Source organism: Stutzerimonas sp. Brlt_14 (assembly GCF_051948915.1).
Classification (GTDB): domain Bacteria; phylum Pseudomonadota; class Gammaproteobacteria; order Pseudomonadales; family Pseudomonadaceae; genus Stutzerimonas; species Stutzerimonas stutzeri.
This window is the reverse complement of record NZ_JAYJLM010000001.1, coordinates 396,353-506,449: the sequence shown is the minus strand read 5'-3', so window position 1 is coordinate 506,449 and position 110,097 is coordinate 396,353. Positions and strand designations below refer to the sequence as shown.

Annotated in this window: 107 protein-coding genes and 4 tRNA genes (2 of these 111 only partly in view); 74 read left to right on the top strand and 37 right to left on the bottom strand. The window is 64.3% G+C overall.

The features are described from left to right. From VF716_RS02470 to VF716_RS02460, 3 genes are all read right to left on the bottom strand, one after another. Positions 1-548 carry the 5' portion of a hypothetical protein gene (locus VF716_RS02470; RefSeq protein WP_019406607.1) on the bottom strand. The gene continues 385 nt to the left of window position 1, outside the view, so the window shows 548 of its 933 coding nt (coding positions 1-548); its start codon is at positions 546-548; its stop codon lies off the left edge, out of view. A 9-nt stretch (positions 549-557) separates the two neighbouring features. After that, positions 558-2,273: a proline--tRNA ligase gene (locus VF716_RS02465; RefSeq protein WP_045158678.1), complete on the bottom strand. Its 1,716-nt coding sequence runs from the start codon at positions 2,271-2,273 to the stop codon at positions 558-560. A 155-nt stretch (positions 2,274-2,428) separates the two neighbouring features. Continuing rightward, positions 2,429-3,724 (bottom strand): OprD family porin, encoded by a 1,296-nt coding sequence (locus tag VF716_RS02460; RefSeq protein ID WP_011913921.1) that lies wholly within the window; start codon positions 3,722-3,724, stop codon positions 2,429-2,431. Positions 3,725-4,162: 438 nt separating this feature from the next. Here VF716_RS02460 and VF716_RS02455 point away from each other — a divergent pair, with 438 nt between their 5' ends. Both VF716_RS02455 and VF716_RS02450 read left to right on the top strand, forming a co-directional pair. After that, entirely contained in the window at positions 4,163-4,585 is a 423-nt protein-coding gene (locus tag VF716_RS02455; RefSeq protein WP_049341491.1) for an HIT family protein, read from the top strand. A 2-nt stretch (positions 4,586-4,587) separates the two neighbouring features. Further along, complete coding sequence (locus tag VF716_RS02450) at positions 4,588-4,794, top strand: SlyX family protein (RefSeq protein ID WP_049341489.1); 207 nt, start codon at positions 4,588-4,590, stop codon at positions 4,792-4,794. A gap of 45 nt (positions 4,795-4,839) precedes the next feature. Here the strand turns inward: VF716_RS02450 and VF716_RS02445 are convergent, their stop codons facing one another. Beyond that, positions 4,840-5,448: a cold-shock protein gene (locus VF716_RS02445; protein WP_049341487.1), complete on the bottom strand. Its 609-nt coding sequence runs from the start codon at positions 5,446-5,448 to the stop codon at positions 4,840-4,842. 244 nt (positions 5,449-5,692) lie between these two features. Then, entirely contained in the window at positions 5,693-6,163 is a 471-nt protein-coding gene (locus tag VF716_RS02440) for a Dps family protein (protein ID WP_011913917.1), read from the bottom strand. A gap of 349 nt (positions 6,164-6,512) precedes the next feature. On the opposite strand from VF716_RS02440, the gene aspS reads away from it, so the two are divergent. The 17 genes from aspS (at position 6,513) to nadA (ending at position 21,545) form a co-directional block, all read left to right on the top strand. Next, a complete protein-coding gene (gene aspS / locus VF716_RS02435; protein WP_440551573.1) occupies positions 6,513-8,288 on the top strand; it encodes an aspartate--tRNA ligase in 1,776 nt (591 codons plus the stop codon). A 150-nt stretch (positions 8,289-8,438) separates the two neighbouring features. Further along, the gene (locus VF716_RS02430; RefSeq protein WP_011913914.1) at positions 8,439-9,188 is read left to right on the top strand and encodes a YebC/PmpR family DNA-binding transcriptional regulator; all 750 of its coding nucleotides are present in this window, start codon (positions 8,439-8,441) and stop codon (positions 9,186-9,188) included. A 160-nt stretch (positions 9,189-9,348) separates the two neighbouring features. Further along, entirely contained in the window at positions 9,349-9,873 is a 525-nt protein-coding gene (ruvC, locus tag VF716_RS02425; protein WP_011913913.1) for a crossover junction endodeoxyribonuclease RuvC, read from the top strand. A 60-nt stretch (positions 9,874-9,933) separates the two neighbouring features. Next, positions 9,934-10,539 (top strand): Holliday junction branch migration protein RuvA, encoded by a 606-nt coding sequence (gene ruvA / locus VF716_RS02420; protein ID WP_011913912.1) that lies wholly within the window; start codon positions 9,934-9,936, stop codon positions 10,537-10,539. A 3-nt stretch (positions 10,540-10,542) separates the two neighbouring features. Then, complete coding sequence (ruvB, locus tag VF716_RS02415) at positions 10,543-11,595, top strand: Holliday junction branch migration DNA helicase RuvB (protein ID WP_011913911.1); 1,053 nt, start codon at positions 10,543-10,545, stop codon at positions 11,593-11,595. A gap of 51 nt (positions 11,596-11,646) precedes the next feature. Further along, on the top strand, positions 11,647-12,090 hold the full coding sequence (gene ybgC, locus VF716_RS02410) for a tol-pal system-associated acyl-CoA thioesterase (protein WP_014597218.1): 444 nt from the start codon (positions 11,647-11,649) through the stop codon (positions 12,088-12,090). Positions 12,091-12,092: 2 nt separating this feature from the next. Continuing rightward, positions 12,093-12,785 (top strand): protein TolQ, encoded by a 693-nt coding sequence (gene tolQ, locus VF716_RS02405; protein WP_013983435.1) that lies wholly within the window; start codon positions 12,093-12,095, stop codon positions 12,783-12,785. 11 nt (positions 12,786-12,796) lie between these two features. Continuing rightward, positions 12,797-13,237 carry a protein TolR gene (gene tolR, locus VF716_RS02400; RefSeq protein ID WP_011913908.1) on the top strand — a complete coding sequence of 147 codons (441 nt, stop codon included), beginning with the start codon at positions 12,797-12,799 and terminating at the stop codon, positions 13,235-13,237. Then, positions 13,237-14,235 carry a cell envelope integrity protein TolA gene (tolA, locus tag VF716_RS02395; RefSeq protein WP_236451540.1) on the top strand — a complete coding sequence of 333 codons (999 nt, stop codon included), beginning with the start codon at positions 13,237-13,239 and terminating at the stop codon, positions 14,233-14,235. Before tolR ends, tolA begins: the two co-directional genes overlap by 1 nt. Continuing rightward, complete coding sequence (tolB, locus tag VF716_RS02390) at positions 14,232-15,533, top strand: Tol-Pal system beta propeller repeat protein TolB (protein ID WP_079327708.1); 1,302 nt, start codon at positions 14,232-14,234, stop codon at positions 15,531-15,533. The genes tolA and tolB overlap by 4 nt, the downstream gene beginning before the upstream one ends. Before the next feature lie 48 nt (positions 15,534-15,581). Continuing rightward, positions 15,582-16,085: a peptidoglycan-associated lipoprotein Pal gene (gene pal / locus VF716_RS02385; protein WP_011913905.1), complete on the top strand. Its 504-nt coding sequence runs from the start codon at positions 15,582-15,584 to the stop codon at positions 16,083-16,085. A gap of 6 nt (positions 16,086-16,091) precedes the next feature. Continuing rightward, complete coding sequence (gene ybgF, locus VF716_RS02380) at positions 16,092-16,904, top strand: tol-pal system protein YbgF (RefSeq protein WP_014597215.1); 813 nt, start codon at positions 16,092-16,094, stop codon at positions 16,902-16,904. A 119-nt stretch (positions 16,905-17,023) separates the two neighbouring features. After that, the gene (queE, locus tag VF716_RS02375) at positions 17,024-17,665 is read left to right on the top strand and encodes a 7-carboxy-7-deazaguanine synthase QueE (protein WP_011913903.1); all 642 of its coding nucleotides are present in this window, start codon (positions 17,024-17,026) and stop codon (positions 17,663-17,665) included. Positions 17,666-17,699: 34 nt separating this feature from the next. After that, complete coding sequence (gene queC, locus VF716_RS02370; protein ID WP_049324433.1) at positions 17,700-18,374, top strand: 7-cyano-7-deazaguanine synthase QueC; 675 nt, start codon at positions 17,700-17,702, stop codon at positions 18,372-18,374. 107 nt (positions 18,375-18,481) lie between these two features. Then, positions 18,482-18,557, top strand: a tRNA-Lys gene (locus VF716_RS02365). A 199-nt stretch (positions 18,558-18,756) separates the two neighbouring features. After that, positions 18,757-20,253 carry an acetyl-CoA hydrolase/transferase family protein gene (locus tag VF716_RS02360; RefSeq protein ID WP_013983428.1) on the top strand — a complete coding sequence of 499 codons (1,497 nt, stop codon included), beginning with the start codon at positions 18,757-18,759 and terminating at the stop codon, positions 20,251-20,253. A gap of 233 nt (positions 20,254-20,486) precedes the next feature. After that, entirely contained in the window at positions 20,487-21,545 is a 1,059-nt protein-coding gene (gene nadA / locus VF716_RS02355; protein WP_197860874.1) for a quinolinate synthase NadA, read from the top strand. Between the two features lie 108 nt (positions 21,546-21,653). On the opposite strand, the gene VF716_RS02350 is transcribed toward nadA, so the two are convergent. Continuing rightward, positions 21,654-23,084 carry a M48 family metalloprotease gene (locus tag VF716_RS02350; RefSeq protein WP_011913899.1) on the bottom strand — a complete coding sequence of 477 codons (1,431 nt, stop codon included), beginning with the start codon at positions 23,082-23,084 and terminating at the stop codon, positions 21,654-21,656. Between the two features lie 110 nt (positions 23,085-23,194). On the opposite strand from VF716_RS02350, the gene VF716_RS02345 reads away from it, so the two are divergent. Beyond that, the gene (locus tag VF716_RS02345) at positions 23,195-23,446 is read left to right on the top strand and encodes a sulfurtransferase TusA family protein (RefSeq protein ID WP_014597209.1); all 252 of its coding nucleotides are present in this window, start codon (positions 23,195-23,197) and stop codon (positions 23,444-23,446) included. A gap of 21 nt (positions 23,447-23,467) precedes the next feature. Beyond that, a complete protein-coding gene (locus VF716_RS02340; protein WP_014597208.1) occupies positions 23,468-24,544 on the top strand; it encodes an AI-2E family transporter in 1,077 nt (358 codons plus the stop codon). A 36-nt stretch (positions 24,545-24,580) separates the two neighbouring features. Here VF716_RS02340 and VF716_RS02335 read toward each other — a convergent pair whose 3' ends face one another. Next, on the bottom strand, positions 24,581-25,054 hold the full coding sequence (locus tag VF716_RS02335) for a peroxiredoxin (protein WP_061374303.1): 474 nt from the start codon (positions 25,052-25,054) through the stop codon (positions 24,581-24,583). A gap of 14 nt (positions 25,055-25,068) precedes the next feature. Next, positions 25,069-25,629 (bottom strand): glycine cleavage system protein R, encoded by a 561-nt coding sequence (locus VF716_RS02330; RefSeq protein WP_013983423.1) that lies wholly within the window; start codon positions 25,627-25,629, stop codon positions 25,069-25,071. A gap of 226 nt (positions 25,630-25,855) precedes the next feature. Here VF716_RS02330 and dapA point away from each other — a divergent pair, with 226 nt between their 5' ends. The 6 genes from dapA (at position 25,856) to VF716_RS02300 (ending at position 31,912) form a co-directional block, all read left to right on the top strand. Further along, a complete protein-coding gene (dapA, locus tag VF716_RS02325; protein ID WP_045158684.1) occupies positions 25,856-26,734 on the top strand; it encodes a 4-hydroxy-tetrahydrodipicolinate synthase in 879 nt (292 codons plus the stop codon). 16 nt (positions 26,735-26,750) lie between these two features. Next, on the top strand, positions 26,751-27,851 hold the full coding sequence (gene bamC / locus VF716_RS02320) for an outer membrane protein assembly factor BamC (RefSeq protein WP_020308480.1): 1,101 nt from the start codon (positions 26,751-26,753) through the stop codon (positions 27,849-27,851). A gap of 94 nt (positions 27,852-27,945) precedes the next feature. Further along, positions 27,946-28,815: a phosphoribosylaminoimidazolesuccinocarboxamide synthase gene (locus VF716_RS02315; protein WP_014597205.1), complete on the top strand. Its 870-nt coding sequence runs from the start codon at positions 27,946-27,948 to the stop codon at positions 28,813-28,815. 119 nt (positions 28,816-28,934) lie between these two features. Then, a tRNA-Ser gene (locus VF716_RS02310) sits at positions 28,935-29,024 on the top strand. 147 nt (positions 29,025-29,171) lie between these two features. Continuing rightward, positions 29,172-31,532: a DNA polymerase II gene (locus VF716_RS02305; RefSeq protein WP_053528231.1), complete on the top strand. Its 2,361-nt coding sequence runs from the start codon at positions 29,172-29,174 to the stop codon at positions 31,530-31,532. A 71-nt stretch (positions 31,533-31,603) separates the two neighbouring features. Continuing rightward, positions 31,604-31,912 carry a hypothetical protein gene (locus VF716_RS02300; RefSeq protein ID WP_017244953.1) on the top strand — a complete coding sequence of 103 codons (309 nt, stop codon included), beginning with the start codon at positions 31,604-31,606 and terminating at the stop codon, positions 31,910-31,912. 52 nt (positions 31,913-31,964) lie between these two features. Here the strand turns inward: VF716_RS02300 and VF716_RS02295 are convergent, their stop codons facing one another. From VF716_RS02295 to VF716_RS02285, 3 genes are read right to left on the bottom strand one after another with little or no spacing between them, the layout of a single operon-like run. Further along, complete coding sequence (locus VF716_RS02295) at positions 31,965-32,309, bottom strand: YdbL family protein (protein ID WP_013983383.1); 345 nt, start codon at positions 32,307-32,309, stop codon at positions 31,965-31,967. Positions 32,310-32,317: 8 nt separating this feature from the next. Further along, a complete protein-coding gene (locus VF716_RS02290; RefSeq protein ID WP_013983382.1) occupies positions 32,318-32,509 on the bottom strand; it encodes a YnbE family lipoprotein in 192 nt (63 codons plus the stop codon). Positions 32,510-32,547: 38 nt separating this feature from the next. Further along, a complete protein-coding gene (locus VF716_RS02285) occupies positions 32,548-35,112 on the bottom strand; it encodes an intermembrane phospholipid transport protein YdbH family protein (protein WP_440551551.1) in 2,565 nt (854 codons plus the stop codon). Between the two features lie 544 nt (positions 35,113-35,656). On the opposite strand from VF716_RS02285, the gene VF716_RS02280 reads away from it, so the two are divergent. Both VF716_RS02280 and rmuC read left to right on the top strand, forming a co-directional pair. Further along, complete coding sequence (locus tag VF716_RS02280; protein ID WP_063540003.1) at positions 35,657-36,004, top strand: tetratricopeptide repeat protein; 348 nt, start codon at positions 35,657-35,659, stop codon at positions 36,002-36,004. Between the two features lie 63 nt (positions 36,005-36,067). Then, a complete protein-coding gene (gene rmuC / locus VF716_RS02275; protein ID WP_440551547.1) occupies positions 36,068-37,540 on the top strand; it encodes a DNA recombination protein RmuC in 1,473 nt (490 codons plus the stop codon). 12 nt (positions 37,541-37,552) lie between these two features. Here the strand turns inward: rmuC and VF716_RS02270 are convergent, their stop codons facing one another. Next, positions 37,553-38,800, bottom strand: coding sequence for an MgtC/SapB family protein (locus VF716_RS02270; RefSeq protein ID WP_440551545.1), 1,248 nt, complete (start codon positions 38,798-38,800; stop codon positions 37,553-37,555). A gap of 105 nt (positions 38,801-38,905) precedes the next feature. Next, on the bottom strand, positions 38,906-42,373 hold the full coding sequence (locus tag VF716_RS02265) for a hybrid sensor histidine kinase/response regulator (RefSeq protein ID WP_440551542.1): 3,468 nt from the start codon (positions 42,371-42,373) through the stop codon (positions 38,906-38,908). Positions 42,374-42,650: 277 nt separating this feature from the next. Between VF716_RS02265 and VF716_RS02260 the strand changes: the two genes are divergently transcribed. The 4 genes from VF716_RS02260 (at position 42,651) to VF716_RS02245 (ending at position 45,810) form a co-directional block, all read left to right on the top strand. Continuing rightward, the gene (locus VF716_RS02260; protein ID WP_125865413.1) at positions 42,651-43,211 is read left to right on the top strand and encodes a GNAT family N-acetyltransferase; all 561 of its coding nucleotides are present in this window, start codon (positions 42,651-42,653) and stop codon (positions 43,209-43,211) included. 153 nt (positions 43,212-43,364) lie between these two features. Further along, positions 43,365-44,081, top strand: coding sequence for an AzlC family ABC transporter permease (locus VF716_RS02255; RefSeq protein ID WP_048329577.1), 717 nt, complete (start codon positions 43,365-43,367; stop codon positions 44,079-44,081). Continuing rightward, complete coding sequence (locus VF716_RS02250; RefSeq protein ID WP_045632318.1) at positions 44,078-44,404, top strand: AzlD domain-containing protein; 327 nt, start codon at positions 44,078-44,080, stop codon at positions 44,402-44,404. Before VF716_RS02255 ends, VF716_RS02250 begins: the two co-directional genes overlap by 4 nt. Next, positions 44,401-45,810, top strand: coding sequence for an MFS transporter (locus tag VF716_RS02245; protein WP_440551536.1), 1,410 nt, complete (start codon positions 44,401-44,403; stop codon positions 45,808-45,810). The genes VF716_RS02250 and VF716_RS02245 overlap by 4 nt, the downstream gene beginning before the upstream one ends. Before the next feature lie 40 nt (positions 45,811-45,850). Here VF716_RS02245 and rdgC read toward each other — a convergent pair whose 3' ends face one another. Further along, positions 45,851-46,771 carry a recombination-associated protein RdgC gene (gene rdgC, locus VF716_RS02240; RefSeq protein ID WP_440551885.1) on the bottom strand — a complete coding sequence of 307 codons (921 nt, stop codon included), beginning with the start codon at positions 46,769-46,771 and terminating at the stop codon, positions 45,851-45,853. Positions 46,772-46,986: 215 nt separating this feature from the next. Here rdgC and VF716_RS02235 point away from each other — a divergent pair. The 3 genes from VF716_RS02235 (at position 46,987) to VF716_RS02225 (ending at position 48,145) form a co-directional block, all read left to right on the top strand. After that, positions 46,987-47,062, top strand: a tRNA-Val gene (locus VF716_RS02235). 13 nt (positions 47,063-47,075) lie between these two features. Beyond that, positions 47,076-47,152: transfer RNA gene (locus tag VF716_RS02230), tRNA-Asp, on the top strand. A gap of 258 nt (positions 47,153-47,410) precedes the next feature. Further along, on the top strand, positions 47,411-48,145 hold the full coding sequence (locus VF716_RS02225; protein WP_011913877.1) for an FKBP-type peptidyl-prolyl cis-trans isomerase: 735 nt from the start codon (positions 47,411-47,413) through the stop codon (positions 48,143-48,145). 70 nt (positions 48,146-48,215) lie between these two features. On the opposite strand, the gene bfr is transcribed toward VF716_RS02225, so the two are convergent. Next, positions 48,216-48,686 carry a bacterioferritin gene (gene bfr / locus VF716_RS02220; protein ID WP_011913876.1) on the bottom strand — a complete coding sequence of 157 codons (471 nt, stop codon included), beginning with the start codon at positions 48,684-48,686 and terminating at the stop codon, positions 48,216-48,218. Positions 48,687-48,878: 192 nt separating this feature from the next. Further along, positions 48,879-49,097, bottom strand: coding sequence for a bacterioferritin-associated ferredoxin (locus VF716_RS02215; protein WP_014597196.1), 219 nt, complete (start codon positions 49,095-49,097; stop codon positions 48,879-48,881). 259 nt (positions 49,098-49,356) lie between these two features. On the opposite strand from VF716_RS02215, the gene VF716_RS02210 reads away from it, so the two are divergent. Together VF716_RS02210 and VF716_RS02205 are read left to right on the top strand one after the other, a co-directional pair. After that, entirely contained in the window at positions 49,357-50,547 is a 1,191-nt protein-coding gene (locus VF716_RS02210) for a GGDEF domain-containing protein (protein WP_440551531.1), read from the top strand. Positions 50,548-50,588: 41 nt separating this feature from the next. Further along, positions 50,589-51,128 carry a YaeQ family protein gene (locus VF716_RS02205; protein WP_011913873.1) on the top strand — a complete coding sequence of 180 codons (540 nt, stop codon included), beginning with the start codon at positions 50,589-50,591 and terminating at the stop codon, positions 51,126-51,128. Between the two features lie 21 nt (positions 51,129-51,149). Here the strand turns inward: VF716_RS02205 and VF716_RS02200 are convergent, their stop codons facing one another. The 5 genes from VF716_RS02200 to VF716_RS02180 form a co-directional block, all read right to left on the bottom strand. Beyond that, the gene (locus VF716_RS02200; RefSeq protein WP_013983370.1) at positions 51,150-52,370 is read right to left on the bottom strand and encodes an NRAMP family divalent metal transporter; all 1,221 of its coding nucleotides are present in this window, start codon (positions 52,368-52,370) and stop codon (positions 51,150-51,152) included. A 107-nt stretch (positions 52,371-52,477) separates the two neighbouring features. After that, on the bottom strand, positions 52,478-53,275 hold the full coding sequence (locus VF716_RS02195) for a putative hydro-lyase (RefSeq protein WP_045158695.1): 798 nt from the start codon (positions 53,273-53,275) through the stop codon (positions 52,478-52,480). Between the two features lie 5 nt (positions 53,276-53,280). Then, the gene (locus VF716_RS02190; protein WP_068506272.1) at positions 53,281-54,207 is read right to left on the bottom strand and encodes a biotin-dependent carboxyltransferase family protein; all 927 of its coding nucleotides are present in this window, start codon (positions 54,205-54,207) and stop codon (positions 53,281-53,283) included. After that, a complete protein-coding gene (gene pxpB / locus VF716_RS02185) occupies positions 54,204-54,911 on the bottom strand; it encodes a 5-oxoprolinase subunit PxpB (protein WP_068506273.1) in 708 nt (235 codons plus the stop codon). The genes VF716_RS02190 and pxpB overlap by 4 nt, the downstream gene beginning before the upstream one ends. Further along, positions 54,908-55,657: a 5-oxoprolinase subunit PxpA gene (locus VF716_RS02180; protein WP_020307085.1), complete on the bottom strand. Its 750-nt coding sequence runs from the start codon at positions 55,655-55,657 to the stop codon at positions 54,908-54,910. The genes pxpB and VF716_RS02180 overlap by 4 nt, the downstream gene beginning before the upstream one ends. Positions 55,658-55,837: 180 nt before the next feature. Here VF716_RS02180 and VF716_RS02175 point away from each other — a divergent pair, with 180 nt between their 5' ends. From VF716_RS02175 to VF716_RS02125, 11 genes are all read left to right on the top strand, one after another. After that, positions 55,838-56,365, top strand: a complete 528-nt coding sequence (locus tag VF716_RS02175; protein WP_013983365.1) for a winged helix DNA-binding protein — start codon at positions 55,838-55,840, stop codon at positions 56,363-56,365. Positions 56,366-56,391: 26 nt separating this feature from the next. Further along, positions 56,392-58,107, top strand: a complete 1,716-nt coding sequence (gene recJ, locus VF716_RS02170; RefSeq protein WP_440551524.1) for a single-stranded-DNA-specific exonuclease RecJ — start codon at positions 56,392-56,394, stop codon at positions 58,105-58,107. A 128-nt stretch (positions 58,108-58,235) separates the two neighbouring features. Next, positions 58,236-60,329 (top strand): molybdopterin-dependent oxidoreductase, encoded by a 2,094-nt coding sequence (locus VF716_RS02165; protein WP_200631990.1) that lies wholly within the window; start codon positions 58,236-58,238, stop codon positions 60,327-60,329. Positions 60,330-60,422: 93 nt separating this feature from the next. Beyond that, positions 60,423-61,532, top strand: coding sequence for an NADH:flavin oxidoreductase/NADH oxidase (locus VF716_RS02160; protein WP_440551521.1), 1,110 nt, complete (start codon positions 60,423-60,425; stop codon positions 61,530-61,532). Between the two features lie 34 nt (positions 61,533-61,566). Next, entirely contained in the window at positions 61,567-62,283 is a 717-nt protein-coding gene (locus VF716_RS02155) for a tellurite resistance TerB family protein (protein WP_440551518.1), read from the top strand. Between the two features lie 124 nt (positions 62,284-62,407). Then, positions 62,408-63,503, top strand: a protein-coding gene (gene prfB / locus VF716_RS02150; protein WP_100218733.1) for a peptide chain release factor 2 whose coding sequence is annotated in 2 segments (ribosomal slippage) — positions 62,408-62,479 and positions 62,481-63,503 — 1,095 coding nt in all. Because the reading frame shifts where the segments join, the coding sequence is not laid out codon by codon here. A gap of 63 nt (positions 63,504-63,566) precedes the next feature. After that, positions 63,567-65,069, top strand: a complete 1,503-nt coding sequence (gene lysS, locus VF716_RS02145) for a lysine--tRNA ligase (protein WP_125881996.1) — start codon at positions 63,567-63,569, stop codon at positions 65,067-65,069. 89 nt (positions 65,070-65,158) lie between these two features. Further along, a complete protein-coding gene (locus tag VF716_RS02140) occupies positions 65,159-66,454 on the top strand; it encodes a flavohemoglobin expression-modulating QEGLA motif protein (protein WP_011913860.1) in 1,296 nt (431 codons plus the stop codon). Positions 66,455-66,506: 52 nt separating this feature from the next. Further along, positions 66,507-67,166, top strand: coding sequence for a Bax inhibitor-1 family protein (locus tag VF716_RS02135; protein WP_084900457.1), 660 nt, complete (start codon positions 66,507-66,509; stop codon positions 67,164-67,166). Between the two features lie 57 nt (positions 67,167-67,223). Then, positions 67,224-67,970, top strand: coding sequence for a TIGR00266 family protein (locus tag VF716_RS02130; RefSeq protein ID WP_013983357.1), 747 nt, complete (start codon positions 67,224-67,226; stop codon positions 67,968-67,970). 61 nt (positions 67,971-68,031) lie between these two features. Beyond that, positions 68,032-68,358, top strand: a complete 327-nt coding sequence (locus tag VF716_RS02125; RefSeq protein WP_013983356.1) for a hypothetical protein — start codon at positions 68,032-68,034, stop codon at positions 68,356-68,358. Positions 68,359-68,443: 85 nt separating this feature from the next. On the opposite strand, the gene VF716_RS02120 is transcribed toward VF716_RS02125, so the two are convergent. From VF716_RS02120 to VF716_RS02110, 3 genes are all read right to left on the bottom strand, one after another. Further along, the gene (locus VF716_RS02120) at positions 68,444-69,226 is read right to left on the bottom strand and encodes an OmpA family protein (protein WP_011913855.1); all 783 of its coding nucleotides are present in this window, start codon (positions 69,224-69,226) and stop codon (positions 68,444-68,446) included. 50 nt (positions 69,227-69,276) lie between these two features. Beyond that, entirely contained in the window at positions 69,277-69,669 is a 393-nt protein-coding gene (locus VF716_RS02115) for a DUF4398 domain-containing protein (RefSeq protein WP_011913854.1), read from the bottom strand. A gap of 279 nt (positions 69,670-69,948) precedes the next feature. Next, entirely contained in the window at positions 69,949-70,290 is a 342-nt protein-coding gene (locus VF716_RS02110) for a hypothetical protein (RefSeq protein WP_011913853.1), read from the bottom strand. A 256-nt stretch (positions 70,291-70,546) separates the two neighbouring features. On the opposite strand from VF716_RS02110, the gene ppc reads away from it, so the two are divergent. The 7 genes from ppc to VF716_RS02075 all read left to right on the top strand — a co-directional run bounded on the left by ppc (position 70,547) and on the right by VF716_RS02075 (position 77,772). Continuing rightward, positions 70,547-73,186, top strand: a complete 2,640-nt coding sequence (gene ppc / locus VF716_RS02105; protein ID WP_125881997.1) for a phosphoenolpyruvate carboxylase — start codon at positions 70,547-70,549, stop codon at positions 73,184-73,186. A gap of 242 nt (positions 73,187-73,428) precedes the next feature. Then, positions 73,429-74,076, top strand: a complete 648-nt coding sequence (gene adk, locus VF716_RS02100) for an adenylate kinase (protein WP_011913851.1) — start codon at positions 73,429-73,431, stop codon at positions 74,074-74,076. Between the two features lie 131 nt (positions 74,077-74,207). Beyond that, on the top strand, positions 74,208-74,885 hold the full coding sequence (gene tsaB / locus VF716_RS02095) for a tRNA (adenosine(37)-N6)-threonylcarbamoyltransferase complex dimerization subunit type 1 TsaB (RefSeq protein WP_017246085.1): 678 nt from the start codon (positions 74,208-74,210) through the stop codon (positions 74,883-74,885). 64 nt (positions 74,886-74,949) lie between these two features. Further along, positions 74,950-75,294 carry a hypothetical protein gene (locus VF716_RS02090; RefSeq protein ID WP_017246084.1) on the top strand — a complete coding sequence of 115 codons (345 nt, stop codon included), beginning with the start codon at positions 74,950-74,952 and terminating at the stop codon, positions 75,292-75,294. A gap of 11 nt (positions 75,295-75,305) precedes the next feature. After that, entirely contained in the window at positions 75,306-76,163 is an 858-nt protein-coding gene (locus VF716_RS02085) for a DUF72 domain-containing protein (RefSeq protein WP_440551882.1), read from the top strand. 68 nt (positions 76,164-76,231) lie between these two features. Beyond that, a complete protein-coding gene (locus VF716_RS02080) occupies positions 76,232-76,924 on the top strand; it encodes an extensin-like domain-containing protein (protein ID WP_013983352.1) in 693 nt (230 codons plus the stop codon). Between the two features lie 71 nt (positions 76,925-76,995). Beyond that, complete coding sequence (locus VF716_RS02075) at positions 76,996-77,772, top strand: class I SAM-dependent methyltransferase (protein ID WP_045158700.1); 777 nt, start codon at positions 76,996-76,998, stop codon at positions 77,770-77,772. Between the two features lie 30 nt (positions 77,773-77,802). Here VF716_RS02075 and VF716_RS02070 read toward each other — a convergent pair whose 3' ends face one another. Then, positions 77,803-78,438: a TetR/AcrR family transcriptional regulator gene (locus VF716_RS02070; protein WP_011913845.1), complete on the bottom strand. Its 636-nt coding sequence runs from the start codon at positions 78,436-78,438 to the stop codon at positions 77,803-77,805. A gap of 94 nt (positions 78,439-78,532) precedes the next feature. Here VF716_RS02070 and VF716_RS02065 point away from each other — a divergent pair, with 94 nt between their 5' ends. Continuing rightward, positions 78,533-79,633 (top strand): efflux RND transporter periplasmic adaptor subunit, encoded by a 1,101-nt coding sequence (locus VF716_RS02065; RefSeq protein WP_043942336.1) that lies wholly within the window; start codon positions 78,533-78,535, stop codon positions 79,631-79,633. Positions 79,634-79,638: 5 nt separating this feature from the next. Further along, a complete protein-coding gene (locus tag VF716_RS02060) occupies positions 79,639-82,710 on the top strand; it encodes an efflux RND transporter permease subunit (RefSeq protein WP_013983348.1) in 3,072 nt (1,023 codons plus the stop codon). Positions 82,711-82,745: 35 nt separating this feature from the next. Here VF716_RS02060 and VF716_RS02055 read toward each other — a convergent pair whose 3' ends face one another. Further along, entirely contained in the window at positions 82,746-83,306 is a 561-nt protein-coding gene (locus tag VF716_RS02055; RefSeq protein ID WP_049325593.1) for a TetR/AcrR family transcriptional regulator, read from the bottom strand. Between the two features lie 133 nt (positions 83,307-83,439). Between VF716_RS02055 and VF716_RS02050 the strand changes: the two genes are divergently transcribed. From VF716_RS02050 to VF716_RS02040, 3 genes are all read left to right on the top strand, one after another. After that, positions 83,440-84,033 (top strand): glutathione S-transferase family protein, encoded by a 594-nt coding sequence (locus VF716_RS02050; RefSeq protein WP_095460464.1) that lies wholly within the window; start codon positions 83,440-83,442, stop codon positions 84,031-84,033. A gap of 5 nt (positions 84,034-84,038) precedes the next feature. Beyond that, complete coding sequence (locus VF716_RS02045) at positions 84,039-84,821, top strand: Zn-dependent hydrolase (protein WP_176475221.1); 783 nt, start codon at positions 84,039-84,041, stop codon at positions 84,819-84,821. A 133-nt stretch (positions 84,822-84,954) separates the two neighbouring features. Further along, on the top strand, positions 84,955-86,295 hold the full coding sequence (locus tag VF716_RS02040) for a sensor domain-containing protein (protein ID WP_020307103.1): 1,341 nt from the start codon (positions 84,955-84,957) through the stop codon (positions 86,293-86,295). A 9-nt stretch (positions 86,296-86,304) separates the two neighbouring features. On the opposite strand, the gene mapR is transcribed toward VF716_RS02040, so the two are convergent. Together mapR and ccoG are read right to left on the bottom strand one after the other, a co-directional pair. Beyond that, positions 86,305-87,714, bottom strand: coding sequence for a GntR family transcriptional regulator MpaR (gene mapR, locus VF716_RS02035; RefSeq protein WP_095460555.1), 1,410 nt, complete (start codon positions 87,712-87,714; stop codon positions 86,305-86,307). 34 nt (positions 87,715-87,748) lie between these two features. After that, on the bottom strand, positions 87,749-89,167 hold the full coding sequence (ccoG, locus tag VF716_RS02030) for a cytochrome c oxidase accessory protein CcoG (protein ID WP_095460462.1): 1,419 nt from the start codon (positions 89,165-89,167) through the stop codon (positions 87,749-87,751). 300 nt (positions 89,168-89,467) lie between these two features. Here ccoG and VF716_RS02025 point away from each other — a divergent pair, with 300 nt between their 5' ends. The 6 genes from VF716_RS02025 to mdoH all read left to right on the top strand — a co-directional run bounded on the left by VF716_RS02025 (position 89,468) and on the right by mdoH (position 98,139). Then, positions 89,468-89,833 carry a CidA/LrgA family protein gene (locus VF716_RS02025; RefSeq protein WP_023446782.1) on the top strand — a complete coding sequence of 122 codons (366 nt, stop codon included), beginning with the start codon at positions 89,468-89,470 and terminating at the stop codon, positions 89,831-89,833. Further along, positions 89,830-90,540: an LrgB family protein gene (locus VF716_RS02020; RefSeq protein WP_014820967.1), complete on the top strand. Its 711-nt coding sequence runs from the start codon at positions 89,830-89,832 to the stop codon at positions 90,538-90,540. Before VF716_RS02025 ends, VF716_RS02020 begins: the two co-directional genes overlap by 4 nt. A 143-nt stretch (positions 90,541-90,683) precedes the next feature. Beyond that, positions 90,684-91,463: a PhzF family phenazine biosynthesis protein gene (locus tag VF716_RS02015; protein WP_095460461.1), complete on the top strand. Its 780-nt coding sequence runs from the start codon at positions 90,684-90,686 to the stop codon at positions 91,461-91,463. Positions 91,464-91,564: 101 nt separating this feature from the next. Continuing rightward, the gene (bglX, locus tag VF716_RS02010; RefSeq protein ID WP_095460460.1) at positions 91,565-93,856 is read left to right on the top strand and encodes a beta-glucosidase BglX; all 2,292 of its coding nucleotides are present in this window, start codon (positions 91,565-91,567) and stop codon (positions 93,854-93,856) included. A 187-nt stretch (positions 93,857-94,043) separates the two neighbouring features. Next, positions 94,044-95,570: a glucan biosynthesis protein G gene (locus VF716_RS02005; RefSeq protein ID WP_095460459.1), complete on the top strand. Its 1,527-nt coding sequence runs from the start codon at positions 94,044-94,046 to the stop codon at positions 95,568-95,570. Next, on the top strand, positions 95,563-98,139 hold the full coding sequence (gene mdoH / locus VF716_RS02000) for a glucans biosynthesis glucosyltransferase MdoH (protein WP_348834700.1): 2,577 nt from the start codon (positions 95,563-95,565) through the stop codon (positions 98,137-98,139). The genes VF716_RS02005 and mdoH overlap by 8 nt, the downstream gene beginning before the upstream one ends. A 46-nt stretch (positions 98,140-98,185) precedes the next feature. On the opposite strand, the gene VF716_RS01995 is transcribed toward mdoH, so the two are convergent. Further along, on the bottom strand, positions 98,186-98,527 hold the full coding sequence (locus tag VF716_RS01995; RefSeq protein WP_348834699.1) for an FKBP-type peptidyl-prolyl cis-trans isomerase: 342 nt from the start codon (positions 98,525-98,527) through the stop codon (positions 98,186-98,188). Between the two features lie 228 nt (positions 98,528-98,755). Between VF716_RS01995 and VF716_RS01990 the strand changes: the two genes are divergently transcribed. Beyond that, a complete protein-coding gene (locus VF716_RS01990; protein ID WP_348834698.1) occupies positions 98,756-99,454 on the top strand; it encodes a pirin family protein in 699 nt (232 codons plus the stop codon). A gap of 83 nt (positions 99,455-99,537) precedes the next feature. Further along, complete coding sequence (gene wrbA / locus VF716_RS01985) at positions 99,538-100,137, top strand: NAD(P)H:quinone oxidoreductase (protein ID WP_348834697.1); 600 nt, start codon at positions 99,538-99,540, stop codon at positions 100,135-100,137. Positions 100,138-100,174: 37 nt separating this feature from the next. On the opposite strand, the gene VF716_RS01980 is transcribed toward wrbA, so the two are convergent. After that, the gene (locus tag VF716_RS01980; RefSeq protein ID WP_011913827.1) at positions 100,175-100,660 is read right to left on the bottom strand and encodes a GNAT family N-acetyltransferase; all 486 of its coding nucleotides are present in this window, start codon (positions 100,658-100,660) and stop codon (positions 100,175-100,177) included. Positions 100,661-100,837: 177 nt separating this feature from the next. On the opposite strand from VF716_RS01980, the gene VF716_RS01975 reads away from it, so the two are divergent. Beyond that, positions 100,838-101,377 (top strand): DUF3087 domain-containing protein, encoded by a 540-nt coding sequence (locus tag VF716_RS01975; RefSeq protein ID WP_011913826.1) that lies wholly within the window; start codon positions 100,838-100,840, stop codon positions 101,375-101,377. Positions 101,378-101,389: 12 nt separating this feature from the next. Here VF716_RS01975 and VF716_RS01970 read toward each other — a convergent pair whose 3' ends face one another. From VF716_RS01970 to VF716_RS01945, 6 genes are all read right to left on the bottom strand, one after another. Then, positions 101,390-102,046, bottom strand: a complete 657-nt coding sequence (locus VF716_RS01970; RefSeq protein WP_011913825.1) for a c-type cytochrome — start codon at positions 102,044-102,046, stop codon at positions 101,390-101,392. Between the two features lie 10 nt (positions 102,047-102,056). Then, positions 102,057-102,959: a copper resistance protein B gene (locus VF716_RS01965; protein ID WP_014597161.1), complete on the bottom strand. Its 903-nt coding sequence runs from the start codon at positions 102,957-102,959 to the stop codon at positions 102,057-102,059. Continuing rightward, complete coding sequence (locus VF716_RS01960; protein WP_049325559.1) at positions 102,949-103,266, bottom strand: hypothetical protein; 318 nt, start codon at positions 103,264-103,266, stop codon at positions 102,949-102,951. The genes VF716_RS01965 and VF716_RS01960 overlap by 11 nt, the downstream gene beginning before the upstream one ends. Positions 103,267-103,277: 11 nt before the next feature. Then, positions 103,278-105,032, bottom strand: coding sequence for a copper resistance system multicopper oxidase (locus VF716_RS01955; protein ID WP_125850126.1), 1,755 nt, complete (start codon positions 105,030-105,032; stop codon positions 103,278-103,280). Between the two features lie 279 nt (positions 105,033-105,311). Next, a complete protein-coding gene (locus tag VF716_RS01950) occupies positions 105,312-105,758 on the bottom strand; it encodes a DUF411 domain-containing protein (protein WP_011913821.1) in 447 nt (148 codons plus the stop codon). A gap of 20 nt (positions 105,759-105,778) precedes the next feature. After that, positions 105,779-106,042 (bottom strand): heavy-metal-associated domain-containing protein, encoded by a 264-nt coding sequence (locus VF716_RS01945; protein ID WP_045158783.1) that lies wholly within the window; start codon positions 106,040-106,042, stop codon positions 105,779-105,781. Positions 106,043-106,251: 209 nt separating this feature from the next. On the opposite strand from VF716_RS01945, the gene VF716_RS01940 reads away from it, so the two are divergent. The 4 genes from VF716_RS01940 to dsbG are packed head-to-tail and all read left to right on the top strand — an operon-like array spanning position 106,252 to position 109,934. After that, complete coding sequence (locus VF716_RS01940; protein ID WP_013983327.1) at positions 106,252-106,935, top strand: heavy metal response regulator transcription factor; 684 nt, start codon at positions 106,252-106,254, stop codon at positions 106,933-106,935. Continuing rightward, positions 106,932-108,296, top strand: a complete 1,365-nt coding sequence (locus tag VF716_RS01935) for a heavy metal sensor histidine kinase (protein ID WP_125850124.1) — start codon at positions 106,932-106,934, stop codon at positions 108,294-108,296. Before VF716_RS01940 ends, VF716_RS01935 begins: the two co-directional genes overlap by 4 nt. Positions 108,297-108,354: 58 nt before the next feature. Then, positions 108,355-109,170 (top strand): TlpA family protein disulfide reductase, encoded by an 816-nt coding sequence (locus VF716_RS01930; RefSeq protein ID WP_014597155.1) that lies wholly within the window; start codon positions 108,355-108,357, stop codon positions 109,168-109,170. Continuing rightward, positions 109,167-109,934: a thiol:disulfide interchange protein DsbG gene (dsbG, locus tag VF716_RS01925; protein WP_020307119.1), complete on the top strand. Its 768-nt coding sequence runs from the start codon at positions 109,167-109,169 to the stop codon at positions 109,932-109,934. Before VF716_RS01930 ends, dsbG begins: the two co-directional genes overlap by 4 nt. A gap of 107 nt (positions 109,935-110,041) precedes the next feature. On the opposite strand, the gene VF716_RS01920 is transcribed toward dsbG, so the two are convergent. Next, a protein-coding gene (locus VF716_RS01920) for a DUF4197 domain-containing protein (RefSeq protein WP_017245808.1) crosses the window boundary here: on the bottom strand, positions 110,042-110,097 show its final stretch. The gene runs 616 nt beyond the window's last position; 56 of the gene's 672 nt are visible here — the last part of the coding sequence; its start codon lies beyond the right edge, outside the window; the stop codon is at positions 110,042-110,044.

Below are 110,097 nucleotides of genomic sequence, written 5' to 3'. Positions count from 1 at the left end.
GGACCGGCGACAACCAGAACCGGGCGTTCGGCCCAAGGCAGGCTGGTGTATTCGAGGCGTGCGTCCCGGCGTTGTTCATTGATGCTGGCAAGGTTCTGCTGTGAGCGACCGTTGGATTCGACGTTCATGAACGGGTTCATTCCGGCGAAGCCGTAGCTGATCCAGCCGCGAGTCGCCTGCTCGGGCAGATTGCCGAGCAGCACCACGTTGAGCACATTGGCCCCGACGCCTGCCACCACCGCGACTGCACCCAGCGGGATCTCGTACAGCTCACGCCAGGGCTGGTAGGGCGTGTAGCGGTCATAACGACGGGTGACTTCGAAGTCGGTCACTTCGAACGTCTTCTGCTCCTGCACACGAATTCGCCGTTGTGGCAGCTCGAGTACCTGCGGTTCGCCAAGCTCGATGCGAAGGCTGTGGTCGAGCAGCTTGCGCTCGGTGCGGGCCTCATGCTCGCTACGCTGAGGCAGGTGATTGGCGCAGCCGCCAAGCAGAAGCGCCGCACAGAGCGCGGCGCTGGTTGAAGCGACAAGATGTCGGTTGAGCATGGTTTCCGATCAGCGATGAGCACGCGAGTTGATGAAGGACAGGATTTCCGATGCGGCGACCGGCTGCGGCTGGGCATCGCGGCGATGCTTGTACTCCAGCATGCCGTCTGCCAGCCCGCGATCACTGACGACGATACGGTGCGGGATGCCGATCAGCTCCATGTCGGCGAATTTGACGCCGGGACTGGTCTTCTTGTCACGATCGTCGAGCAGGACTTCGTAGCCGGCTGCGGTGAGTTCGGCGTAGAGCTTGTCGGTGGCTTCGCGAACCGCCTCGGTCTCGTACTTCATCGGTACCAGCGCAATCTGGAATGGCGCCAGGGCGTCCGGCCAGAGAATGCCGCGCTCGTCGTAGTTCTGCTCGATGGCCGCAGCCACCACGCGGGAAACCCCGATGCCATAGCAGCCCATGATCAGGGTCGCCGGCTTGCCGTTCTCGCCCATGACCTGGCAGTTCATCGCTTCGCTGTACTTGGTGCCGAGCTGGAAGATATGACCCACTTCGATGCCGCGCTTGATCACCAGGCAGCCCTTGCCGTCCGGGCTCGGATCGCCAGCCACCACGTTGCGCAGGTCAGCAACCTGCGGCAGCGGCAGGTCACGTTCCCAGTTCAGGCCGAAATAGTGCTTGTCGTCGACGTTGGCGCCGGCAGCGAAATCCGCCATCAGGGCGACGGAGCGATCGACCACGCATTGAACCGGCAGCTTCAGTGGGCCCAGCGAGCCAGGACCTGCGCCGATGGCGGCACGGATCTCGGCTTCGGAGGCAAACACCAGCGGGCTGGCGACCTGTTCCAGGTTGGCGGCCTTGATCTCGTTCAGTTCGTGGTCGCCACGGATGATCAGTGCGATCAGCTGGTTCTTTTCGACACCATGCACCACCAGCGTCTTCACCGTTCTTTCGACCGGCAGACCGAACTGTTCGACCAGTTCGGCGATCGTCTTGGCGTCCGGCGTGTCGACCAGGCGCAACTCCTCAGTGGCTGCAGCACGTTCGGTTTCGCGGGGGATGGCTTCAGCCTTCTCGATATTGGCAGCGTAGTCGGAGCTATCGCTGAAGGCGATGTCGTCCTCGCCGGATTCGGCCAGCACATGGAACTCGTGGGAGCCAGTACCGCCGATGGAGCCGGTGTCGGCCTGCACCGGACGGAAATTCAGGCCCAGGCGGGTGAAGATGTTGCAGTACGCCTGATGCATGCGATCGTAGGTTTCCTGCAGCGACTCCTGAGAGAGATGGAAGGAGTAGGCGTCCTTCATTAGGAATTCGCGTCCGCGCATCAGCCCGAAGCGCGGGCGGATCTCGTCACGGAACTTGGTCTGGATCTGGTAGAAGTTGATCGGCAGCTGCTTGTAGCTGTTCAGCTCATTGCGGGCCAGGTCGGTAATGACTTCTTCGTGGGTAGGGCCCACGCAGAATTCGCGGTCGTGACGATCCTTCAGTCGCAGCAATTCGGGGCCGTACTGCTCCCAGCGCCCGGACTCCTGCCACAGCTCGGCCGGCTGGATGGCGGGCATCAGGACTTCCAGTGCGCCTGCCTTGTTCATTTCCTCGCGAACGATGGCCTCGGCCTTGCGTAGCGCTCGCAGCCCCATCGGCATCCAGGTGTAGAGGCCGGAAGCCAGCTTGCGGATCATCCCGGCACGCAACATCAGCTGGTGGCTGATCACCACGGCATCGGAAGGGGTTTCTTTGAGGGTTGAGAGCAGGAACTGACTGGTGCGCATGTGGCCGTTATGTCCTTGCAGAGGCTGGAATTAGGCTCGGCATTGTACGGCGCGCGTGGTGCGGCGTACAGGACAGGTACGGTCGCTTGGGCGACGGAAACGAAGAGCCCGGCTTTCGCCGGGCTCCTTTGCATCGAATGAGCTGCGCGCCTGGGTTACAGGATGCTCAGCGGGTATTCGATGAAGGCGCGGATCTCGTTCAGGTCCGCGCTGCCAGCGTCACGCAGAGCGCCATTGGAACGGTAGATCGAGTTGCGCAGCTTGAGAGACAGGTCCTTCACCGGGCCGCTCTGTACGACGTACTGGACCTGGTTGAAGAACTCGCGCTCCTTGCCTTCGCCAGCACCGGTGTCGATGTTGTCGCCGTAGACGTAGGCGGTCTTCCAGAACAGTCCTGGTGCGCCAAAGCTGCTGAAGTCCAGCTCATAGCTAGCCTGCCAGGAACGCTCGTCCTTCCAGTTGAAGTCTGAGTAGTAAGAGTTGGCGACCCAGATGGAGAAACCGCCATCGCCAATGTCGTAATCGTAACCGCGGTCTCCGCTTACGCGCTGATGGGCCAGGATGAAGGCATGGGCGCCAACGGAGTACTTGGCAGCCAGGCTCCAGATGGTGTTGTCGTGCGACTCGCGATCAGCAAGTTGTGTGATATTCCCATCGTCGTCACGATCCGCGTCGGCGAATTGGACATAGTCCTTGTCATAATCGGAACGGTAGATATTGAAGTCGAAGCTCAGCGCCTGCTCGCCGCTGAACGGCATCACATAGTTGACGTTCGCATACTTCTTCTTGGCGACGTCTTCGTTGTCAGCGTAGTACAGCGATGCGCTCAGGTTCTCGTTGAATGCATATGTGCCGCCGACAACGTTGATGCTCTTCAGGCCGACGTCGTCGCGGCTCGACGAAGGCATGGAGCTGTCGGCCGTGAAGCGGCCGGCGTTCAGTTCCAAGCCTTCGATTTCGTTGCTAGTGATCAGCGTGCCGGTAAACGACTCGGGCAGCAGGCGGGAGTCGTCGTACGTGAGCACGGGCATCATCGGCATCTGATTGCCGTATTTGAGGACGGTGTTGGATACCTGGAACTTGATGGCTGCGCCGGCTTGCGACAGGTCGCGCTCGGGGTCGCCATTGGAGTCGCGCTCGAACATGGCGCCATAGTTGTAACCACGACCGCCATCCAGGCGTACGCCCAGGATGCCGTAGGCATCTACGCCGACGCCGATGGTGCCTTGAGTGAAGCCGGATTCGAACGTGGTGATGAAGCCTTGGCCCCAGCTGCGTACGTCGTCAGCGCCGTCCTTGTAATCACGGTTGTAGTAGGTGTTACGCAGCAACAGATCAAGGCTCGCGTCCTCGACAAATCCCTTGGACTCCGATTGCTGGCTGGCCAATGCCATCTGGGAGGTGCCCGCCGCTACGGCCAGGGCGATTACGCTCCACTTCATCACTTTCATTGTGATTGCTCCTTTGGTTTGAATTTGGTGCTTGCCCGTCCGCGGTGAGCGGAAAGGGTGCAACTTCTTAGTCCCGCATCAGGCTTTAGCCAGTTATGGCCGCTGTTCGCGAAAAGCCATCCAGAGAATGTACTGTGTAGCCCTAGTGCAGCGCTAGAGCAAGCTGTGTGACGCCTATTGCGGCGTTTTGAAGCCCTTGCAGCGCCTGCTACCTGCTCTTCTGCAAAAAGCGCACCCAAATGCATTTTCGAGGCTTTTACTACACTTCATGGCATCCAGTTAAGCGCTGTTGCACCTTCAGGGGGCGCGTTCTGATGGTGCGGCCCCATCTTCGCGCAGACAGGTCAGGGTTGTTAGCTTTCCTGTCTGGAGTATGCTTCTGAGTGTTCGGGTAGTGCAGTCCCGCACTGCTTCACAATCAGGTCGAAGGGGAGTGTCATGTTCGTTCTCGATTTACGTTTGGAGCAGGACACCCTGCCGCTCGGGGACTTCCCGCTGTGCCGGCTGCTGTTGATGAACGATGCTCATTATCTGTGGTTCATTCTGGTTCCGCGGCGCGAGGAGATAAGCGAGTTGTTTCAGCTCGATCCGGTCGACCAGCAGGCGTTGTGGCGAGAAACCACTGCGCTGGCCGAAACCGTCAAGGATACCTTCGGTGCGGACAAAATGAATGTCGCCGCGCTCGGTAATGTAGTTGCACAACTACATATGCACGTCATCGCCAGGCGTCGGGACGATGCGGCCTGGCCGGCGCCTGTTTGGGGCAAGCAGCCGGCGCAGCACTATACCGAGGGTCAGGTAGCGGCGATCAAGGAAAAGCTGCGGTTGGTACTTACCGGCGATTTTCGTTTCGAGGAATGATGATGGATCTGGAGTCCCGTGTAACAGACCTGGAGGCGCGGTTGGCCTTTCAGGATGACACCATTCAGACGCTCAACGATGTGCTGGTCGAGCAGCAGCGACTGGTGGAGCGTCTGCAACTTCAGTTGAGTGCGCTGGCGAGACGGCAGGAGGAAATGCAGAGCTCGCTGGATGCGGGCGAAGATGAGGCGCCGCCGCCTCACTATTAATTATTGCGAGCGAGATTGGCCGGTCTCGCTCGCTGCTGGACCGTCTCAGCGGGCCGAATCTACGGTGACGACATCCTCGGCCTGCAGGCCTTTGTCACGCATCATGATGGTGAATTCCACGCGCTGACCTTCCACGAGAATGCGGTGGCCCTCGCCGCGAATTGCGCGGAAGTGCACGAATACGTCGTCACCGCTATCCCGGGAAATAAAGCCGAATCCCTTCGATGTGTTGAACCACTTCACGGTGCCCGATTCGCGTCCGGCTGCCGACAGGGGGCTCGCTTTCTGGTGCGCGGGTTTTACCTTTGTCGGGCGTTCCTGGGGCGTGGCAAGGTGGAGTAGGACGGCGATCAGGGCGAGCAAGACGCTGGCCAGGGTAGCCGGTTGGCCTGCGATCTGCGACAAGGGGGCGAGCAGGATGGTTGCTTGCAGGGCAATGGCGACCAGTAGGAGTGCCGATGTGGCGATGATGACGGGGCGGGTTCGGCTGTCGTCCAGTTTGGCAGAAGGAGCGAACTGGGCGTTCAGCAGGCCGAGCATCAGCAGGCACAAGGCTTCGGGCTGCAGGAGAAGCGGCATTCCGCCGCGTAGACTGGGTACAAATGACAAAAGCAGGGCAATGACGCCCGCCAGGACATGAACGATCTTAAGCATTCTTGGTATGGCTCACGGTTAATAACACGACAGGAAGAAGCCGCAGGCCAGGATGCTCGTGGTAAACGTCGTTCGCTCAGGGCTGAAACTGCTCTGGAGGAACCGCGCGGGCTGGCTTGCAGCGCGGCGTATTTAACAGCAAAGGCGAAGGGGGCTCAAATGAGCGAGCGGCGCGGGACTGCGTCGCATGGAGCATGTCGGATGTGGGGGGGCAGGGCACGCAGGGCGCCCTGCCGCAGGAATATTATGCCGACAGTAGGCTGCGCAGCATCCAGGCCGTCTTTTCGTGGCTTTGCATGCGCTGGGTCAGCAGGTCCGCGGTGGGCTCGTCATTGACCTTGTCCAGCAGCGGGAAAATGCCGCGAGCGGTGCGGACCACCGCCTCCTGGCCTTCAACCAGCAGTTTGATCATTTCCTCGGCCGACGGAACGCCTTCCTCTTCCTTGATCGAGCTCAGGCGGGCGTAGGCGGCATAGGTGCCGGGCGCCGGAAAGCCGAGGGTGCGGATGCGCTCGGCGATATCGTCGACCGCGACAGCCAGTTCGGTGTACTGGGTCTCGAACATGGTATGAAGCGTGTTGAACATCGGCCCCGTCACGTTCCAGTGAAAGTTGTGGGTCTTCAGGTAAAGCGTGTAGGTGTCGGCAAGGAGGCGGGATAGCCCTTCGGCGATAGCTGCACGATCCTGTTCGGCGATGCCAATGTTGATTTCCATGTGTTTCTCCTGGTGGATGGTTCAGGCCTTAGTTATGCCAGAAAACAGCTGCGCGTTGTGAAGTGTCATGCGTCGGCGAAGGCCCATGGGTCACGGATTGGAAGGCGGCATATGGTTCAGGGTTCAATCGATCGGCCGGTGAATCGGTGTTGCTAAGGGCTGGCGGCTGCGCGTTGTTGATTATGCGGATATAATCCCGCGCTTATGCCTGGCGGTCCCAGTGCGTGCTGCGGCGCCCGGCGTCATATGCGGTATGTACATGCCGTTTGCGCAGAGCAGTCACGGTCTTGTCAGTCTGTCGCGGCTCTGGCGCCCCATCGAATTCAAGATACGAGAAGCGAACTCCACCATGATGCGCAGTCACTATTGCGGCCAGTTGAACGAAAGCCTGGACGGTCAGGAAATCACTCTTTGCGGCTGGGTACACCGCCGTCGTGACCATGGCGGGGTGATCTTCCTCGACGTTCGCGATCGTGAGGGTCTGGCCCAGGTGGTCTTCGATCCGGATCGCGCCGAGACCTTCGCCGCGGCTGACCGCGTACGCAGCGAGTACGTGATCAAAGTGACCGGCAAGGTGCGCCTGCGTCCGGCCGGTGCGGTGAACCCGAACATCGCTTCCGGCGCCATCGAGGTGTTGGGTTACGAGCTGGAAGTGCTGAACGATGCGGAGACTCCGCCGTTCCCGCTCAATGAGTACAGCGATGTCGGTGAAGAAACTCGCCTGCGCTACCGCTTCATTGACCTGCGTCGCCCGGAGATGGCCGAGAAGCTGAAGCTGCGCTCGCGCATCACCGCTAGCATCCGTCGCTACCTGGACGAGAACGGCTTCCTCGATGTCGAAACGCCGATCCTCGGCCGCCCGACGCCCGAGGGTGCTCGCGACTATCTGGTGCCGAGCCGTACCCACGCCGGCAACTTCTTCGCCCTGCCGCAATCGCCGCAGCTGTTCAAGCAGCTACTCATGGTGGCCGGCTTCGATCGCTACTATCAGATCGCCAAGTGTTTCCGCGACGAAGATCTGCGTGCCGATCGTCAGCCCGAGTTCACCCAGATCGACATCGAGACCAGCTTTCTCGACGAAGCGGACATCATCGGTATCACCGAAGGGATGATCCGCAAGCTGTTCAAGGAAGTGCTGGATCTGGAGTTTGGTGAATTCCCGCACATGCCGTTCGAAGAGGCCATGCGTCGCTATGGCTCGGACAAGCCGGACCTGCGCATCCCGCTCGAGCTGGTGGACGTTGCCGATCAGCTCAACGCGGTCGAGTTCAAGGTGTTCTCCGGCCCGGCCAACGATCCGAAAGGTCGCGTGGCCGCCCTTCGTGTGCCGGGTGCCGCAAGCATGCCGCGCAGCCAGATCGACGACTACACCAAGTTCGTCGGCATCTACGGTGCCAAGGGCCTGGCCTACATCAAGGTCAATGAGCGCGCCAAGGGCGTCGAGGGTCTGCAGTCGCCGATCGTCAAGTTCATCCCGGAAGACAACCTCAACGTGATCCTCGATCGCGTCGGTGCGGTCGATGGCGATATCGTCTTCTTTGGTGCCGACAAGGCCAAGGTCGTCTCCGAGGCGCTGGGCGCGCTGCGCATCAAGCTCGGCCATGACCTCAAGCTGCTGACCTGCGACTGGGCGCCGCTGTGGGTGGTCGACTTCCCGATGTTCGAGGAGAACGACGACGGCTCGCTGTCCGCATTGCATCATCCGTTCACGGCGCCGAAGTGCTCACCGCAGGAGCTGGAAGCCAACCCCAGCGCTGCGCTGTCGCGCGCATACGACATGGTGCTCAACGGTACCGAGCTGGGCGGCGGCTCCATCCGCATCCATCGCAAGGAAATGCAGCAGGCGGTATTCCGCATTCTCGGTATCGACGAGGCCGAGCAGGAAGAGAAGTTCGGCTTCCTGCTCGATGCGCTGAAGTTCGGTGCGCCGCCGCATGGCGGTCTGGCCTTCGGCCTGGATCGTCTGGTCATGCTGATGACCGGCGCGCAGTCGATTCGCGAAGTCATCGCCTTCCCGAAAACCCAGAGTGCTGCGGACGTCATGACCCAGGCGCCGGGCGCGGTGGACAACAAGGCATTGCGCGACCTGCACATCCGTCTGCGCGAGCAGCCAAAGGCGGAATAAGCGCTACCCGAAGCCTGGTTCTGCCAGGCTTCTTCGTCTTGCGACTCCGGTCGTACGGGCGTCAAGGCGATAGCCGTTCGCCGGCTGGTGATCCAGCGGTTGGCGAACGGTTGTCGGGATTTCTGATTCAGTCGAAGAATGGAGTGAGTTATGGCTGGTCATTCCAAATGGGCCAACATCAAGCACCGCAAAGAGCGCCAGGACGCCAAGCGGGGCAAGATCTTCACCAAGCTGATCCGCGAACTGACCGTGGCGGCCAAGCATGGCGGCGGTGTCCCGGCGGACAACCCGCGCCTGCGCCTGGCGGTGGACAAGGCGCTGACGGCCAACATGTCGCGCGAGGTCATCGACCGTGCCATCGCCCGCGGCGCTGGCTCGAACGAAGCCGACAACATGACCGAGCTGAGCTACGAGGGCTATGCGCCGAGTGGCGTGGCGATCATCATCGAAGCCATGACGGACAACCGCAACCGCACCGCCGCGGAGGTGCGTCATGCCTTCAGCAAGAATGGCGGCAACCTCGGTACTGACGGTTCGGTGGCCTACATGTTCGATCGCAAGGGGCAGATCAGCTATGCACCAGGCGTCGACGAGGATGCGCTGATGGAGGCTGCGCTGGAAGCCGGCGCCGACGACGTGGTCACGCAGGAAGACGGCTCGGTCGAGGTGTACACCAGCTTTGCCGATTTTCTCTCGGTCAACGAGGCGCTTACCGAAGCCGGTTTCAAGGGTGACGAGGCGGAAGTGGCGATGATCCCGTCGATCATGGCGCCCATCACTGATGTCGAGACCGCACAGAAAGTCCTGCGTCTGATCGATGCGTTGGAAGATCTGGATGACGTACAGAACGTCTATCACAACGCCGAAATTGCCGATGAGATCATGCAGCAGCTGAGCTGAGCCATGTCGCTGGAAGGAACCGGAGGTCGCAGTCGCGCTTCCGGTTTTTTTATGGTTCGGTGTGGCGTCGAAGAAGCGTTGGGATGTGATGACGCCAGTGGCATCGGGGCAGGCGCCTCCGTATACTCGCCACTGGATAAATAGACAGCACGGCCAAGGCATGACGCTGATTTTGGGTATCGATCCGGGCTCTCGAATCACCGGCTACGGCGTCGTCCGAGATACCGGTCGTGGTTGCGAGTACGTCGCTTCGGGCTGCATTCGCACCGGCAGCGGCGAGCTGTCGGAGCGCTTGCGCGCCGTGTTCAGTGGCGTCAGCGAAGTCATTCGCACCTATGGTCCGGTGACCATGGGAATCGAGCAGGTGTTCATGGCCCGTAACGCCGATTCGGCGCTCAAGCTGGGGCAGGCCCGCGGTGCTGCCATCGTCGCGGGGGCCGAGGCGGGACTGCAGATCGCCGAGTACACCGCCACGCAGGTCAAGCAGGCCATCGCCGGCACTGGCGGCGCGGACAAGCAGCAGGTGCAGATGATGGTCATGCATCTGCTCAAGCTGCTGGAGAAGCCGCAGATTGATGCCTCGGACGCCTTGGCCATCGCCCTGTGCCATGCGCATCACCGGCAGAGCCTGGTCCCTCATGGGCTGATCGGTGCCAAGCGAAGAGGCGGGCGGCTGCGGCTGTAGCCTTGCGAATAGTCGCAAAAAGAAAGGACCCGGCATCGTCGGGCACTGGAGGAAGCAGGTTTGATCGGACGTTTGCGCGGCACGCTGGCGGAAAAGCAACCGCCTCACATGATTCTCGACGTCAACGGCATCGGCTATGAAGTCGAGGTGCCGATGACTACGCTTTATCGCCTGCCAGCGGTCGGCGAGCCGGTGACTCTGCACACCCATCTGGTGGTGCGTGAAGACGCGCAGCTGCTTTATGGGTTCGCCGAGAAACGCGAGCGCGAGCTATTTCGCGAGCTGATCCGGCTGAACGGCGTGGGACCCAAGTTGGCTTTGGCGCTCATGTCGGGGCTGGAGGTCGATGAGCTGGTGCGGTGCGTTCAGGCGCAGGATACCTCGGTGCTGGTGCGCATACCTGGTGTCGGCAAGAAGACCGCCGAACGACTGCTGGTTGAGCTGAAGGACCGCTTCAAGGCGTGGGAAAGCATGCCGGCCATCGCGACCCTGGTAGTTGAACCTGGCAGCAAAACGGCAGTCACAAGCGCCGAGAATGATGCGGTCAGCGCTTTGATTTCCCTGGGCTTCAAGCCACAGGAGGCCAGCCGGGCAGTGTCCGCCATACAGGAAGAGAATTTGAGCAGTGAAGAGATGATTCGCCGCGCCCTCAAGGGCATGGTGTAAACCATGATCGAAGCGGATCGTATCGTCACGGCCAGCAGTCGCGATCGCGACGAGCAGTTGGATCGCGCCATTCGCCCCCTGAAGCTCGCGGAGTACATCGGCCAGCCGGTCGTGCGCGAGCAGATGGATCTATTCATCCGCGCCGCGAAAGGGCGCCAGGAAGCGCTCGACCATACTCTGATCTTCGGTCCGCCCGGGTTGGGCAAGACCACCCTGGCGAACATCATTGCTGAAGAAATGGGCGTGTCGATCAAGAGTACTTCTGGTCCTGTCCTCGAGCGGCCGGGCGACCTGGCCGCTTTGCTGACCAACCTGGAAGCCGGCGACGTGCTGTTCGTCGACGAGATCCATCGCCTCTCGCCGATCGTCGAGGAGGTGCTGTATCCGGCGATGGAGGACTTCCAGCTCGATATCATGATCGGCGAAGGGCCGGCGGCGCGTTCGATCAAGCTCGATCTGCCGCCGTTCACCCTGGTCGGCGCCACGACGCGGGCCGGCATGTTGACCAATCCATTACGCGACCGCTTCGGTATCGTCCAGCGTCTGGAGTTCTACTCCACCGAGGATCTGGCCACGATCGTCAGACGGTCGGCCGGAATCCTCGGACTGCCAACCGAACCCGAGGGCGCGTTTGAAATTGCCCGTCGCGCGCGCGGCACGCCGCGCATCGCCAATCGTCTGCTGCGCCGGGTTCGTGACTTCGCCCAGGTGCGCGGCAAGGGTGAGATCACCCGGCAGATCGCTGACCTTGCGCTGAACATGCTGGATGTCGATGAGCGCGGGTTCGATCATCAGGATCGTCGCCTGCTGCTGACGCTGATCGAGAAGTTCGATGGTGGCCCGGTGGGCATCGACAGCCTTGCCGCGGCGATCAGCGAGGAGCGCCACACCATCGAGGACGTGCTCGAGCCGTACCTGATCCAGCAGGGCTACATTATGCGTACGCCGCGTGGTCGCGTGGTGACGCGCCATGCCTATCTGCACTTCGGCCTCAACTTGCCCAAGCGCATGAACGAGCCGCCGACGCCGGACCTGTTCGAAGGCGACATAGTTTGAAGAAAATATTGTTCTGTTACCCGATTGGCATTTGCAGGGCCGAGCACTAGTATGCGCGCGCAAGCCGGAGCTGAAATCTTCACCCACCGCTGTCGAGTCTATTACGAGGACACCGATGCGGGTGGCATCGTCTACTACGTCAACTACCTCAAATTCATGGAGCGAGCTCGTACCGAGCGGTTGCGCAGCCTGGGATTCGCCCAGTCGCAGCTAGCCGGTGAGGACTTGCTGTTCGTCGTGCATTCGGTCGAGGCGCGTTATCGAGCCCCGGCGCGCCTGGATGACGAGCTGCTGGTGACCGCCGAGGTGGTCGAGCTCAATCGTGCCAGCCTGCGTTTCCGTCAGCAGGTGCGGCGTGCGGTCGATGACGTTCTGCTGTGTGAAGGGCAGGTCCTCGTGGCCTGCGTACGTGCCGAAAGTTTGAAACCCCGAGCCATTCCCGAAGCGCTGCGTGATGCCTTCGCTGGCTCGGGTCTATCCCCTGCAGGAGAGTAAGCGTGGAAGCCAACGTCGATCATATGTCCATGTGGAGCCTGATCAGCAACGCCAGCTTCGTGGTGCAGCTGGTCATGCTGATACTTGTAGGCGCTTCGGTGACCTCATGGATCCTGATTTTCCAGCGCGGCAACATGCTGCGCGCTGCCAAGCGGTCGCTGGATGCCTTCGAAGAGCGCTTCTGGTCGGGCATCGATCTGTCCAAGCTGTATCGCCAGGCAGGCAGCAATCCCGACCCTGACTCGGGTGTCGAGCAGATCTTTCGCGCCGGTTTCAAGGAGTTTTCCCGGCTGCGCCAGCAGCAGGGCGTAGATCCGGACGCCGTGATGGACGGTGTCAACCGCGCTATGCGGGTCGCCATTTCCCGTGAAGAGGAAAAGCTCGAGCAGAGCCTGCCGTTTCTCGCCACCGTCGGTTCCACCAGCCCTTACATCGGTCTGTTCGGTACCGTCTGGGGGATCATGAACTCCTTCCGTGGTTTGGCTCAGGTGCAGCAGGCCACGCTGGCCACCGTAGCGCCCGGCATCGCCGAAGCCCTGATCGCTACAGCGATCGGTCTGTTCGCCGCAATTCCGGCGGTGATTGCCTACAACCGCTTCTCGGCTCGTGGCGAGATGCTCATCGGCCGTTACTACACCTTCGCCGATGAGTTCCAGGCCATCCTGCACCGCAAAGTTCACACCACCGAAGACTGAGGCCCACGGCCATGGCCAGAATCCGCAACAGACGCAAGCCCGTCGCCGAGATGAACGTGGTGCCCTACATCGATGTGATGCTGGTGCTGCTGGTCATCTTCATGGTGACGGCGCCAATGCTTAACCAGGGCGTCAAGGTCGATCTGCCCAAGGTCAGCAGCGAGGCCTTGCCGCAGGACAACGACAAGCAGGTGTTGACCATCTCCATCAAGGCCGACAAGACCTATTACTGGAACGTTGGCAGCGAAGTCGACACCGAGAGCAAGGGTAATGAGGCGGTCGCGCTGGAAGACATGACCCGCGCCGTGGTCGCCATCATGCGTCAGCGTCCGGACACCCAGGTGTTCATCCGCGGTGATCGCGCCGTTGACTACGGGGCGGTCATGGCCGCCATGGGTGGCCTGCAGGAAGCCGGCGTGGGCAATGTCGGCCTGATCACCGAGGCCCCTTGATGCAACAGCGTGACTCGTCACCTTCGCAGAGCTATTTCTGGCCGACCGTGCTGGCGGTCGGCCTGCACGTCATCATCTTCGGCATGCTGTTCGTCAGCTTTTCCATGACGCCCGAGCTGCCGCCATCCAAGCCGATCGTGCAGGCAACGCTTTATCAGCTGAAGTCCCAGAGCCAGGCGACCACGCAGACCAACCAGAAGATTGCCGGCGAGGCGAAGAAGACGGCTGCCAAACAGTACGAAGCCGAGCAGATGGAGCAGCGCAAGATCGAGCAGCAGAAGCAGGCTGCGGCGAAGGCTGCGGAACAAAAGAAGGCCGAGGAGGCTCGAAAGGCCGAAGCGGCGAAAGCGGCTGCCGATAAGGCCGCTGCGGCCAAGAAAGCCGAAGAGGCGAAGAAGGTAGAGCAGCAGAAGCAGGCCGAGATCGCCAAGAAGAAGGCCGCCGAGGAGTTGGCCAAGAAGAAGGCGGCTGAGGAGGCCAAGAAGAAGGCCGCCGAAGAGGCCAAGAAGAAGGCGGCGGAAGAAGCCAAGAAGAAAGCGGCAGCCGAGGCGGCCAAGACGAAGGCCGCCGAAGAAGCCAAGAAGAAGGCCGCGGCGGAAGCAGCGCGCAAGGCTGCCGAAGACAAGAAGGCCCAGGCACTGGCAGAGCTTCTGTCCGATACCACCGAACGCCAGCAGGCGATGGCCGATACCCATGGCGATCAGGTTGCCGGCAACTTCGATGATCTGATTCGGTTGCGCGCGGCAGAAGGCTGGACTCGTCCGCCGTCTGCACGGAACAACATGACGGTACAGCTGCAGGTAAACATGCTGCCTGATGGCACCATCACCAATGTCAGTGTGTCGAGATCGAGCGGTGACGTACCGTTCGACAACTCTGCGGTTGCCGCAGTCAAGAACATCGGTCGGCTGACTGAAATGCAGGGTCTGAGCCCGCAGGAATTCCAGCCTTACCGGTCATTCAAAATGACATTCACGCCTGAGGATCTTGCGTTGTGATCAACTCCCTTCGAGGTCTACTTGTCCTGCTCTGCTGCCTGGCAGGCATTGCAGTGGCGCAGGAGAAAAACATCGTCGTTACCAGCGGCGCCGATCGCGCCATCCCCATTGCCGTCGTCCCGTTCGGCTGGCAGGGCGGTACCGTGCTTCCAGAGGACATGGCGGAGATCATCGGTAATGACATGCGCAATACCGGCATCTTCCAGCCGATTCCACGGCAGAACATGATCAGCATGCCGACCCGTGGCAGCGAGATCATCTATCGCGACTGGAAAGCGCTGGGTGCGCAGTATGTGATGGTGGGTAACATCGAACCCGCTGGCGGCCGGCTGCAAGCGCGCTACGAAGTGTTCAACGTGACCACCGAGCAGCAGGTGATGAGCGGCACTGTCGGCGGTTCGCCGGACCAGCTCCGCGATATGGCGCACCATGCGGCGGATCAGTCGTTCGAGAAGCTGACAGGCATCAAGGGCGCGTTCTCCACTCGTCTGCTGTATGTCACGGCCGAGCGGATGGGGGGCGCCAATACCCGCTACACGCTGCAGCGTTCGGACTATGACGGTGCGCGGGCGGTAACCCTGTTGCAATCGCGCGAGCCGATCCTCTCGCCGCGTTACTCGCCCGATGGCCGCCGTATCGCCTATGTCTCGTTCGAGCAGAAGCGTCCGCGCATCTTCGTGCAGCACATCGACACCGGCCGCCGTGAGCAGATCACCAATTTCGAAGGGCTGAATGGTGCCCCGGCATTTTCTCCGGACGGCAATCGACTGGCGTTCGTGCTGTCCAAGGACGGCAACCCGGAGATCTATGTAATGGATCTCGGTTCGCGTCAAATGCAGCGCCTGACCAACCACTACGCCATCGATACCGAACCCTTCTGGGGCGCTGATGGTCAGACCATTTATTACACGTCCGACCGGGCAGGCAAGCCACAGGTCTACAAGCAGCGTCTGGGTAGCAACTCGGCCGAGCGCGTAACCTTCGTCGGCAACTACAACGCCAACCCGAAACTCTCGGCTGACGAGAAGACGCTGGTCATGATTCACCGTCAGGATGGCTACACCAACTTCAAGGTTGCCGCGCAGGATCTGCAGCGCGGCAACCTGCGGATACTTTCGGATACCAGTCTGGATGAGTCTCCCACTGTTGCGCCTAATGGCACCATGCTAATCTACGCCACCCGCCAGCAGGGCCGGGGAGTCTTGATGCTCGTGTCCATCAACGGACGCGTTAGGCTCCCGCTTCCAACAGCTCAAGGCGAAGTCCGAGAGCCGTCCTGGTCCCCTTACCTGAACTGATGCGGTATCAACGCTTTTTAACCAAAAACACACCTGGGGTTGTTACACATGGAAATGCTGAAATTCGGTAAGTTCACCGCTCTGGCTCTGGCCATGGCTGTTGCTGTCGGTTGTTCGTCCAAAGGCGGCGACGATTCGGGCGAAGGTTCGGGCGCGATCGATCCGAATGCCGGGTACGGTGCTGATTCGGGCGCCATCGACGGCAGCATGAGCGAAGAAGCCGCTCTGCGCGCCATCACCACCTTCTACTTCGAGTACGACAGCTCCGACCTGAAGCCGGAAGCCATGCGCGCTCTGGACGTTCACGCCAAGGACCTGAAAGGCAACGGCGCTCGCGTCGTTCTGGAAGGCCACACCGACGAGCGTGGTACCCGTGAGTACAACATGGCTCTGGGCGAGCGTCGTTCCAAGGCCGTTCAGCGCTACCTGGTTCTGCAGGGCGTTTCCCCGGCTCAGCTGGAGCTGGTTTCCTACGGCGAAGAGCGTCCGGTTGCCATGGGCAACGACGAGCAGTCCTGGGCTCAGAACCGTCGCGTCGAACTGCGTAAGTAATTCGTCATGCGCAAGTACCGCCACGCTCTGACTTTTACAGTGCTCGGCCTGCCGCTGATGGCGGTGGCTCAAGTGCCGGTTGTGGATTACGAACAGGGTGCCGCCAGTGGCGGCTCCGGTTATTCCACGGCCGCGCCGAGTGGTGACGGTGCCTATGCCGGAGGTGGAGCTGCTGCTCCATCTTCGGCGCAGGGCATGCTCTTCATGCAGCTGCAGCAGATGCAGGAAGAGATCGCGCAATTGCGTGGCATGCTCGAGGAACAACAGAATCAGATCCAGCGCCTGCAACAAGAGGGGCTGGAACGCTATCAGGATCTTGATCGACGCTTGTCCAGCGGGCCCGCGGCGTCCAGTAATCAGTCGGCGCCGTCGCGCGAACCGGCTGCTGCGGGCGGTGCCGGTGCATCCACTGCCTCGTCCGGACAGTCGCAGAGCGCTTCGGGTGATCCGGCGCAAGAGAAGCTCTATTACGACGCCGCATTCGACCTGATCAAGGCAAAGGACTTCGACAAGGCCAGCCAGGCTTTCGCTGCATTCCTGCGCAAGTATCCGGAGAGTCAGTACGCTGGCAACGCGCAGTATTGGCTGGGTGAGGTCAATCTGGCCAAGGGCGATCTGCAGGGCGCGGGCCAGGCTTTTGCCCGCGTCAGTCAGGCTTATCCGCAGCACAGCAAGGTGCCGGACTCGCTATACAAGCTGGCCGATGTAGAGATCCGCATGGGCAATCGCGACAAGGCCCAGGGGATCTTGCGCCAGGTCATCGCGCAGTACCCGAATACGTCCGCGGCGCAGTTGGCACAGCGCCAGCTCAATCGCTGAATTCGCCAGCGTTAACGAACGAAACCCGCCCACAGTGCGGGTTTTTTCGTTAGAATCGCCGCCCCTATTTCCCGCAACGGAGGCGGATGGCCTGTTTAGCCGTCACGCCCGTGGCTGATATGACCCTGCGAATTACCGAGATCTTCTACTCGCTGCAGGGGGAGACGCGCACCAGTGGATTGCCCACGGTGTTCGTTCGCCTCACCGGCTGCCCCCTGCGCTGTCAGTACTGCGATACCGCCTATGCGTTCAGCGGCGGAGAGCTCATGGCCCTCGATGCCATCCTGGAGCGTGTCGCTGCCTACAATCCGCGTTACGTCTGCGTGACAGGTGGCGAACCGCTGGCTCAACCCAATTGCGTGCCGCTGCTGCAGCGACTTTGCGATGCGGGTTACGAGGTTTCACTGGAAACCAGCGGCGCGCTCGACATTTCCCCGGTGGATGAGCGCGTCAGTCGGGTGGTGGACCTGAAAACCCCAGGCTCGGCGGAAGTCGGACGCAACCGCTATGAAAACATCGTCCATCTCACCCGCAACGATCAGGTGAAGTTCGTCATCTGCTCCCGGGAGGACTACGACTGGGCCGTGTCCAAGTTGATCGAGTACGGGCTGGCCCGGCGGGCCGGCGAGGTCCTGTTCTCCCCCAGCCATGGTCAGGTCGATGTCCGCGCGCTGGCGGACTGGATCGTCGCGGACAACCTGCCGGTACGGTTGCAGCTCCAGCTGCACAAGATCATCTGGAACGATGCGCCTGGCCATTGAGCTTGAAGCCCGTCATCCTTTGAGGTATCGCGAAATGAACGAGAAGAAAGCAGTCATCCTGCTGTCCGGTGGGCTTGATTCGGCGACCGTCGTGGCCATGGCGCGTGACGAGGGCTATGCCTGTTACACCATGAGTTTCGATTACGGTCAGCGCCATCGAGCGGAGCTGCAGGCTGCCGAGCGCGTCGCGAAGCAGCTGGCGGTCGTGGAGCACAAGGTCATCGGTCTGAACCTCAACGGCATTGGCGGCTCGGCACTGACCGATACGAGTATCGATGTACCAGAGGCGCCCAGCGAAGGCATCCCCGTAACGTACGTGCCGGCGCGCAATACCGTATTCCTGTCGTTGGCTCTGGGCTGGGCTGAAGTGCTGGGTGCCCGCGATATCTTCATTGGTGTCAACGCGGTGGACTATTCCGGCTATCCCGATTGCCGCCCGGAATTCGTTGCGGCCTTCGAGCGAATGGCCAATCTGGCGACCAAGGCCGGGGTCGAAGGGCAGGGGTTCCGCATTCAGGCGCCATTGCAGAACCTCAGCAAGGCGCAAATCGTCCGGGAGGGAAGTCGACTGGGCGTCGATTATGCGATGACGGTTTCGTGCTATCAGGCGGATGACGACGGTCGCGCCTGTGGCAAGTGCGACAGCTGCAGATTGCGTTCGGCTGGTTTTGCCGAGGCTGGCTTGGCCGACCCGACACGCTATTGCTGAGGCCGGCATTCTCGGCGGGGCGTCTGCCTACGTCACTGCCTCAGGCTAAATTTTTTCAAAAAAAAGTTTGTTTTCATCAATCAAATCAGTATCATGCGCCCCGCATCGGGTCGTTAGCTCAGTTGGTAGAGCAGTTGGCTTTTAACCAATTGGTCGTAGGTTCGAATCCTACACGACCCACCATATCGCTCCTTGGAGCAGGAAAAGCCGGAGGCCACTAGGTCGTCCGGCTTTTTTATATCCGCAGTTTTTGTGGCGCTTCGCTTGAGTCGTACATTCGGCCATAAGCGGCGTTTTTCTCTACGACCTTAGTAGATGGCTCAAGCGTTTTTAAACGTAATAGACTGCGACCTTCCTGATTGTCCGTTGGTTCGAGGCTCAAATGTATTCTGATCGCATCCGCTTGTCCTCTCTGCAGAACAAGGTCATGAGCGCCCAAGAGGCTGCTTCCCTTATTCGCGACGGCATGACCGTTGGCATGAGCGGCTTCACCCGCGCGGGCGAAGCCAAGGCCGTACCCCTTGCGCTGATCGACCGTGCCAAGGACGAGAAGCTGCAGATCAGCCTGGTGACCGGTGCCAGCCTGGGTAACGATCTCGACGGCAAGATGGCTTCTGCTGGCCTGCTGGCCCGCCGCATGCCGTTCCAGGCCGACCCGGTACTGCGCAAGGCGATCAACGCAGGTGAGGTCATGTTCATCGACCAGCACCTGTCGCACACCGTGGAGCAGATGCGCAACCATCAGATCAAGCGTCCCGATGTCACCATCGTCGAGGCGCTGTGCATCACCGAACAGGGCCACATCGTGCCGACCACCTCCGTGGGCAACTCGGCCAACCTGGCCATGTTTGCCGACCAGGTGATCATCGAGCTGAACCTGGCGCACAACCTGAACCTTGAAGGCCTGCACGATATCTACTTCCCGGGCGAGCGTCCGAATCGTGGCCCGATCCCGCTGACCAAGGTCGATGACCGTCTCGGCAGCGCAGCTATTCCGGTCGATCCGGCCAAGATCGCCGCGATCGTGATCACCAATCAGCCTGACTCCTACTCCACCGTCACGCCGCCGGACGAAGAAACCCAGGCCATCGCCAACCACCTGGTCGAGTTCTTCAAGAGCGAAGTGGCTGCCGGTCGCATGGCCAAGAACCTTGGCCCGATGCAGGTCGGTATCGGCAACATCGCCAACGCCGTAATGTGCGGTCTGATCGACTCGCCGTTCGAAGACCTGGTGATGTATTCCGAAGTACTGCAGGATTGCACCTTCGAACTGATCGACGCCGGTAAGATGACCTTTGCTTCCGGTTGCTCCATCACCCTCTCCGAGCGTTGCAACGATCGCGTGTTCGGCAACCTGGAGAAGTACAAGGACAAGCTGGTGCTGCGACCGCAGGAAATCTCCAACCATCCGGAGCTGGTGCGCCGTCTCGGCATCATCGGCATCAACACCGCGCTGGAGTTCGACATCTACGGTAACGTCAACTCCACCCACGTGGGCGGCACCAAGATGATGAATGGTATCGGTGGTTCGGGCGACTTCGCGCGTAACGCCCACCTGGCCATCTTCGTGACCAAGTCGATCGCTAAGGGTGGCAACATTTCCAGCGTTGTACCAATGGTTGCTCACGTCGACCACACCGAGCACGACGTGGAGATCCTGGTGACCGAGCAGGGCCTGGCAGACCTGCGTGGCCTGGCTCCGCGCGAACGTGCGCGCGTGATCATCGACAACTGCGTGCATCCGTCCTACCGCGATGCGCTGAACAAGTACTTCGAGGATGCCTGCAAGAAAGGCGGCCAGACCCCGCATCTGCTGGGTGAGGCCATGCAGTGGCACATCAACCTGGAAGAACGCGGTCACATGCTCAAGGGCGAGTGATCCAAAGAAACCGCCGGCGCCCGCCGGCGGTTTTCGTTTGGGGCTGCGAAGGCCAGCCCCTGTGTCCGATGCTTTCCCTTTTGCCGATGCATCGGCTAGTATTCCTGCCCCGTCGAATGGCAGGAGCCTCGTCCGAATCCTGCTCCTTCCGTCTTATCGACAAGCCCGACTTTACCGTTGCCGCCGAGCTACCTGGCGCTTCGTGCAATCCCGTGTTGGCAGGACCCGCGACCATGACGCAGATACCCGAACGCATCCTTGTGCAGGCACACCTGGCGGCGAAGCAGCCCCAGCCGCTGACGCCTGAGCAGGAGGCAAAGTTGCGCAGCGAGATCGCTGCCGAGTTGAAGCGCCAGAATGCGGTGCTGGTGGCGCACTACTACACCGATCCGGTGATCCAGGCGCTGGCCGAAGAGACTGGCGGCTGCGTGTCCGATTCGCTGGAAATGGCACGTTTCGGCAACGAACACCCCGCGCAAACGGTCGTGGTGGCTGGCGTCAAGTTCATGGGGGAAACGGCGAAGATCCTCAATCCGGAAAAGCGCGTGCTGATGCCGACGCTGGAGGCAACCTGTTCGCTTGATCTCGGCTGTCCAGTGGATGAGTTCTCGGCGTTTTGCGACCAGCATCCCGAGCGCACCGTGGTGGTCTATGCCAATACCTCGGCAGCGGTGAAGGCACGTGCCGACTGGGTGGTGACATCCAGTTGCGCGCTGGAGATCGTCGAGAGCCTGATGGATAACGGCGAGAAGATCATCTGGGCACCGGACAAGCATCTGGGCAATTACGTGCAGCGCGAAACCGGTGCGGACATCCTGCTGTGGGATGGCGCCTGCATCGTGCACGAGGAGTTCAAGGTCAAGCAGCTGGCGGACATGAGGGCGTTGTATCCGGATGCGGCAATTCTGGTTCATCCCGAATCACCGCAGGCGGTTGTCGAGCTGGCCGATGCAGTGGGTTCGACCAGTCAGCTGATCAAGGCCGCGCAGACGCTGCCGCACCAGACCCTTATCGTGGCGACCGACCGCGGAATCTTCTACAAGATGCAGCAGCTGTGTCCGGAGAAGACCTTCATCGAAGCGCCGACGGCGGGGCAGGGCGCGACCTGTCGTAGCTGTGCGCATTGCCCGTGGATGGCGATGAACACGCTCGAGCGCACCCTGGAATGCCTGCGCACCGGAAGCAATGAGATTTTCGTCGACCCGGCGCTGATTCCGCGGGCTGTGAAGCCGCTGAAGCGAATGCTCGATTTCACCCAGGCGGCACGCTTGAAGCAGGCCGGTAACGCCTGAGCCCTTCGAGAGCGGCGGATACGCACTCGACCGCGTCAACCGAGGCCACGCTTTTTCGAGCGTGGCTTTTTCATTGGTATGGTCTGTAGGGGTGTCGCGTGCTGCTTATCAACGCAGCATGTCCTCGACCATGCGCTTCTCTTCGATCAGCTGCTTCTGCCTGGCGTCGATTCGCGCGGAAATCTGGAAGTTGCTGGCGCGGCGCTTGGCCAGGTTGAGCTGCTCGATGCCCTGATCGTAGTCGCCGACCAGCGCGAAGTATTCGGCGCGCGCCTGATGCAGGCCGACGATGTTTCCGCTAAGGCCCCGGACCTCTGCGACCTGGTACCAGATGTCCGGGTCCCGCCGGCGCTGCTCGGCCAGTTTGTCCAGCTCGCGTTCGGCTTGTTGGGTCTCGCCCCGCTCCATCAACAGGTCGATATGCATCTGGCGCACCGGGTAGTTACCCGGATACAGCTGCAGCAGGCGCTGTAGTCGCGTCTGCGCCTGCTGCAGGCGATTGGCTGTTATGTCGAGCTCGACCTGTGCCAGATTGTAGGTGAGGTCATCCGGAGCCTTGGCCAGCAGCGGCTCCAGGCTGCTGGCCGCATCGGCGAGCTGCCCGGCTTTCATCTGCGCCAGCGCCAGTCCGTAACGGGCGGCGTCCATCTCGGGGTTCTCATCGAGCATTGCGCGGAAACGCTTGGCTCCGACGCCGGGTGTGCTTTCGAACTTGAGTTGGGTACGCGCCCGCATCAACTGGTAGCGCAGGCTGTCCTGAGTGCCGCCCTGCGCATATTGCTCGGCTCGGTTTGTGGTGTCTGCGATGCGCGATTCGCTGACCGGGTGGGTCAGAAGGAACTCCGGTGGCTTCTGGTCATAGCGGTACTGCCGCATCAGCCGGCCGAACATCGATGGCATGGCGCGTGGGTCATAACCGGCGCGTTCGAGGTTGACGATGCCGATACGGTCGGCCTCCTGCTCGTTCTGCCGGGAGAAGCGACGCTGAGCCTGGATGGCTGCGGCCTGGGTGGAAACGATGGCGGCGATTCCCGCATCGCCGGCCCCGGCTGCGGCTGCCACGACGCCAGCGAGCATGGCGGCCATCATCGGCAGCTGCATGCGCTGCTGGGCTTCGAGGCCGCGAGCGAAGTGTCGCTGTGAGAGGTGAGCCAGTTCGTGCGCCATCACCGAAGCGTACTCGGCTTCGGTCTGCGCATGAATGAACAGGCCACCATTGACCCCGATGATGCCACCGGGTGCGGCAAAGGCGTTTAGCTGCGGGCTGTCGAGCAGGACGAATTCCAGACGTCGATCCTGTAGCTGGCTGGTTTCGGCCAGGCGGTACACGCTGTTCTCGACGTAGTCCTTGAGCTGGGGGTCGGAAAGCTGCTTCACCTGCCCCCGCAGCAGGCTCAGCCAGGCGCGCCCGAGCACATGTTCCTGTTCCGGCGACACGATGCCCGAGCTGGCGTCGCCGAGCGAAGGCAGGTCGTTAGCCAATGTCGGTTGCACAAGCAGGCAGGTGAGCGTGAGCAGGGCGGGGCGCAGCAGTTTCATCCAGGCAGGCTCGTTGAAGTGAGAACGGCTACTGTAGCCTTGACCTTGGCTGGCTGGCCAGAGCCCCGGTGCGCTAGGTATGCTGCGTGGCTTTGCTGAGGAGGCGAACCATGAGTGAAGGTCGACCACTATCGCCCGCGTGCGATGCCGAGCTGGACGCCGTCGGCCTCGACTGCCCGATGCCGCTGCTCAAGGCCAAGCTGGAATTGAATCGCCTGCCCAGCGGGGCGGTACTCAAGGTTGTCGCCAGCGATCCTGGCTCGCAACGGGATTTTCGCAGTTTCGCCAAGCTGGCCGGCCATGCGCTTCTGCATGAAGAGGTCGAGGATGGTCTTTATCATTACTGGCTGCGCAAGGCCTGACGGTTCGCTTCGAGGAAATACATGATCAAGGTATTACGCGGTTGGATGCAGCGTTACTTCTCCGACGAGGAGGCGGTTGTTCTCGCTGTTCTGCTGTTCCTTGCATTCGCGATCGTCCTGACACTTGGCAAGATGCTGGCGCCGGTGCTGGCCGGACTGGTGCTGGCGTTCCTGATGCAAGGGCTGGTGGGTGCCATGGAGCGTCGGCGGGTGCCGCACCTGCTTGCGGTCTGGCTGGTATTTCTGATGTTCGTCGGGGTGCTGGTGGTGTGCACGCTGTTCATCGTGCCGCTGCTCTGGCAACAGGTGCTGACGCTGTTCAACGAGCTGCCGCGCATGCTGGTGGAGTGGCAGTCGCTGCTGCTGTTGCTGCCGGAGCGTTATCCGCAACTGGTGACCGAGGAGCAGGTGCTGCGCGGCATCGATTTCATGCGTGGCGAGATCGGCCGCTACGGCCAGCTGGTGCTGACGTCTTCACTGTCGAGTCTGCCGCTGCTGATCGGGCTGATGATCTATCTGGTGCTGGTGCCGATTCTGGTGTTCTTCTTTCTGAAGGATCGCGAGCAGATCAGCAACTGGATCAAGGGCTACCTGCCACGCGAGCGCGGCCTGATCACCCAGGTCTCTCAGGAGATGAACCTGCAGATCGCCAACTACATTCGGGGCAAGGCGATCGAGATCCTGATCTGCGCCGTGGTCTCGTACGCCGTCTTTGCCGCGCTGGGGCTCAATTACGCGGCACTGATGGCGATGCTCGTGGGCGTCTCCGTCGTGGTGCCCTACATCGGGGCTACCGTGGTCACCATTCCCATAGCGCTGATCGGGATATTCCAGTGGGGTCTGGGCGACCAGTTCTTCTACCTGATGGTGGCCTACGCCATTATCCAGACCCTGGATGGCAACGTCCTGGTGCCGTTGCTGTTCTCCGAGGCGGTGAATCTGCACCCGGTGGCGATCATCTGCGCGGTGCTACTGTTCGGTGGGCTGTGGGGGTTCTGGGGGGTGTTCTTCGCCATCCCCTTGGCGACCCTGTTCAAGGCCGTGTTGTATGCCTGGCCGAGGGAGCCGGCGACCGTGGTGGTCGAGCCTGGCGAATGATGGGAAAGGCTGGCGCGGCGCCAGCCTTTATTGTTTCTACGCCTGGTTCAGTGCCTGGGCGGCCTGAAGCACGGCCTCGACATGACCGGGCACCTTCACGCCGCGCCACTCCTGACGCAGTACGCCGTTGCGGTCGATGAGAAAGGTGCTGCGGTCCACGCCGAGATACTCCTTGCCGTAGAGTTTCTTCAGCTTGATCACATCGAACAGCTGGCAGAGCTGCTCGTCCTTGTCGCTGATCAGCTCGAAGGGAAAGCCCTGCTTGGCGCGAAAGTTCTCGTGGGTTTTCAGGCTGTCGCGCGAGACGCCAAAGACCAGGGTGTTGGCCGCGAGAAACGCCTGATGGTGATCGCGAAAACCCTGACCTTCGGTCGTACAGCCCGGTGTGTTGTCCTTCGGATAGAAGTACAGCACGACCTGCTTGCCGGCCAGCGACGCGAGGTCGATCGACTGGCCGCTGGTAGCCTGGGCCTGGAAGGGTGGAATCGGTTGGTCGATTGCGACTGCCATGTTGCCTCCTGATCTCAAGGGTTCTGCGGACGCCAGGGTTCGATCAGCGCATCGAGGTTGAGCGCGTCGGCAAAGTCGAGAAACTGATCGCGCAGCCAGCTGATCTGCGTGCCGGCAGGCAGGGTGACGGTCAGGGTGGCGTTGAGCATGGTGCCGCCGGTCTGTGGGGCCTGGTAGGTGTCGCAGGTCAGGCTTTCCAGTTCGACGCGGTGGTCGATGAAGAACTGGCACAGCTCGTTGAGGATATCGGGGCGGAAGACTGCGCTCACATAGGCCACATAAGGCAAGGCCTGCGGGCGGCTTTCCAGCGCTTCGCTACGAACGACATTGGCCGTGAACGCATGCTTCTTCGCGAGCCCCGGCAGCGTGGTTTCCATCCGGGCGAGAGCATCCCAGCTACCACCGACTTCCAGAACCAGTGCGCTGCACTGGCCATGACGCGTCAGGCGAGTGCTGACGACCGCGCAGCGATTCTCGTTGGCGGCGCGGCAGAGCACATTGGTCAGCTCCATCGGGTTGGCGCCCAGGGCGCTGATGACGAGAAATTGTTCGCGGGGGAGAGGGGGGGTGGACATGCAGCATTCCTGGCGGTGGTGAATCGGTCGGCCAGCCAAGCCGAAAACGGCTAAGGGTAGCGAAAAGCGAGGGCAGAGGGAATGCGCGCCTCACATGCTGGGCTCCCTTGCCAGCTGCAGGCAGCGCTTTGCCGGCTCGGCGCGGCGTGTGTCAGGCTACTCGCAAAGCGCTGGTGAGCCTTGTACCATTACGCCTCTTTTTATTTATTCCGGCAGGAGTGGTTGCATGATTGCGGGCAGTATGGTGGCGCTGGTCACGCCCATGGATGCGCAGGGCGGTCTGGACTGGGACAGCCTGAGCAAGCTGGTGGATTTCCATTTGCAGGAAGGCACCAATGCAATCGTTGCTGTCGGTACCACCGGTGAGTCGGCCACCTTGAGCGTGGCCGAGCACATCGAAGTGATCCGCCGCGTGGTCGACCAGGTCAGCGGACGCATTCCGGTGATCGCCGGAACGGGCGCCAACTCCACCAGCGAAGCGGTCGAACTGACCGAGAACGCCAAGACCGCCGGCGCCGACGCCTGCCTGCTGGTCACTCCGTACTACAACAAGCCGACCCAGGAAGGCCTGTACCTGCACTTCAAACACATCGCCGAGGCCGTGGCCATCCCGCAGATCCTCTACAACGTACCGGGCCGCACCGTGTGCGACATGCTGCCCGATACGGTCGAGCGTCTGTCGAAGGTGCCGAACATCATCGGTATCAAGGAAGCCACTGGCGACCTCAAGCGCGGTCGGGAAGTGCTGGACCGCGTCAGCAAAGACTTCCTCGTCTACTCGGGCGATGATCCCACTGCCGTCGAGCTGATGCTGATGGGCGGCAAGGGCAACATCTCCGTCACGGCGAACGTGGCCCCGCGTGCCATGAGCGAACTCTGTGCCGCGGCGATGGCCGGGGATGCCGAGACCGCTCGCGCTATCAACGAGCGCCTGATGCCGCTGCATCGTGCGCTGTTCCTGGAAGCCAATCCGATTCCGGTCAAATGGGCGTTGCACGAGATGGGCCTGATGGGCAATGGCATCCGTCTGCCGTTGACCTGGCTCAGCCAGAGCTACCAGGAACCGCTCCGTCAGGCGATGCGCCAAACCGGCGTGCTGGCTTAATAACAAAGGAATACGCATGAAGCGACTGGCCGGACTCTCGACCCTTGCCCTGATGATCTCTGCAACCAGTGGCTGCGGCTGGCTGTGGGGCGATGATGGATATTTCCGTGACCGCGGCAGTGACTACCTTTCGGCACGTCAGACCGCTCCGATGCAGGTCGCCGTCGATGGCGGAACGCGTCCGCTCGATCCTCTGCTGCCGATCCCGCGCCAGGTGGCTGACAATACCCACTCCGGCAAATACGAAGTGCCGCGGCCGCAGCGCCTGCAAGTGGCCGCGGACGTCAGTGATTTCAGTGTGCAGTCCTCCGGGGACTCGCGCTGGCTGGTGGCGCAGTATGCGCCGGCTCAGGTCTGGATCGCGGCCCGTCAGTTCTTCACCGACAAGGGCTTCAGCATCGCTGAAGAGCGGCGTCAGACCGGTGAGTTTGCCACTGCCTGGCAAACCGCCTCGCAACTGGACGAGGCGCTGGTGCGCAACCTGGGTATCCAGGAAGGTGAGACGCGCGTCCGCGTCCGGGTCGAGCCGGGCGTTCAGCGCAACACCAGCGAGATCTTCGTGGTCAGCGTCAAGCGTCCGGCCGGTAGCAGCACCGACGTGGCCTGGCCGGAAACTTCGAGCAACAAGGAACTCGACCGCGTGCTGCTCGACGAGCTGCAGGCCAGTCTGAACCGCAGCGCCCGCCAGGGTGGTTCCGTTTCGCTGCTCGCCGAGCGCGATTTCGATGCGCCAAGCCGCGTCAATCTTACTCAGGATGGCAGCGGCAATCCGTTGCTGCAGCTGGACAGCGACTTCGATCGTGCCTGGTCCAGCGTCGGCCGTGCCCTGCAGGCCGCCGACGTGCGGGTCGACGATCTCGACCGCAGCCTTGGCGTCTACTACGTGAACCTCAGCGAGCGCGCCGACGACCCGGACGACAAGCCTGGCTTCTTCAGCCGGCTGTTCGGTGGCGCACCGGACAAGGACGAAATCGAAGCGCGTGCCGAGCGCTATCAGGTGCGTCTGACCCGCGCGGGTAACGGTGTGCAGGTGACACTGGACAAGAGCATCGATACCGTCGCGCCAGCGGACGTCGCCCGTCGGGTGCTCAGTCTGATCAAGGACAACCTGGGCTGACTGCGAGCTGCCCCGTTACACGAACACGGATAGGCGAAACCCATGGTTTCGCCTGTTTCGTTTCTGCTGACCTGCCAACCGCGGAAAATTGCGTATGACCACTCCCACCGCCCTCAGCCTGAAGAAGATCTACTCGGGCAAGGTTCGCGACCTCTACGAGATCGACGACAAACGCATGCTCATGGTCGCCACCGACCGCCTGTCGGCCTTCGACGTGATCCTTGCCGAGCCGATTCCGGAGAAGGGCAAGATCCTTACCGCCATCTCCAACTTCTGGTTCGACAAGCTCAAGGGCCTGATTCCCAATCACTTCACCGGCGACAAGGTCGAGGACGTGGTGCCGGCTGACGAATTGCCGCTGGTGGAGGGGCGCGCGGTCGTCGCCAAGCGCCTCAAGCCGGTTGCGGTAGAGGCCATCGTGCGCGGCTATATCGTCGGTTCCGGGTGGAAGGAATACCAGAAGAGCGGCACCGTCTGTGGCATCCAGCTGCCCGCCGGCCTGAAGGAAGCTGCCAAGCTGCCGCAGCCGATCTTCACCCCCTCGACCAAGGCCGCGGTAGGCGACCACGACGAGAACATCTCCTTCGAGCAATGCGAGGCGATCATCGGCAAGGAGCTGGCTGCGCAGGTGCGTGACGTATCCATCGCGCTCTACAGCGCAGCCGTCGAGTACGCCGCCACTCGTGGGATCATCATCGCTGATACCAAGTTTGAGTTCGGCCTGGATGAGAACGGCACGCTGACCCTGATGGATGAGGTGCTGACGCCCGACTCGAGTCGTTTCTGGCCCGCCGACAGCTATGAAGAGGGCAAGAACCCACCGAGCTTCGACAAGCAATTCGTCCGCGACTGGCTGGAGTCCACCGGCTGGAACAAGCAGCCCCCTGCACCTGCCGTGCCCGCAGAGGTCGCGCAGAAAACCGCCGACAAGTATCGCGAAGCATTGACGCGGCTGACTGCGTGAAGGGTACAGGGCGGCCGGAAAACGGTTGCCCGGCCGTGCAAGCGGCTGAAAAAAACGGTAAAAAATCTGTGCAGTTGGGGTTCGACAAAGCCGATCCAGCTGCTATGATGCGCGCCGCTGGAGAGATGCCGGAGTGGCCGAACGGGACGGATTCGAAATCCGTTGTACCTTCGCGGGTACCTAGGGTTCAAATCCCTATCTCTCCGCCATTACATATAGCCTGAACCCCTGTACTCGCGAGAGTGCGGGGGTTTTTGCTTTTCTGGGTTGGCGTTTACCGTGCGGTGCATCGGTATGCGATACGACCTGCCCGGGAGAGGACGGGCTTGCTGTTCATTCAGGTTCCGGGGACGCTGATGTCGCAGCTGCAGCAGGGTTTTATCCTGACCCGCCACTGGCGAGAGACGCCTGCGGGTACCGAGGTGAGTTTCTGGCTCGCCACCGACAACGGGCCGCGGCGGGTGTGCGTGCCTTACCGGCATTCGGTCGCCTTCTTTGCGCAGGAGCGGCGCGCCTTCGTCGAGTCCATGCTGCGACAGGAGCCTGACGTCGAGCTGCGGCCGCTCGACCTGCACGACTTCCATCATCGCCCGATCATGGGGCTGTACTGCCGGTCGCATCGCCGACTGATGGACTGCGCGCGGCGGCTGCGCGATGTCGGTGTGGACGTCTACGAGGCGGATATCAGGCCGCCCGAGCGTTACCTCATGGAGCGCTTCATCACCGCACCGGTGTGCTTCGTCGATGGCGCCGAGCACAATGCCTCGTTCGTGCAGCTCAAGCCCGCGGCGGACTATCGTCCGAGGCTCAGGCTGGTCTCGCTGGACATCGAGACCACGGCCCGCGGCGATCTGTATTCCATTGCTCTGGAGGGCTGCGGCCAGCGTCAGGTCTATATGCTCGGTCCGGAAAACGGCGATGCTTCGGCCGTCGATTTTTCCCTGGAGTACTGCGAAAGCCGAGGGCAACTGCTGGAACGGCTGAACGCCTGGTTCGCCGAGCACGACCCGGACGCGATCATCGGCTGGAATCTGGTGCAGTTCGACCTGCGTGTACTGCATGAACATGCGCAGCGCTTGCAGGTGCCGCTGCGCCTGGGGCGCACCGGGGCGACGATGGAATGGCGCGAGCATGGCGCTCGCAGCAATCACTTTTTCGCCGCGGCCGAGGGCCGGCTGATCATCGACGGTATCGAGGCGCTACGCTCGGCGACCTGGAGCTTTTCCTCGTTCAGTCTGGAGAATGTCGCCCAGACCTTGCTGGGGGAGGGCAAGGCGATCGACAACCCCTACCAGCGCATGGCGGAGATCGACCGCATGTTCGCCGAGGACAAGCCGGCGCTGGCCCGATACAACCTCAAGGATTGCGAGCTGGTGACGCGCATCTTCGCCCATACCGAGCTGCTGACCTTTCTCCTCGAGCGGGCCACTGTCACCGGTCTAGCGGCTGACCGCAGCGGTGGTTCGGTGGCAGCGTTCGAGCATCTCTATCTGCCTTTGATGCACCGACAGGGCTTCGTTGCGCCTAATCTGGGCGAGCGCCAGGCCGAGGCGAGCCCGGGCGGTTTCGTCATGGACTCGCAGCCGGGGTTGTACGAATCGGTGCTGGTGCTGGATTACAAGAGCCTGTACCCGTCGATCATCCGCACCTTCCTCATCGACCCCGTGGGGCTGATCGAGGGGCTGCGCCAGCCGACCGATGACGCATCCGTTGCAGGCTTTCGCGGGGCGCGCTTCTCGCGCACCCGGCATTGCCTGCCGGCCATCGTTGAACGCGTCTGGGAAGGCCGCGAGGCGGCGAAGCGCGAGCACAACAAGCCGTTGTCACAGGCGCTGAAAATCATCATGAATGCCTTCTACGGGGTGCTCGGCTCCAGTGGTTGCCGCTTCTTCGACCCCCGGCTGGCATCCTCGATCACTCTGCGTGGCCACGAGATCATGCGCCGCACGCGGGAACTGATAGAGGCCCAGGGCCATGTGGTGATCTACGGCGACACCGACTCGACGTTCGTCTGGCTGGGCCGGGCGCATTCGGACGAGGCGGCCGAACGCATCGGTCGCGACCTGGTACAGCGGATCAACGAATGGTGGCGTGGGCATCTGCGTGACGAGTATGGCCTGAGCAGTGCCCTGGAGCTGCAGTACGAAACGCACTTCCGGCGCTTCCTGATGCCGACGATCCGTGGCGCCGAGGAGGGCAGCAAGAAGCGTTATGCCGGCCTGGTCACGCGCGCGGATGGCAGCGACGGCATGGTATTCAAGGGGCTGGAAACCGTGCGCACGGACTGGTCGCCGCTGGCGCAGCGCTTTCAGCAAGAGCTGTACCTGCGCATCTTCCACCGTCAGCCGCACCAGGATTACGTGCGTGAGTATGTGCGCCGAACCCTGGCTGGCGAGTTCGACGAGCTGCTGGTTTACCGCAAGCGCCTGCGTCGCCGGCTGGACGACTACCAGCGCAACGTGCCGCCGCATGTGCGGGCGGCGCGCCTGGCCGACGAGTGCAATGACCGCCTTGGTCGTCCGCGGCAGTATCAGAACGGCGGCTGGATCAGCTACCTGATCACCGTCGCCGGCCCTGAGCCACTGGAGGCGCGTACCTCTGCCGTCGACTACGACCACTACGTGACGCGCCAGCTGCAGCCAGTGGCGGACGCGATCCTGCCCTTTGTCGGCGACGACTTCGCCTCGCTGATCGACGGGCAGCTGGGGCTGTTCTGACCGCCAGCCGGGCGTCATCTCCGGCAGTGCGGGGTCGAATGCTTGCTCCCACTTTCCTCGTGAGGTCGCGTATGTTCCTTGTCCAGTTGCTGTTGCCGCTTTACGACAACGATCAGCAGGCGTTGCCGAGATCGCTCTTTCGCACCGTGAGCGAGGAGCTGATCGAGCGCTTTGGCGGCTTGACCACCTACAGCCGTGCGCCGGCCAATGGCTACTGGCTGGAGGGCGGCGAGAACGCGGTGCGGGACGAGACGGTGGTCTACGAAGTGATGGTCGATGAGCTGGAGCGGGACTGGTGGGCGCAGTACCGCGTCGATCTGGAGCGCAGGTTTCGGCAGAAGTCGCTGGTGGTCAGGGCGCACGGCCTGACGCTGCTGTAGGCGTCAATGGGGGTGGGCGCGATGGTCAGGCAGGCCCGACCATCGCCTCGGGTCACTTGCGGACCCAGTTGCCGTTGAGCTGGATGATCTGGCCGGGCGGCGTCTTTTCGATGGCCTTCTTGCCGGCGATGGCTTCGACGTCGCTGACGCTGATGCCGTTCTGCTTGGCAACACGGTGGTACTCGGCGCGGCGAGCCTGGTTGATCTGGCTGGCAATCTCCTCGGCGTTCTTGCTGGAGCGAACCACACCCAGATAGCCGTCGGGCTTCTCGCCGAGCATGCCGCTGGCCTTGGCTTCACCCAGGGCGGACATGGCTTCGTTGAGGGTCATCGCTGCGGCGGGCAGGGCCAGCAGGAGCGCCAGGAGCAGGCTGGTCAGTTTCAGATAGGCTTTCATGGTCGTCCTCAGAACAGTCCGCTGTCTTGGTTGATGATCGAGTCGAGCTGCTTGTCCACGCGGATATAAATCTCGTGTTCGATCTTCACGTTCAGGTTGATGTTGATCGGCTCGTTCGGCACGGCCAGTTCCACCCGCGGTGTACAGGCGCTGGCGAAGAGACCCAGCAACACGATGGTCAGCGTATGGCGCAACCGCATGGCGGTTTCTCCTGTGTCGATTTCGCGGCTGCATCGCCTTATCTGAGGCGTTCCTGCACCCGCCGTTGAATGGTTTCGCTTACCCGGTCGCTCAGCTGCAAGCTGGTCAACAGCGCCGGAATGTCCTCTTCCAGATTGATCGAGAAGTTGATCGGCCGACCACCTTCCAGGGCCGGGTTGCGGCCGTTCAGACGCAGCCCGAGGTTCAGCTTGCCGCGCTCATCATAGCGGACGTCGCTGGTGAGCAGATCATAGTGAAAATTGTGCAGGGCTTCGGTGACGATCTTCATGGCCGGATTCGCCTGGCCGAGGGCCTCGATCTTCGGCGAACGAAAGCGCAGCACGCCGCCCGGTACTCGCGCGGCGAGCTTGCCATCCTGCACGCTCAGCCCTGCGGCGCTGCGCTGCACGTCGAAGCTGCCATCGATCAGGCCACTGCCGTTGAGGCCTTCGGTCGGATAGGCGGCGAGCACGTCGCCCAGCTGCACGCCTTCCAGTCGGGCGCTGAGCCGTTGCTGTGGCGCCGCGAGGTCAAGGGTGCCGGCCGGCAACCAGAATCGCCCGCCAAGAATCCGGGTTTCGGCGGTCTGCCAGGTCAGGCGTCCCTGTGTCGGCTGGTCGACGGCTGCCTCGTAGTGACCGCGCAGCAGCAGCGGGCCAAAGGTGAAGCCGGGATTGATCTCGGCCAGCCGCAGCTCGCCGATGTCCAGACGAAGGCGGTCGCGGTGCAGGCCGGCCGCCAGGCGTGCGTCGAGGCCGGATATCTCGCTGCGGTCGAAGATGCCGGCCAGGCCCCGCGCATCGAGTGTCAGGCTCGCCGTCGGGGTGCCGCCGCCGGCGGGCAGCGTCAACTTGCCTTCGCCCGACAGGCGTCCGCTGCTGAGCTCAAGCGCCGCGGGCCACGCGGGGAGGCTGCGGGCGAGCGGATTGCCGGCGCGCAGGAAGATTTCCTGCAGCTTTGCGCCGACGTGCAATGGCCCGTTCCAGTGCTGCTCGACGTTCAGCGCAAGCGTCAGTCCGACGTCATTGCTTGCGGGGCCGGTGGCGTTCAGAGCTGTAGCGTCGGCTTTGAGCTGGCCGTTCCAGCGCCAGCCTTGGCTGAGCAGCTGCGGATGCTCGAGGCGACCCAGGCGCAGTTCCAGCGGCCCTTCGGTACGCCAGGCAGTTGGCTGCTCGACGTTGCGCTCGATCTGCAGTGCCAGTGTGCGCGGCAACGCCGCGCTCAGCTGACTCGCGAGGATATCGCCGGTGGCAAGGCGTGTCAGACTGACACGGGATGACGGCTGCAGCTGTAGTTCGAGTTTCCGGAGGTCGGCGCGTCCGGAGAAATCCAGTCTGGCGTCGAGGTTCTGCAGCGTCAGGGCGTCCAGCTGCAAGCGCGTGCTGCGTGTCTGCAGACGGGCCTGCTCGATGTCCAGTGCATAAGGGGGGGAGGTCGCCAGTCGCATGCGCGCCTGCAGGCTGGACGGTGCGCCGCCCTGGGCGTCCAGTCGAAGTTGCACGGGTAGCTGCCCTCGCGTCACCTGAGTGGCAATTGGCTCGACGCTGATATTCAGCTGGCTTGGGCGTAGCGCGGCCGGCACGTCCGTCAGCAGGGTGGACGCTGGACGCAGTTGTAGGTTGGCTTTCAGTTCGGTGGGCAACCACAGTCCATCCTGCCCTCGAGCGGCCAGGTCGAGGTCGCCCTGCAGCTCCCCGAGGCCTACGATCGGCCAGGCGGCCGGGATGTGCGCAGAGAGGCGCAGCTCGCCGGCTGCGTTCGACCAGTCGTAGGTGCCGCCGACGGTCTGCGCCAGGGCCAGTGCCCAGCCCGCACCGATGCGCATGTCGGTTGGCATATCTGGCAGGGCGGCGGTTGGGGCGGCCGTCCACTCGCCGAGCCAATCCAGGAGCCAGGGTGCCTCCGGTAGGTTGCCCATGGAAAGGGTGCCGTCCCATTGCAGCGTCTCGCCTGAGTGCTGCAGCCGGTTGCGGGCTTCCAGTCGTGGTTGGTCGTCGATAGCCAGTGTGGCCAGAATGAGGCTGTTCCCTGGCGCAGCGCTCTGTGCATCGATGATCATTGAAAGCCTATGTTCGTTGCGCCGGAGGTCGAGGCGGCCAGCCAGCGGCAGCAACGATTCGCCCTTCCGCTCGAACCGCAGTGCCCCCCGTTCGTCGCAGCGCCCCTTGGCGCAGGGTAGGCTGACCCGCAGATCCGCTATGGTTAATCGCTGCGGGAGCCAGGCGGCCCATCGTTCGTACTGCTCGAGATTCGTTGCTGGCGGCTCGCTATCGCCGGCGGAGGTAGATGAGCGGATGTCCAGCTCAAGCTGTTCGATATGCAGCGAACGAGGCGGTAATGGGTGAAAAAAGCTGGCTAAATCCAGCGTGATGTTGGTGGCCTCGGTAGCCAGGCTGGGGCCGTTTTCCGGCGCTTGGATGTAGCGCACGCGTTTTGCCGAGATACCGCTGGATGAGAGCCGCAGCCCTTGCCAGTCCAGCTGCTCGATGCCCTGTTCGTGTTTGAACCCCTGCCACTGATGCCAGGCGAACGCGGCGAGCACCAGGAGCAAGGCGAGCAGCCCGACGCACAGTAGTAAAACGGTTCTCCACGGTTTGGTCATGGCTGCATCCATAAAGCGAGGGCTACAGCATAGCCGTAGAACGGCCGTGGCGACCGTGCGCCGGCGAGGTGCACCGCAGGACACCAAGATTACGAAAAAGTTCGTTCCTGTAGCGCTGCAACCCTTGTGGCAAGCCGCTTTGCGTCCGGTGCGCTGAACTTGTGCACATTTGGGAAAGCCGTCTGTCAAGCGCTTATGACAAACTGTCGCAAACGCCTGGAATCCATAGATCGTTAATAACCAATTGAAAAATAAGCAATTTTTTCATTGGTGAAAAAAGCGTCAGTTTAACCGCAGCCCCCATGAGACGCGGGATCGAGAGATTTGTCTGCTGTTTGTCCACCGAGTTATCCACAGCTTCTGTGGATTACTAAGGTGTGTGATATGGATCTAATTTTTTCGCTTTTGACAAGACTTTAACTCTGTCGAAAAAGGAGTAGAGTGCGCGGCCTTATCCATCCAGCCCTTGATGTGCATGAGACCGCGTACTTCTGTTTCCGCTAGTCAGATCCCTTCCGCTTCCCCGTCGCGTCTGCCGCTGCGTATGGCGCTCTGGCTGCTCGACAGCCAGCGGCTGGGCAGCAAGCAAGGGGTCAAGCGGATTGCCGGCCGGCTGCTCAAACAGCCGGCGCGCGAGGGTGTGGTCGAAGCGCAGAGTCGCCTTGGCCGCTTGCTGTGTTGCGAGTGCGATGGCCAGCGTGACCGCCGGATCGGCCTGGAGCTGCTGCGTCAGGCGGCTCGCGCCGGAGACTGCCAGGCGCAGCTGGAGCTTGGCCGGTTGTACAGTCAGGCCGAGCACGCTGAGCCCGCCAAAGCACGGCAGTGGCTCGAGCAGGCTGCGGCTCAGGGGTCCCAGGAAGCCCTGCGCTTCCTTCAGCGCGTCAAGGGCTGACCGGCTCGCCTGACCGGCCTCCTGCGGCTGGTTATACTGCCCGGCATTTCGCCGGAGCCTCTCATGTCGTTCGATCCCCTTCATCTATTGGTTGGCCTGGCGCTCGGCCTGATCGCCCTGGCCGGGCTCTGTCTGTCCCTCCAGCGGCACCTGGCTGCTGGCCGCGCCGAGCAGGCAGCCCTCGATGAGCGCCTCCGTCAGGCGGTGCTCGCCGAGCAAGGTCTGGCGGCTCAGCTCGACGGCTGCAGGGGCGAGCTTGCCGAGTTGAACGGCATTCGATCAGCACAGCATGCCGAGCTGGCGGCGTTGCGTCGTGAGATCGAGTTGCTGCGGGCCCAGCGTGACGAGGATCTCGAAAGTATCGCCGACCTGCAGGCCGAACGTGACGCGCAGCAGGGCGAGCTGCGACGCCTGAGCGCGGCCCATGCCGCCCTGGATGCCGAACTGCGCGAACAGCAGAACTCGCATCAGCAGCGTCTCGCTGATCTTCAGGCTGCCCGTGACGAGCTGCGCGCACAGTTCGCCGAGCTCGCCGGCAAAATCTTCGACGAGCGCGAACAGCGCTTCAGCGAGTCCAGTCACGAGAGGCTGGGGCAGCTGCTGGAGCCGTTGAAAGAGCGCATCCAGACGTTCGAGAAACGCGTCGAGGAAAGCTATCAGAACGAGGCGCGCGAGCGCTTTTCCCTGGCCCGCGAGCTGGAACGTTTGCAGCAGCTGAACCAGCGGCTGGGCGATGAAGCGACCAACCTGACGCGCGCGCTGCAGGGCCAGAAAACCCAGGGCAACTGGGGTGAACTGGTGCTGGAGCGAGTGCTGGAACATGCAGGGCTGGAGAAGGGCCGCGAGTACCAGACGCAGGTCAGTCTGAAGAGTCCCGATGGCGAGCGCTTTCAGCCGGACGTGCTGATTCGCTTGCCCGGTGACAAGCAGGTGGTGGTGGATGCGAAGGTCAGCCTGACCGCCTATCAGGCGCTGACCTGTGCCGAAGACGATAACAGTCGTGCCTTGGCGCTGAAGCAGCATGTGCAATCGCTGCGCAGCCATTTGAAAGGGCTGTCGGTGAAGGATTACCAGCGTCTGGATGGGCTGCACAGTCTGGACTTCGTATTGCTGTTCGTTCCGATCGAGGCGGCGTTCGCGGCGGCCTTGCAGGCCGACCCGGAGCTGTTTCAGGAGGCCTATGGTCGGCATGTGGTAATCGTCAGCCCGACCACGCTGCTGGCCACCCTGCGAGTCATCGACAGCCTCTGGCGGCAGGAGCGGCAGAGCCAGAACGCACGCGAAATCGCCGAGAAGGCCGGGGCGCTGTACGACAAGTTCGTCGCCTTCATTCAGGACCTCGACGAAATCGGCAGCCGGTTGCAGCAGCTCGATCGCGCCTACCTGGCAGCGCGCACCAAGCTCAGCGATGGGCGCGGCAATCTGGTAGGGCGCGCCGAGCAACTCAAGGCGCTTGGCGCTCGGGCCAGCAAGCGCCTGCCGGGCGACTGGCTGGAGCGGGCCGGTGCCGAAGCGGTTGGCGAGGCGGGCGACTGAGCGTCGGCTGGCTCAGCCCAGCAGCAACACCGCAAGCGCTGTCAGCAGGCCAGCGAACATGATCGGCAGCGTGCGCAGGGCCAGCTCGCGGCCGCCTATCACCGCGATCAGCATGGCCTTGACCAGGCTATTGCTCAGCGCCGCAAACACGATGCCACGCGCCGCTACCTCGTGGCTGAGTCCGTCGCGCGCCTTGCTGGCCAGCGACAGGGTAATCGCATCGACATCGGTCAGGCCCGCCAGCAGCGAAACCAGGTAGATGCCGGCGTCGCCCAGCCAGCGCCGGGCGCCTTCCACCAGCAGAAGAATCAGCACGAGCAGGGCGGCAAAGCGCAAGGCCGGGCCCAGCTCGAACGGGTTTCTGAGCAGCGGTTCGGGATTGTCATCGGCTGTTCGCGCGGCGCGCAGATAGTAGAAGAGCGCGCCGACGGCGTAGATGGCACCAGCACACGCCAGCGGCAGCGTCAGACCGGACAGCAGCGGCGGATTGACCAGCCCCACCTCCAGCAGCACGCGCGGAAACATCAGCGCCGAAGTCGCCAGCAGGCCGGCCGCCAGAGCGGCGCGCAGCTTCGGTGCATTAAGCCGGGCCAGCGTGATGGTCATGGCCGTGGAGGAGACGATACCGCCAAGCAGGGCGGTCACCAGCAGGCCATGACGAGTCCCGAGGACGCGGATCGCGACGTATGCGGCGAAGCCGATACCGGCGATCAACACGACCATCATCCAGGTCGTGTAGGGATTGAGCGCTTGCCAGGGGCCGTAACCCTGATTGGGCAGCGTCGGCAACAGGACGACGGAGATGAACAGCATCTTCAATGCGCCGCCCAGCTCGGCCTCGCTGAGCCGCTTGAGTGCTTGGTGCAGGCGCGCTTTGAGGCTGAGCAGCAGGGCCACGACGATCGCACAGGCCGCTGCCAGCTGCCGGCTTTCCGCCACGGCCAGACTGCCGAGGACGAAAGTCAGCAACAGGGCGACCTCGGTAGTCATGCCGTGATCGCCGCTGCGCCGGGCATCGATCACGTAGCCGGCGATCACCAGCAGCGCCAGCATGCAGAACATGGCGACCCAGGCGATTGCGCCTAAATGGCTGGTGCTGATTGCGGCGAGCCCGCCGAACAGACCGGCCAGGCCAAAGGTGCGGATGCCGGCGACCAGTTCCTGGCCGGGACTCTCCCGGCCACTCCAGCTGCGTTCGGTACCTATCAGCAAGCCGACGGCCAGGGCCGTGGCGAGATTCAGAAATAGCTCGATTGTCATCGCTCACCTAGCGGCGCTGTCAGCAGATTGCCAGCAGTGTAACCGGCCGTGCGGCAGAGGGCTCGTGGCGCGGCAGGTGGCCTGGCGCCCACGGATCCGATGCGCTCAGCGCAGGGTCAGGTGGCGGCTCATCAGTGCACGCAACGCAGCGGGTTTGACCGGCTTGGCCAGGTAGTCCAGGCCGCTGGCATGGATTGCCGCCACCAGCTCCGGGCGGCCGTCAGCGCTGATCACCACGCCAGGTATCGGCTCGCCAAGACGAGTGCGCAACCAGGCCATCAGTTCGGTACCGGTCTGGCCTTCGTCCAGGTGGTAGTCCACCAGCACCAGTTGCGGGCGGATGTCCTCGGCCAGCAGCGCCTCGCAGTCGGCGCGGTTGCGGGCGGTCCAGACCTGGCAGCCCCAGCGCGTGAGCAGGCTGTTCATGCCGACCAGGATACTGTCCTCGTTATCGATGCACAGCACCTGGGTGCCGGTCAGCGCGCTGAGCTGCGGCTCGCCGCGCTTGACTGCCGGGCGGGGCTGGCTGACCGAGCGCGCGATCGGGACGGTGACGCTGAACACGCTGCCCTTGCCGGGCCAGGAACGGACCTCCAGCGGATGGCCGAGCACGTGACACAGGCCGTCGGCGATTGCCAGGCCCAGTCCCAGGCCCTTCTCGGCGCGCGTCTGATGACTGTCCAGCCGCTTGAACTCCTCGAAAATCACTTTCAGCTTGTCTTGTGGAATGCCCGGGCCGCGGTCCCAGACTTCCAGCCGCAGCGACGATCCCTGCCGGCGTACGCCCAGCACCACGCGACCCTTGGCGTAGCGGAACGCATTGGTCAGGAAGTTCTGCAGCACCCGTCGCAGCAGGCGTATGTCACTGTCCACGCGCAGCTTGCTGCCGTGCACTCGCAGGGTGATGCCTTGCTCGCGGGCGAGCGCCGTGAATTCGGTGCTCAGCGTGTCGAACAGCGTCGCCAGCGGGAACGGATTGCGATCTGGAGTGACTCGGCCGCTTTCCAGGCGTGAGATGTCCAGCAGGTCGGTGATCAGGTCCTCGGCCGAACGCAGCGAGCTGTCCAGATGCTGGATCAGCTCCTGCGCCTCCTTGGGCAATGCGCTCTGCTGGTGCGACAGCGCCGCGGAGAACAGCCGGGCCGCATTGAGCGGCTGCATCAGGTCATGGCTGACCGCAGCGAGGAAGCGGGTCTTCGACTGGTTGGCGGCTTCGGCGGTGCTCTTGGCTTCGATCAGTGCCTGGTTGAGCTGCGACAGCTCCTGGGTGCGCTCGCTGACGCGCTGCTCGAGCCCCTCGTTGGCGTCTTTCAGCGCGCGTTCGGCCTCGCGGTAGGCGGTGATGTCGCTGAAGCTCATGACGAAGCCCCCGCCAGGCATTGGGTTGCCGATCAACTCGACCACGCGACCGTTGGGGAACAGCCGCTCGGAGGTGTGGGCACGGCCCTGGCGCATCCAGTACAGGCGCTTGGCCACATGGGTATCGGGATCGCCCGGGCCGCACAGGCCGCGCTCGGCGTTGTAGCGGATGATGTCGGCGATCGGGCGGCCGATGTAGACCAGCCCGTCCGGATACTCGAAGAGTTCGAGATAACGATGGTTCCAGGCCACCAGGCGCAGCGACTGGTCGACTACGCTGATGCCCTGGGTGATGTTTTCGATCGCGCCCTGCAGCAGTGCGCGGTTGAACTGCAGCACTTCCGAGGCTTCGCCGACGATGCGCACCACGTCGTCGACCTGCATGTCGCGGCCTTCGAGGGCGGCCTTGACCACTGCACGGGTGGAGGAAGCACCGAGCACGCCGGCCAGCAGGCGCTCGGTATGTGCGATCCATTGGCCATCGGCCTGCAGCCTGGGCGAGAAGTCCTGGCCATGGCGGCGGGCGAAGCGATGGAAGCTCTGTTCGGCCCGCTCGGCGCCGACGAAGCGGGAGGCGAGCATCAGCAGGTCTTCGACCCGTATGGCAAGCAGGCGGCGGCCGCCAGTCGGCGAGGCGATTTCCTGGCCGATGAAGCGGCTTGCCTGCCAGTGTTCGGCGACATGTGTCTGACTCAGGATCGACACCCAGAAGAACAGCGTCGCATTGCCCACCAGCGACAGGGTCACGCCCAGGGTCAGTCCGCTGAGGCCGAAACCGAGGCCGCCGTTGTACATCCAGCTCAGGCCCGGGAACATTTCCAGCGGCCAGCCCAGCAGAGGAACAATCAGCGTATAGAACCAGATTGCCGCGCCGGCGGTCAGGCCGGCGAACACGCCGCGACGGTTGGCCTGCTTCCAATACAGCGCACCAACCATCGCCGGGGCCAGCTGAGTGATGGCGGCGAAGGCGATCTGGCCGATTGTAGCCAGCGATGCCGTGGAGCCGAGCAGGCGGTAGCTGACATAGGCGAGCAGCAGGATCACGACGATGCTGATGCGACGTACCGAGAGCATCCAGTGACGGAACGCCTCGAACGGGCGCTCCGTTTCCTGTCGACGTAGCAGCCAGGGCAGCAGCATGTCGTTGGAGACCATGGTCGACAGCGCCACGCTGGCGACGATGACCATGCCGGTCGCCGCCGAAGCGCCGCCGATGAAGGCCAGCAGCGCCAGCCACGGATGCAGTTCGGCCAGCGGCAGGCTGATCACGAAGGAGTCAGGAGTGACGCCCGCCGGCAGCAGCATTTGCCCGGCAAGCGCGATCGGCACGACGAACACGGCGGCCAGCACCAGGTAGAGCGGGAATACCCAGCGCGCCAGGCGGAAGTCGCGCGGCTCGATGTTTTCCACTACCGAAACGTGAAACTGCCGCGGCAGACAGACGATCGCCATCATCGCGACGGTGGTCTGGACCAGCATGGCTGACCAGTTGACGCCTTCGCTCCAGAATCCGGCAAGGTCCGGCGAGTCATAGGCCTGATTGAACAGATCGCCAAAGCCGTCGAACAGGCCGAAGGCGACGAAGGCGCCCACCGCCAGGAATGCCAGCAGCTTGATCAGTGATTCGAAAGCGATCGCCAGGACCATGCCTCGATGGTGCTCGGTGACATCCAGGTTGCGCGTGCCGAAGAGAATGGTGAACAGCGCCAGGACGATCGAGACGATGAGCGCGGTGTCGCGGGTGCCGGTTCCTGCAGCCTCGATGTTGATGCCGCTCAGCACGTTCACCCCGAGCACGATGCCCTTGAGCTGCAGCGCGATGTACGGCAACACACCGACCAGGCAGATCAGCGTGACCACCACCGCCAGCAGCTGCGACTTGCCGTAGCGCGCGGCGATGAAGTCGGCGATGGAGGTGATGTTTTCCTGCTTGCTGATCATGATCATCTTCTGGATCACGTGCGGCGCGAACAGCATGAGCAGGATCGGACCCAGATAGATCGGCAGGAACGCCCACAGCTGCTCGGTGGACTGGCCGACGGCACCGAAGAAGGTCCAGCTGGTGCAGTACACCGCCAGAGAGAGGCTATAGACCCAGGGCCGCAGGCGCGGCGACATGGAGGCGCTGTTACGGTCACCATAGAAGGCGATGGCGAACAGAATGGCCATATAGACGAGGGCGACCGCGGCGATCAGCCCGCCTGACAGCGTCATGCAAACTCCAGAAAGCGAAGGTAGATGCCAGGAGGATGGCTTCGGTTGGCCGGTAGGGCGCCGAATTCAATCAGCTCTGGCGACTCTTTAATATGAGGATTGGCGAAGTTTCGCAGCAATGGCACGCCCCGTATGCAGGGTTGCGACCAAGGTCGCATGTGTCTAGCACGGGCCTGCCAGCACCATCACCGGCTGTCCGCCGGCCACGGCATCGCGTCCACCTTGGGTTACTGTCTCGGCATCGCCGGTCCGTACCTACCGATCACAGGAGAATGTCATGCTTACCCCGCGCCCGGTAACCCTGCAGCGTGGTGCGCTGCGCCTGGAGCCGCTGATGGAGGCGGATATCCCTGAACTCGTCGCGCTGGCAGAACGCAACCGTGCAGAGCTGGTTTACATGAACGGGCCGTTGCGCCCGGACTGGTATCGCCACGCGCTGGCCGAGCAGCGTGAGGGGCGGGCGGTGGTGTTCAGCGTGCGGATGGCCGACCGACTGATCGGTACCACGCGCTTCGCCGACTTCAACACCGGCCTGCCAGCCGCCGAACTGGGCTGGACCTGGCTGGACCAGGCGGAGCATGGCACCGGCCTGAACGCCTCGATCAAGTTCCTCCTGCTGCGGCACGCCTTCGAGGAGTGGCAGCTGGTGCGTCTGCAGCTGAAGACCGCCGCCAGCAACCTGCGCTCGCAGCGGGCCATCGAGAAGCTCGGTGCCGAGCGCGAGGGGCTGCTGCGCAATCATCGGCGGCTGGCCGACGGTCGGCTGGATGACACCGTGCTGTACAGCATCACTGACCGCGACTGGCCGCAGGTCCGGCAGCGCCTGGCGGCCGACTGACTGCCCGGGCGGAGCTTCGCCTGGCGCCATCAGTTCGGTTATCGTGCGCTGCTTTGCCGCACAGCGGCTCGAATCATGCGGGGTTCCTTGGCTGTCATGCCGTCGTCTGACGAGGCGTGTAGGATTCTCGCCATGAGGTCTACAGGAGTTCCGATGTCCCGCTCGCAAGAGTTCGTCCATGGTTGCCGTGACATATTGCCCTTGATCCTCGGTGCGATCCCGTTCGGCATCATCTTCGGCACCCTGGCGGTGGGCGCCGGCCTGTCCGGCTGGCAGACCATGGGCATGTCGGCGCTGGTCTTCGCCGGCTCGGCGCAGTTCATCGCCATTACCCTGATCACCGGTGGGGTCGGTGCGGTGGTGGTGCTGCTGACGACCTTCGTGGTGAACCTGCGGCATGCGCTGTACAGCGCGGCGCTGCAGCCGTTCGTGAGGCACCTGCCTGGGCGTTGGCGCGTGCCCCTGGCCTTCTGGCTGACGGACGAAGCGTTCGCCGTGGTGCAGAACCGCTATGCCAGGGACGATGCGTCGCCGTACAAGCACTGGTACTTTCTCGGCGCCGCGCTGACGATGTATCTCAACTGGCAGCTTTCCACACTGGTCGGCGTCGCCTTCGGCCAGGCCGTGCCGGATATCGCCCGTTGGGGACTGGACTTCGCCATGATCGCCACCTTCATCGGCATCGCTGTGCCGATGATGCGCACGCGCCCACAGGTGGCGTCGGCAGTGGTCGCTGGCGGCGTGGCGCTGCTGACCTGGGAACTGCCCTACAAGCTAGGGCTAATAGCCGCCGCGCTGGCGGGAATCGTCATCGGTGTATGGCTGGAGCGCCGGGCCGAAACCGCTGCGCGACTGCAGGGGGCGCTATGAATACCTGGCTGCTGATCCTCGGCATGCTGGCAATCACCTTCGTGATCCGCTACAGCTTCTTTGCCTGGCCTGATCTGCGCTTTCCGCGTGCCATCGAACAGGGCCTGCATTACGTGCCGGTGGCGGTACTGACCGCCATCGTGGTGCCCGGAATGCTGCTGCCGGACGGGCAGTGGGCACTGAGCTGGAACAACGCTTACCTGCTGGCCGGGCTGCTGGCTATCGCCATCGCCGCGGTCAGTCGCAACCTGCTGGCGACCATTGCCGGCGGTCTGCTGAGCTTCTTCGCGCTGCGCTGGGCGCTCGGGCAGTTGCCGATATGAGCGGCGAGTCGTCGAGAACTGCTGCGCGTACGGCGCCGGTCGGAAGTGCCCAGGCGTCGTGCTCGCAGTTCCGTCTGCTTGGCAAGCGCCGGTTTCTGCCGTTCTTCTGTACCCAGCTGCTGGGCGCATTCAACGACAATGTGTTCAAGCAAGCCCTGATCCTGGCGATTCTGTTCAAGCTCGGTACGAACGCCGACAAGAGCCTGCTGATCAATCTCTGCGCTCTGCTGTTCATTCTGCCGTTCTTTCTCTTTTCCGCGCTGGGCGGGCAGTTGGGTGAACGCTTCGAGAAGGCCGTGCTGATCCGTCGGATCAAGTTCGCCGAGATCCTCATCATGCTGGCCGGTGCCTTGGGGATGCTGCTGGGCAACCTGCCGCTGCTGCTGGTGGTGCTGTTCTGCATGGGCACCCAGTCGGCGCTGTTCGGCCCGGTCAAGTATTCGATACTGCCGCAGCAACTGACGGAGGACGAACTGGTCGGCGGCAACGCGCTGGTTGAAATGGGGACGTTCCTGGCCATTCTCGGCGGCACCATCGGTGCGGGTGTGCTGATGGCGAGCGACGCCTATGCCGAGTGGGTGGCACTCAGCGTGGTGCTGATCGCCCTGGTCGGGTACCTGGCCAGTCTAGCGATTCCCGCCGCGACGGCCGCCTTGCCAACCTTGCATATGGACTGGCACGTGCTGCGCCAGTCGTGGCGGATTCTGCGGCTGGGCTTCGGCCAGCAGCGCGCCGTGTCACGGGCCATGCTGGGCAATTCCTGGTTCTGGTTTCTCGGTGCCACCTACCTGACCCAGATCCCGGCCTTCTCCAAGGACTACCTGGGTGGCGATGAAAGCGTGGTGACGCTGATCCTCACCCTGTTCTCGGTAGGCATCGCGCTGGGCTCCCTGCTGTGCGAGCGGCTGTCACGGCATCACGTTGAAATCGGCCTGGTCCCGTTCGGGGCGATCGGCCTGAGCCTGTGTGGTGGGCTGCTCTGGTGGCATGCCGGCGCGCATCCGCAGCCTGCAGCGAGTGTGGACTGGCTGGCACTGCTGGGCGAGCCGTCGGCCTGGTGGGTATTGATGGACATCCTCGGGCTGGGAATCTTCGGCGGCCTGTACATCGTCCCGCTGTATGCGCTGATTCAGTCGCGCAGCGTGGCGTACGAGCGTTCGCGGGTGGTGGCGGCGAACAATATTCTCAACGCGCTGTTCATGGTCGGCTCGGCGATCATCGCGATCGTGCTGCTGGTCGTGCTGAAACTGTCGATACCGCAGCTGTTCCTGGTCGTCTCGCTGCTCAGCGTGCTGGTCTGCGGTGCGCTGTTCATCGATGCACCGGAGTTCATCGAGCGCTTCCTGCTCTGGGCTCTGGGCCAGCGGCTGGGCGGGATCCTGCTGACGCAGATCGGCCTGCGCTGAGGCGGAAGGGGGGAGGGGCGCCGCGCGGCGCCCCGTGCGGTCAGATGCCCTGCGGAACCTCTTCGCCGCCGAAGGCCTCGAACAGCGCCGGCAGGAACTCGCGGAAGGTCATCATCATCAGCAGGAAACTGGCGTCCTGCTGGGCGAGCGCGTCGTCGCCACCGTCCTGTTCGGCCTGGTCCTGCAGCAGTTCTTCGAAGCGCAGGCGCTTGATGATCAGCTTGTCGTCCAGTACGAAGGACAGCTTGTCCTGCCATGCCAGGGACAGCTGGGTGACCTGCTTGCCGGCTTCCATATGCTGCTGGATCTCGTCGCTGGTCAGGTCCTGACGCTTGCAGCGCACCACACCGCCGTCTTCGTGGGTGTCACGCAGTTCGCATTCGTCCAGCACGAAGAAGTCGTCCGCGGCCTTCTGAGTCTTCACCCAGTCGGTAAGCGTGGCGCTGGGCGCGATCTTCACCGTCAGCGGGCGCACCGGCAGCGAGCCGATCGCTTCACGCAGGGTGGACAGCAGGTCTTCGGCCTTCTTCGGGCTGGCCGAGTTGACCAGGATCAGCCCGCGCTCGGCATCGATCGCGGCGAAGGTGCCGGACTTGCGGATGAAGGCACGCGGAAGGAAGGCCTGGATGATCTCGTCCTTGATCTGGTCGCGTTCCTTCTTGTAGACCTTGCGCATCTGCTCGGCCTCGATTTCGTCGACCCTCTCCTTCACTGCATCCTTGACCACGCTACCGGGCAGGATACGTTCTTCCTTGCGCGTGGCGATCAGCAGAAAGCCCTGGCTGGCGTGCACCAGCGGGGCGTCTTCACCCTTGCCGAACGGCGCGACGAAACCATAGGTGCTCAGTTCCTGGCTGGCGCAGGGGCGGGCGGGTTTGGCGGCCAGTGCAGCTTCGAGAGTCTCGGCATCTAGAGCGACGTTCTGGGTGAGACGGTATACGAGCAGATTGCGAAACCACATGGCGGGGTAGATCTCCGGGGAAACAAAGGAGGGCATTATTCCTGCCTGGCTGGCTGAGGCCAACCCTGAAGCAAGTTAATGCGCAGCGGGCCGGATAAAATGGCTGGCAAAGCAGGGTTTTCCTAAGTCCTTGGAACTTCTGCAAATTTTTTTTCAAAAGGGGGTTGCCAAGGTTCGGAACCCTCTCTAGAATGCGCCCCACTTCGAGAGCAAACGGGTGATTAGCTCAGCTGGGAGAGCATCTGCCTTACAAGCAGAGGGTCGGCGGTTCGATCCCGTCATCACCCACCACTCGAGGTTTAGCGCAGCGGTAGTTCAGTCGGTTAGAATACCGGCCTGTCACGCCGGGGGTCGCGGGTTCGAGTCCCGTCCGCTGCGCCATATTAGCTTCACGGGAACACTGAACGCCCTGAAGCACCGAAGAAAACGGCCTTAGTAGGCCGTTTTTTTTTGCCTGCTTTTCCGGGATGCCACGCCGTCCCTGTTCATGCCCCCCCTGCGGCAAAATGCTACGCGCTTCCTTTCTTTGCCATCTCTTTACGATCCTGGTCGGGAGGCGCGGTAGCCAGTGCCTGGATGCGCTGCTAAGCTCGGCCATCCGCTTTCGGTAAGTCCCAACTGCGTAATTAAGGAAACAGCATGAGACTGAGACATCAACGTTTGGCACCTGCGATCGCCCTGGTCGGCCTGGTACTGGCCGGCTGCGACTCGCAGACCAGTGTCAAACTGGACACTCCGGCGCAGAAGGCGTCCTACGGCATCGGCCTGAACATGGGCAAGAGCCTTGCGCAGGAGGGCATGGATGATCTCGATTCCAAGGCTGTGGCGCAGGGCATCGAAGATGCCATCGGTAACAAGGAGCAGAAGCTGACCGACGAGCAGCTGATGGAGGCCTTCACCTTCCTGCAGACCCGCGCTGAAGAGCGCATGGCCGAGATGAATGCCAAGGCGGTCGAGGCGGGCAAGAAGTTCCTCGAGGAGAACGCCAAGCGCGAAGGCGTGAAAACCACCGAGTCCGGCCTGCAGTACGAAGTCGTCAAGTCGGCCGAAGGTCGTCAGCCGACCGAGAACGACGTGGTGACCGTTCACTACGAAGGCAGTCTGACCGATGGCACCGTCTTCGACAGTTCGATCAAGCGCGGCAGTCCGATCGATCTGCCGGTTGGCGGCGTGATTCCTGGCTGGGTCGAAGGCCTGCAGCTGATGCACGTCGGGGAAAAGTTCAAGCTGTACATCCCGAGCGAGCTGGCTTACGGCGAGCAGAGCCCGAGCCCGCTGATTCCGGCGAATTCGGTGCTGGTGTTCGATCTCGAGCTGCTGGATATCAAGGGCGACGAAGCCGAGCAGCCTGCCGAGGCCGCTGAGCAGCAATAAACGGAACCGCTGGAAACGAAAACGCCCCGATCTGATCGGGGCGTTTTGCTTTGCGTCGGTTTCCGGCGGATCAGTCGTCCATCTGCGACTGCAGGTAGTTCTCCAGGCCCACCTTGTCGATCAGGCCCAGCTGCGTTTCCAGCCAGTCGATGTGCTCTTCCTCGGACTCGAGGATGTCTTCCAGCAGCTCACGGCTGCCGTAGTCACCGACGCTCTCGCAGTAGGCGATGGCCACCTTCAGGTCCTGTACGCCACCCTGTTCCAGCTTGAGGTCGCACTCAAGCATTTCGCGGGTATTCTCGCCGATCAGCAGCTTGCCGAGATCCTGCAGGTTCGGCAGGCCTTCCAGGAAGAGGATGCGCTTGATCAGCTTGTCGGCATGCTTCATCTCGTCGATGGATTCGTCATACTCGTGCTTGCCGAGCTTGCCGAGACCCCAGTCTTCATACATGCGCGCATGCAGGAAATACTGGTTGATGGCTACCAGCTCGTTGCCGAGGATCTTGTTGAGATGCTGAATGACCAGCTTGTCGCCTTTCATGAAGTTAGCCTGCCTGGAACGGTGGTGATTGATGCAGTCTGGCCAGCGTCGGGCGAGCTGTCAAACCTAAGTCCTTGAATGCAAAAGCCTAAATCTAGTGAGAATGGTTGCGTTCTGCATCCTGGTGGGCAACTGGCTGATTTGCAGGCAAAAAAAAGCCGGGCAGGGCCCGGCTTTCAAGGCTTCAGTCTGTCAAGCCTGAACAAAGCTCGCGGGGTAGGCCAGGGCCGCCTGGGCGTTCTGCACGTCGCTGAGCGTTTCGCGAACGACCTGCTTGGCGACGCATGCGCATTTGCCGCACTGGGTGGCGACGCCGGTCGCTTCGCGAACCTCACGATAGCTGCAGCAGCCCTCGTAGATGGCATCGCGAATCTGGCCGTCGGTGACACCCTGGCAAAGACAGACGTACATAGAGCACTACCCGTTGAATTCGTTGACGGAAGTGATGCTAATCAGAATGAGAATAATTGTCAAAGATCGTTCGTCGGCTGGCCGATGACAGCCACTCGAACAATGTGCCGCCGCCGCGATTGCCATGCCCTGCGAGGGCCGGCGTCCGTCGGCGTGAGCTGGCTCGGCGTAGGGCGGGGGCGTAAACTGCCTGCCTTTTCTGAAGCTGCCTGTTGCCCGCGCCTGACGCGGGACAAGGCCGTCCCGACGGAGCCGCGCTGTGCATCTGAGCGTTCCCACCCTGACGCTGGTGGATATATATGTGCTGCTCCTGCTTGGCGTGCTGATGTTCTTCGCCTGGCGCAGCGGGCAGCGTGATGCGACGCTGGGCTTCACCTGCCTGATGCTGCTGTTCGGGACGGTTTCAACCGTGCTCGGCTGCCTGCGCGGAATGGGGATCGACGTGGTGCCGATCATGCTCGGCAACATCGCCCTCCAGCTCGCGCTGGCCATGAACTGGACGGCGATGCGCACGTTCGTCGGTCGACCGCCGCACCTGCCCGGAATATTGGCCGGGGCGCTGCTATGGGGCGGGCTGTGCCTGGTGCCTGCGTTTTATTCATCCCTGACCGCTCGGCTATTGCTGGCTTCGGCGCTGACGGTCGTCTACACCCTGCTTGCGATGTCCGAGCTCTGGCGCAGCCGGCAGCGACTATCGGTTTCGCTGCGGCCGGCCATGGGCCTGATGCTGCTTCACGTATCGTTCTATCTGCTGCGCATGGTGGTCGACCGCGGTCAGCCGTTCGGTGACGCCGATCAGGTGAGCTTCTTTGCCTTCGTGATCTTCGAGACGTTGCTCTATGCCATTGGCATTTCCTTCGTCACCCTGGCGATGGTTCGCGAGCGTGCCGAGCAGCAGTATCGGCACGCCTCGCTCAGCGATCCGCTCACCGGCATCGGCAACCGACGCTCTTTCATCGATGCCGGGCAGGCCCTGCTGCAGCGCTGTCGTGCGCGCGGCGAGCCGGTGACGCTGCTGCTCTGCGATCTGGACTTCTTCAAGCGGCTCAACGACACCTTCGGTCATCAGGCCGGCGATCGTGCGCTGATCGACTTCGGCCAGGTGATCGCCCGGCGAATGCGACGTCAGGACGTGTTCGGGCGGATCGGCGGAGAGGAATTCGCCTGTCTGCTGGCCGATGCCGATGCGCTTGTCGGCCGGGAGGTGGCCGAGCGTATTCGCGGCGAGTTCGCCGCCATGCCCTTCGCCGAGCAGGGGCAGCTGAGTGTCAGCATCGGCGTGGCGACCACCATCTCCCGCTACGAACTCGACGAGCTGATGGCGCAGGCGGACCGGGCGCTCTATGCCGCCAAGGCGGCCGGGCGCAACTGCACTCGCCTGGCGAATGGTGACGCCGAGGCCCAGGACGGCGCAGCGCTTACCCGCGGTGCGCCCGGGGTCGGGCTTTGAGTTAGACTGCCTGCCTTTTTTCCGACCAAGAAGCCCGCCTCATGGCCCTGCAAGCGACACCCTACAAAGTCGAGTTGAATCTCACGGACCTGGACCGTGGCGTCTATGAAAACCTGCGCTTCACGGTAGCCAGGCACCCCTCGGAAACCGAGGAGCGTCTGGGTGTGCGTCTGATCGCCTATGCATTGTGGTACAGCGAGCAGTTGGCGTTCGGCCGCGGGTTGTCCGATGTGGATGAGCCGGCACTGTGGGAGAAGAGCCTGGATGGCCGCATCCTCCACTGGATCGAGGTCGGCCAGCCGGATGCCGAGCGTCTGACCTGGTGTTCGCGACGTGCCGAGCGCGTCAGCCTGCTGGCGTACGGCAACCTGCGGGTCTGGCAGAGCAAGGTGATTGATGCGGTGAAGGGGCTGAAGAACCTGTCCATCGCCAGCATCGACTCCGAGGCGCTGGCCGCGCTGGTCAAGGACCTGCCGCGTAGCCTGCAGTGGGGCGTGATGATCAGCGACGGCACCTTGTTCATCACCGACGAACGCGGCCAGTTCGAGGTATCGCTCGGCTGGCTGCTCGGCGAGCGCTGATCGCGCTCGCGTATGTGGCGGTCAGGACTGCCAGAATTCCAGCAGGGCGTTGAACGACATCACCACCCCGACCGCCGTGGCCACCATCGCCAGCAGGCCGAACACCAGCATCCAGGTCGGGTGGCGATACCGGTCGCCGACGATTGCCGGCTTGCGCGACGCCAGCAGCACGCAGCCCAGCGCCAGCGGCAGCACCAGGGCATTCAGCGTGCCCGCCACCACCAGAACCTTCACCGGCTGTCCGACCAGGCTGTAGATGAGCGTCGAGCAGGCGATGAAGCCGATCACCATACGCTGGTTGTGGCGGCGGATGCTGTCGTGCAACGAGTACATGAAGGTGACGCTGGTGTAGGCGGCGCCGATCACCGATGACACCGAGGCGGCCAGCAGTACCACGCCGAAGATCTTGTAGCCGACCGTGCCCATCGAGTGGGAGAACACCGAAGCGGCAGGGTTGCTCGGGTCGAGGCTGAGCCCCTGGCTGACGACTCCGAGCGCGGCCAGGAACAGGCAGATGCGCACAACGCCGGTAGTGGCGATGCCGGTGACCGCCGCTCGGGTGACCAGCCTGACGTTCTCGACGCCAGTGATGCCGGCTTCCACCAGCCGGTGCCCGCCGGAGAACGAGATGTAGCCGCCAACGGTACCGCCCACCAGTGTCACGATCGGCAGCAACAGGATCAGCGGATCGTCCGGGTTGAAGCTGCGATTGACCGCCTCGAGCAGCGGTGGGCTCGACTGCAGCATGGCGTAGCCGATCATGCAGAGCATCACCAGCCCCAGCACCTGCATCACCGAATCCATTACGCCCTTGGCATTGCGCAGCAGGAAGATGCCGATGATCAGCACCGCGGCGATCAGCGAGCCGATCACCGGCGGGATGCCGAAGATGACGTTCATGGCCAGCCCGGCACCGCCGATGTTGCCGATGTTGAAGGCGATGCCGCCAAGCACGATGAAGGCCGAGATCAGGTGGCCGACGCCGGGGATCACCCGGTTGGCGACATCCTGGCCGCGCAGGTTGGCGACGGTGATGATCCGCCAGATGTTGAGCTGGGCGCCGATATCGATCAGCAGCGAGACCAGAATGGCGAAGGCGAAGCTCGCCAGGTATTTCTCGGTGAACAGCGAGGTCTGGGTCAGAAAGGCCGGACCGATGGACGACGTCGCCATGATGAAGATGGCGCCGCGAAGCACGTTGCGCTGGGAGGGTGTGGCTCGTTCGGCTTGCGTAGGTTGCATTGGATACCTTCTTTTTTCTTGGCGTTGGGGCAGGTAGGGAAATGCAGCCGTGCAGCGAGTGCCCGGCAAGATTGTTGTTGTTTGGTGATGCGCAAAACCGTGTCGGGTCAGATCACCCCCAGCTGTTCGTCGCGCAGGTCGGTGATGAACATGTGCCCTGGCGCGTGGGTGATGACCAGCTCCGGCCGAGCCTGCATCGCCACCGCCTGGGGCGTCACGCCACAGGCCCAGAACACCGGGACCTCGCCCTCGCGCAGCTCGGACGGCTCACCGAAATCCGGTTTGGCCAGGTCTGCGATGCCCAGCAGTCGCGGGTCGCCGACATGCACGGGGGCGCCATGCACGGAGGGAAATCGCGATGTGACCTGCACGGCGCGCACCACCTTGTTCGCAGGCATCGGCCGCATGCTCACTACCATCGGCCCGCTCAGGCGGCCGGCGGGCTGGCAGGCGATGTTGGTGCGGTACATCGGGACGTTGTGGCCGTCCTCGATGTGCCTGACTGGCACGCCGTTGGCCAGCAGCGCAGCCTCGAAACTGAAGCTGCAGCCGATGAGGAAGGCCACCATGTCGTCCTCCCAGAAGGGCGTGATGTCCTGCACCTCCTGATCGAGCTCGCCATTGCGGTAGATGCGGTAGCGCGGGAAGTCCGTGCGGATATCGGCGCCTGGCGCCGCGTGCCGTGGCTCGAAGCTACCCGGGTCGGTGACGTCCAGCAGCGGGCAGGGTTTGGGGTTGCGCTGGCAGAACAGCAGGAAGTCGTAGGCCAGCTCACGCCGCACGATCATGAGATTGGCCTGGGCATAGCCATTGGCCAGGCCGGCGGTCGGGCCGTCGAATTCGCCCTGGCGAATCCGCTCGCGCAGTGCGGCGGGGGACAGGTCTCGGTAGGCGGTCAGGTTCATATCCATCACTCCGTCGTGGTCCGTTGCCAGCTGGCGAGCAGCCGCCGCTGCTCGCGTTGTGCGCGTTCCAACGCCACCGGCTTCAGGCGCAACACGGTGCCGGGCATGCATTGGGCCAGCTGCGCGACTGCCAATGGCGTGAGTGCGCCAAGGCGCGGGTAACCGCCGATGGTCTGGCGGTCATTGAGCAGGATGATCGGCTGACCGTCCGCCGGAACCTGAATAGCGCCCAGCGGCACGCCTTCGGAGATCATGGCCGAGCGCGCGCAGCGCAGGGTCGGTCCCAGCAGGCGAACACCCATGCGGTCGGCGCGCTGGTCGACGGTCCAGTCGCTGTTGAACGCATCGAACAGGCTCTGCCCGGTGAAATCGCCGATCTGCGCCCCCAGTACCACCGATAGCCCGGCGCCGGGCAGCGGCACCAGCGCCTGCTCGGGTAGGTTGCGCATCGTCGTGGCGTGGCCGCGCCAGTGCAGTAGGTCGCCCTTGGCCAGCGGCTGGCCGTCGCCGTTCAGCCCACCGAGCTGCTCACGGCGTACCGTGGCACAGCTGCCCAGCACGGCCGGTGCGCTGAAACCGCCGGGCGCGGCGAGATAGGCACGAACACCCTGGCGCGGTTGACTGAAGATCAGTGTCTGACCTTCCCGGATGCGAAAGGCGCGCCCGGGCATGAGAGGCTCGCCATCGAGCGTCGCGCCGAGATCGGCGCCGCAGAGTGCGAGGCAGGCATCGGTCTGAGCGCGCAGGCTGAAATTGCCGAGGGTGATCTCCACCGTAGACGCCTGCAGCGGGTTGCCCAGCAGCCAGTTAGCCCAGCCGTGGGACAGCCAGTCAACGGCACCGCCCTGGGTCACGCCGAGGTGGCGAACGCCGCTGCGGCCGGCGTCCTGCAGAGTGGCCAGGGCTCCGGCCTGTTCGATCAGCAGGCTCATGCGGAGGCCTCCTGGAAGGGCGTGTCGTCGCCGCCGAGACGGATGAACTCGGCCCGCTCGATGGGCACGAAGCGCACGCGGTCGCCGGGTTGCCAGAGGCTGAAGCCGTCCAGTTCGCGGTCGAACAGGCGAACCGGGCTGCGGCCGATCAGGTTCCAGCCGCCCGGTGACACCAGCGGATAGATGGCGGTCTGGCGGTCGGCGATGCCCAGACTGCCGGCCGGCACCTGCTTGCGCGGCGTCGCCAGGCGTGGGCTGGCGAGGCGCTCGTCGACCAGCCCGAGAAAGGCGAAGCCGGGCGCGAAGCCGAGGGCGAAGACTTGATAGATATGCGTGCTGTGTCGCTCGATGACTCCCGCGACACCGAGGCCGCTGCGCTCGCCCAGCGCTTGCAGTTCCGGGCCGACGCTCGGGTCGTACCACACCGGTATGTCGTGCTGACGGGCACTCGTCGCCGCCGCCGGTTCCAGCCCATCGAGAGCCTGCCGCACATACTGGCGGGCCTGGTGATCGTCCAGTTGCGCCAGGTCGTACTGCACCAGCAGCGTGGTGTAGGAGGGCACCAGATCGATGAGTGCAGCGCCGAACGCATCCCGCACACGCTGAGTGGCGGCCAGCATCCACGACATATTGTCCTCGTCGATCTGATCGAACAGGCGCAGCACCAGGCTATCGATGCCGACCACCTCGATCCGCGGCGTCATGCGGGAAGCGCCTGCAGTGCCTGACGAATGCGCTGCACAGCGGCGATGGAGCCGGCGTTGTCGCCGTGCACGCAGAGCGTATCGGCCTGCAGGATCAGCGCGCTGCCATCGCTGGCGGTCAATGCTTCCCCCTTGGCCAGGCGCAAGGCCTGGTCGGCCACCGTTTCGGCATCGTGGTGCACGGCACCCGGCAGGTTGCGTGAGACCAGCATGCCGGCGGCGTCGTAGGCGCGGTCGGCGAACACCTCGAACCACAGTGTGATGCCGATTTCCGCCGCCATCGCCTGGCTTTCGCTGTTGTCGCGGGTAGACATGAGCATCAGCGGCAGGCTGGCACTGTAGGCCTTTACGGCGGTCATGACCGCGCGCAGCAGCTGTGGCTGGCGCATCATGTCGTTGTAGAGCGCGCCGTGGGGTTTGACGTAGCGGACCTGCGTGCCTTCGGCGCGGCAGATGCCGTCGAGCGCACCGATCTGATAGAGCAGCATGTTCTCCACTTCGGCCGGGCTGCAGGCCATGGAGCGCCGACCGAAGCCGACCAGGTCCGGATAGGCCGGGTGCGCGCCGATGCGCACGTCGTGCTGGCGCGCCAGTGCGACGGTGCGCCGCATGATCTGCGGATCGGAGGCATGGAAGCCACAGGCGATATTGGCGCAGTCGATGAACGGCATCACCTCGGCGTCCAGGCCCATGGTCCAGGCGCCGAAGCTTTCCCCTATGTCGCAATTGAGTAACAGACGACTCACGATGGCTGCTCCTTTCGAGATGGGCCGGTGCGGCGGTCGAAGTCGATACACTGATAAAGTATCGATAAATTATCAACGTATTTTTCCTGTCGACCGCCGAAGTGACCGCGCGGACATTGCTGTATCCTTGCCGCCCACCTCGATACGATCGACTGCCGCTTCTTCAATCAGGAACTCAGAATGGTTGACGCCAAAAGCTCCCGTCCGTTGCGATCCTCGATCGTCGCCTCGGCGCATCTTGCCGAGCAGTCCCAGGAGCTGTCCGAGCTCGAGTACGGCATCATCGTCGCCAGCGCCGCGCTGATGCGCTGGATGGAGCGCTGCATGCAGGCCTGCGGCACGGTGGAAATGAATGCACTGGACGTCATGGTGCTGCACAACCTCACCAGCCGGGGGCGGGCCAAGCGACAGGCGGATATCTGCCTGCTGCTCAACGTGGAAGATACTCACACGGTCACCTATGCCCTGAAGAAGCTCGGCAAGCTGGGTCTGGTGGAAGGCGCCAAGCAGGGCAAGGAAATGTTCTATCGCACCACTGACAAGGGGCGCGCGCTCTGTCAGGAGTACGCCGACATCCGCCGCGAATGCCTGATCGCCTCGTTCGAGAACCTCAACATCGACCCCGATGAAATCCATCGTCTGGCCGGCATGCTGCGTGCCATGTCCGGGCTGTACGACCAGGCCGCTCGCGCCGCCACCTCCCTGTAAACGACCTTCACCGAGCCCGGAATTCCATGCGTATCGAACCCCGCCCCCTGCCCGAGCAGCTGCCCAACCTCGGCGAGCTGCCGCCGCTGCTGCAGCGCCTCTACGCGGCCCGTGGCGTGACTTGCGCGGAGGAACTGGACAAGGGGTTGGCGCGGTTGATTCCTTATAAGCAGCTCAAGGGCATCGATGCCGCGGTCGAGCTGCTGGTCGAGGCGCTGGAAAAGCGCCAGCGCATCCTGTTCGTCGGTGACTTCGATGCCGACGGCGCCACCGCGAGCAGCGTCGGCGTGCTCGGCCTGCGTCAGCTGGGGGCGGCGCATGTCGATTATCTGGTGCCCAATCGCTTCGAATACGGTTACGGGCTGACGCCCGAAATCGTTGCCGTCGCCTTGCAGCGCGAACCCGACCTGCTGGTGACCGTCGACAACGGCATCTCCAGCGTCGATGGCGTCGCGGCGGCCAAGGCGGCCGGGTTGCGGGTGCTGGTCACCGACCATCACCTGCCCGGTCACGAGCTGCCGGCGGCCGATGCCATCGTCAATCCCAACCAGCCGGAATGTACCTTCCCGAGCAAGTGCATCGCCGGTGTCGGGGTGATCTTCTACGTGCTGCTGGCCCTGCGCGCACGGCTGCGTGACCTCGGCTGGTTCGCCCGTCAGGGCTGGCCCGAGCCGAACCTGGCCGAGCTGCTCGATCTGGTGGCGCTGGGCAGTGTCGCCGACGTGGTGCCGCTGGACGCCAACAACCGCATTCTGGTCCACCAGGGCCTGGCGCGAATTCGTGCGGGGCGGGCTCGGCCGGGGCTGCGGGCGATTCTCGAGGTTGCCGGGCGCGATCATCGGCGCATCACCTCCACCGACCTGGGCTTCATCCTCGGCCCGCGATTGAATGCGGCCGGTCGGCTGGATGACATGTCGCTGGGCATCGAATGCCTGCTCTGCGAGGACGAGGCGCTGGCGCGCGACATGGCGACCCAGCTCGACGAGCTGAACAAGGATCGCAAGGCCATTGAACAGGGCATGCAACGCGAGGCGCTGGCGCAGCTCAAGGATCTGCCACTGGAGGACCTGCCGTTCGGCCTGTGCCTGTTCGAGCCGGACTGGCACCAAGGGGTGATCGGCATCCTCGCCTCGCGCCTCAAGGAGCGCTACCACCGCCCGACCATCGCCTTCGCCGATGCTGGCGACGGGCTGCTCAAAGGGTCGGCGCGCTCGGTGCCGGGCTTTCATATCCGCGATGCGCTGGACGCGGTTGCCGCCAGGCATCCCGGCCTGATCAGCAAGTTCGGCGGGCACGCCATGGCGGCCGGGCTGTCGCTGCCACAAGCGAACTTCGGTGCCTTCGCCGCGGCCTTCGATGCCGAAGTGCGCCGCCAGCTGTGCGAGGACGATCTCACCGGTCGGCTACTCACCGACGGCCAGCTCAGGGTCGAGGAATTCCATCTGGAGCTGGCGCGTGCGCTGCGCAACGCCGGACCCTGGGGCCAGCATTTTCCCGAGCCGATGTTCCATGGCGTGTTCCAGTTGATGCAGCAACGTATCGTCGGCGAGCGCCATCTCAAGCTTGTGCTCAAGAGCGAATGCGGATCGCTGACGCTGGACGGCATCGCCTTCAACGTCGACCGCGAGATCTGGCCGAACCCGACGGTGCGCTGGGCGGAGCTGGCCTACAAACTGGACGTCAACGAGTATCGCGGCCAGGAAAGCGTGCAGCTGATGGTGGCGCATATCGCCCCGCGCTGACCGATGCATGCCGGCCGACGATAGGCTGGCTGAATCGGCTGGCATTCCCCGGCGGAACGTTCGATTGTTGCCTGCGGCCGCGGCGCCTAGAGTGGCGGGACAACAACAGCGCCATGCGGGAACCCGAAATGAGCGACATCAGCGTCCATCACCGTGCCTGTCACCTGTGCGAAGCCATCTGCGGCCTGACCATCCAGACCGAAGGCGAGCGCATCCTTTCGATCAAGGGCGACCACCTCGACAGCTTCAGCCGCGGCCATATCTGTCCGAAGGCAGTGGCGCTGCAGGACATCCAGAACGACCCCGATCGCCTGCGCCACCCGATGCGCCGCTGCGGCGATGAGTGGCAGGCCATCAGCTGGGAGGAGGCCTACGAACTGGTCGCCGAGCGCCTGGCTGAGATCCGCGAGCGCCACGGTAGTAATGCCGTGGCGATCTACCAAGGCAACCCGAGTGTGCATAACTACGGGCTGACGACCCACAGCAATTACTTCCTCGGTCTGCTGAAGACGCGCAACCGCTTCTCGGCCACGTCGGTCGACCAGCTGCCGCACCACCTGACCAGCCACCTGATGTACGGCCATGGTCTGCTGCTGCCGGTGCCGGACATCGATCACACCGATTTCATGCTGATCCTCGGCGGCAATCCGCTGGCCTCCAATGGCAGCATCATGACCGTGCCCGATGTGGAGAAGCGGCTGAAGGCGATCCGCGCCCGCGGCGGCAAACTGGTGGTGGTCGACCCGCGGCGCAGCGAGACCGCCGCCATCGCCGATCAACATCTGTTCGTGCGCCCCGGACAGGACGCCGCGCTGTTGTTCGGCCTGCTCAACACCCTGTTCGAGGAAGGGCTGACGCGTGCCAGCGAACTGCCGCTGGACGGCATCGAGGAGGTGCGCACGGCGATCGCCGCCTTCAGCGCCGAGGCGATGAGCGCCCGTTGCGGTGTTCCGGCCGAGCAGATCCGCCAGTTGGCGCGGGACTTCGCGGCGGCGGACAGGGCGGTCTGCTACGGACGCATGGGCGTTTCGACCCAGGCCTTCGGCACGCTCTGCCAGTGGCTGGTGCAGCTGATCAACCTGGTCACCGGCAACCTCGACCGGGTCGGCGGCGCGCTGTGCACCGAGCCGGCGGTGGATCTGGTGGAGACCACCAAGGGCGGCCATTTTGACGCCTGGCGTAGTCGGGTGTCGCAACTGCCCGAATATGGCGGCGAACTACCGGTAGCGGCATTGGCCGAAGAGATGCTCGAGCCCGGGGAAGGGCAGGTGCGTGCGCTGATCACCGTGGCCGGCAACCCGGTGCTTTCCACACCCAACGGGCGCAAGCTGGAGCAGGCGCTGGATGGCCTGGCGTTCATGCTCAGCGTGGACTTCTACATCAACGAGACGACCCGCTATGCCGATGTGATCCTGCCGCCGACCGCACCGCTGGAGCACGACCATTACGACGCGACATTCAATCTGCTCGCCGTGCGCAACGTCACCCGCTTCAACCTGCCGGTGCTGCCCAAGCCCGAGGGCGCGCTGCACGACTGGGAAATCTTTATCGGCCTGGCCGAGGCCTACGCCGGGCGGGTGGGCGTCGAGCTCAAGCCGACCATGCCGCCGCAACAGATGATGGACCTGGCGCTGCGCCATGGGCCCTATGGTGACAAGTCCGAGCGCAAGCTGAGCCTGGCAGCGCTGGAGGATTATCCCCACGGGCTGGATCTCGGGCCGCTCAAGCCGAATCTGGCGCGGCGCTTGAAAACGCCGAACAAGCGCATCCAGGCCGCGCCGGGGCTGATGCTGGACGATCTGCAGCGTTTCGCTGCGCAGCCCCAGGCGGGTGCCGACGAGCTGTTGCTGATCGGCCGCCGCCACGTGCGCAGCAACAACTCCTGGATGCACAACTACCAGCGCCTGGTGAAGGGTAAGCCGCGTCATCAGTTGCTGATGCACCCGACCGACATGGCGGCGCGGGCGCTGCAGGATGGCCAGCGGGTGCGGGTGCATTCGCGGGTCGGCGTGGTCGAGGTGGAGGCGCTGGCCAGCGAGGAGATGATGCCCGGCGTGGTCAGCCTGCCGCACGGCTGGGGCCATGCGCGGCCGGGCGTGCAGCTGGATATCGCGCGGCAGCAGCCTGGCGCGAGTTGCAACGACCTGACCGACGAGCGCCAGCTGGATGTCTCCGGCAACGCGGCGCTCAACGGCGTGACGGTGCAGGTCAGCGCCGCCTGACCAGCGACTTTGCCCGCCGCGGGCTGGGCATGTGCGCGGAAACGGTCTCTACTGACGGGTGTCCAACCCGCATCCACGACAGTAGAGGCCGTCATGTCCCAGCTCTTCCAGCCGCTCAGCCTGCGCCAGCTCACCTTGCCCAACCGCATCGCCGTGTCGCCGATGTGCCAGTACTCGGCCAAGGACGGAATGGCCAATGACTGGCACCTGGTGCACCTGGGCAGCCGCGCCGTCGGCGGCGCCGGGCTGGTGATCGTCGAGGCGACAGCAGTCAGCCCGGACGGGCGGATCTCGCCGGAAGACCTGGGCATCTGGTCCGACGAGCATGTCGAGCCGCTGCGCCGCATCACCCGCTTCATCGAGGCGCAGGGCTCGGTGGCCGGCGTGCAGCTGGCCCATGCCGGCCGCAAGGCGAGCACCTGGCGGCCCTGGCTCGGCAAGCATGGCAGCGTGCCGATCGCTGCCGGCGGCTGGACGCCGGTGGGGCCGTCCGCCATCGCCTTCTCGCCGGAGCATGCCGTGCCCACTGCGCTGGACGATGCCGGTATCGCGGCGGTCGTGCAGGCGTTCGTCGAGGCGGCCGAGCGCTCATTGGCTGCCGGTTTCAAGATCGCCGAAGTGCATGCGGCCCATGGCTACCTGCTGCATCAGTTTCTTTCACCGCTCTCCAACCAGCGTCAGGATCGCTATGGCGGCTCGTTCGACAATCGCATCCGTCTGCTGCTGGAGGTCACCGCTGCGGTGCGCCAGGTCTGGCCCGAGGAGTTGCCGCTGTTCGTCCGCCTCTCGGCGACCGATTGGGTCGATGATGGCTGGAATGCAGACGAAACGGTCGAGCTTGCACGGCGGCTCAAGGATGTCGGTGTCGACCTTATCGACGTCTCATCCGGTGGCACTGCGGCCAACGCCGATATTCCGGTCGGGCCGGGCTACCAGACGCAGTTCGCCGAACGCGTGCGCAAGGAGGTGGGTATCGCCACCGGCACAGTCGGGATGATCACCGAGGCGGTGCAGGCCGAACACATCCTGCGTACCGGCCAGGCCGAGCTGATCCTGCTCGCCCGCGAACTGCTGCGCGACCCGTATTGGCCGCTGCATGCCGCCGAATACCTGCGCGACGGGTCCGTGGCCTGGCCGGCTCAGTACGTACGTGCCGCCCATCGCGACACGCCGATCCGCCAGGTGCCCGAGTCGTTCGACTAGCAATCCTTTACGTCCTTCGTGTGGAGAGAATCCGATGAAAACCAGTGGCCTTCTCGATCAGCTGCTCAAGTCAGGACAGGACCTGCTGCAGAAGCAGCAATCCGGCATGGGCGGCAAACCCGGCGGTGGGGGTTTGAGTGACCTGCTCTCCGGTGTCGGCGGCGGTTCGCTCGGCAAGGCGCTTTCCGGTAGTGGCAACAGCGCGCTGGCCGCCGGTGCCATGGGCCTGCTGCTGGGCAATCGCAAGATGCGCAAGATGGGCGGCAAGGCGGTGACCTACGGTGGGCTGGCGGCACTCGGCGTGCTCGCCTACAAGGCTTACAGCAATTGGCAGGCGCAGCAGGGCGCGGCGGCGCAGCAGACGCCGCAGACCATCGATCGGCTGCCGCCGGCCGAGGTCGAGGTGCACAGCGAGGGCATTCTCAAGGCACTGGTGGCAGCAGCCAAGGCCGACGGCCACGTCGATGCCCGCGAGCGTCAGCTGATCGAGGCGGAGCTGGGCAAGCTGGCCGATGCTGATCTGCAGCAGTGGCTGGAGGCCGAACTGAACAAGCCGCTGGACCCGATGGATGTCGCCAGTGCCGCGAGGAGCCCGGAGATGGCCGCCGAGATGTACCTGGCCAGCGTGCTGATGGTGGACGAGGAACATTTCATGGAGCGCGCCTACCTCGACGAGCTGGCGCGCTGCCTGCAGCTCGATCCGCAACTCAAAGGCGAACTGGAAAGCCAGGTACGTGGTGTCAGTGCCTGACCAGCCATCATGAGGGCAAATCCGTTTCCTGACCGTCCGCCGGCACGCCCAGCGGGCTGTCAGCACGGGTTGGCTGAGTTATAATCGCCGGCTTTTGCACCGTCCGATTGAGAGCTGCCTACCTATGGAAATCAACCCGATCCTCAACAGCATCAAGGACCTGTCCGAGCGCACCCAGTCAATTCGGGGGTATCTTTGACTACGATCAGAAGCATGATCGTCTCGTCGAAGTAAACCGCGAACTCGAAGACCCGAACGTCTGGAACAAGCCCGAATACGCCCAGAGCCTGGGCCGTGAACGCGCTACCCTGGCGCAGATCGTCGAAACCATCGACGATCTGACCGGTAGCCTGGCCGATTCGCGCGACCTGCTGGAAATGGCCGCCGAAGAAAACGACGAAGGCGCCGTGAACGACATCGTGGCCGAAGTCGAGCGCCTGCGCGAAATTCTCGAGAAGCTCGAGTTCCGCCGCATGTTCAGCCACGAGATGGACCCCAACAACTGCTACCTCGATATCCAGGCTGGCTCCGGCGGTACCGAGGCCCAGGACTGGGCCAACATCCTGCTGCGCATGTACCTGCGCTGGGCCGACAAGCGCGGCTTCAGCGCCGAGATCGTCGAGCTGTCCGAGGGTGAGGTCGCCGGCATCAAGGGCGCCACCGTACACATCAAGGGCGAATACGCTTTCGGCTGGCTGCGCACCGAGATCGGCGTGCACCGCCTGGTGCGCAAGAGTCCGTTCGACTCCGGCGCCCGTCGCCACACCTCGTTCTCGGCGGTATTCGTATCGCCCGAGATCGACGACAAGGTGGAGATCGAGATCAACCCGGCCGACCTGCGCATCGACACCTACCGCTCCTCGGGCGCTGGTGGTCAGCACGTCAACACCACCGATTCGGCAGTGCGTATCACCCACGTGCCGACCAATACCGTGGTGGCCTGCCAGAACGAACGTTCCCAGCACGCGAACAAGGACACCGCCATGAAGATGCTGCGGGCCAAGTTGTACGAGCTGGAAATGCAGAAGCGCAACGCCGCCTCTCAGGCGCTGGAAGACAGCAAGTCGGACATCGGCTGGGGCCACCAGATCCGTTCCTACGTGCTCGACGACTCGCGCATCAAGGATCTGCGTACCGGCGTGGAACGCAGCGATTGCCAGAAGGTGCTCGACGGCGACCTCGACGGGTACCTCGAAGCCAGCCTCAAACAGGGGCTCTGAGCGCAGCCGCACGCCTCAAGCCGCAAGCACCCCATTGAAACGATTTGACCGGGACGACCCGCAATGAGCGAACAACCGCTGAACCAGCACGCCATCCAAGAGGAAGAAAACAAGCTGATTGCCCAGCGCAAGGAAAAGCTTGCTGCCGTGCGTGAGCAGGGCAATGCCTTCCCCAACGACTTCCGTCGTGACAGCTATGCAGGCGACCTGCAGAAACAGTACGCCGAGAAGACCAAGGAGGAGCTGGAAGCGGCCGCCATTCCGGTCAAGGTCGCCGGACGTATCATGCTCAACCGCGGGCCGTTCATGGTGCTGCAGGACATGAGCGGGCGCATCCAGGTCTATGTCGATCGCAAGATGCTGCCGGCCGAGCAGGTCGAGGCGGTCAAGCACTTCGACCTGGGCGACATCATCGCCGCCGAGGGCACCCTGGCGCGCTCCGGCAAGGGTGACCTGTACGTCTACATGAGCAACGTGCGCCTGCTGACCAAGTCGCTGCGCCCGCTGCCGGACAAGTTCCACGGCCTGACCGACACCGAGCAGCGCTATCGCCAGCGTTACGTCGACCTGATGGTGAACGAGGAGGTGCGCGAAACCTTCCGCGTGCGCTCGAAGGTCATCGCTCACATCCGCAAGTTCCTCGCCGAGCGTGACTTCCTCGAAGTGGAAACGCCGATGCTGCAGACCATCCCTGGCGGCGCCGCGGCCAAGCCGTTCGAAACCCACCACAACGCGCTGGACATGCCGATGTTCCTGCGCATCGCGCCGGAGCTCTACCTCAAGCGTCTGGTGGTCGGTGGCTTCGAGCGCGTGTTCGAGATCAACCGCAACTTCCGTAACGAAGGCGTCTCGACCCGGCACAACCCCGAGTTCACCATGCTCGAGTTCTACCAGGCCTATGCCGACTACGAAGACAACATGGACCTGACCGAGGAGCTGTTCCGCGAGCTGGCCCAGGCCGTGCTCGGCAGCACCGACGTGCCCTATGGCGACAAGGTGTTCCACTTCGGCGAGCCCTTTGCGCGCCTGTCGGTGTTCGACTCCATCCTCAAGTTCAACCCGGAAATCTCGGCTGCCGATCTCAATGATCTGGAGAAGGCCCGTGCCATCGCCAAGAAGGCGGGCGCCAAGCTGCTCGGTCACGAAGGCCTGGGCAAGCTGCAGGTGATGATTTTCGAGGAGCTGGTCGAGCACAAGCTGGAACAGCCGACCTTCATCACCGAGTATCCGTTCGAGGTCTCGCCGCTGGCCCGGCGCAACGATCGCAACCCCAACGTCACCGACCGCTTCGAGCTGTTCATTGGTGGCCGCGAGATCGCCAACGCCTATTCCGAGCTCAACGATGCCGAGGATCAGGCCGAGCGCTTCCACGCCCAGGTGGCCGACAAGGACGCCGGCGATGACGAGGCCATGCACTTCGACGCCGACTTCGTTCGTGCGCTGGAATACGGCATGCCGCCGACCGCCGGCGAGGGCATCGGCATCGACCGTCTGGTGATGCTGCTGACCAACTCGCCGTCGATCCGCGACGTGATCCTCTTCCCGCACATGCGCCCGGAACTCTGATCCACTGAGCCTCGACCCACCCGCGGCGTGCCGAGTCCGGCCGTTGCGGGTATAACCCAAGGGTACGGGGCATCCGTGAAGAGGGACTGATGAACAGCCGTAACAATCTGGACGAGTATCAGACCATCGTACGCGGGCTGTCCGACCGCATCGTCGAGGCGCAGACGCCGGTGCGCGTGCTGGACGCGGTGAAGTGGGACGACGCGACCCGCCAGGCGTTCTTCGCCGCCAAGGGCCGCGAGCTGCCCCAGATCGACCGCGCCTACTACGAAGGCCGTCCGCTGGCCTTCGACTCCAGTGCGAAGAAGCAGGAATTCCAGGACATCGAGCGCGACATCACTCGTCAGCTCGGCCAGTTCAACCCGGTCGGGCAGATCATGCGGCGCATGTGCAAGGAATACCGCATGGTCATCCGCATGCTCGAGGCGCGTGGTACGCCGGATTTCGGCATGATCTCCCAGGAGCTCTACGGCGCGGCGTCCGACGCTTTCCATGCCGGCGACCCAACCCTGGCCGACCTTGGCCTGATGCTCTCCGACTACCTGAACAACATTGCCGATCGCGGTGACCTGCGCGACGAGCCGAAGAATCTCACCGCGCCGCAGGCCGTCGAGCTGCTGCAAAAGCGCCTGGACGTGGTGTTTGGCGAAGGCGAGGGCGTGATCCGCGTCTTCGAGTCCGACGGCATCCTCGCCGATGCGGCCGCCGGTGCCGACTACATCAAGATCCGCAGCGACGCGCTGTTCAACGAGCGTGACGTGCGCGCGCTGGAGGTCCACGAAGGGCTGGTGCATGTCGGCACCACCCTCAACGGCCAGAACCAGCCGATCTGCACCTTCCTCGCCAAGGGGCCGCCGTCTTCCACGGTCACTCAGGAAGGCCTGGCGATCCTGATGGAGGTGATCGCCTTCGCCTCCTATCCGACACGTCTGCGCAAGCTGACCAACCGCACCCGCGCGATTCACATGGCCGAGGAGGGCGCCGACTTCCTGGAGGTGTTTGCCTTCTTCCGCGAGCAGGGCTATGGCGACGACGAGAGCTACAGCAACGCCAGCCGCGTGTTCCGTGGCTCGACGCCCGCTGGGCTGCCTTTCACCAAGGACCTGTCCTACCTGAAGGGCTTCATCATGATCTACAACTACATCCAGCTTGCCGTGCGCAAGGGCCAGCTCGAGCAGATCCCGCTGCTGTTCTGCGGCAAGACCACCCTGGAAGACATGCGCACCCTGCGCCAGCTGGTGGACGAGGGCATGGTGGTGCCGCCCAAGTACCTGCCACCGCAGTTCCAGGACCTCAACGCGCTGTCGGCCTGGATGTGCTTCTCCAACTTTCTCAATCACCTGAGCCTGGATCGCATCGAGGCGGACTACGCCAACATCCTCTGAGCCGACTCGACATGGGCCCGGAATCAATCATCACGCAAGGAAGCGTATCGACATGCAAAACCCCGTCTTTGCCCGCCGGTCCAGCCCACTGGACCGCACCCTTTCGGCTGGCGCCTACAACCTCGTCATCGGTCTGACCCTCTGCTGGGGCTTCTGGATCAACTGGTGGATGGTGGGAAACATCCCGGTCGAGTCCATTCGCAGCATCCATCCCTGGTTGTTCGTTGGTGGCTACTTTGCCAGCTGCCTGACCGGTGCCTGGCTGTTCCACAGCTCTGACAAGCCCTGGGTGAGCTTTCTCGGCTACAACCTGGTGGTGGTGCCGTTCGGGCTGATAATCAACCTGGTGGTCAGCCGCTACGACAGCGCGCTGGTGTACGAGGCGATCCGCATCACCGCGCTGGTCACCCTCGGCATGATGCTGCTCGGCACGCTGTTTCCGCGCTTTTTCGCCAGCATCGCCAGCGCACTGACGATCGCGTTGCTGCTGGTGATCGTCGTCGAGCTGGTCGAGGTGTTCATCCTCGGCATCCACCACGGCGTCATCGACTGGATCGTGGTGCTGATCTTCTGCGGCTATGTGGGCGTCGACTGGGGGCGGGCTAACCAGATTCCCAAGACGCTGGACAACGCCATCGACAGTGCGGCCGCGCTCTATATGGACATCATCAACCTGTTCCTGCGTATCCTGCGCATTCTCGGGCGCAAGTAGGCGAGGCCAGCCGAGGCCGCTGTCGCCGCGCTGCAATCACAGGATCAGGAGCTCGCCGTGGCCAGTCACGAACTCGAATACGAAATCCTCGGACAGTCCGCGCAGAGCGTGGAGATCATCCTCGATCCCGGCGAGACGGTGATCGCCGAGGCCGGCGCGATGAACTACATGACCGATGGCGTGCGCTTCGAAGCACGCATGGGCGATGGCTCGGCGAGCGGTGTGCTCGGCAAGCTGTGGGGCATGGGCAAGCGGATGATCACCGGCGAATCGCTGTTCCTCACCCATTTCACCAACCAGGGCAAGGGCCGCGCGCGGGTTGCCTTTGCTGCGCCCTATCCCGGTACCGTGGTGCCAGTGGACCTTGCCAGGCTTGGCGGCGAGCTGATCTGCCAGAAGGATGCCTTTCTTTGCGCGGCCTACGGCACGCGGATCGGCATCAGTTTCAGCAAGCGTATCGGCGCCGGCTTCTTCGGTGGCGAGGGCTTCATTCTGCAGCGCCTGCAGGGCGATGGCCTGGCCTTCATTCATGCCGGCGGCACGGTGATCCGCAAGGAGCTGAACAACGAAACCCTGCGCCTGGATACCGGCTGCCTGGTGGCCTTCACGCCGGGCATCGACTACGACATCCAGCTGGCCGGTGGGCTGCGCAGCATGCTGTTCGGCGGCGAAGGGCTGCTTTTGACGACGCTGAAGGGCACCGGCAGCGTCTGGATCCAGAGCCTGCCGTTCTCGCGGCTGGCCGAACGGGTCTACGAGGCGACCTACCAGGCTCGCGGCGAAACCCGTGCCGGCGGCAAATGAGCCGCCTGCGTCGCCGTCGAATTTGCCACAATGGCGCTCTTTGCCTCTGATGAGATCGTCCATGTCCGAACGCAATCCCATTCCGCTCATCCTCACCGCCATCGGCAGCGTCGTCGGCACGGTCGCCGTGCTGTCGTACTACGGCTATCTGCATATCGCCAAGCCAGAGGACGCATTGCTGCTCGCCGACTACACCATGCTCAAGACCGTTCCCGGTGAGGATTACCGCGTGTCGTTGCAGCCAGCATCGCAAGTGGCGCAGTGCATCGATGGCGTGCTGGTGCTGTTCGATACCGAGCAGAAGGGGCTTACCGGCGTCCTGGTGGACAACAAGAAGCGCGCGGTGCGCTGCATGGAAGAGCCGGTGCCAGGCGGGCTGCTGCGCTGAGCGGACGGCTCCGCCCGCGGTGCGGACATAAGAAAAACGCTCCCGACGCAGCGCTGCGTCGGGAGCGTTCGTTACGCGGGGCTGATCAGCGCATCGACGAGCGGGGCGCCACCGGCTTGTTGTCGTCGGAGATCGTCACCTCGACCCGGCGGTTCATGGCACGACCGGCCGAATCGCTGTTGCTGGCCACCGGATACTCCTTGCCGTAGCCCTGGGAGACGATGCGCTGCGGGTCCACACCCATCTTCACCAGCGCCATGCGAACCGCATCGGCACGGCGCTCGGACAGACGCTGGTTGTACTCGGCCGAACCGGTACTGTCGGTGTAGCCCTCGACGATCACCTTGCGCTCCGGGTTGTCGTTGAGGAAGTCGGCGAGCTTCTGCACGCTGCGCATGCCGCCAGGCTTGAGCTCGGCGCGGTCGTAGTCGAACAGCACGTCGCCAAAGGTCACCAGGGTGCCGCGTTCGGTCTGCTTGGCCTGCATGTCTTCCTGCAACTTGCGGATCTGCGCCTCGCGCGCTTCCAGGCGTGCCTCGGCGCGCTGTGCCGAGGTCTTGCCCAGTTCCTCTTCGGCGCTGCGCAGGGCAATGGTCTGTTCGGCCAGCTCGATGCGGCGCTTGGTCAGGTAGGCCAGTTGGTCCACGGTCTTCTCGTCGGCATCGTTCAGATAGGCCTTGTTGGCCTTGTCCAGCATGTTGCCGGCGTCCTGGGTCTCCAGCGCGGCCAGCTTGCTGGCGCGAGAGTCAGCCTGCAGTGCGGAGTAGCTGCTGCGAGCGTCTTCGAGGTTCTGATTGGGCTGGTTGGCGCAGGCCACCAGGCCAATGCTCAGAGCCAGAAGAGTCGGTAGGGTTACGAGCTTGTGCATGACGAATTCATCCTTTGTGCAATAAATGGAATGTCGAACCTGATGCGGGCTCAGCGAACGTTGCGCATGCCTTCTTCGCGCAGCTCACGGATTCCCTGCTGTGCGTCCTCGACGGCCTTCTGCGCCTTGGCCGCTTCGGCCTTGCGCTCGGCGACGCGGGCATCCCATTCGGCCTGTTCGGCCAGCTTGCGGGCTTGTTCGTAGTTTTCCTTTTGCATGGCCAGTTCGGCCTCTTTCCATTTTTCCTGCGCGGCACGCATCTCCACGGCTGCGTACTCGGGGCCGCCCGCGCTGACCGCGCTGCGCACAGCCGATTCGGTCACCGCAAACTGCTCGGTCGGTGGGTTGCCCGCACAGGCCGTCAGCAGCAGGCCGCCCAGTGCGATGGCTGCAAGCTTGGGTAGCTGGAATCTCGAAGCGTGGGTTGCGACAGCTTTGTTCATGGTCAGTCTCCAGTTCGAATTGCTTAACGGATAGCTACCGTCCCTGGCCGGGCAGTGGGCTGATTAGGGCACTACCGATGTCGGGACATATTCTTGTGAGGCCGGACGGCGCCAAACGTTCCGTCGAAATGGCGGGCTAGAGCGGTCGTCAGCGAAACGGAGGGGAAGCGAGGACGCAGCGAGGGCAGTGCCACGCGGAATTCCGCGCGGCATCACGATAAGGGTAGGGCGGGCACCGTCGGCGCTGCCCGTCCGCGGTCGATAGTGGCGGGCGATGACTCAGCTGGCGGCGTCTGGCTCGTCCAGCATGCGCTTGAGGTGCTTGCGCGACAGCTCGAGAAAGCGCGGGGTGGGTCCCACGTCTTCATAAACCGGATCGCCCTGTTCGTCGGTCGCGATCACGTGTGTGCCGCGCACGTAGGGCAGGCTGGTTTCGACTGCTTCGAGAGCGGCGCCGACCAGTTCGCCGAGCAGCGCCTCGGTGCTGCGTTTGGGGTACATCTCGGCCAGGGCGGCCAGCCGTGCCGCGCTTTCGACATCCAGCGGGATGCTGTAGGTGGTATGGCTCATGCGGCCCTTGGCGTCGCGTTCCCAATGGCTGACAAGCTCGGAAATTCTCATGGTTACTCCTTAATGCCCGCGCACACGAGCGGTGATGGCGGTGATGACTGTGGCTTGCGTGCCGCTGCCCACGCGCGTTAGCCATCGATGCCTTGTCATGGCGGTGCGCGGTGGGCACTCTGGTTGGAGATAATTTCAGCGTAGCCGTTCAGGATCGTTTGCCCAGCGAAGCGTCTGATGCATAGCGGCGAAACGGTCGTGCAAGCCTGGCGAGGCTCGCGAAACTCATGGGCTACTGGCGGGAGGAGCAAAGGTCATGGCGAAAATCATCGATGCGCGCCTGCGCGACAACGTACACCTGCTCGGCGAACTGCTGGGCAATACCATCCGCGCGCAGCATGGCGATCAGTTCTTCGACAAGATCGAGCGCATCCGCAAGGGCGCCAAGGCCGCCCGCCAGGGCTCGGCAGAGGGCGCACAGCTGCTGGCCGAAACGCTCGACAGTCTCGACGAGAGCGAACTGCTGCCCATGACCCGGGCGTTCAACCAGTTTCTCAATCTGGCCAATATCGCCGAGCAGTACCATCAGGTGCGCCGGCGCGCCGCAGGCGAGCCGGCGCCGTTCGAGATCGGGGCGTTCGCCGATCTCATCGAGCGTCTCAAGGCGGCCGGGCACGACAACGAGTTCATTGCGCGGCAGGTCAGCCGCCTGGAAATCGAACTGGTGCTCACCGCGCATCCCACCGAGGTATCGCGCCGCACGCTGATCCAGAAGTACGACGCCATCGCCCAGCAGCTGGCGGCACGGGATCACACCGATCTCTCCGACGCCGAGCGGGCGAGCATCGAGTTGAGCCTGCAGCGCCTGATCGCCGAGGTGTGGCACACCGAGGAGATACGTCGCAACCGGCCGACCCCGGTGGAAGAGGCCAAGTGGGGTTTCGCTGCCGTCGAGAATTCGCTGTGGAAGGCGGTGCCCAACGTGCTGCGCCAGACCGACGCGACCCTGCACCGCCTCACCGGCCTGCACCTGCCATTGGAGGCCGCGCCGATCCGCTTCGCCTCCTGGATGGGGGGCGACCGCGACGGCAACCCGAACGTCACCGCGATGGTGTCCCGCGAGGTGCTGCTGACCGCCCGTTGGGTGGCCGCCGATCTCTACCTGCGCGAGATAGAAGGGCTGATTACCGCGCTGTCCATGCGCGAGGCCAGTGACGAACTGCTGCGCCAGAGCGGCGACTCGGCCGAGCCCTATCGCGTCTTGCTCAAGCCGCTGCGCCAGCGCCTGCGGGCGACACGTGAGTGGGCCCGCGCGGCCATCGAGCACGGCCAGCCAGCGCCGGCGGAAGTCCTGCAGGATTGCGCCGAGCTGCGTCGCCCGCTGGAGCTGTGCTACCGCTCCCTGCACGCTTGCGGCATGGGGGTGATCGCCGATGGCGCTCTGCTCGACTGCCTGCGTCGCCTGGCCGTGTTCGGCCTGTTCCTGGTGCGGCTGGACATTCGCCAGGATGCGGCCCGTCATGCCGCCGCGCTGGCCGAGATCACCGATTACCTCGGGCTAGGCGACTATCAGCAGTGGGATGAGCAGAAGCGCCTGGACTGGCTGCAGCACGAGCTGGCCAATCGGCGCCCGCTGCTGCCGGCGCATTACCACCCATCCGCCGATACCGCCGAAGTGCTCGCCACCTGTGCGGTGATCGCCGAAGCGCCAGCGGCGTCGCTGGGTTCCTACGTCATCTCCATGGCTCACGCGGCCTCCGATGTGCTCGCCGTGCAACTGTTGCTCAAGGAGGCCGGCCTGCAGCGACCGATGCGCGTGGTGCCGCTGTTCGAGACCCTCGATGACCTGAACAACGCGGCACCGACCATCGACCGTCTGCTTTCCCTGCCGGGCTATCGCCAGCGCCTGCATGGCCCCCAGGAAGTGATGATTGGCTACTCCGATTCAGCGAAGGACGCCGGTACCACGGCGGCCGCCTGGGCCCAGTATCGGGCCCAGGAACAACTGGTGGAGGTCTGTCGCGAGCACGGCGTCGAACTGCTGCTGTTCCACGGCCGCGGCGGCACCGTCGGGCGCGGCGGCGGTCCGGCCCATGCAGCGATCCTGTCGCAGCCGCCGGGCTCGGTCGCCGGGCGCTTCCGCACCACCGAGCAGGGCGAGATGATCCGCTTCAAGTTCGGCCTGCCGGATATCGCCGAGCAGAACCTCAACCTGTACCTCGCGGCGGTGCTCGAAGCGACGCTGCTGCCGCCACCGCCCCCTGAACCCGGCTGGCGCGAGACGATGGATCGGCTTGCCGCCGAGGGTGTTGCGGCCTACCGCGGCGTGGTGCGCGAGCATCCGCTGTTCGTCGACTACTTCCGGCAGGCGACGCCGGAGCTGGAGTTGGGGCGCCTGCCGCTGGGCAGCCGGCCGGCCAAGCGCCGCGAAGGCGGCGTCGAGAGCCTGCGGGCGATCCCCTGGATCTTCGCCTGGACCCAGACTCGCCTGATGTTGCCGGCCTGGCTGGGCTGGGAGCAGGCGCTGCACGGGGCGCTGCAGCGCGGGGAGGGCGAGCGGCTGGCTGAGATGCGAGCGCGCTGGCCATTCTTCAGTACGCGCATCGACATGCTGGAGATGGTGCTGGCCAAGGCCGACGCCGACATCGCGCGGCGCTACGACGAGCGTCTGGTGCAGCCTGAGCTGCTTTCGCTGGGTAGCGATTTGCGTGACCGATTGTCGCAGGTCATCGAGGCGGTGTTGAGCCTGACCGGCCAGTCGGATCTGCTCGATCACAGCCCCAAGACCCAGGAGGCATTCAGTTTGCGCAATACCTACCTGGACCCGCTGCACCTGATGCAGACCGAGTTGCTGGCGCGTTCCAGGCAGCGGCAAGGCCCGGCGGAGAGCCCCCTCGAGCAGGCCCTGCTGGTCAGCGTGGCGGGCATCGCGGCCGGTCTGCGCAATACCGGCTGAGCGCAGCACGGGGCGCTGGCGGCGGCGTCATTGCACGCCGCCGTTGTGCGCAACTCGCGTCGAATCGCCGCATTTATGAGGGCCGATAGACCTTTTCGGGACGGCTTGTGCCGCCCCGGTGCGCTGTGTATCGTGTTCAACCTTTTGTCGCATGGCGGCAAACCAGAATTTTTGATTCGCCAGCGACGAGCCGGAACGGCCCGCTGGCAATCACCCCTTCCAAGAAACTCGAGGATTCATCCATGCGTGTGATTCTGCTGGGAGCGCCCGGTGCCGGCAAAGGTACCCAGGCAGGCTTCATTACCAAAAAATTCGGTATTCCGCAGATCTCCACGGGCGACATGCTGCGTGCGGCTGTCAAGGCTGGCACCGAACTCGGCCTCAAGGCCAAGAGCGTGATGGATGCAGGTGGACTGGTATCCGATGACCTGATCATCAACCTGGTCAAGGAGCGCATCGCTCAGCCGGATTGCGCCAACGGTTTCCTCTTCGACGGTTTCCCGCGCACCATTCCCCAGGCCGAGGCGCTGAAGGAAGCGGGCGTGCGCATCGACAACGTGATCGAGATCGCCGTCGATGACGAGGAAATCGTCGGCCGTATCGCCGGTCGTCGTGTACACCCGGCCTCGGGTCGCGTCTATCACACCGAGCACAACCCGCCGAAGGTTGCCGGCAAGGACGATGAGACCGGCGAAGAGCTGATCCAGCGCGAAGACGACAAGGAAGAGACCGTGCGTCATCGCCTGTCCGTCTACCATGCGCAGACCAAGCCGCTGGTGGACTTCTACCAGAGCCTGGCCGCCGCCGAAGGCACGCCGAAGTACAGCCGTATCGAAGGTGTCGGTTCCGTGGAAGAGATCACCGCCAAGGTCTTTGCTGCCCTGAGCTGATCATTTCGAGCGACACGCGTCGATGATGCCCGTATCCCCGGATACGGGCATTTTCGTTTCCGGCTGCGCGACGCAACCCGGTGCGTGAATACGTTAGAATCGGCGCCTTTTTCACCGACCGGAACGCCCTGATGACCACTCTGCTGGCCCTGGATACCGCCACCGAAGCCTGCTCAGTCGCGCTTTTGCATGACGGCAAGGTAGCGAGTCACTACGAGGTGATCCCGCGCCTGCACGCCCAGCGTCTGCTGCCGATGGTGCAGGCGTTGCTCGGCGAAGCCGGCGTCGCGTTGTCGGCTGTGGATGCCATCGCTTATGGCCGCGGGCCGGGCGCCTTCACTGGCGTACGCATTGCCATCGGGGTGGTGCAAGGGCTGGCGTTCGCCCTGCAGCGCCCGGTGTTGCCGGTGTCCACCCTGGCGACCATCGCGCAGCGGGCCTGGCGCGAGCAGGGCGCGACGCAGGTCGCTGCCGCCATCGACGCTCGCATGGACGAGGTCTACTGGGGCTGCTATCGCGAGCACGGCGGTGAGATGCAGCTGGTCGGTAGCGAGGCCGTGCTTCCGCCCGAGCAGGCCGTTCTGCCGCGCGCTGCCGGCGGCGACTGGTTCGGCGCCGGCACGGGCTGGGGCTATGCCGAGCGCATGCCGGTGGCGGTGCAGGGCTGCGACGCCGCCTTGTTGCCCCATGCCGAAGACCTGCTGCGCTTGGCCGCGTTTGCCTGGCAGCGCGGCGAGGCACTGGAGGCCGATCAGGCCCAGCCGGTTTACCTGCGCGACAACGTCGCGACGCCGAAAGGGATCAAATGACGCGAGCCGTTGCCAAAGCCATGGCCGCCCGTTAGAGTCGCCGGGCCTCTGATCGAGTCCAATGATGCGCGTCGATAGCTTCTTCCCTGTCCCCTATGCAACGGATCGTTCTGCCCGTACCGGCAGGGCGGCGGACAGCTATGGCGAAACCCAGCGCTTGGCGCAGGCTCAGCGCGGCGTCGATTCGCGCACCGGGCAAGACTATCAGCCCCAGGCCGATCGCCCGCAACAGCGGGTCAACTCCAGTGCGCTGGTGGAGCGCTACGCCGCCTTCCGCTATGACGAGCCGCAGCCCGAGCGGCCGCTTTCCAGTCGGGTTGCCCTGGCCCTGGCGAGCTATACCAGCACCGCCAGCATGCCCGTGGATCTCGACGGCACCGAGGTGCTCGGGCTCGACCTTTACGCCTGAGGCGCTTTCTTCTGCCGCAGTTTCCCTATTTTCTCGGTTGCCCCTCCTGGAACGAGAGCGCCTGGCTCGGCTCGCTCTACGCGCCGGGCACCCTGCCGTCCGCGTTCCTGGCCGAGTACTGCGCGGTGTTCAATACGGTCGAGGGCAATACCACGCTGTATGCCTGGCCATCGGACGACAAGGTCCAGCGCTGGGCCAGCCAGATGCCGGACGACTTTCGCTTCTGCGCCAAGTTTCCCAGAGAAATCAGCCAGGCTGAGAATTTGCCCGCGGCGCTGGATGCGGCGCAGGCGTTCCAGCGCCTGCTGCAGCCGCTTGGGCGGCGGGTGACGCCGTTCTGGCTGCAGCTGCCCGCCAGCGTGGGTCCGGCCAGGCTTGCAGAACTGGCCGCCTTCATCGAAGGCTTCGCGGCGCCGCTGGCCATCGAGGTGCGCCATCCGGCCTTCTTCGACAAGGGTGACGGCGAGCGGGCGCTCAATCGGCTGCTGCGTGATCGTGGCGTGGAGCGCATCTGTCTCGACAGTCGGGCGCTGTTCAGCTGCCGCTCAAGCGATCCGGCGCTGTTGCATGCGCAGAGCAAGAAGCCGCGTCTGCCGGTGCGGCCGGTGGCGTTCAGCGATTCGCCGCAGCTGCGGTTCGTGGGGCATCCGCAGCTGGAAGCCAACGATCCCTTTCTCGCACCCTGGCTGGACAAGGTGGCGGACTGGATCGAGGCGGGCAAAACGCCGCACGTCTATCTGCATACGCCGGACAACCACCGCGCACCGGAACTGGCCATGCGCTTCCACCAGCTGCTGAGCGAGCGGCTGCCCGGCATGCCAGCGCTTGCCGCCGTCCGCGAGGCGCCGCAGCTGTCGCTGTTGGATTGAGCGGGCCGCCTGACCAGTTTTGTAAAACACCGCGTTCAACTTCGCCGCTGCGTCGTTGCCCATAGGGTATGACCTTCGGCCGATTCTTCCTTGTTCTGCTGATGCTGCTGGCCGGCTTCGTGCTGGCGGTGCGGCAGGAACTGATCGATATCCCGCCGCGCTGGAATCCCTGGGCGCCGCTGGATATTCGCGAGCCGCCGAACCTGCTGACCTCGCTCAAGCTTCGCCGCCTGCAACAGGATCGCTCCCTCTGCGAACAGGCGCTGGCCACGGCACCGCTGCGTTACACCGCTGTGCCGGACAGCACGCCGGAACCTGGCTGCCCGGTGGAGAACAGTGTGCGGGTGCAGGGTTCGGACGTGCGTTTCAACGGGCCGTTTCTGGCGACCTGTCCACTGGCGGCCGCCTATGCGATGTTCGAGATGCATGGTCTGCAGCCGGCCGCGCAGGCTGTGTTCGGCCAGCCGGTGGTGCGTATCGATCATTTCGGTAGCTTCGCCTGCCGTAACATCGCCCGCAGCAACCGTCGCAGCCAGCACGCCAGTGCCAATGCGCTTGACCTGGCCGGCTTTCATCTGCAGGACGGCACGCGTATCACGGTGGCCAGGGACTGGCAGGGCGAGGGCGACAAGGCGCGTTTCCTGCGTCAGGTGCGCGATGCGGCCTGCAAGGCCTTCAACGTGACGCTGGGGCCGGAATACAACGCGGCCCATCACGATCACTTCCATGTGGATATGGGCGGTTTCGGCATGTGCCGTTAGGTGTGCCAGCCCGGACGTCCGCAGGCCTGCTCTGGCACAATGCGCCGCTTTGAATCGATCTCGGGTGCCCCATGTCCGCAAGCAATCCTCTGGTTCGGGTCGAGCCGCTCGCGCCGTCATTCGCCGCAGTCGCTGGCCAATGGGCGCAGCGCCTGGGTTTGCCGCAGGAGCTGGCCGAGGCCGAGTTCGCGCTGCAGGTGGGCGAGGCCGGTCTGCAGCTGCAGCTGCTCGAGGCACAGGCGCCGGGGCCGGTGCGGGTGGACTTCGTAGAGGGTGCGGCGGCGCATCGGCGTCAGTTCGGTGGGGGCAGCGGGCAGATGATCGCCAAGGCAGTGGGCATTCAGCCCGGTATCCGACCGCGGGTGCTGGACGCCACCGCCGGGCTCGGGCGTGATGCTTTCGTACTGGCGACGCTGGGCTGCGAGGTCAGTCTGATCGAGCGTCAACCGTTGATCGCGGCGCTGCTGGACGACGGCCTCAGCCGCGCGGCGGCGGACGCCGACGTGGCCGCCATCGCCGCGCGGATGAGGCTGCTCGAGGGCAACGCCATCGAACTGATGCAGCAGTGGCGGGACGAGCCGCCCCAGGTGATCTATCTCGACCCGATGTTCCCGCACCGCGACAAGAGCGCGCTGGTGAAGAAGGAGATGCGCCTTTTCCGTCCCTTTGTCGGCGACGATCTGGATGCGCCGGCGTTGCTCTCCGCTGCCCTGGAACTGGCCAGCCATCGGGTGGTGGTCAAGCGGCCACGCAAGGCGCCGGCCATCGACGGCAGCAAGCCCGGCTACAGTCTGGAAGGCAAGTCCAGTCGCTACGACATCTACCCGAAGAAGAAGCTGCAGGCCTGACCCCGGTGAGCAGATGACGCAGCGCCGGATTCAGCCGCGGTAGGCGCGCAGAAAGAGGCCCACCGCATCCGCCACATGCTGATCGCTTTCCGCCTGGCTCGGTGCCTCGGCATAGCCGATCAGCAGGCGGAAATGTTGCGCGCCCTTGATCAGCGAACAGTAGTGTTCGGCGGCGCGCAGCGGGTCGTCGATGCGCAGCAGGCCCAGGCTGTCGGCCTGGCCGAACAGCTGCTGCAAATCCAATAGCAGCTGCTGCGGACCGGCGTCGAAGAACATCTTCACCAGGCCTGCGTTCTGCGTCGCCATCGCCACCATCACCCGATGCAGGCCAATGGATTCTGGGCTGTTGACCAGCTCATGGAAGGCACGACCGATCTCCAGCAGCAGCTTCTCGATGTCGCAATCGGCCTCCACCTGAAACAGGCGCCTCGGCAGCCGCGTTTCGCAGGTGGCTTTCACCGCGGCGCAGAACAGCGCTTCCTTGTCCTTGAAATGACTGTACAGCGTGAGCTTGGAGACACCGGCTTCGCTGGCGATGGCCTCCATGCTGCTACCTTCGTAGCCGTTGCCGAGGAACAAAACCTGCGCCGCAGCGAGGATCGCCTCGCGCTTGGCAGGGTCCTTCGGGCGGCCGGGGCCGGGCGAGGGTGAATGATTCTCTATCATGGGCGTTTTAATACTGGACTGGCTGGTACGCTATTTTTACTATACCGCGCAGTATAAGTATTCCAATCCGCTTCGCGACAGAGAGACCTTCATCGTGTTCCGACATGTCCTGTCCTTCGCCTCCGTGCTTGGCTTAGCGCTCACTCTGACCGCCTGTGGTAACGGCGAGCCGCCGCAGCAACTGCCGCGGCCGGTCATGGTCGTGCATCCGCAACCGGCCAGCGAAGCGCGCGAGAGCTACCCCGGCGAAGTGCACGCGCGCTACGAGCCTGAACTGGCCTTCCGCATCGGGGGCAAGGTCGTCGAACGCCTGGTCGAAGCGGGTGACCGTGTGCGCAAGGACCAGCCTCTGGCACGCCTCGATCCACAGGACGTGCGCCTGCAGCTGGACGGCATGCGTGCCCAGGTGGCCGCAGCGGAAGCCAACCTGCGGGTGGCCAAGGCGGAGTACGACCGCTATCAGGCGCTGCTCGGTCGTCAGCTGGTCAGCCAGTCGCAGTTCGACAATGCCGACAATGCCTACCGCGCCGCGACGGCCCGACTGCAGCAGGCGCGGGCTGAGTTCGACGTGGCCAGCAACCAGGTCGATTATGCGGTGCTGCGGGCCACCCGCGATGGGCTGATCGCCCAGCGCCGCATCGAGGTCGGCCAGGTGGTGGCGGCCGGTCAGACGGCCTTCGTGCTGGCGGCCGATGGTGAGCGCGAGGTCGCCATCGACCTGCCGGAGCAGTCGCTGGAGCGCTACCGGGTCGGTCAGGAAGTGGAGGTCGAACTCTGGTCGCAGCCGGGCCGGCAATACCGCGGCCAGATTCGCGAGCTTTCGCCGGCGGCGGACGCGCAGTCGCGGACCTATTCCGCCCGCGTCGCCTTTACCGAACAGGAAGTGCCCGCCGAGCTGGGGCAGAGCGCGCTGGTGAGCATCCGCCGTGACGGCGACGTTGCGCTGGCGGTGCCGCTCTCCGCACTCAGCGCCGAACAGGGCAGGGCGTACGTCTGGCGGCTCAGACCCGACTCCACCGTGGAGCGTGTCGAGGTCCGTACCGGTGCGTTCGGCGAGCAGCTGGTGCCGGTGCTTGAAGGGCTCGCTGCCGATGACTGGATCGTGCTGGCCGGAGGGCAGATGCTCAGCGACAACCAGCCGGTGCGGCCGGTCGATCGCCACAACCGCCCCGTCGAGCTGGCTGCCCAGGAGTAACCGCGATGCGCTTCAATCTTTCCGCCTGGGCGCTGCAGAACCGACAGATCGTCGTCTACCTGATGCTGCTGCTGGCCCTCGTCGGCGCGCTGTCCTACAGCAAGCTCGGGCAGAGCGAGGACCCGCCGTTCACCTTCAAGGCCATGGTCATCCAGACTCAGTGGCCTGGCGCGACGGCCGAAGAGGTTTCACGCCAGGTCACCGAACGCATCGAGAAGAAGCTGATGGAGACCGGCGAGTACGAGCGCATTGTCTCCTTCTCACGGCCGGGCGAGTCCAACGTCACCTTCATGGCGCGCGACTCGATGCGCTCGAAGGACATCCCCGACCTCTGGTACCAGATCCGCAAGAAGATCGGCGACATTCGCCACACGCTGCCGCCGGGTGTACAGGGACCGTTCTTCAATGACGAGTTCGGCACTACCTTCGGCAACATCTACGCGCTGACTGGCGAAGGGTTCGACTACGCGATCCTCAAGGACTATGCCGATCGCATTCAGCTGCAACTGCAGCGGGTGAAGAACGTCGGCAAGGTCGAGCTGATCGGTCTGCAGGACGAGAAGATCTGGATCGAGCTTTCCAACGTCAAGCTCGCCACCCTCGGCGTTCCGCTGGAAGCCGTGCGTCAGGCGCTGGAGGCCCAGAACGCGGTCAGCGCCGCCGGTTTCGTCGAGACCATCAGCGACCGGGTGCAGTTGCGCGTGACCGGTAGTTTCGAGACGGTCAAGGAGATTCGCGACTTCCCCATTCGCGTCGCCGGTCGCACGTTCCGCATCGGTGATGTGGCCGAGGTGCATCGTGGTTTCAACGACCCGCCTGCGCCGCGGATGCGCTTCATGGGCGAGCCGGCCATCGGCCTGGCGGTGTCGATGAAGAGTGGCGGCGACATCCTGATACTGGGCGAGGCGTTGCAGCAGGAATTCGCCCGGCTGCAGCAGGAACTGCCGGCCGGCATGCAGCTGCGCAAGGTCTCGGACCAGCCCGCGGCGGTGAAGACCAGCGTCGGCGAGTTCGTCAAGGTGCTGATCGAGGCGCTGGTGATCGTACTGCTGGTGAGCTTCTTCTCGCTCGGGGTGCGCACCGGTCTGGTGGTGGCGCTGTCGATTCCGCTGGTGCTGGCCATGACCTTCGCCGCCATGAACTACCTCGACATCGGCCTGCACAAGATTTCCCTCGGCGCGCTGGTGCTGGCGCTGGGGTTGATGGTGGACGACGCGATCATCGCGGTGGAGATGATGGCCATCAAGATGGAGCAGGGCTATGACCGGCTCCGCGCCGCCAGCTTCGCCTGGACCAGCACTGCGTTCCCGATGCTGACCGGCACGCTGATCACCGCCGCCGGTTTCCTGCCCATCGCCACCGCCAACTCCAGTACTGGCGAGTACACCCGTTCGATCTTCCAGGTCGTGGCGATCTCGCTGATCGCCTCCTGGATCGCTGCGGTGATGTTCGTGCCGCTGATCGGGGAGAAGCTGCTGCCGGACATGGCCAAGGCGCACAAGCAGAGCGGCGGCGACGGCCACGATCCGTACGCCACGCCGTTTTATCAGCGCGTGCGGCGCGTGGTGACGTTCTGCGTGCGCCGCCGCAAGACCGTCATCCTGCTCACCCTGGTGATCTTTGCCGCCGCCGTGGTGCTGTTCCGTCTGGTGCCGCAACAGTTCTTCCCCGCGTCCGGCCGTCTGGAGCTGATGGTGGACCTCAAGCTGGCCGAAGGCGCCTCGCTGAAGGCGACCGAAGCGGAGGTGGCGCGGCTGGAGCAGATGCTCAAGGAGCGGGCCGGCATCGACAACTACGTGGCCTATGTCGGCACCGGCTCGCCGCGTTTCTATCTGCCGCTGGATCAGCAGCTGCCCGCGACCAGCTTCGCCCAGTTCGTTGTGCTGGCCGACAGCATCGAGTCCCGCGAGGCATTGCGCAGCTGGCTGATCGAGCGCATGCGCGAGGACTTCCCGAGCCTGCGCGGCCGCGTGACGCGGCTGGAGAACGGCCCGCCGGTGGGTTACCCGGTGCAGTTCCGTGTCACCGGCGAGCACATTGATGTGGTGCGCGGGCTGGCGCGGCAGGTCGCCGCCAAGGTGGGCGAGAACCCGCACGTGGCCAACGTCCATCTGGACTGGCAGGAGCCAAGCAAGATGGTGCGCCTGAACGTCGATCAGGATCGCGCCCGTGCGCTGGGCGTGAGCACCGCGGAGCTGTCCGGCTTCCTGCGGCGAACCTTCATCGGCAACAGTGTCAGCCAGTTCCGTGAAGACAACGAGCTGATCGAGATCCTCTTGCGCGGCACTGAGCGTGAACGGCTCGAGCTGTCCATGCTGCCGAGTCTGGCGATTCCCACCGAGAGCGGCCGCAGCGTACCGCTGTCGCAGGTGGCGACGCTGGAGTACGGCTTCGAGGAAGGTGTGATCTGGCACCGCAACCGCCTGCCAACGGTCACCGTACGCGCCGATGTCTACGGCGACGAGCAGCCGGCGGCACTGGTGCGGCAGATCGAGCCGACCCTGGCGGACGTCCGTGCGCAGTTGCCTGGCGGGTATCTGTTGGAGGTCGGCGGCACGGTGGAGGATTCCGAGCGCGGCCAGCGTTCGGTGAACGCCGGCCTGCCGCTGTTCGTCATCGTCGTGATGACCCTGCTGATGGCCCAGCTCAAGAGCTTCTCGCGCTCGGCCATGGTCTTTCTCACCGCGCCGCTGGGCATCATCGGTGTTGCATTGTTCCTGCTGCTGTTCGGCCAGCCGTTCGGCTTCGTGGCGATGCTCGGTACCATCGCGCTGTCGGGAATGATCATGCGCAACTCGGTGATCCTGGTGGATCAGATCGAGCAGGACATCGGTGCCGGGCAGGCGCGCTTCAGCGCCATCGTCGAGGCCACCGTGCGCCGCTTCCGGCCCATCGTGCTCACCGCGCTGGCGTCGGTACTGGCGATGATCCCGTTATCGCGCAGCATCTTCTTCGGGCCGATGGCGGTGGCGATCATGGGCGGGCTGATCGTCGCCACCGCGCTGACGCTGCTCTTCCTGCCGGCGCTGTACGCGGCCTGGTTCCGAGTTCGCGAAGGCGAGGCCAGCGCCCACTGACGGCGCCTATCGGGCGCGCCCGACAGGCGCGCTCATCAGATGCCTGCTGCGTTCAGCAGGCATTCGGCGGCGGCCTTGGCGTTCAGGGCCTGCTCGCCGGGCCCCTCGATGTGCGCCATGCTCAACGCCCCTTCGAGCAGGTATTGCAGCTGCCGCGCCAGCTGCAGCGGCTGCGGTGCGTTCAGACGTTCCAGCAGCTCGCGCAGATAGTCGAGCAACTCCGCCTTGTAGGCCGACGAGCGACGATGGATCGGATGATCCCGATCGTGATACTCCGCCGCAGCGTTGATGAACAGGCAGCCGCAGAACGCATCGTTGCCGTGAATCATCCCGTGCAGCCCATCGAAAATGCCCAGTAGCGCTTCGCGCGGCGGCAGCCTGGCGGCCCGTTCCCGCAGGCGCGTCAGCATCAGTTCGTGACGGGCGTCCAGCACGGCGAGAATCAGCTCGTCCTTGGACTTGAAGTGCTTGTACAGGGTCATCTTGGCCACGCCGGACTCGGCCAGGATGCGGTCGATGCCGGTGGCGTGATAACCCTCGCGATAGAACAGATTCTCTGCGGTGTTGAGCAGCTGGTCGCGCTTGTTCGATGCCATGGATACCTCCTGCGGTTCGACCATTATGCGGGAGCGCTCGTCGCTCGCTCCAGCTGTCGTTCCTTCGTGGTGCTTGCAGTATACAGACAGGTCTGTCTATTATCCAGTCACACCCATCGCAGAGGGCAACACCATGAAGCTCCATGACCTGACGCTGTCCGGCAATTGCCACAAGGTTCGCCTGTTACTGAGCCTGATCGGCCAGCCGGTCGAGCGGGTGCCGGTGAACCTGCTGGCCGGCGAGCACAAGCAGCCGCCGTTTCGCGAGATCAGCCCGCGCGGGCAGATTCCGGTGCTCGAAGACGGCGAATTTCGACTGGGCGATTCCCAGGCGATCCTGGTCTATCTGGCCCAGCGTTATGCCCCTGAGTGGTACCCGCAGGACGCCGAGACCCAGGGCCGCATCGCCAGCTGGCTGAGCTTCGCTGCCAACGAGGTGCAGCACGGTCCGGCTACCCTGCGTCTGGGCAAGCTGTTCGGCCGGCCCATCGACGAGTCGCTGGCCCAGGCGCGTGCCGCCAGCGCCTTGCGCTTGCTCGAACGGCATCTCGCGCAGCACGCCTGGCTGGCGCAGACGAGCGCGCCGACCATCGCCGATATCGCCGTCTACCCGAACGTTGCGCTCGGAGGCGATGGCGGGCTCGATCTGCAGGCATATCCGGCGCTGCAGGCGTGGTTCGCGCGCATTCGCGCGTTGCCCGGCTATGCCGGCATGCCGGGGTTATAGCCGCCATGAACGCACATAAGGTGTGGACGCTCGGTGGGCGCATCCGGCGGCTCGGCGCATTGCTGTTGCTTGCGCTGCTGGCGGCAGTGACGTCGGCCAACGCCGTAGCGGAAGGGTTGCGCTTCAGTCTGGTGAGGACGGCGCAGAGCGAGAGTGGCGACTTCCTGCTGCGCCGCGGCGGTTGGCAGCATCAGCCACAGACCCAGCACATCGCCATCCTGATCGAACATCGAGGTACCCGTCTGCTGTTCGGCACCGGGTTGGGGCGGCAGATCGACGAGCAGCTGGACGCCGAACTGCCGTGGCGAACCAAGCGCTACGGCGAGGTACAGCCGGTACGCGACCAGCTGGAGCGGGATGGGCTGGCGATCGACCGCATCGTGCTGGGCTGCGTGCGCTGGGAGCATGCCTCCGGATTGGTCGACTTTCCGGGCGTGCCGGTGCTCGCCAGTCCGGACAGTCTCGACTACCTGCAGACGGCGACGCCACCAGCGGTACTGCGGAGCCAGTTCCGCCATCCGATCGACTGGCAGCCCCTGCAGTTCGATCCACGGCCTTATTTCGGGCACGCGCAGAGCCTGGACCTGTTCGGCGACGGACAGCTGGTGCTGGTACCGCTGGCCGGACACGGCGCGGTTGGCCTGTACCTGACCCTTGCCGATGGTCGTCGCTTTTTCTTCCGCGGCGACCGCCCCGAGCAGGACGTCGGCGGTGCGCAAGGCATTGCGACGTTGCGCGATGCCGACACCCAGGCATCGCTCGGCTACTACCCGCACTGGGTGCAGTGAGATGGAGGGCTGAAAAAATCAGCACGGCCAGGGGAAATATGGGCGATGCTTGAAGCAGGGCAATGGGCGATCACTCGATTCACGAAGTGTCGATCGCCCGGCCCGTGCCCAATGGCCGAGTAGGTTCGCCGCCGTGAAGACAGATAGCTGCGCGCCCCTGGCAAGGGTCGTCGATCTGCTGCTGGACGCGATCTGCGTCGTCGATGCGCAAGGCAACTTCGTTTACGCCAGCGCCGCGTGTGAACGCATCTTCGGCTATACGCCGCAGGAGATGCTCGGCAAGCGGATGATCGAGATGGTCTATCCCGAAGACCGTGAACGGACCATGGCCGCGGCCCGCTCGGTCATGGCCGATCAGCCGCTGCTGCACTTCGAGAACCGATACGTGCGCAAGGACGGCGGCGTAGTGCACATCATGTGGTCGGCCTGCTGGTCGACCGATAACAAACTGCGCATCGGCGTGGCGCGCGACATCACCCAGCGCAAGCAATCCGAAGCGATGCAGGCGGCGCTCTATTCCATTTCCGAAGCGGCGCATGGCGCGAAAGATCTGGCCGCGCTGTATCAGCAGATTCATCAGACCATTGCGCAGCTGCTGCCGGTGGACGATTTCATCGTCGCCATCCGCAATACTGCCAGCGGCGAACTCGCCTATCCCTACCAGGCGCTGGCGCTCGACGCGACTGCTCTGCCGGCGGAGCCTGCGGCGTCTCTGTGCTTTTCCGTTCTGCATGGCGCACAAGCGTTGCGCTTCAACGCCGACTCAATGCGTGCGCTGGCGCTCCCGCTCGGTGACGGGGATCTCCACGCCTGGTGGTTGGGTGTGCCGCTCAACTCTAGCGAGGGCGTGATCGGCGTCCTGTTGCTCAAGAGCACCGCGGCGCCCTACACCGAGAAGGATCAGGAGCTGTTGCAGTTCGTTTCCACCCAGGTGGTCACGGCAATCGAGCGCAAGCAGCTCTATGCGCGTCTGGAGCGCATGGCGCAGTACGACGAGCTCACCGGTCTGCCGAACCGCGCGTGCTTCCGCGATCGACTGAGCACGGCGCTGGCACGGGTGCGGCGCAACGGCGGGCGCATCGCCTTGCTCTACCTGGACCTGGACCAATTCAAGCAGGTCAACGACACCTACGGGCATGGCGGCGGTGATCAGCTGCTGCAGACCGTCGCCGAACGCCTCGGCGGTTGCGTGCGGGACACCGATACGGTGGCGCGGCTGGGCGGTGACGAGTTCGTGGTATTGCTGGAAAGCATCATCGACGCGGAGGACGCCCAGCGGGTGGTGGCCAAGATCCGCGACGCCTTCGAGGCGCCGTTGCCGATTGCCGGACACAGCCTGGAGATCGGCATGAGCATTGGTATCGCCCTCTACCCGGAGGACGGCGAAGTGGAGGCGCAGCTGCTCAAGCAGGCCGATGAGCGCATGTACCTGATGAAGAGCGGCCGCGGGCAGCTACCGGTGGATTGCGCCTGAGTCAGGCCCTCAGAACGACTTCAGCATCCTGCCCAGCAACTCCATCGCCTGCTCGCTGCGGGCGTCCCATGGATGGCCGTGATTCAGCCGCGCGCAGTTGCGAAAGCGCTGGGTCGCCGAAAAGATCGGCCCTGGCGCCAGGCTGATGCCCTGGGCCAGCGCCAGTTGCAGCAGCTGCAGCGAATCCACCTGCTCGGGAAATTCGAACCACAGAAAGTAGCCGCCGCTGGGCCGGGTGACTCGCGTGCTCGCTGGGAAATGGCGGGCCGCGGAGGCGAGCATCGCGCCCTGCTGCATCTCCAGCGCATGGCGCAGCTTGCGCAAGTGACGGTCGTAGCCGCCGTGCTGCAGGTAATCGGCAATGGCGGCCTGCGCCGGCACGGAAGGGGAAATGGTGGTCATCAGCTTGAGCCGGGCGATCTGCTCGGCATAGCGACCGCCGGCAACCCAGCCGACCCGGTAGCCGGGCGCGAGACTCTTGGAGAACGAGCCGCAGTGCATCACCAGACCTTCGCGGTCATGGCTCTTCACCGGCTTGGGCGGCTCGCGGGTGAAGTACAGTTCGGCGTAGACGTCGTCCTCGATCAACGGCACCTGGTGGCGCTGCAACAGCTCATAGAGCTGCTGCTTCTTCGCCTCGCCCATGCTCGCGCCCAGCGGGTTCTGCAGGCTGCTCATGAACCAGCAGGCCTTGATCGGCAAGTGCGCGAGGCGGTAGGCGAGGATGTCGAGGTCGATGCCTTCGCGCGGGTGCACCGGAATCTCCACCGCCTTGAGCTTGAGCCGTTCCAGTACCTGCAGCGTGGCGTAAAACGCTGGCGCCTCGATGGCCACCAGGTCGCCCGGTTCGGTCACCACCTGCAGGCAGAGGTTCAGAGCCTCCATCGCACCGGTGGTGATCACCAGTTCGTCCATCGGCAGCATCACACCGCTGACCATGTAGCGCAGGGCGATCTGCCGGCGCAGGTCCGGGTTGCCGGCGGTCATCTCGGCAATCACCTCGCGTGCCGGCATGTCGCGCACGCTCTGTGCCATCGAGCGCGCCAGGCGCTGCAGGGGAAACAGCTCGGGACTGGGAAAGGCAGAACCGAAGGGCACCGTGGCCGGGTCGCGCAGCGAGGCGAGCACCGAGAACACCAGCTCGCTGACGCCGACATCGGTGGTTTCCGCCGGGCGCAGGCTGATGTCCGGTTCGTGCAACGGGCGCTTGGCATGTTCGCGGACGAAATAGCCCGAACGCGCCCGCGCCTGGATCAGCCCGCGGTCTTCCAGCAGGTAGTAGGCCTGGAACACGGTGGACGGGCTGACGCCGTAGGTGCGGCTGGCGTGGCGCACCGAGGGCACCTTTTCTCCCGGCGCGAGCACGCCACTGCGGATCAGTTCGGCAATCTCGTCGGCGAATTTCTCGTAACGCTTCATCGTGTCCGGGCCGTGGCGGTTGGGCATGGCCAGTCTACTGGCGTAGCGCCGCGATGGGGGCGACGAAGGTGCTCGGTGTGCTCACCCGACTGTCCGGCTCGGCCAGGTCGCTGACCTGGAAACGCAGCTCATGGCTGGAACCATCGGTGTTGGCGAGCAGCGCCACGCTGACCGGCAGATCGGCGATCTCGCCCGGTGCCAGGCTGATCTCGCGCGGGCCCTGCAGCTCGAAGGGGCCGCCGTCCAATGCCAGCGCGTAGCGGCGCGGCTGCTGCGTCTTGTTGATCAGCTTGAGGCGGTACATGTTTTCGATCTGCCCCTGCATGTTCTCGCGGTACAGGGTGCGGTCGCGGGTGACGTCCAGCTGCAGCTGCGGCCGCGCGTCCAGTGCCCAGATGAAGGCGGCGATCATCGCCGTCATCGCCACGGCATATCCGATCAGGCGCGGCCGCAAGAGGCGGGTAGCGCCGCCTTTGAGCGCGCGCTCGGAGGTGTAGCGCAGCAGGCCGCGGTCGTAGCCCATCCGGTCCATGACGCTGTCGCAGACGTCGATGCAGGCACCGCAGCTGATGCAGTCCAGCTGCAGGCCGTCGCGGATGTCGATGCCGGTGGGGCAGACCTGCACGCACAGCGTGCAGTCGACGCAGTCACCGAGGCCCTGCGCGCGCGGGTCGCTGCCCTTGCGTCGCGCGCCGCGGTTCTCGCCACGGGCTGTGTCGTAGGAGACGAGTAGGGTATCGGCGTCGAACATCACGCTCTGGAAGCGCGAGTAGGGGCACATGTGCAGGCACACCTGTTCGCGCAGCCAGCCGGCGTTGATGTAGGTCGCAGCAGTGAAGAACAGCAGCCAGAAACCGGTGGTCGCGCCGAGCTCGAAGCGGGCGAGGTCGCCCACCAGTTCGCGTACCGGGGTGAAATAGCCGACGAAGGCCAGCGCGGTGGCCAGGCTGATGGCCAGCCACAGCGTGTGCTTGGCGGCACGGCGCAGCAGCTTGGCGGGCGACCAGGGCGCGGCGTCGAGCTTGATGCGCTGCAGGCGATCACCCTCGGTGATCTTTTCCACCCACATGAACATCCACGTCCAGGTGCTCTGCGGGCAGGCGTAGCCGCACCAGATGCGCCCGGCCAGCACGGTGATGAAGAACAGGCCGAACGCGGCGATGATCAGAATCGCCGAGAGCAGGATGAAATCCTGCGGCCAGAAGGTGGCGCCGAAGATATGGAACTGCTGCCGGTCCAGATCCCACAGCACCGCCTGGCGCCCGTTCCAGTTCAGCCAGACGGTGCCGAAGTAGAGCAGCATCAGCAGCGCGCCGCCCAACAGGCGCAGGTTGCGGAACCGGCCGCTGAAACTGCGCGTATGAATGGGCCCGCCGCTCTGCGCGGGCGTCAGGCGGATCGGTTGGCTGGGATCAACGGTTTCGATGATCTGCGAGGGTATGCGGTCGGTCATTAGGCTTCGCCCCATAGGCATTTCAGGCGAAGCGGATGATCCCTGCCAGTGGTGCTGCATAACAGACTCAGATGAAAGCCAAAATACAGATCAGATGAGCATCGGTTGCCTGCCCTGCAACGTCTTCGGACAATGGGTTGACCTGTATCAGTGGAACGTTTCGGGATCGGCTGATCTGCTTTTTTAGTGCCAATCTGCATCTGTTGCGCCGCTGCCAACACAGCCATAGTCGAAACCTTTTGCCACGCACTGAGGAGCTGTCGTCATGATTTCTGACCTGCCGCCAATGGAGCACCGCCGATGATTCTCAAGGGCCTGACCTGGCTGGTGCTGCTGCAACTGTTCGGCAACCTGATCAATCTGGTGCTGCTGCCGGCATTGCCTGGGCCGATCATCGGCATGCTGTTGCTGTTCGGCCTCCTGTTGCTGCGCCGCAGCATTCCCGAGTCGCTGGAGAAGACCGCGGCGCTGCTGCTGCAGTACCTGCCGCTGCTGCTCATCGTGCCTGCCGCCGGAATCATGACCAGCGGCGCCGCGCTGCTGGATGACCTGCCTGCCATCGCCGCCGGGCTGGTGCTGTCGTTGCTGATCACCGTGCCGTTCTGCGGCTGGCTGATGCAGCGACTGATTCGCCGGCTCGACCTCAAGCGGGAGGATCAGGCATGACGGTTCTCGACTGGCGCACGGCCTGGGCGGCCGTCGTGGTGCATCCGCTGTTCGCCGTGGCGCTGACGCTGATCGCTTTCCAACTCGCGCTGATGCTCTATCGGCGTAGCGGCTGGTTGGTTCTGCAGCCGGTGATGATCGGCATGCTGCTGGTAGTCGGCACGCTCACCCTGGTGGATTTGGACTACGCGCGCTACCGCGAGGGTGCCTCGTTGATCGCCATGTTGCTGGGGCCTGCAACCGTGGCGCTGGCGGTGCCGCTGCATCGTCACCTCAAGCGGATTCAGCAATTGTTCTGGCCGATCGTCATTACCCTGGCGGTCGGCGGCGTGCTCAGCGTGGTGCTGACGCTGGCGATCGCCTGGGCGCTGGGCGCGCAGCTGCCGGTGCTGATGAGCCTGGCGCCGAAGTCGGCGACCATGCCGATCGCCATGCTGGTGGCCGAGCAGCTCGGCGGGCTGGCCTCGCTGGCGGCGGTGTTCGTCATGCTCACCGGCGTTATCGGCACCGCGTTGGGGCCGCTGTTGTTGCGCTGGGCCGGTGTCGAGCATCCCGCCGCGCGGGGCCTCAGCTATGGCATCAACGCGCATGCCATCGGTACGGCGAGGGCGTTGGAAGAGGGTGACGAATGCGGCGCTTTCGCCGCGCTGGGCATGAGTCTGCTGGGCATCCTGATCGCGCTGCTGCTGCCCTTTGCCCTGGGCTGATGCGCGGCGCTGCCGAAAGTAGGTGAACCGGACGGATTCCGGGCCCTTCAGCCTTCACGCACCACTGGCTAGCACCCCGTCAGCCCGGTTAGAGTAGGCGGCGGTCGCTTGACCGTGCACAGGGTGCAAACATGAAATTGCGGATGTTCCAGGTCGATGCCTTCACTGCCGAGCGCTTCAGGGGCAATCCCGCGGCAGTGATACCCCTGCAAACCTGGCTGTCGGACGAGCTGATGCAAGCCATCGCCGCCGAAAACAACCTTTCTGAAACGGCCTTTTTCGTACGCGAAGCGGACGGGGCGTTTCACATCCGCTGGTTTTCGCCACTGACTGAAATCGACTTCTGCGGCCATGCCACGCTGGCCAGCGCCTTTGTGCTGCTGGAAACGGGCCTGGCTCAGGCACCGCTGACCTTCCGCGCCGCCGCTGTGGGCGACCTGGCGGTGCAGCGACGGGCTGATGGCATGCTGGAAATGAGCTTCCCCAACCGCGCGCCGGAACCAGTTGCCGAACCGCCGGCGGCATTGTTGCAGGGGCTTGGGTGCGAGCCGGAAGCGGTTCTGCGCAGCTCGCAGGCGTGGTTCGCCGTCTACCGTGACGAGCGCGAGGTCAGGGCGCTGGCTCCCGATCTGGATGCGCTGCGTACGCTGGCCCCACTGGACGTGGTGGTGACCGCCGCAGGTAGCGAGCAGGATTTCGTCTCCCGCTACTTCTGGCCAGCCAACGGCGGCGACGAGGACCCGGTTACCGGCTCCATCCATGCCGGGCTCGCGCCTTACTGGGCCGAGCGGCTTGGGCGTAACGAGCTGGTGGCGCTGCAGGCGTCGAAACGTAGCGGCATCCTGCACTGCCGGGTCGAAGCGGATCGTGTGATGGTGGCCGGGCAGGCCGTGCTTTATCTCGACGGCACCATCGAACTTTAAAAATAGTTTTTAACCCATTGCGAACGGACTTCATGGCCGGCGCGATGGGTGTGCCTGTGTGTGGCTGATCGGTTCAACGAATGGGGTTGCGGAACGTGATGATGAAAAGGCTGTTGCCGTTTGTCCTGCTTGCCAGCGCGATGGGCTCGTTCCCCTGCGCGGCACAGCCCGCGTTGCCGCTGGATGACCGGCAGGCGCTGATCGAAACCCTGCTCGAGCGCATGACCCTGGCGGAGAAGATCGGCCAGTTGCGCCTGATCAGCATCGGTGGCGACATGCCCCGGGAGCGGATCGCCGAGGAAATCGCCGCTGGACGCATCGGCGCCACCTTCAATTCGGTCACCCGCGCCGACAACCGACCCATGCAGGATGCGGCGCTGCGCAGCCGCCTGGGCGTTCCTATCTTTTTCGCCTACGACGTCATTCACGGCCACCGAACCATCTTCCCGATCAGCCTGGCGCTGGCTTCGAGCTGGGACCTCGAGGCCATCGCCCTTAGCGGTCGCGTGTCGGCCATCGAGGCCAGCGCCGACGGCCTGGACCTGACATTTGCACCGATGGTCGACATCACCCGTGATCCGCGCTGGGGCCGGACCTCCGAAGGCTTCGGCGAAGATCCCTACCTGGTCTCGCAGATCGCCGGCACGCTGGTGCGTGTCTATCAGGGTGAGCGCCTGAGCGCCGCGGACAGCGTGATGGCCAGCGTCAAGCACTTCGCCCTGTATGGCGCGGTGGAAGGGGGCCGCGACTACAACGTGGTCGACATGAGCCCGCAGCGTATGCATCAGGATTATCTGCCGCCATACCGTGCCGCGGTGGACGCCGGGGCAGGCGGCGTGATGATCGCGCTGAACACCGTCAACGGCATGCCGGCCAGCGCCAACCGCTGGCTGTTGCGCGACCTGCTGCGCGACGACTGGGGCTTCCGTGGGCTGAACATCAGCGACCACGGCGCCATCGACGAACTGCTGCGCCACGGCGTGGCCCGCGACGGACGCGAGGCTGCGCGCCTGGCGATCGAGGCGGGGATCGATCTGAGCATGCACGACTCGCTCTATCTGCAGGAGCTGCCGGGGCTGGTCGAGCGTGGCGAGGTGCCGGTCGGACTGATCGATCAGGCGGTGGGTCGCGTGCTCGGTGCCAAGTACGACCTCGGTTTGTTCCATGATCCGTACCTGCGCATTGGCAAGGCGGTGGACGACCCCGTCGAGGTCAATGCCGAAAGCCGCCTGCATCGCCAGGCGGCAAGGCAAGTGGCGCGCGACTCGCTGGTCCTGCTGGAGAACCGTCAGCAGACGCTGCCTCTGCGCAAGGACGCGACCATCGCGCTGGTCGGCCCGCTGGCCGATTCCCACGTTGACATGCTCGGCAGCTGGTCGGCGGCCGGTGTGGCGGCACAGACGGTGACGCTGCGTCAGGGCCTCGAGGCAGCAGTGGGCGATTCCGGCCGGGTCATTCATGCCCGTGGCGCGAACGTCACCGACGATCCGCGACTGATCGAGTACCTGAACTTTCTCAACTGGGATCGCCCGGAAGTGACGCAGGACCCGCGCCCGCCGCAGGCGATGATCGACGAGGCCGTGCGTGCGGCGCGCGAGGCTGACGTGATCGTAGCGGCGGTGGGCGAGTCACGCGGCATGTCCCACGAATCCTCCAGCCGTACCAGCCTTACGCTGCCGGCCAGCCAGCAGGCACTGCTCGAAGCGCTGGCTGCCACCGGCAAACCGCTGGTGGTGGTTTTGATGAATGGCCGGCCGCTGCAACTGGGCTGGGTCAAGGACAACGCGGATGCGGTGCTGGAAACCTGGTTCGCCGGCACCGAGGGCGGGCACGCGATTGCCGAGGTGCTGCTCGGTGTGCACAACCCGTCCGGCAAACTGCCGATCTCCTTTCCGCGCTCGGTTGGCCAGATTCCGACCTACTACAACCACCCGCGACTCGGCCGACCCTACGTCGAGGGTCGCCCCGGCAACTACACCTCGCAGTATTTCGAAGAACCCAACGGTGCGCTGTACCCGTTCGGTTATGGCCTGAGCTACACCGAGTTCGAGCTGGCGAAGCCGCAGCTTTCACGACATCAGCTGAAACGCGGCCAGATTCTGGAGGTCAGCGTAACGGTAAAGAACACTGGCGCACGCGCCGGCGCGACGGTAGTGCAGCTGTACCTGCAGGATCTGGTCGGCTCCAGCGTGCGCCCCGTCAAGGAACTCAAACGCTTCGAAAAGCTCATGTTAGAGCCGGGCGAGTCGCGGGTAGTGCGCTTTGACCTGGGCGAGGACGATCTGAAGTTTCCCGACGCGCGACTCGACTACGTGGCCGAGCCTGGCGAGTTCGAAGTCCAGTTGGGGCTCGACTCGCGGTCGGTGCAAAGCGCGCGATTCGAGTTGTTGTAAGACTTTTTCTGTATGGCGATTTGCATCCAGCCCACGGCCGCTGCCGCGCTTCAGAGCAACGCGGCGGGACACGCGGGTTGTAGGCGATCAGAACACAGCGAAGCAGAGCGAACTCTGCACAAACGTGTAATTCGGAGGCGGTGTGTTACGCATTTTTCAATGGAACACGGGGAATCAGCCGGCACGCATGCTGGCCGGTCTGGCGGGTGGCCTGTGCATGCTGATGGCCGGCAGTGCGCTGGCGTTCAGCCTCGACGATGTGGCCAAGCGGGCTCAGGAGCTGGCTGCCAGCGGTTACGAGGAGCCGGTGAGCAACCTGCCCGACGAATTCCGCAAGATGGCATTCGCCGACTACCAGCGCGTGCGCTTCAACCCGGAGCATGCTTACTGGAAGGACGTCGAAACCCCGTTCCATCTGCAGTTCTATCATCAGGGCATGCACTTCGACACGCCGGTGCGCATCAATGAAATCACCGCGACGAAAGTGCGCGAGATTCGCTACGACCCGTCTATGTTCGAGTTCGGCGGCGTCGACATTGATCCGGCCGCGCTGGAGGGGCTGGGCTTCGCCGGCTTCAAGGTGCTCTATCCGCTGAACAGGAAGGACAAGCAGGACGAGGTGATGACCCTGCTCGGCGCCAGCTACTTCCGCATCATCGGCAAGGGCCAGTGGTACGGGCTCTCCGCGCGCGGGCTGGCGGTCGACACGGCACTGCCAGTGGGCGAGGAGTTCCCGCGGTTCCGCGAATTCTGGGTCGAGCGGCCGCAGGCTGATCGGCGCAACCTGGTGATCTACGCGCTGCTCGATTCGCCGCGCGCCACCGGCGCCTATCGCATGGTGCTGACGCCGGGCAAGGACAGCACGCTGGACGTGCAGGCCAAGGTGTTTCTCCGCGAGCAGGTCGGCAAGCTTGGGATTGCGCCGCTTACCAGCATGTTCCTGTTCGGCGCCAACCAGCCGAGCAATGTCACCAACTTCCGTCCGCAACTGCATGACTCCGAGGGTCTGGCGATTCATGCCGGCAGTGGCGAATGGATCTGGCGCCCGCTGAACAATCCGAAGCGGCTGGCCGTAAGTGCGTTCAGCGTGGAGAACCCGCGCGGCTTCGGGCTGATGCAGCGCACTCGCGATTTCGGCCGTTACGAAGACCTGGACGACCGCTACGAGCTGCGCCCGAGCGGCTGGGTGGAAACCCGCGGCGACTGGGGCAAGGGCCACGTTGAGCTGATCGAGATCCCGACGCCTGACGAGACCAATGACAACATCGTCGCCTTCTGGTCCCCGGAAAAGCAGCCGGAGCCCGGCCAGTCGCTGGATCTGGAATACCGCCTGCACTTTTCCATGGACGAACCGAGCCTGCACGATCCTGAGCTGGCGTGGGTGCAGCAGACCCGTATCTCCACCGGCGACGTCAAGCAGGCCAACCTGATCCGCCAGCCTGACGGCAGCACGGCGCTGGTCGTGGACTTCGTCGGGCCGGTGCTGGAGAAGCTCGCCGAGGATGCGCCGGTCAGCACGCGCGTCAGCGTCGATGACAATGCCGAGCTGGTGGAAAACAACCTGCGCTACAACACCGTCACCAAGGGCTGGCGCCTGACGCTGCGCGTGAAGGTGCGCGACCCGGCGCGCCCGGTCGAGATGCGTGCGGCGCTGGTCGATGGCGACAAGACCCTTTCCGAAACCTGGACCTACCAGATTCCTCCCCATGAATGAGCAGCATGCAGTGAATGGTCTGACGCAAAGCTATTGCGACGGCCTGGCATTGAACGAAACCGAGGACCCGGCCAGATACCGGCAGGCGGCCGAGCGGGGCGGCCTGTTCGCGCTGCATGATGAACTGTCTGCCGAGACCAGCGCGCAGCGCAGCCCGTCGCGGCGTCTGCTCGACTCGGTGGTCGCGCGACTGCGGCTTGGCTGGGGCGATCTGTTCGACCGCGCCGGCGTGATCGCCGAGGACCACCAGGGCCGCGCGTATGTGCAGTCGACCCCGCCGATCGTGCGCACACGCATGGTGCCGGAGCCCTGGCATACCAATATTCTGCGCCGCGGTTGGCGCCGGATGCTGGGCCGCACGCCGCCGCGGCGTCACTTCGAGCCCAGTCCGCAGCCGCTCGACGAGGCGCGCTGGCGCCGGGTCGCGGCGCTGCGCCGTGCGGCACTGCTGGTGCTGATGCTCGGCCAGACCGCCTTTGCCACCTGGCAGATGAAGGCGGTGCTGCCTTACCAGGGCTGGTTCCTGGTCGACATGCAGGAAGTGTTCGTCCAGCCGCTGTCCGAATCAGCTCGGCAGATCCTTCCCTATGTGGTGCAGACGAGCATCCTGCTGCTCTTCGCACTGCTGTTCTGCTGGGTCTCGGTGGGCTTCTGGACCGCGCTGATGGGCTTCTTCCAGCTGCTGCGCGGCAAGGACCGTTACAGCATCTCGGCCAGCAGCCCCGGCACCGAACCGATACCGGCCGAGGCGCGTACGGCGCTGGTGATGCCGATTGCCAACGAGGACGTGCCGCGTGTGTTCGCCGGCCTGCGCGCGACTTACGAGTCGCTCAAGGCAACCGGTGAACTCGAGCATTTCGACATCTTCGTGCTCAGCGACAGCAACGACCCCGACACCTGTGTTGCCGAGCAGAAGGCCTGGGTCGAGTTGTGCCGTGCGGTGGATGGCTTCGGTCACATCTTCTACCGTCGCCGCCGGCGCCGCGTGAAGCGCAAGAGCGGCAACATCGACGACTTCTGCCGTCGCTGGGGCAGCAGCTACCGCTACATGGTGGTGCTGGACGCCGACAGCGTGATGAGCGGCGAATGCCTGGCCAGCCTGGTGCGACTGATGGAGGCCAACCCCAACGCCGGCATCATCCAGACTGCGCCCAAGGCGTCGGGCATGGACACGCTCTATGCGCGCCTGCAGCAGTTCGCCACGCGCGTCTACGGTCCGCTGTTTACCGCCGGGCTCAACTTCTGGCAGCTGGGTGAATCGCATTACTGGGGCCACAACGCGATCATTCGCGTGAAGCCGTTCATCGAGCACTGCGCGTTGGCGCCGTTGCCCGGCACCGGCTCGTTCGCCGGGGCGATCCTCTCCCACGACTTCGTCGAAGCCGCGCTGATGCGCCGCGCCGGCTGGGGCGTGTGGATCGCCTACGACCTGCCGGGCAGTTACGAGGAGCTGCCGCCGAACCTGCTCGACGAACTCAAGCGTGATCGTCGCTGGTGCCACGGCAACCTGATGAACTTCCGCCTGTTCATGGTGCGCGGAGTACACACGGTGCATCGCATGGTGTTCCTCACCGGGGTGATGTCCTACCTGTCGGCGCCGCTGTGGTTTCTCTTCCTGCTGCTGTCCACCGGGCTGCTGGCGATCCATACGCTGATGGAGCCGGAGTACTTCCTGCAGCCGAACCAGCTTTACCCGCTGTGGCCGCGCTGGCACCCGCAGGAAGCCATCGCGCTGTTCTCGGCGACCATGACACTGCTGTTTCTGCCCAAGCTGCTCAGCGTGCTGCTGGTCTGCATCCAGGGGGCTGAAGCCTATGGCGGGCGGCTGCGGGTGCTGCTGTCGATGCTGATCGAAACGCTGTTCTCGGTGCTGCTGGCGCCGGTGCGCATGCTCTTCCACAGCGTGTTCGTCACTGCGGCCTTCCTCGGCTGGTCGGTGCAGTGGAACTCTCCGCAGCGCGGCGATAACGCAACCCCTTGGGGTGAGGCCCTGCGCCGGCATGGCTCGCAGATCGTCATCGGTGTGCTCTGGACGGCACTGGTCGCCTGGTTGGATGCAGCATTTCTCTGGTGGCTGGCGCCGATCGTGGTGTCGCTGATCCTGTCGGCGCCGGTATCGGTGATCACCAGCCGTACGGGTCTCGGCCTGGCCGCGCGGCGCAGCAAGCTGTTCCTGATCCCGGAGGAATACGCACCGCCCACCGAGCTGGCCAATACCGACCTGTACCAGCAGCAGAACCAGGCGGTTGCCTTGCGCCATGGCTTCCTCGTGGCGGTGGTCGATCCGCTGTACAACGCGCTGGTCTGTGCCATGGCGCGCGCCCGGCATGCCAGGGTGGTCAGCGGCGCCGAGCGTTTGCGCGAGCAGCGCCTCGGTCAGGTGCTGGCGGTCGGCCCGGACGGCGCGGATGCCGAGGCGGCGCGCTGGCGCCTGCTGAACGATCCGGATGGCATGGCGCTGTTGCACCGTCACGCCTGGGAAGATCCGGCCGGGGCAGTCTGGTTGGCGCGCTATCGGGAGCAGTATCCCCACGGTGTGGCGCGCCCGGACCTCGCCAGCGAGGCCTGATTCGCGCGACTTTCTGGCGGCCCGCAGGGGGCGTCAGAGAGGCTGGTCAGTCGTCTCGCGTCAGTACTTCGAGCAGCTCGATCTCGAAGTGCAGATCCGAATTGGGCGGAATATGCGCGCCGAACTGGCGCTCGCCATAGCCCAGCTGCGCCGGCACGAACAGCCGGCGCTTGCCGCCGACCCGCATGCCCATCAGCCCGATGTCCCAACCCTTGATCACCCGACCGGTGCCGATCACGCACTGGAAGGGTTTGCCGCGCTCGTAGGAGCTGTCGAACAGCGTGCCGTCGCTCAGCGTGCCGCGGTATTGGGTGGTGATCAGCGCACCCTTGACCACCGCTTTGCCATCGCCGAGCTGAATGTCTTCGACCAGCAATTCATCGTTCATTCATGCGCTTCCTGAAAGCTGAAAGAGGGGAGCGCTTTGTGGCAGGTAAATGCGCTACGGGCAAGAGACTGGTCGCTACGCCAGATTGTCGAAGCCAGTTCGTCTGCATACGTATCTAGTTAATCGATGCTTATTGGCTGAAAATTGCAAACAATATTGATCTGATTGAATGGATCATCTCCCTCATTGGCCGGGTTCGTCCCGGTGCCCCGATCTGTGGAGAGCGAGATGATCGAACTACGTCCATATGCCCGGCTTGGCCATGCGCAGCACGGCTGGCTGAACGCGCGCCACCACTTTTCCTTTGCTGGTTATCACGACGTCGAGCGCATGCGCTGGGGCCGCCTGCGCGTATGGAACGACGACAGCATCGCGCCGCAATCGGGCTTCGAACCGCACTCGCACCGGGACATGGAAATCATCACCTACGTCCGCCGGGGCGCCATCACCCATGAAGACAGCCTCGGCAACCGCGGCCGTACCGTCGCTGGCGATGTGCAGGTGATGAGCGCCGGCACCGGGATCGTGCACAGCGAGTACAACCTGGAGGATGTGGAAACGCGCATTTTCCAGATATGGATTCACCCGCAGCAGACCGGACTGCCGCCGGCCTGGGGCACTCGCCAGTTCCCCACCGGCGAGCGCGCCGGCGCCTTCGTCACGCTCGCCAGTGGCCTGTCCGGCGATGACGAGGCGCTGCCGATTCGTGCTGAAGCCAGGCTGGCAGCGGCTACGCTTGCAGCAGGGCAGAGCGCCGACTACGAAATTGCTGCCGGGCACCGGGTGTATCTGGTGCCGGCCAGCGGCCAGATCGAGATCAACGGACTTGCGGTCGCCGCCGGCGATGGCGTGGCCGTGCGTGATGAGACACGGCTGAGCATCAGGGCCGTGGCAGACAGCGAAGTTGTCCTGGTCGAGTCGCTCTGACGCCTGCTGTCGGAACGACCCGTCTGGCGCGTTATCCCATCCACCACTTAATTCAGACTCACCCACCGAAAGAGGAAAGCAAGATGGCGAAGATTCTCGTGCTCTATCACTCCATGTACGGCCATATCGAAACGATGGCCAATGCCGTCGCCGAAGGCGCGCGCTGCGTGCCGGGCGTGGAAGTGACGATCAAGCGCGTGCCGGAAACCATGCCGGAAGACGCCTTCCGCAACGCCGGCGGCAAGGTCGATCAGCCAGCCGATATCGCCGATCCGAACGAGCTGCCGGACTACGACGGAATCATCTTTGGCACCCCGACCCGCTTCGGCAACATGTCCGGACAGATGCGCAACTTCCTCGACCGCACCGGCGGCCTTTGGGCCAAGGGCGCGCTGCACGGCAAGGTCGCCAGCGTGTTCGCCTCGACCGGCACCGGCGGCGGTCAGGAGATGACCATCACCTCGACCTGGACCACCCTGGCGCACCACGGCATGGTCATCGTGCCGACCGGTTATGGCATCAGCGAGTTCTTCGACATCTCCGAAACCAACGGTGGCACGCCCTATGGCGCCTCGACCATCGCGGGCGGCGACGGCTCGCGTCAGCCATCGGAGAAGGAACTGGCCATCGCGCGCTTCCAGGGCGAGCATGTGGCGAAGATCACCAGCAAGCTCGCCGGCTGATCACCCGGCCGGACGGCGTCCGCCGTCCGGCATCCCGTCAGGCCTCCAGCAGCAGGCCGTACATCAGTTCATCGACATAGCCATCCTCGCCGGCGCGCTTGTAGGCCGCCCGCTGCGTTCCCTCGTGCACGAAGCCGAAGCGCTGGTAGAAGGCGATCGCCCGCGGATTGTCGGCCTCCACGCTGAGCTCCACGCGGCGGATGCCGCTGGCGGCCAGCCGGTCGAGGGCGTCCTGCATCATCCGTCGGGCCAGTCCGCTGCCCTTGGCCTGCGGTGCGACCGCCAGCGTGCCCAGGTAGGCGACATGAGCCGCGCGACCGAGGTGCCGCTGCACCTTGTAGAAGCCCTGTACCTGCCCATGCTCCTCGAACACGTAGAAGCTGCCGCTTTCGAACAGCGGCTCGAACACCTTGCCGAAAGCTTCGCGTGGCATGGGGTCGAAACCGAGGTAGGGCACCACATCCGGGTGCATGTAGATGTCGTAGACCCGTTGCTGGTCGGCAGGTATCGCGAGGCGGCGCATGGACAGTTCCCGTGGGGCGGTGGCTGCAGCATAGCGGCTGAACCTGCGACGGGGCGATGTCTGGCGTAGGGCGATTCGCGAGAGCGTGCGAAGCGCTGCGCTGCGTCAGCCGCGCGTGGGCCAATGGGGTGATAATGCGCGGCGCCTGCCATCCATTTCAGCCGAGGACAACGCCCCGTGGTGCTATTCGAGATCGTTCCGCGCAGCCCCGAAACCTACCGTCGCGAGACCCGCCGCAGCACGCTGATCGTCGCGGCCACCTTCGCCATTCTGGCCATGGGCCTGTCGGGCCTGGCGGTCGCGCTGTTCGGCGAGCCGGGCGGCGACAACCTGCGGCTGAACATTGGCGGGGTCGTCGCGGGGCTGGCACTGACCGTCGCGCTGGTGCGGCTGCTGTACTGGCAACAGCCGTGGATGGCTTCGGCGGCCTATGGCTGGCGGCTCAAGCGCAGTCTGATGCGGGTGACCAACATGATGCATCAGGTCAGGGCCGGCGTGAGCGCGGGCGATCCCGCGGCAATCAAGCTGCTGCGCTTCTATCACCTTGGGCTGACGCAGATGCACCAGCTCGATGGCAATCTCACCGGGCTCAGTGATTCGGTCGCCGAAATCGACCGTCACCGCGAGGCGATGGAGGCGCTGGGCATGGACATCGAACAGAACCGGCTCGAGTCCGAGTGGCTCGAACGGGTCGGCAGGATCGAGGCGAAACGCTGAGCCAGGTGTGCGTCAGTGCTGGTGACGACTGCCGTCGGAATGCCGATGCACCTTCGCATCTGTCTCGCCCTGCTCGGAAGCGCCGTGGTGATCGCCGGTCTGGCTGGAATGCTGGCCGCTGTGATCATGCATGTCCGTTTCGCCGCCGCCGTGCTGGTGGCCGTCGCTGGAGGCCACCAGCGCCTGGTATTCCATGGGAGTGAGTGACGGCAGCTGCTCGACAAAGGCGACCAGCGACCAGATGTAGTGGTCCTCCATGAATCGGCCCCACGCCGGCATGCCGGTGGACTTGAGCCCATGCTTGATGACCCAGAAGGTCGCGGCCGGGTCGCCGTCGCGGGTGGCTTCGGCCAGCGCTGGTGGGGCGGGGTAGAGGCCCTGGCTCAGCTCGGTTGGCGCGACGCCCGGCGCCAGGTGACAACCGACGCACATCGCCGCGTAGTTGCCCGCGCCGGAGCGCATCTGTTCCGCCGAGCCCAGCGGCGGCACCTCGATGTCCCGGGCGCGCACGGCTACGGCGCGTTCGCGGGCCGTCTCCAGCACGGCATGCAGCGGTGCGCTGTGCGGGTCGTCAGCGCCGACGTCGATGATGCCGGAGTACAGCACCAGCGCCGCGCCGGTCACCACCGCCAGGGCACTCAGCGCCAGCGTCGCCAGGACTGTTCTCATGCCGTACCCCTCAGAACCAGAAGCGGATGCCGGCCACCAGGCGGGTGTCGCTGACATCCTCGCCTTCGGCACGCAGCAGGTCGGCGGTGTTGCCGTAGGCACGGTTCCAGGTCACGCCGATATAAGGCGCGAACTGGCGGCTGATCTCGTAGCGCAGGCGCAGCCCTAGACTGGCGTCGCTGAACCCTGCGCCGACGCCGCGCGCCTCGTCGTTGCGCCCGTGCAGGTTGAGCTCGGCAGTGGGCTGCAGCACCCAGCGCTGGGTCAGCAGGATGTCGTACTCGGCCTCCAGACGCAGTGCGCTCTGGCCGCCTTCGCCGATGAAGGCGGTCGCCTCGGTTTCCAGGCCGAACAACGGCATGCCCTGCACGCCGAAGGCCGCCCAGGTCTGCGGCGAGCCGGGTTTGAAGTCCTGGCGCACGCCGGCGACGGTTTCCCACCAGGGACCGATGGCGTGGCTCCACAGCAGCTGCAGTTCCGCTTCCTCGGTGTGGCCATTGGTACGCTCACCCTCCGAGCGGAACGCCAGACGGTCGATGTCGCCACCGACCCAACCGGAAATGTCCCAGGCCAGCGCGCTGCCCTCGTCGGCGTCCTGCCACTCCAGCTGGTCGGCGAGAAACAGGAAATTCGTCCCGCCCTGGTGCATGTGATGGGCCGGCAGGCTGGGGAACGCCGCGGCGCGATCCGCATCGCTGATGGCTGGGATGGGCGTGCGCGGCTCCTGTCCCGGCGGGTGCGCCATCGAGCCGTGGTCCATGTGGCCGTGATCGGTTCGCCCATGATCCCTGTGCTCGTGCGCTGCCGGCGCAGCGTGGCCGGCATGGCTGGAGTGGTCCATGTTCTGCTGCGCCTGGCTCGCCGCCGTGACCAGACTCAGCGCGACGGCGACGGGGAGCGGCTTAATGCGCATGCGGATTGCCCTGCTCGGCGTCCTTGGGCATGTCCTTGTCCACCGATCCGCCGCCCATGCCGCCATGATCCATGTGGCCGTTGCCCATATGCTGCTCGTGCATGTCCTTCATCTTGTCGTGGTCCATGCCCTGCATCATGCCGCCCTGTTGCGTCTTGGGCTGCGTGGTCTGCGGGGTGGCCTGTTCGGCCGGGTCGTTCTCGGCATGATGACCGTCATGTTCGCTCTGCTGCGCCTGGACCGCGTTGAGGCCGAGGGAGGCGGTCAGGCCGAGGGCGAGCAGGGTGGTGTGCTTGAGGGTTTTCATAGGCTTCTCCGTCATTCCTCTACGCGGACTTCACGGAACATTCCGAGGTCCATGTGCATCAGCATGTGGCAGTGGTAGGCCCAGCGGCCGAGGGCGTCTGCTGTGACGCGGTAGCTGCGTTTCGAGCCCGGCGGCATGTCGATGGTGTGCTTGCGCACCAGGAAGTCGCCGTGTTCGTCCTCCAGGTCGCTCCACAGCCCGTGCAGGTGAATGGGGTGGTGCATCATGGTGTCGTTGACCAGAACGAAGCGCACCCGCTCGCCGTACCGGAGGCGGATCGGCTCGGCGTCGGCGAAGGGAATACCGTCGAACGACCAGGAGAAGCGCTCCATGTGGCCGGTCAGGTGCAGTTCGATGGTGCGGCCCGGTTCGCGGCCATCCGGGTCGGCGAAGGCGCTGCGCAAGTCGGCATAGGTCAGCACGCGCCGGCCGTTGGCGCGCAGGCCGATGCCCGGGTCATCCAGCTTGGCCACCGGCATCATGGTCTGCATGTCCACCAGAGGGTTGTTGGTCTCGCTGGCCGGATGTGCCTGCATCCCGCTGCCATCCGAGCCGTGATCCATCGCGCCATGGTCGCCGTGTCCGGCATGGGCGTCATGGCCCTGCGCGGGCGTTGCGGCAGCCTGGCCATGGGCGGCGTGATCGCCATGACCCATGTCGTCCATGGTCAGTTCGGGGCGCGGATCGGGGTTGGGCACCGGGGCCTGCAGGCCTTCGCGCACGGCCAGCGTGCCGCGGGCGTAGCCGCTGCGGTCCATGGCCTGGGCGAAGAGGGTGTAGGCGTGCTGGCTGCCGTCCGGCTCGACGATCACGTCATAGGTTTCCGCCACCGCGAGGCGAATCTCGTCGACCGTTACCGGCTCGATGTTCTGCCCGTCCGCGGCGACCACGGTGAGCTTGAGGCCGGGAATACGGAAGTCGAAGTAGCTCATCGCCGAGCCGTTGATCAGGCGCAGGCGGATGCGCTCGCCCGACCGGAACAGCCCGGTCCAGTTGGCATCCGGGGCCTGGCCGTTGAGCAGGTAGGTGTAGGTCGCGCCGCTGACGTCGGCGAGATCGGTGGGCGACATGTTCATCTTCGCCCAGGCCCAGCGGTCGCTGAAGGTCTTGCGCCAGCCTTGGTCGGCGACATCGTTGATGAAGTCGCCGACGGTGCGGCGGCCCTGGTTGTAGTAGTCGGCCTGCTTCTTCAGCTTGGCCAGCACGCGCGCCGGGCTCTCGTCGGTCCAGTCGGAGAGGAACACCACATAGTCTCGCTCGTAGGCGAACGGCTCCGGCTCCTCGGGATCGATGATCAGCGGGCCGTAGACGCCGAGCTGCTCCTGGAAGCCCGAGTGGCTGTGATACCAGTAGGTCCCGCTCTGCTTGACCTTGAAGCGGTACTCGTACATGCCGTCCGGCGCGATGCCGGCGAAGCTGAAGCCGGGCACGCCGTCCATGTTGGCCGGCAGCAGGATGCCGTGCCAGTGGATCGAGGTCTCCTGCGGCAGGCGGTTGCGCACGCGCAGGGTCACGGTGTCACCCTCGCGCCAGCGCAGCAGCGGGCCGGGAATGCTGCCATTGATGGCCATGGCGGTGCGCCGGCGGCCGGTGAAGTCGACGCTCATGGAGTCGATGGTCAGGTCGAATTGGCTGCCGCTGAGTACCGTCGGCTGGCCGGGGCTGGTCAGCGCCCAGACGGGCTGGCGCCACAGCCCGAGTCCGGCGAAGGCGCCGCCGGCGGCGAGGCTTTTGACGAAGGTGCGCCGAGAGCTGGTCGAGTGCATGCTGGTCCTGTTCATGTGCGATGTGGCTGCGCTGGACAAACAGTCGCAGCAGTCCTGTCGCTCACCATAGCGCGGCGCATCTGACGACAAGCTGAGCCGAACATTACGGTTCTGTCAGCTTGCTGGCCGGGAGGCTTTTGACGGCAGCTTGACAGGGTAAGCGAGCGGGCCGTTTGGTCTGTCACCGCGCCTGGCGACGACACCTGCGGCCGGATGGCGGCAGGCAGGGTGCTTGCCGAGGGTCGGCCCGTGCGCTGCCGCCTGCCAGGCGAGCTGCTTTCAGCGAAGTGGCTGGCTGCCGAGATAGTCGCCCAGCGCCAGGTCGCGGCCCTGACTGGTCAGCCCGATCACCTGATAGCGCTGGTGTGGTTGGCCGTAGTCCATGCCCGGCGAGCCGGCTGGCATGCCCGGTACGGCGACTCCGGCCAGATCGTCGCGCTGCTGCAGCTCGCGGATCGCCGCCACCGGCACGTGGCCTTCGACGAACTTGCCGCCAATCACGCCGGTATGGCACGAGCCCAGGCGCGGCGGCACGCCGAGGCGCTCCTTGACCGGCAGCATGTTGACTTCCACATGGTCGCGCACCTCGAACCCATTGGTTTCCAGATACTTGATCCAGTCCTTGCAGCAGCCGCAGTTGGCGTCCCGGTGTACATCGATGACCTCGGCGGCCTGAGCCGCCCCGGACATCAGCAGTGCGGCGAGTACGGTGAGATGAGGTTTCATGCGTTTCTCCAGATCTGAGTTCAGCTGCAGCAGCAACCGCCGCTACATCCACCGGTGCGTGCGGCCGAGGCGCTGCGACGGTCCAGGGTTTCGGCGGGGTATCCGGCTTCGGCGAGCGCTGCGATCAGGTTTGCGTCATCGGCGCTGCCGTCGATCCGAACCAGGCCGCCGGCCAGGTCCACTTCGACGCGTTCGACACCCTCCAGCGCCTGCAGCGCCGCGGTGACATGCCTGACGCAGCCACCGCAGCTCATGCCGGTGACCTTGAGTCGAATACTGTTCATGGGTGGTTCCTCGCTTGCCAGTTCCAGGGAGCTGGCGCGATGCTCGACCTTGACGCCATGGCAAGGTCAAGCCTGATGTGCTGGGCCTCACGCTAACGCGAGCGGCCTGACGGGAGGCTGAGCGCAAGATTACTTTTCTGTCAGCTTCGTGGCGCAGCGGTGTGCGGCGCTGCCACACTTGCACCGTCCACCACCGATGGAATATCCGCATGAAACTGCTGGTCGCCGAAGACGAGCCGAAAACCGGCACCTACCTGCAGCAGGGGCTGAGCGAGGCCGGCTTCACCGTCGACCGCGTCACCAGCGGCACCGATGCGCTGCAGCACGTGTTGAGCGTGCCCTACGACCTGCTGATCCTTGATGTGATGATGCCGGGTCTGGACGGCTGGGAAGTGCTGCGACTGGTGCGTGCCTCGGGCAACGAGGTGCCGGTGCTGTTCCTCACCGCGCGGGATCGTGTCGAGGACCGGGTCAAGGGGTTGGAGCTGGGAGCGGATGACTACCTGGTCAAGCCGTTCGCCTTTTCCGAGCTGCTGGCGCGGGTACGCACCCTGCTGCGGCGCGGCAATGCGACGGCGCTGCAGACTCAGCTGCAGGTGGCCGACCTGCAGGTCGACCTGCTCAAGCGTCGCGCCACGCGCGCCGGTCAGCGCATCGACCTGACCGCCAAGGAGTTCGCCCTGCTGGAGCTGCTGTTGCGCCGGCGCGGCGAGGTGCTGCCCAAATCGCTGATCGCCTCGCAGGTGTGGGACATGAACTTCGACAGCGACACCAACGTCATCGAGGTGGCGATCCGCCGGCTACGGGCGAAGATCGACGACGGCTTCGAACCCAAGCTGATCCATACCGCGCGCGGCATGGGCTACATGCTCGACGAGCCGGACGCGCCATGATCCGGCTGTCGCTCACCGCGCGGCTGAGCCTGATGTTCATGCTTGCGGTCACCGGCGTGCTGGCGGCGGCCGGCTATTTCTTCGGCCAGCTCAGCGAGCATCACTTCGATGAGCTGGACCGCCACACGCTGCACGAGAAACTCGAGGCGAGCCGACGTCTGCTGACCGGCCTGGACGACCTGGAGCACTTCGAGCGCGTGCGGCCGCAGCTGCAAGTGCTGTTGGATGGCCATAGCGAGATGCGCGGCTTCGTTTTCGACGAGGCCGGCACGCAGCTCTTCCCCCGACCGGAGCAGCAGGCGGCGGAGCCGTCGCTGCTCATGCTGATCGGCGAGAACGAGGGTGAACTGACCCTGGAGGGCCGCGTCTGGCGGGGCGAAGCGGGGCATGTCGAGGTGGGAGGGCGGCGCCTGACGCTGCTGGTCATGCTCGATGTGACCGCGCACAAGGCCTTCTTCCATACCTTCAGCGGCTGGCTCTGGGCGGCGCTGGTGCTGTGCGCACTGCTCAGCGGGCTGCTCGGCTGGCTCCTGGTGCGCAGCGGGCTGCGGCCGCTGCGCGAGGTCACCCAGGTGGCGGCCTCGGTCTCGGCCAAGTCGCTGCGCGAGCGCATTCCCGATGACTCGACGCCGGCAGAGCTGCAGCAGCTGGTACAGGCCTTCAACGCGATGCTGGCGCGTCTGGAAGACGCCTTCGTGCGACTGTCGAACTTCTCGGCCGACATCGCCCACGAGCTGCGCACGCCACTGAGCAACCTGATGACCCACACCGAGGTGGCGTTGACGCGCGGGCGTTCGCTGGAGCAGTACCAGGACAATCTGCATTCCAACCTTGAGGAACTGCAGCGCATGTCGCGGATGATCGACGACATGCTGTTCCTGGCCAAGGCCGACAACGGCCTGATCGTCCCCGATGCCAAGCCGGTGGCGCTGGAGCAGCTCTGTACGCAACTGCTCGACTATTACCAGCTGCCGGCGGACGAGCGCGGCGTGCGCTTCGAGCTGACCGGTGCCGGTACCATCCACGGCGACCTGGCAATGCTGCGCCGCGCGCTGTCCAACCTGCTGTCCAATGCGCTGCGCTACACGCCGGACGGCGAGCTGGTCAGGGTCACCATCGAGCGCCGCGCTGAATGCGTGACGCTGGCGGTGACCAATCCGGGGGTGACCATCGCGCCCGAGCACCTGGAGCGGCTGTTCGACCGCTTCTACCGGGTCGACCCGGCACGTCGTGAAGGCAGCCCGAGTAACGCCGGGCTGGGGCTGGCGATCACCCGTTCCATCATCCAGGCACACCGTGGCGACATCAGCTGCCGTTCGGAACAAGGGTGGACAACCTTCTGTCTGCAGTTTCCCGTCTGATGTCGCGCCTGATGTTCCGAGCGGCCCAGACCGACACGAATCAACCAACGGAGAGTAGATGCTGACACTGAATATCGGCCCGCTGACCCTGGCCATGCCCCATGTGATCCTGCTCGGCAGCCTGCTGCTGGCCAGTCTGGTCGGCTGGCGGGTCGGCCGGCGCAGCGGTCGTAATCCCGAGCGGCAGCTGTTTCGCCTCCTGCTGGTCGCCGTGCTGGTGGCCCGGTTGGCCTTCGTCGCCACCTATTGGGCGTACTACCGCGACGACTGGCTGAGCGTCATCGATATCCGCGACGGCGGCTTCATTGCCTGGCCAGGGCTGGTCGCTGCGCTGGCGCTGGGCATCTGGTGGGGCTGGCGTGACAGCGGACTGCGCAGGCCGTTGGGCATCGCGCTGACGGTCGGCGTGCTGAGCTGGGGCTTCGGCAACCTGGCCTGGTATTCCTTCGAGCAGGGCACCCGCCTGCCGGAAATGGCCCTGCGCGACAGTCAGGGACGGCCGGTTGCGCTGGAGGACTACGCCGGCCAACCACTGGTGATCAACCTCTGGGCAACCTGGTGCCCGCCGTGCCGGCGTGAAATGCCGGTGCTGGCCGAGGCCCAGGCGCGGGAAAGCGATACCCTGTTCCTGTTCGTCAACCAGGGCGAGGGGGAGGGCGAAATCAATCGTTTCATGGAGCAGGCCGGGCTGGAACTGGACAACGTGCTGCTCGACAGCGGCGGCCGGCTCGGTCAGCACGTCGGCTCCACGGCGCTGCCCACCACACTGTTCTACAACGCCGAGGGGCGCCAGGTCGGCAGCCATCTCGGCGAACTCTCGCACGCCAGCCTGGCGCGTGCGCTGGAAACTCTGAAAGAGGCATCTACGCAGTGATTCGAACCAAGCCAATATCCTGCCTGCTGGCCGGCATCAGCCTGCTTGCATTTCCCGCCGTTCAGGCCGACGAGCTGCCAGCGGCGATCAAGGCCGTCGAAGCGCGCGGCGCCGAGATCGTCGGCCGCTTCGATGCGCCGGGTGGTCTGGAGGGGTTCGCGGCGCGCTACAACGGGCAGGGCATGGCGCTGTACCTCACGCCGGATGGCGAGCACGTGCTGATCGGCAGCCTGCTCGACGCCAAGGGCGAGGACCTGACCCGCGGACAGCTGGAAAAACTGGTGTACGAACCGCTGGGCAAGGAGATGTGGGCGCGCATGGCGGGCAGCAGCTGGATCGCCGATGGCAGGGGCGACGCGCCACGTATCGTCTATCTTTTCAGCGACCCGAACTGCCCGTACTGCAACATGTTCTGGAAGCAGGCGCGGCCCTGGGTGGAGGCGGGCAAGGTACAGCTGCGTCACATCATGGTCGGCATGCTGCGCGCCGACAGCGCCGGCAAGTCCGCTGCGTTGCTCAGCGCCAAGGATCCCCAGGCGGCGCTCAACGCGCACGAGGCGGCCGGCAAGGCGAGCAAACTCAAGGCGCTGGAGCAGATCCCGGCAGCGCTGGAAAAACAGCTCACCGACAACCTGATGCTGATGAGTGAACTGGGCGCCCAGGCCACGCCGGCGATCTTCTATCTCGACGACAACGATCGGCTGCAGCAGCATCAGGGCGCGCCACGCCCCGAGGCGCTGGAAACCATCCTGGGGCCGCGCTGACGCCAGTCCCTGGCCTGAAACCGCTCTCAACGATTCCCGCGCCCCCCGGCGGGGGCGTTCCGCTCCGCTCCGGCCCGCCGCCAGCTGCGCTGACGCGCGCCCGTGCATCAGAGTGCGCCGAAGACCTTCTTCGCCAGGCTGGTGGCTGCCGCGGCCGGGTTCT

What these genes read in the sequence shown, in the direction of transcription:
- VF716_RS02465 (WP_045158678.1), bottom strand. Translation starts at nt 2,273, where the DNA reads ATGCGCACCAGTCAGTTCCTGCTCTCAACCCTCAAAGAAACCCCTTCC.
- VF716_RS02460 (WP_011913921.1), bottom strand. Translation starts at nt 3,724, where the DNA reads ATGAAAGTGATGAAGTGGAGCGTAATCGCCCTGGCCGTAGCGGCGGGC.
- VF716_RS02455 (WP_049341491.1), top strand. Translation starts at nt 4,163, where the DNA reads ATGTTCGTTCTCGATTTACGTTTGGAGCAGGACACCCTGCCGCTCGGG.
- VF716_RS02450 (WP_049341489.1), top strand. Translation starts at nt 4,588, where the DNA reads ATGGATCTGGAGTCCCGTGTAACAGACCTGGAGGCGCGGTTGGCCTTT.
- VF716_RS02445 (WP_049341487.1), bottom strand. Translation starts at nt 5,448, where the DNA reads ATGCTTAAGATCGTTCATGTCCTGGCGGGCGTCATTGCCCTGCTTTTG.
- VF716_RS02440 (WP_011913917.1), bottom strand. Translation starts at nt 6,163, where the DNA reads ATGGAAATCAACATTGGCATCGCCGAACAGGATCGTGCAGCTATCGCC.
- aspS (WP_440551573.1), top strand. Translation starts at nt 6,513, where the DNA reads ATGATGCGCAGTCACTATTGCGGCCAGTTGAACGAAAGCCTGGACGGT.
- VF716_RS02430 (WP_011913914.1), top strand. Translation starts at nt 8,439, where the DNA reads ATGGCTGGTCATTCCAAATGGGCCAACATCAAGCACCGCAAAGAGCGC.
- ruvC (WP_011913913.1), top strand. Translation starts at nt 9,349, where the DNA reads ATGACGCTGATTTTGGGTATCGATCCGGGCTCTCGAATCACCGGCTAC.
- ruvB (WP_011913911.1), top strand. Translation starts at nt 10,543, where the DNA reads ATGATCGAAGCGGATCGTATCGTCACGGCCAGCAGTCGCGATCGCGAC.
- ybgC (WP_014597218.1), top strand. Translation starts at nt 11,647, where the DNA reads ATGCGCGCGCAAGCCGGAGCTGAAATCTTCACCCACCGCTGTCGAGTC.
- tolR (WP_011913908.1), top strand. Translation starts at nt 12,797, where the DNA reads ATGGCCAGAATCCGCAACAGACGCAAGCCCGTCGCCGAGATGAACGTG.
- tolA (WP_236451540.1), top strand. Translation starts at nt 13,237, where the DNA reads ATGCAACAGCGTGACTCGTCACCTTCGCAGAGCTATTTCTGGCCGACC.
- pal (WP_011913905.1), top strand. Translation starts at nt 15,582, where the DNA reads ATGGAAATGCTGAAATTCGGTAAGTTCACCGCTCTGGCTCTGGCCATG.
- ybgF (WP_014597215.1), top strand. Translation starts at nt 16,092, where the DNA reads ATGCGCAAGTACCGCCACGCTCTGACTTTTACAGTGCTCGGCCTGCCG.
- queE (WP_011913903.1), top strand. Translation starts at nt 17,024, where the DNA reads ATGACCCTGCGAATTACCGAGATCTTCTACTCGCTGCAGGGGGAGACG.
- queC (WP_049324433.1), top strand. Translation starts at nt 17,700, where the DNA reads ATGAACGAGAAGAAAGCAGTCATCCTGCTGTCCGGTGGGCTTGATTCG.
- VF716_RS02360 (WP_013983428.1), top strand. Translation starts at nt 18,757, where the DNA reads ATGTATTCTGATCGCATCCGCTTGTCCTCTCTGCAGAACAAGGTCATG.
- nadA (WP_197860874.1), top strand. Translation starts at nt 20,487, where the DNA reads ATGACGCAGATACCCGAACGCATCCTTGTGCAGGCACACCTGGCGGCG.
- VF716_RS02350 (WP_011913899.1), bottom strand. Translation starts at nt 23,084, where the DNA reads ATGAAACTGCTGCGCCCCGCCCTGCTCACGCTCACCTGCCTGCTTGTG.
- VF716_RS02345 (WP_014597209.1), top strand. Translation starts at nt 23,195, where the DNA reads ATGAGTGAAGGTCGACCACTATCGCCCGCGTGCGATGCCGAGCTGGAC.
- VF716_RS02340 (WP_014597208.1), top strand. Translation starts at nt 23,468, where the DNA reads ATGATCAAGGTATTACGCGGTTGGATGCAGCGTTACTTCTCCGACGAG.
- VF716_RS02335 (WP_061374303.1), bottom strand. Translation starts at nt 25,054, where the DNA reads ATGGCAGTCGCAATCGACCAACCGATTCCACCCTTCCAGGCCCAGGCT.
- VF716_RS02330 (WP_013983423.1), bottom strand. Translation starts at nt 25,629, where the DNA reads ATGTCCACCCCCCCTCTCCCCCGCGAACAATTTCTCGTCATCAGCGCC.
- dapA (WP_045158684.1), top strand. Translation starts at nt 25,856, where the DNA reads ATGATTGCGGGCAGTATGGTGGCGCTGGTCACGCCCATGGATGCGCAG.
- bamC (WP_020308480.1), top strand. Translation starts at nt 26,751, where the DNA reads ATGAAGCGACTGGCCGGACTCTCGACCCTTGCCCTGATGATCTCTGCA.
- VF716_RS02315 (WP_014597205.1), top strand. Translation starts at nt 27,946, where the DNA reads ATGACCACTCCCACCGCCCTCAGCCTGAAGAAGATCTACTCGGGCAAG.
- VF716_RS02305 (WP_053528231.1), top strand. Translation starts at nt 29,172, where the DNA reads ATGTCGCAGCTGCAGCAGGGTTTTATCCTGACCCGCCACTGGCGAGAG.
- VF716_RS02300 (WP_017244953.1), top strand. Translation starts at nt 31,604, where the DNA reads ATGTTCCTTGTCCAGTTGCTGTTGCCGCTTTACGACAACGATCAGCAG.
- VF716_RS02295 (WP_013983383.1), bottom strand. Translation starts at nt 32,309, where the DNA reads ATGAAAGCCTATCTGAAACTGACCAGCCTGCTCCTGGCGCTCCTGCTG.
- VF716_RS02290 (WP_013983382.1), bottom strand. Translation starts at nt 32,509, where the DNA reads ATGCGGTTGCGCCATACGCTGACCATCGTGTTGCTGGGTCTCTTCGCC.
- VF716_RS02285 (WP_440551551.1), bottom strand. Translation starts at nt 35,112, where the DNA reads ATGACCAAACCGTGGAGAACCGTTTTACTACTGTGCGTCGGGCTGCTC.
- VF716_RS02280 (WP_063540003.1), top strand. Translation starts at nt 35,657, where the DNA reads ATGGCGCTCTGGCTGCTCGACAGCCAGCGGCTGGGCAGCAAGCAAGGG.
- rmuC (WP_440551547.1), top strand. Translation starts at nt 36,068, where the DNA reads ATGTCGTTCGATCCCCTTCATCTATTGGTTGGCCTGGCGCTCGGCCTG.
- VF716_RS02270 (WP_440551545.1), bottom strand. Translation starts at nt 38,800, where the DNA reads ATGACAATCGAGCTATTTCTGAATCTCGCCACGGCCCTGGCCGTCGGC.
- VF716_RS02265 (WP_440551542.1), bottom strand. Translation starts at nt 42,373, where the DNA reads ATGACGCTGTCAGGCGGGCTGATCGCCGCGGTCGCCCTCGTCTATATG.
- VF716_RS02260 (WP_125865413.1), top strand. Translation starts at nt 42,651, where the DNA reads ATGCTTACCCCGCGCCCGGTAACCCTGCAGCGTGGTGCGCTGCGCCTG.
- VF716_RS02255 (WP_048329577.1), top strand. Translation starts at nt 43,365, where the DNA reads ATGTCCCGCTCGCAAGAGTTCGTCCATGGTTGCCGTGACATATTGCCC.
- VF716_RS02250 (WP_045632318.1), top strand. Translation starts at nt 44,078, where the DNA reads ATGAATACCTGGCTGCTGATCCTCGGCATGCTGGCAATCACCTTCGTG.
- VF716_RS02245 (WP_440551536.1), top strand. Translation starts at nt 44,401, where the DNA reads ATGAGCGGCGAGTCGTCGAGAACTGCTGCGCGTACGGCGCCGGTCGGA.
- rdgC (WP_440551885.1), bottom strand. Translation starts at nt 46,771, where the DNA reads ATGTGGTTTCGCAATCTGCTCGTATACCGTCTCACCCAGAACGTCGCT.
- VF716_RS02225 (WP_011913877.1), top strand. Translation starts at nt 47,411, where the DNA reads ATGAGACTGAGACATCAACGTTTGGCACCTGCGATCGCCCTGGTCGGC.
- bfr (WP_011913876.1), bottom strand. Translation starts at nt 48,686, where the DNA reads ATGAAAGGCGACAAGCTGGTCATTCAGCATCTCAACAAGATCCTCGGC.
- VF716_RS02215 (WP_014597196.1), bottom strand. Translation starts at nt 49,097, where the DNA reads ATGTACGTCTGTCTTTGCCAGGGTGTCACCGACGGCCAGATTCGCGAT.
- VF716_RS02205 (WP_011913873.1), top strand. Translation starts at nt 50,589, where the DNA reads ATGGCCCTGCAAGCGACACCCTACAAAGTCGAGTTGAATCTCACGGAC.
- VF716_RS02200 (WP_013983370.1), bottom strand. Translation starts at nt 52,370, where the DNA reads ATGCAACCTACGCAAGCCGAACGAGCCACACCCTCCCAGCGCAACGTG.
- VF716_RS02195 (WP_045158695.1), bottom strand. Translation starts at nt 53,275, where the DNA reads ATGAACCTGACCGCCTACCGAGACCTGTCCCCCGCCGCACTGCGCGAG.
- VF716_RS02190 (WP_068506272.1), bottom strand. Translation starts at nt 54,207, where the DNA reads ATGAGCCTGCTGATCGAACAGGCCGGAGCCCTGGCCACTCTGCAGGAC.
- pxpB (WP_068506273.1), bottom strand. Translation starts at nt 54,911, where the DNA reads ATGACGCCGCGGATCGAGGTGGTCGGCATCGATAGCCTGGTGCTGCGC.
- VF716_RS02175 (WP_013983365.1), top strand. Translation starts at nt 55,838, where the DNA reads ATGGTTGACGCCAAAAGCTCCCGTCCGTTGCGATCCTCGATCGTCGCC.
- recJ (WP_440551524.1), top strand. Translation starts at nt 56,392, where the DNA reads ATGCGTATCGAACCCCGCCCCCTGCCCGAGCAGCTGCCCAACCTCGGC.
- VF716_RS02165 (WP_200631990.1), top strand. Translation starts at nt 58,236, where the DNA reads ATGAGCGACATCAGCGTCCATCACCGTGCCTGTCACCTGTGCGAAGCC.
- VF716_RS02160 (WP_440551521.1), top strand. Translation starts at nt 60,423, where the DNA reads ATGTCCCAGCTCTTCCAGCCGCTCAGCCTGCGCCAGCTCACCTTGCCC.
- VF716_RS02155 (WP_440551518.1), top strand. Translation starts at nt 61,567, where the DNA reads ATGAAAACCAGTGGCCTTCTCGATCAGCTGCTCAAGTCAGGACAGGAC.
- lysS (WP_125881996.1), top strand. Translation starts at nt 63,567, where the DNA reads ATGAGCGAACAACCGCTGAACCAGCACGCCATCCAAGAGGAAGAAAAC.
- VF716_RS02140 (WP_011913860.1), top strand. Translation starts at nt 65,159, where the DNA reads ATGAACAGCCGTAACAATCTGGACGAGTATCAGACCATCGTACGCGGG.
- VF716_RS02135 (WP_084900457.1), top strand. Translation starts at nt 66,507, where the DNA reads ATGCAAAACCCCGTCTTTGCCCGCCGGTCCAGCCCACTGGACCGCACC.
- VF716_RS02125 (WP_013983356.1), top strand. Translation starts at nt 68,032, where the DNA reads ATGTCCGAACGCAATCCCATTCCGCTCATCCTCACCGCCATCGGCAGC.
- VF716_RS02120 (WP_011913855.1), bottom strand. Translation starts at nt 69,226, where the DNA reads ATGCACAAGCTCGTAACCCTACCGACTCTTCTGGCTCTGAGCATTGGC.
- VF716_RS02115 (WP_011913854.1), bottom strand. Translation starts at nt 69,669, where the DNA reads ATGAACAAAGCTGTCGCAACCCACGCTTCGAGATTCCAGCTACCCAAG.
- VF716_RS02110 (WP_011913853.1), bottom strand. Translation starts at nt 70,290, where the DNA reads ATGAGAATTTCCGAGCTTGTCAGCCATTGGGAACGCGACGCCAAGGGC.
- ppc (WP_125881997.1), top strand. Translation starts at nt 70,547, where the DNA reads ATGGCGAAAATCATCGATGCGCGCCTGCGCGACAACGTACACCTGCTC.
- adk (WP_011913851.1), top strand. Translation starts at nt 73,429, where the DNA reads ATGCGTGTGATTCTGCTGGGAGCGCCCGGTGCCGGCAAAGGTACCCAG.
- tsaB (WP_017246085.1), top strand. Translation starts at nt 74,208, where the DNA reads ATGACCACTCTGCTGGCCCTGGATACCGCCACCGAAGCCTGCTCAGTC.
- VF716_RS02090 (WP_017246084.1), top strand. Translation starts at nt 74,950, where the DNA reads ATGCGCGTCGATAGCTTCTTCCCTGTCCCCTATGCAACGGATCGTTCT.
- VF716_RS02080 (WP_013983352.1), top strand. Translation starts at nt 76,232, where the DNA reads ATGACCTTCGGCCGATTCTTCCTTGTTCTGCTGATGCTGCTGGCCGGC.
- VF716_RS02075 (WP_045158700.1), top strand. Translation starts at nt 76,996, where the DNA reads ATGTCCGCAAGCAATCCTCTGGTTCGGGTCGAGCCGCTCGCGCCGTCA.
- VF716_RS02070 (WP_011913845.1), bottom strand. Translation starts at nt 78,438, where the DNA reads ATGATAGAGAATCATTCACCCTCGCCCGGCCCCGGCCGCCCGAAGGAC.
- VF716_RS02060 (WP_013983348.1), top strand. Translation starts at nt 79,639, where the DNA reads ATGCGCTTCAATCTTTCCGCCTGGGCGCTGCAGAACCGACAGATCGTC.
- VF716_RS02055 (WP_049325593.1), bottom strand. Translation starts at nt 83,306, where the DNA reads ATGGCATCGAACAAGCGCGACCAGCTGCTCAACACCGCAGAGAATCTG.
- VF716_RS02050 (WP_095460464.1), top strand. Translation starts at nt 83,440, where the DNA reads ATGAAGCTCCATGACCTGACGCTGTCCGGCAATTGCCACAAGGTTCGC.
- VF716_RS02045 (WP_176475221.1), top strand. Translation starts at nt 84,039, where the DNA reads ATGAACGCACATAAGGTGTGGACGCTCGGTGGGCGCATCCGGCGGCTC.
- mapR (WP_095460555.1), bottom strand. Translation starts at nt 87,714, where the DNA reads ATGAAGCGTTACGAGAAATTCGCCGACGAGATTGCCGAACTGATCCGC.
- ccoG (WP_095460462.1), bottom strand. Translation starts at nt 89,167, where the DNA reads ATGACCGACCGCATACCCTCGCAGATCATCGAAACCGTTGATCCCAGC.
- VF716_RS02025 (WP_023446782.1), top strand. Translation starts at nt 89,468, where the DNA reads ATGATTCTCAAGGGCCTGACCTGGCTGGTGCTGCTGCAACTGTTCGGC.
- VF716_RS02020 (WP_014820967.1), top strand. Translation starts at nt 89,830, where the DNA reads ATGACGGTTCTCGACTGGCGCACGGCCTGGGCGGCCGTCGTGGTGCAT.
- VF716_RS02015 (WP_095460461.1), top strand. Translation starts at nt 90,684, where the DNA reads ATGTTCCAGGTCGATGCCTTCACTGCCGAGCGCTTCAGGGGCAATCCC.
- bglX (WP_095460460.1), top strand. Translation starts at nt 91,565, where the DNA reads ATGAAAAGGCTGTTGCCGTTTGTCCTGCTTGCCAGCGCGATGGGCTCG.
- VF716_RS02005 (WP_095460459.1), top strand. Translation starts at nt 94,044, where the DNA reads ATGCTGGCCGGTCTGGCGGGTGGCCTGTGCATGCTGATGGCCGGCAGT.
- mdoH (WP_348834700.1), top strand. Translation starts at nt 95,563, where the DNA reads ATGAATGAGCAGCATGCAGTGAATGGTCTGACGCAAAGCTATTGCGAC.
- VF716_RS01995 (WP_348834699.1), bottom strand. Translation starts at nt 98,527, where the DNA reads ATGAACGATGAATTGCTGGTCGAAGACATTCAGCTCGGCGATGGCAAA.
- VF716_RS01990 (WP_348834698.1), top strand. Translation starts at nt 98,756, where the DNA reads ATGATCGAACTACGTCCATATGCCCGGCTTGGCCATGCGCAGCACGGC.
- wrbA (WP_348834697.1), top strand. Translation starts at nt 99,538, where the DNA reads ATGGCGAAGATTCTCGTGCTCTATCACTCCATGTACGGCCATATCGAA.
- VF716_RS01980 (WP_011913827.1), bottom strand. Translation starts at nt 100,660, where the DNA reads ATGCGCCGCCTCGCGATACCTGCCGACCAGCAACGGGTCTACGACATC.
- VF716_RS01970 (WP_011913825.1), bottom strand. Translation starts at nt 102,046, where the DNA reads ATGAGAACAGTCCTGGCGACGCTGGCGCTGAGTGCCCTGGCGGTGGTG.
- VF716_RS01965 (WP_014597161.1), bottom strand. Translation starts at nt 102,959, where the DNA reads ATGCGCATTAAGCCGCTCCCCGTCGCCGTCGCGCTGAGTCTGGTCACG.
- VF716_RS01960 (WP_049325559.1), bottom strand. Translation starts at nt 103,266, where the DNA reads ATGAAAACCCTCAAGCACACCACCCTGCTCGCCCTCGGCCTGACCGCC.
- VF716_RS01955 (WP_125850126.1), bottom strand. Translation starts at nt 105,032, where the DNA reads ATGCACTCGACCAGCTCTCGGCGCACCTTCGTCAAAAGCCTCGCCGCC.
- VF716_RS01950 (WP_011913821.1), bottom strand. Translation starts at nt 105,758, where the DNA reads ATGAAACCTCATCTCACCGTACTCGCCGCACTGCTGATGTCCGGGGCG.
- VF716_RS01945 (WP_045158783.1), bottom strand. Translation starts at nt 106,042, where the DNA reads ATGAACAGTATTCGACTCAAGGTCACCGGCATGAGCTGCGGTGGCTGC.
- VF716_RS01940 (WP_013983327.1), top strand. Translation starts at nt 106,252, where the DNA reads ATGAAACTGCTGGTCGCCGAAGACGAGCCGAAAACCGGCACCTACCTG.
- VF716_RS01935 (WP_125850124.1), top strand. Translation starts at nt 106,932, where the DNA reads ATGATCCGGCTGTCGCTCACCGCGCGGCTGAGCCTGATGTTCATGCTT.
- VF716_RS01930 (WP_014597155.1), top strand. Translation starts at nt 108,355, where the DNA reads ATGCTGACACTGAATATCGGCCCGCTGACCCTGGCCATGCCCCATGTG.